This window comes from Pantoea sp. X-Soil-YNGN-844 (assembly GCF_059730595.1).
The window spans coordinates 1-115,343 of sequence record NZ_AP036007.1 but is presented as its reverse complement, the minus strand read 5'-3'; the positions used below and the strand labels follow the sequence as shown (position 1 = coordinate 115,343).

Genomic DNA, 115,343 nt, shown 5'->3' with positions numbered 1-115,343 from the left:
TGGAGCCGGCGAAAATCCTGTTCCTGAACAACGCCATTAACCACGGTATTTTCTCACCGCTGGGCATCCAGCAGGCGAGCGAAGCCGGCAAGTCGATCTTCTTCCTGATCGAAGCCAACCCGGGTCCGGGTATGGGCGTGCTGATGGCCTACATGTTCTTTGGACGTGGCAGTGCTAAACAGTCTGCGGGTGGTGCGGCGATTATCCACTTCCTCGGCGGCATCCATGAGATCTACTTCCCGTATGTGCTGATGGCCCCTCGCCTGCTGCTGGCGGTTATCCTGGGCGGTATGACCGGTGTCTTCACGCTGACCGTACTGAACGGTGGCCTGGTCTCTCCTGCCTCACCAGGTTCTATCCTGGCCGTGCTGGCAATGACGCCAAAAGGTGCCTACTTCGCCAACATCGCCGCTATCGCTGCAGCCTTCGCCGTCTCCTTCGTGGTTTCCGCTATCCTGCTGAAAACCAGCAAAGTCAAAGAAGATGACGATATTGAAGCCGCGACCCAGCGCATGCATGAGATGAAAGCGCAGTCTAAAGGCCAGAGCACAACGGGCGGCGCCGTCGCCAGCGATGCCATGAGCGTCGAGTTGCATCACGTGCGTAAAATCATCGTGGCCTGTGACGCCGGTATGGGTTCCAGCGCCATGGGTGCAGGCGTGCTGCGCAAGAAAGTGCAGGACGCCGGTCTGAGCAATGTGTCGGTAACCAACACCGCCATCAACGCCCTGCCAGGTGATGTCGATCTGGTGATTACGCATCGTGACCTGACTGAACGCGCGATTCGCCAGGCGCCGCATGCCCAGCATATCTCGCTGAATAACTTCCTCGACAGCGCGCTCTACAGCACCCTGACCGAACGTCTGGTGGCGGCTAACCGCAGCGACGTACATCGTGAGACGGTGAATACCGCGCTCTCGGACAGCTACGACGAAGGCAATGCACACCTGTTTAAACTGGGCGCAGATAATGTCTTCCTCGGTCTGTCCGCCAGCAACAAAGAGCAGGCGATTCGCTTTGCCGGCGAACAGCTGGTCAAAGGCGGTTACGTTGAACCTGAATATATTGATGCGATGCTGGCGCGTGAAAAACTGACACCGACCTACCTCGGTGAGTCGATCGCAGTGCCGCACGGCACGGTTGAAGCGAAAGATCGCGTGCTGAAAACCGGCGTGGTGTTCTGTCAGTATCCGGCAGGCGTTTTGTTCGGCGAAGAGCCGGATGATGTGGCACGCCTGGTGATTGGTATTGCGGCCCGCAACAACGAGCACATCCAGGTGATCACCAGCCTGACCAACGCGCTGGATGATGACAGCGTGATTGAGAAGCTGGCGAATACCACGAGCGTCCAGGAAGTGCTGGATTTGCTGTCAGGTAAGCCTGTAATCGCGTAATTTATAGCAATTATTTTCCCTGGGGCGGTCATGCCCGTCCCGATTTCCTGGGGCGGGTTTGCCCGCCCCATCGTCATTTGATATGGGTCAAAAATTATGAAAGCGTTACATTTCGGAGCAGGAAACATTGGTCGCGGCTTTATCGGCAAATTATTGGCTGATGCCGGTATCGAACTGGTTTTTGCTGATGTGAATCAGACGGTGCTGGATGCACTGAACGCGCGTCATGAGTATCCCGTTCATGTGGTTGGCGAGCAGGCCAAAGTGGAAACCGTTAAAGGCGTCAGTGCGGTCAACAGCACCAGCGATGAGATCATCACCCTGGTGTCTGAAGTCGATCTGGTCACCACCGCCGTGGGTCCGCAGATTCTGGAGCGTATTGCCGGCAGTGTGGCTAAAGGACTGGCAAAACGCAGCGACAATGGCAACACTCGTCCGTTAAATATCATCGCCTGTGAAAACATGGTGCGCGGCACCAGCCAGCTGAAACAACACGTGCTGAAAGCCTTGCCGGAGCAGTATCACGCCTGGCTGGAGCAGCATGTCGGCTTTGTGGATTCCGCTGTCGACCGCATCGTGCCCCCGTCTGAAGCCGGCAGCACCGATCCGCTGGAAGTGACCGTTGAGACCTTCAGCGAATGGATCGTCGATAAAACTCAATTTAAAGGCGACCTGCCGACCATTCCGGGCATGGAGCTGACGGATAATCTGATGGCCTTTGTTGAGCGTAAACTCTTTACCCTGAATACCGGTCACGCCATTACCGCCTACCTCGGCCAGCTGGCCGGTCACCAGACCATTCGCGACGCCATCCTCGACGAAAAAGTCCGGGCCGTGGTGAAAGGCGCAATGGAAGAGAGCGGCGCGGTGCTGATTAAGCGTTACGGTTTTGACGCGGAGAAGCATGCGGCCTACATCCGGAAGATTCTGGGTCGATTTGAAAATCCGTATCTGAAAGATGATGTGGAGCGCGTGGGCCGTCAGCCGCTGCGTAAACTCAGCGCGGGCGATCGCCTGATCAAGCCGACGCTGGGCACGCTGGAGTATGGTTTGCCGCACGCCAGCCTGGTGCAGGGCATTGCCGCCGCGATGCACTATCGCAGCGATCAGGACCCCCAGGCGCAGGAGCTGGCCGCGCTGCTGGCCGAAAAAGGCCCACAGGCGACGCTGGCTGAGATTTCAGGGCTGGATGCCGACAGCGAAGTGGTGGCTTCTGTGGTGAGCGCCTGGCACGCTATGGCATAATACGCGCGTGTTAGTGATGCAAGCCGGGCGCAGTTCGCCTGCGCCCGACGGCGGTATTGAACCCATGCAGGCAATAATGGAAGAGAAGCAGGCTTTTGAGAACCGGGTGCTTGAGCGCCTGAACGCCGGTCGTTCGGTGAGAAGCTTTCTGATCGCCGCCGTTGAGCTATTGGCTGAAGCCGTCAATCTGCTGGTGCTGCAGGTGTTTCGTAAAGATGACTATGCGGTGAAATATGCGGTAGAACCGCTGCTGCTGGGCGATGGTCCTCTGGGCGAACTCTCGGTTCGCCTGAAGCTGATTTACGGACTTGGCGTCATCAGTCGCCACGAATATGAAGATGGTGAACTGCTGCTGGCGCTGCGCGAAGAGCTGAATCACGACAGCGGCGATTATCGTTTCACCGACGATGAGATCCTGGGCCCGTTTGGTGAACTGCACTGCGTTACCGCCTGGCCACCTGCGCCGGTGTTTCACACCGACGATGCCGAGCTGCGCAGCATGCAGCAGCAGCGCTATCTGCAGATGGTGCGGTCCACCATGGTCCTGTCGCTGACCGAGCTGATCGCCCGCATCAGTATGAAGCAGGTGTTTAAAAAGTCCGGTAGCTAATCCTGTCAGGCGTCATCACGACGCCTTTTTCGTCTTAACCTGGCCGGGAATATACGTCAGATTTGGTGTATCCTTGGCCTGTTTTCCTCAACGAGTTGTTGTCATGAAAGAGCAAGAAAAGAACGAAATTAAACTTCTCAGCGATAAGCTGGACGCACTGAACCGCAAAGAGCCGCAGTTACTGGAGTCGGGTGATACCGAGAAACTGGGCGCGTTGCTGAAAGAGAAAGAAACGCTGGTCATTGAGATTGAGCGTCTGCGCGGTCAGCGGGTCGAAAAACTGAGTGCCGAAGCGCAGAAGCTGCAGAAAATGGGCTTCAGCCGCGAAATTACCAAAAAAGAGCAGGCAAATCTGGGTGCGCTGAAGAAAAGCGTACGCGGCCTGGTGGTGGTGCATCCAATGACCGCGCTGGGACGTGAGATGGGCCTTAAAGCGATGACGGGCTTCGCTAAAACCGCATTCTGACGGGTCGATCAGGCAGCAGCCTGATCGACATCGGCTTTGCGTTCGCCGGCGGCGGCATAAACCTGCTCCGCCAGCGCATCCAGCAGTTCATAACGGCGGCGATACTCTGCCCGCTTCTTACTGGCAATCTCCTCCAGCGTTTTACGCGGCAGGCTCAGCGGCAGCGTAAACATCCCATCCCTGCGCGCTTCACCACTCAGCGACAGCCAGAACTCACTGTAGCTGGCAAAGAACTTATCCCCTTTGCTGTGGCGATAACGCAGGCTGCGAAATACATGGGTCTCATCGCCTACTGCCTGAATACTTTCCACGCCGCACTGCTTCGCCACAATAAATACCGCTTCCATTAACAGGCGTTTCGGGAAAAGACCGTGAGCCGCTTTGGTCGCCTCGCGGATCATCTCATTATTAATATGTTTCCGCGGCCCCTGTAATCCGCCAATTAATAAGGTGCGCTGGTTATTCTCGTTGAGAATCGAAAAAGAAAGTGAAGCAATAATTTCGTCGTTATAACGTAATACCAGCGTCACTTCCCCTTCACGATCAAAATAACCGGAACTGCAGGAGAGTAAAAAAGCCTCGCCATTTTTTCCGGCTAGCGCAGCAAGCGGATTATCTGAAGCACTCTGCAGCAGCTGACGCAGCACAGGATTTTCGAGATTGTTCATCAGCGAGTAGTGGTCGAGAATCGCCTGCGCACGCGCAGCAATGCTCATGCCCGAACGCAGATAGGGCCGGTGCAGCTTGGCTGGCAGCAATCCCTGGGTGCTCATCAGCAAGGGAAGTTGCGGCAGATGCGACAGCGCATCCAGATAATGCAGCGTGGTCAGCGGCGATATTAAGGTTCTTAACACAAATTTCAAACGGAAACGTTTACTGACCCAGAGGTTATCCGGAATGTATTTTCCACTGATTAACTGGAAAAAAAGTGAAGCAGAGGATTCGGTCGTATTTTCGTGAGTAGTTATAATTGACATAGTCAGCGACACACAGTGAGTTAAGCAGGAATGTCACTGAACATAACATAGTCAATATCAACGGAAAGTTAATGTAGAGTAACATTAAAACCGATAATTGACGATTTTCATTTCATTTTGGCAATGCACAAAATAAGGACAAAAAAAACCGGCGAAATAGATTTCACCGGTTTTATCTTCATTACGTTTACGTTTGGTTAACTTATTTAGCAGATGCGAAGCGGGCTGCCGCTTCGTCCCAGTTAACCACGTTCCAGAACGCTTTGATGTAGTCAGGGCGCTTGTTCTGATATTTCAGATAGTAAGCGTGTTCCCACACATCCAGACCGATGATCGGGAAGCCAGAAACGCCGGCAACCGCTTCACCCATCAGTGGGTTGTCCTGGTTTGCGGTTGAAACCACAGCCAGCTTGTCGCCTTTCTTAACCAGCCATGCCCAGCCAGAACCGAAACGGGTGGCGGCAGCTTTCTCGAACTCTTCCTGGAATTTTTCCACGCTACCGAAATCTTTCTCGATAGCCGCTTTCAGGTCGCCCTGCAGCGTAGTGCCGGTTTTCAGGCCTTTCCAGAACAGGCTGTGGTTAGCGTGGCCGCCAGCGTTGTTACGCAGTGGGCCTTTTTTGTCTGCTGGCAGCTGATCCAGTTTGGTGATCAGCTCGTCTACCGGCAGATTAGCAAATTCAGTACCTTCCAGCGCTGCGTTCGCGTTGTTCACGTAGGTCTGGTGGTGTTTAGTGTGATGGATCTCCATCGTCTGCTTGTCGAAATGCGGTTCCAGTGCGTCGTATGCGTAAGGCAGGGATGGCAGTGAATAACTCATGTTCTTCCTCTCCATTTAGTGTGAGCAGCACGACGAATTCGGGACGTGCCGCGTAAGCAGTCGAATCATTATAGTTAAATTCATGTAGCGTAAAAGGGTAATCAATGCCCTATTAACCATAAGGATTTGCGAAACACGGCATTAGCAACCCGTTGTTTTTTCAGTGTGCTGCTGCAGACTCTGCCTTTTCTGACTTATCCGACAGCGCACGCGGCGCGCTTAAGCCAGGGCAGCAGCAAGCACGCCGCCTGCCCGGATGCCGCGTCTGCCCTGCCCTGTGCCTTACTGACCCAGCTCGCGCAGTGAGTTGTCGAGTGCACCAACCAGCCAGTCGATGTCGCTTTCCTGGAAAGCCAATGGCGGACGCAGTTTCAGTACATTCCCATACGGGCCAGCGACCGAGGTCAGCACACGATGTTCACGCAGCTTCTCGATCAGGTTCAGCGCCAGGGTTTTGTCTGGCGTTTTGCTGTGACGATCGGTGACCAGTTCGAAGCCGATAAACAGTCCGGCACCGCGCACATCCCCCACGCACTCATAGCGATCCATCAGGGTTCGCAGCTCAGCCAGCAGCTTCGTGCCGACCAGACGGCTGTGTTCCTGTAATCCCTCTTCGGTGATCACGTTCAGCACCGCCTGCGCCGCTGCCATCGCCACCGGATTACCACCAAAGGTATTGAAGTAGGGAATCGAGTCACTGAAGGCGGCCAGCACGTCGCTTTTTGCCAGCAGCCCGGACACCGGAATGCCATTGCCCATCGGCTTGCCGGTAGTAATCACATCAGGCACCACATCGTGACGGCCAAAGCCCCAGAACGCATCGCCGGTACGGCCAAAGCCAGGCTGCACTTCATCGGCAATAAAGATGCCGCCGTTGGCATGAACCACATCGACCGCTTTTTTCAGGAAGCCTCGCGGATTGGGCAGAACCCCGTCGGATGAGAAGATCGAGTCCGCCAGGAAACCGGCAAATTTAATGCCGTTCGCCGCCATATCATCAATCTGCTGCTGAATCTGGTCAGCGAACCAGTCGCCCAGGTCCGGTGCATCCACACGATACGCATCCGGTGGCATCACCAGCCGCGTGGTGGGTGCCAGCGGCTGTCCACTGCCCAGCGCCGGAGAAGCGCCAGAGGTCAGCTCACTGGTGCCGTGATAGGCCTCTTTACTGACGATAATTCCGGTGCCGCCGCTGAAAGCGCGCGCCACACGGATCGCCAGGTCATTGGCTTCCGACCCGGTGCACATGTACATCGCGCGATCGATCGCCGCAGGCGTGGTCGCCAGTAGCGCTTCGCTGTAGTCGAGGATATTTTCATGCAGGTAACGGGTGTGGGTGTTCAGCATTTTCATCTGCTGCGTCACCGCCTCAATCACGGCCGGATGGCAATGGCCGATGCTCGCCACGTTGTTGTAGACGTCGAGATATTTATCGCCCGCCGCGTCCCACAGATATTGCCCTTCACCCCGCACCAGATGAACCGGTTTGCGATAGAACAGGCGATAGGATTCGCCAAGTACTTTGCTGCGTTTATCGGTCAGTTTGCGCGTTTCGCTGTCGAGCGCATCCGCATGTTCGGCGCGGAAACTGTTGGTATCCATAATGGTGGAACGCGTGGCCATAATGACTCCCGTGACAAGGATGAAGGAGGAAGAGCTGACCCCTGTATCATGCCTGCCTGAATCTAAAATGCAACCAAATACACAAATACAATAAAATACACATGACGCTGGCCGATCCCCGCGCTAAGCTTCCCTCTGATTCAGACGGCATCTTTCGCGTCAGTGGCGTATCATCCGTGCTCTTCGCGCTTTATAAGGAAACCTCTATGCTGCAGGAAACGCGCCTTCATCGCATCCGTGCCTTACTGACCCGGCTTAATCAGGTCAGTACCGAACGCATCATCAGGGAGCTGGGGGTGTCTCGCGAAACCGCGCGCCGCGATATCATTGAGCTGGAAGCGCAGGGTCTGGCGCGCCGCGTTCACGGTGGCCTGGTAGCGATTGAAACGGCGGCTGAACCGCCGCTGACACAACGCCGCAGTACGCAGACCCGCGAGAAGCGTGCTATCGCCCGCGCCGCTGCACGGTTGCTGCAGCCGGGACAGACGCTGTTTCTGGATGCGGGCAGCACTACCACCCTGCTGGCAGAGGAGCTGCACGCCCTTTCCGGCCTGACGATAGTGACTAATAGCCTGCAGGCCGCGCTGGCGCTGAGCGCCGGAGAAGAAGATGAGCCGCTGAATAACCAGATTATTTTGCTGGGCGGGATGATGCCAGCGGGTGCGCACCAGACGCGCGGCGAAATCACCGTAGGTGAGATCGTCCGCTACCGCGCCGACGTCGCGCTGCTGTCGCCGGTCGGCATTGAGGCGAATCGCGGTGCCAGCAGTTTTCATCCGCACGAAGCCGCCATTGCCAGAGCGATGGTGCAGCAATCTGCAGCCTGCTATCTGCTGGCCGATCACACCAAACTGGGCGTGGTCAGCCGCACGGTTTACGCGCCGCCGCAGACGATCACCATGCTGATTACCGACAGCGGCGGCGACAACGGTGCCGCCCTTGAAGCATTGCAGCAGACGCTGCCAGAGGTGATGGTGGTTTAACGCAGTCGCTGAGGATGGCTGTAGACCGTGGCGCGGCCGGGTTTACTGAAGCCGACCAGCGTCAGATTGCAGCGCTCAGCCACCTCAACCGCCAGGCGGGTCGCGGCTGAAACCGCAAACAGGATTTCGACGCCGCACATGGCGGACTTCTGCACCATTTCATAGCTGGCGCGGCTGGAAACCAGCACCGCGCCCGGTCCCCACTCAGCCTGACTGCGATAGCCCAGCAGCTTATCCAGCGCCACATGGCGACCCACATCTTCACAGCCCCCGGCCAGCAGACCATCGGGCTGGATCCACGCGGCCGCATGGGTGCAGCCTGTTTTCTGTCCGACCGGCTGATAATCTTTCAGCTGGCCCAGCGCCCGATCCAGTTGCTCCAGCGCGAAGGTCTGGGTAAACGGCAGCGGAGAGAGTGGCTTGCCAATCTGATCCAGCTGTTCAACGCCACACACGCCGCAGCCGGTCCGGCCTGCCAGCGCGCGACGCTGCGCTTTCAGCGCCATAAAACGGCGGCTGGACAGCTCAATCTGAACCTCAATGCCGTCACAGCCCGGCACGATGTCCATGCCGAAAATGTCGCCTGGCGCGTCGATAATGCCCTCTGACAGCGAGAAGCCCAGCGCAAACGCCTCCAGATCTTTGGGCGTAGTCATCATCACCACGTGCGAGATGCCGTTATAGACCAGCGCCACCGGCACTTCATCCGCCAGCCAGTCAGACTCTGCTGCCGTCAAATCGGTGCGCTGCCACACCTGCGTCCTGCTGACGCCGGCCTGAATTGTTAAATCTTCGCCTGAGTCAGGCTGGATAGCTTTCAAAAAATATGACCTGTTGTTAATAAATTATGTAATTCAGTGCCCGGATCGGCAGAGCACTGACGCGCTCTGATTCTGCCTTTTAGCCCCATTCAGCGCAAATAAACAGCGGGGCAATTCATGCGGTTTTCTCCCCCAAAAGGCGTAGCCACGCCTGCTGGCGGACACAATGCGAATAGTTCTCTTTTACGCGTTAACATCAGTAAGCATAAAACAACAGTAATTATCTGCGCCGTCTGAAAATCTGCTTGCAGCACAAATACACCACCGAGGATTTTTAACAAAATTGAGAAAAAGAATTACTAATGACTAACGTGTTGACCCTGGTCAACTTACAGTCAACCAGGACTGCTATTTTGCAAGGCTTCGCAATGGAGCCAATAAAGAAGAACGATAAAATGCAGATTAACAGACGGAGTTTTTTCAAAATCTGTGCTGGCGGGCTGGCGGGCACCAGCGCGGCATTACTCGGTTTTGCCCCCACCACAGCGTTAGCCAGCGTCAGAGAGTTCAAACTTATTCGTGCCAGAGAAACACGCAATAACTGCACCTACTGTTCAGTCGGTTGCGGCATGCTGATTTACAGCCTGGGCGATGGCGCAAAAAATGCCCGTGCCTCGATTTACCATATCGAAGGCGATCCTGACCATCCGGTCAGCCGCGGCTCGCTCTGCCCGAAAGGCGCAGGCGTGCTCGACTTTATTCACAGCGAACAGCGCCTGAAATACCCGGAATACCGCGCTCCGGGTTCCGATAAATGGCAGCGCATCAGCTGGGATGAGGCATTTGACCGCATTGCCCGCCTGATGAAACAGGATCGCGATGCCAATTTCCAGACCACCAACGCCGCTGGCGTGACGGTAAACCGCTGGCCGACCACGTCGATGCTCTGCTCTTCCGCCGCCAGTAACGAAACCGGCCTGCTCGATCAGAAATTTGCCCGCGCGCTGGGTATTCTGGCGTTGGAAAACCAGGCGCGTCTGTGTCACGGCCCGACCGTAGCGGCGCTGGCCCCGAGCTTTGGTCGCGGTGCGATGACCAACAACTGGAATGACATCAAAAACGCTAACGTGGTGATGATCATGGGCGGCAACCCCGCCGAGGCGCATCCGGTTGGCTTTAAATGGGTGATTGAAGCTAAAACCCATAACAATGCACAGGTTATCGTGGTCGATCCGCGCTTTAACCGATCTGCAGCGGTCGCCGACTTCTATGCACCCCTGCGTGCAGGCAGCGACGTGGTGTTCCTGATGGGGGTGATCAACTATCTGCTGCAGCACAATCAGATTCAGCAGGAATATGTTCGCGCCTTTACCAACGCGGCCCTGATTGTCAGCGAAGGCTTCAGCTTCAGCGACGGTTTGTTCAGCGGCTACGATGCGAAAACCCGCCAGTACGATCGCCAGAGCTGGCACTATGAGCTGGATGAAAACGGCCATGCGCGACGCGATGACAGCTTTGCTCATCCACGTTGCGTGCTCAACCTGCTGAAAACCCACGCCAGCCGTTACACCCCGGAAATGGTGACGCGCCTGTGCGGCACCTCGCAGGAATCCTTTATTGCGGTGTGCGAGCAGCTCGCCTCTACCTGCGTGCCCAATCGCACCGCAACCATTCTTTATGCGCTGGGCTGGACCCACCACACCAACGGTTCGCAGATTATCCGCACGGCCGCGATGATCCAGCTGCTGCTGGGCAACATCGGTATGCCAGGTGGCGGTATCAATGCGCTGCGCGGTCACTCCAACGTTCAGGGCTATACCGACCTCGGGCTGCTGGCGCAGAGCCTGCCGGGCTATCTGCCGCTGCCGTCCGAGAAGATAACCACGCTGGCGACTTACCTGCAACAGGCCACGCCGGTGGCGGCGCTGCCGGACCAGGTCAACTACTGGCAGAACACCGATAAGTTTTTCGTCAGCCTGATGAAGAGTTTCTATGGTGATAACGCCACGGCGGAGAACCAGTGGGGCTACGACTGGCTGCCGAAGTGGGACAAGGCTTACGACTGCATGGCGCAGGCAGAGATGATGGAGCAGGGCGCGCTCAACGGCTGCCTGATCCAAGGCTTCAACTTGCTGGCCGCCTTTCCGGACAAAAACAAAGCCGTTCGGGCCCTTTCGCGCCTCAAATATATGGTGGTGATCGATCCGCTTCGCACGGAAACCGCCAGCTTCTGGCAGCATCATGACGAATTCAACGACGTCGATCCATCGACTATCCAGACCGAAGTGTTCCGCCTGCCCTCTTCCTGCTTCGCCGAAGAGTCGGGTTCGGTGGCGAACTCGTCGCGCTGGCTGCAGTGGCACTGGGCAGCCGCCGAGCCACCGGCTGAAGCGCTGCACGACGGTAAAATCCTCGGCAACCTGTTTATGCGTCTGCGCGCGCTCTACCGCCTGGAAGGCGGTGCAGCCCCTGAGCCGCTGATGGCGATGCGCTGGGACTACCACGACCCGTTTAATCCTGAGCCGGAAGAGGTGGCGCAGGAGAACAACGGGCAGGCGCTGGCCGACATTTATGACGCCAGCGGCAAACTGCTGCTGAAAAAAGGTCAGCAGCTCAACGGCTTCTCTGAGCTGCGTAACGATGGCACCACCGCCAGTTCCTGCTGGATCTACAGCGGCAGCTGGACGCCGGAAGGCAACCAGATGGCCCGACGCGACAACGCCGATCCGTCGGGTCTGGGGGCGGTCTCAGGCTGGGCCTGGGCCTGGCCCGCTAACCGCCGCATTCTCTATAATCGCGCCTCCGCGGATGCACAGGGTAAAGCCTGGGATCCGCAGCGCCGCCTGATTGAGTGGGATGGTACACGCTGGCACGGTATCGACGTACCGGATTATCCGGTAACGCTGTCGCCGCAGAAGCAGGCCGGTCCGTTTATCATGCAGCCCGATGGTCTCGGCCACCTGTTTGCACTCGATAAAATGGCCGACGGCCCGTTCCCGGAACACTACGAACCGATGGAAAGTCCGCTCGCCGACAATCCCCTGCATCCACAGCAGCGTCACAGTCCGGTGGTCCGTCTGTTCAGCAGCGACGCCGCGCAGCTGGGTGAGGCCGCCGACTATCCCTGCGTCGCCACCACCTACTCCATCACCGAACTGTTCCGCCACTGGACCAAGCATGCCCTGCTGAATGCAATCGCGCAGCCGGAGCAGTTTGTCGAGATCGGCACTGAGCTGGCAGAGGAGAAAGGCATTCAGGCCGGAGACAGCGTCAAAGTCACGTCACGTCGTGGCTATATCAAAGCCAAAGCGGTGGTCACGCGTCGTCTGCAGCGTCTGATGATTGACGGCAGGCCGGTTGATACCGTGGGCATTCCCTGCCACTGGGGTTTTGAAGGCACCACGCGTAAAGGCTTCCTCGCCAATACGCTGACGCCTTCGGTTGGCGACGCCAACTCGCAGACCCCGGAGTACAAGGGATTTTTAGTGAAAGTGGAAAAAGCGTAACGGCAGATGACTATGGCTTATCAATCTCAAGATATTATCCGTCGCTCTGCGACCAATGGCTTTACCCCACCGCCGCAGGCGCGCGATCACCAGCGCGAAGTGGCGAAACTTATCGATGTCACCACCTGTATCGGCTGCAAAGGCTGCCAGGTCGCCTGCTCCGAGTGGAACGACATCCGCGATGAAGTCGGCCACAACATCGGGGTTTATGACAATCCCACCGATCTGACCGCCAAATCCTGGACGGTAATGCGCTTTTCCGAAGTCGAAGAGAACGGCAAGCTGGCCTGGCTGATTCGCAAAGATGGCTGCATGCACTGCGCCGATCCCGGCTGCCTGAAAGCCTGTCCGTCGGCAGGCGCCATCATTCAGTATGCCAACGGCATCGTCGACTTTCAGTCTGAGCAGTGCATTGGCTGCGGCTACTGCATCGCAGGCTGCCCGTTCAACGTACCACGGCTGAATAAAGAGGATAACCGCGCCTACAAATGCACCCTGTGCGTGGATCGCGTCAGCGTCGGTCAGGAACCCGCCTGTGTGAAGACCTGCCCGACCGGTGCCATTCATTTCGGCAGCAAAAGCGACATGCTGACGCTGGCGGAGGAACGCGTGGCGGAGCTGAAGTCACGCGGGTTTGCGCAGGCTGGCCTCTACAATCCGGAAGGCGTGGGCGGCACCCACGTGATGTATGTGCTGCATCATGCGGACAAGCCTCAGCTCTATCACGGACTGCCTGCGAATCCGGGCATCAGCCCGACCGTGACCTTCTGGAAGGGGATCTGGAAACCGCTGGCAGCGTTCGGTTTTGCCGCCACGTTTGCCGCCTCAATCTTCCACTATGTTGGCGTTGGCCCGAATCGCGTCACTGAAGAGCACGACGACAACGATGATCAGCCTGAGGAGCATCAATAATGAAGAAGCCCGATCATCTGGTGCGCTATCGCGCACCTGAACGCATCAATCACTGGATCGTCGCGATTTGCTTTGTCATGGCCGCATTAAGCGGATTAGGGTTTTTCTTTCCGTCGTTTAACTGGCTGATGCAGATATTTGGCACACCACAACTGGCGCGTATTCTGCATCCTTTTGTTGGCGTGGTGATGTTTGCCGCTTTTATGCTGATGTTTTTACGTTACTGGAAACACAACCTGATTAATCGCGATGACCTTTACTGGGCCAGAAATATTCACCGGATTGCGCTGAACGAAGAGGTTGGCGATACCGGTAAATATAACTTTGGTCAGAAGAGTGTGTTCTGGGCTGCTATCATCAGCTTAGTATTGCTGCTTGCCAGCGGCATTGTGATCTGGCGACCCTACTTTGCTGATGCCTTTTCCATTCCGCTGATTCGTCTGGCGCTGGTTGTGCATTCGGTATCAGCGGTGGCGCTGATCATCGTCATTATGGTGCATATTTATGCTGCATTGTGGGTCAAAGGCACACTGACCGCGATGGTGGAAGGCTGGGTCAGCTCGGAATGGGCCAGACAGCATCATCCTCGCTGGTATCGTGAGCAGCGTAATCCGCCAATAAAACAGGAAAAACGCCCCTGATGAGTATTCGCATAATCCCGCAGGACCAGCTGGAGAAAAGCGAAAAGACAACGGCGGAGATGATTCCGCCGTTACTTTTTCCACGGCTGAAAAATTTATACAGCCGTCGTGCCGCGCGACTGCGCGACCTGGCGGCGAAAAATCCACTTGGCGATTATCTGCGCTTTGCGGCGGTGATCGCTGAAGCGCAGGAGATTGTGCTGTATGACCATCCGCTGCACATCGACCTGCATGCCCGACTGACGCAGAGTGCCAGCGAGGGCAAGCCGCCACTGAACATTCACACCCTGCCGCGCGATGCGCACTGGCAACGGCTGCTGCACTCGCTGATTGCCGAGCTGAAGCCGGAGATGAGTGGTCAGGCACTGGCAGTGCTGGAGAATCTGGAGAAGGCGTCCGCCACCGAGCTGGAAACCCTGGCCAGCGCGCTGTTTACCGGCGACTATGCGCTGGTCAGCAGCGATAAAGCGCCCTTTATCTGGGCGGCGCTTTCGCTTTACTGGGCGCAGATGGCAGCCCTGATCCCGGGCAAAGCACGCGCGGAGATGGGCGATCAGCGTCAGTTCTGTCCGGTCTGCGCCAGCATGCCGGTCGCCAGCGTGGTGCATATGGGCAGTCATGAAGGCGCGCGCTATCTGCACTGCAATCTGTGCGAAAGTGAATGGCACGTGGTGCGCAGCAAATGTACCCAGTGCGAACAGTCCCGCGATCTGCACTACTGGTCGCTCGACAGCGAGCATGCGGCGGTGAAGGCAGAGAGCTGTGGCGACTGCGGCACCTATCTGAAGATGCTCTATCAGGAGAAAGATCCGGCCATTGAACCGGTGGCCGATGACCTGGCGTCGCTGATACTGGATGCACGGATGGAGCAGGAAGGCTTCGCGCGCAGCAGTCTCAATCCCTTTATGTTTCCTGGCGAATAGTCACTGAATCCGGAGAACCCGATGAAACTGATTGGCAGCTATACCAGCCCGTTTGTGCGTAAGATTTCGATTATCATGCTGGAAAAAGGCATTACGTTTGAATTCGTTAACGCATCGCCTTACAGCGATGACAGCCACGTGCCGCACTACAATCCGCTGGGCAAAGTCCCGGCGCTGGTCGCTGACGATAAGCAAATCTGGTTCGACTCCAGCATCATCGCCGAATTTCTGGAACTGCGCGGCGCGGAGCCGGCTTTACTCCCTGCCGATCCGCTTGAGTCACTCAACATTCGTCAGCTGGAAAAGCTGGCGGATGGCGTCAGCGACGCCGCGCTGGTGATTGTGCGTGAGCAGATGCGACCGGGTGATTTGCAGTCGGAAGAGGTGCTGTTGCGTAATCGTGAAAAGATTCAGCGCAGTCTCGATATGCTGGAAGCCGTGGCCGCAGAGGGCAAATGGCTTAACAACGGCCAGCTCAATCTGGCAGATATCGCCACTGGCTGCATGATCGGCTACCTCAACTTCCGCCGCGTGGTGCCAAACTGGTGTGTCGAACGTCCGGCATTGGTGAAGCTGGCGGAAACGCTGTTTGAGCGCGAGAGCTTTGCGCGGACGACGCCGCCTGCGGGGTGAGGGGTGCGGTGGCTGGGGCTGATGATTTCATCGGCCTCCTCAGCGCACCGCTCTCTCTGCCGTAGCTCATGATCCTGACAATCTGACGCAGGCTGAAGTGGCTGACTATCTTTGATAGCGGCCCGATATTTTTCGGGATGTATGCAGTATACGCAGGATGCGAACCGTATCTTTTTCAGCTACATAGATGATCATGAACGGTAAGCGTGGCACCACCAGTTTAAGCTGTTTTTCTGTTCCGACTTTAGTGCCAGCCCGCGGGTTTTCGCTAAGCAAACTGGCCAACCGGGTAAACTTATCGTCTGTTGCACTGGCTACCAGCAGGCCAGCCTCACGATACAGATAACGAAATATTGTTTCCCTGTCCGCCTGCGCCTGTTTTTCCCATTGAACGGCTGCTATCACAATTTTCCCTGCGCGGCCTGCGCTTTAAGCTCTTCCATGCGGGTATTCATTTCATCGTTACTGATGAACTCACTTTCACCGGCATCATAACGACTGAATGCCGCTGCTATCTGCTCTTCCAGCCATGCATCATGTTTACTGTCCTGATAGTGCCGCTCTTCAGCAGCCAGCTCTTCCGCTCGCTGACGCATAACCTCAGTCAGCGTCTTCTTCTGGCGCTCGGCTGCCTGCATGGCAAGTCGTTTAACATCGTCATCAATCCTGAAGTGGATAGTGCTCATAGCCTGACTCTCGCGTGGTGTCGTTTGTGGTGTCATCATGCCTGTCATCCCTTTCTCTGTCATCTCCATTTCGCTCGTGTGCGATGCCGGAAATCGACACTCCAATAGAACTAAATAGCCCATTACGGATGCTGGAGAGGATATGGGGAAGAGGATGTAAACGAAATGGTTAATGGAAGAACAATCCATTTTTCAGAGACACCTCGCAATCTATTACTTAGCTCTCAGCGAGTTTACAAAGCGGAGGGTGTATATTTGAACAGGAGAAAACAGGAAAGGAAGCGCGTAACGAGAGATTATTAGCGCGGGCTGAAGGTGGTGGAACACCAACAGCCCGCTGACCACAACTAACTAGGTAGGAGTTAATTATGGCTGGAAGAGATTCTACGTCAGAACCCGCTGTACCCCAAGCACGCAAAAGCATTGTCGGACAGCTGGCTGACTGGTTTCGGAATCACTGAGGCGGGACAGCCGGAGATTACTGTTGCGCCCGGTGTGATTCGGTTGTGGCGTCGGTAAGCGATAGCGTTAGAGTCTTAAAAGAAAGATCCCGGCATAAGCAGGGATCTCTCATTCATTTAATAGTGCTAGCAAGATGATAATAACCTTTCTATTGTTTCTTTATCTTTTTCATGAAAAACAATCTCTAGCTGATGCCTTTTATCATCGACCCAATCTAAAACCGAATCTTTTAATACCTCCAAATATATACACAAATCAGAATCAGCAATGCTCGGCAATGACTCATGCACGATCATTACTTTATTTTCACTAATCCAATCCAGATCGCGTAAACAATCATATAGAGAGTTCCAGTTGAGACCAAAATATCCAGGAAACCAAAGTAAGTAATAAAGAGATTTTAGTAACTCGTCAGTATCACCGATCGTTGGATCAACCCTAGCTACAAACACCTCACCAACATCATAACATACAGATTTATCTGCAAATTTAAACACTTTCATCACATTATTACCTGATTTTTATGAACGTTTTATAATGATCATTCGTATAATACGCCTCGCCATTTTTCCCGACAATGACTCGTTGAGGGCCTGGCCCCGATATATTCGGAGTTGGATGAACATATTCCTTATAGTATCCAGTGGTTTGTGGGGGCAAGCCAGATTTGCCTGTTGTTCGGTCAGGTAGATTTTTGAACACTGAACCATCGTTTCTGTGTGGATTAGTTCCACCGCTAGCAATTCGGTCAAGTGTGGGTTTTAGATCTACAGTTCCAGAAAATGTTTGCCCTGTTTTTATATCTTTTACTGTAACACCTTCGATAAAACGAACAGACTCTTTGGCTGTATTAGCTGGTTTCGTGGAACCTTTGCCACCACCAATAATGCCGCCCGCTCCCTTCACATTTCCAGCATCATCCAGTACCCCAGTCTTCATCGGATTTATAGGGATGACTTTTACCGGTCGGTTGCCATGTTCCCGCTGTAACTCATCGTCATTATTACCCAGTGCGTTATTTTCCAGCGACGTTTTCCCCGCCTGCGCCCCCGCCACAACATCAGCCGTGCTGTCTCCCACTACGCCGCCTGCCAGCCCCGCCGCTAATGTCCCCAGCGCGCTGATCGTCTGCCGCTGCTCCTCAGACAGGTCTTCACGTTTAACGCCCGGATACAGCTGCTGCGCGATGTACTCGCCCATCGCCCCGCCCGAGGCGCCCGCCAGCGCTGAGTTGTCCGTCGCATATGAGGTTACCGCACCCAGCACCGCGTGCGCCATCAGGTTCGCTTCGGTATTCACCTTACCGTTCGCGTCCGTCGTCAGCTCATGTATCTTTTCCGCCACATACGGCGCGGCCGCCCCACTCAGCGCCTGCGCCACGTTCCCGCCCGACAGCCCCTGCACCGCCGCCGTCACCGCGCTGATGCCCTGCTGAAGCGCCGAACCCGTGCCGAACGGCCTCATTGCCGTGACGTAAGCCTGCTTCGCTATCTCATCTGACGTCGGGTTCAGCTTCCCTTTTCCGGCCAGCTCTTCCCTGGCCGCCGCCAGCGCTGACGGGTCACGCTGCGCCTTCATGCCCGCTATCTGGCCCTGCGTTCTGGCAATGTCCCCCGCCTGCGCCCCGATTTCGCCTATCAGCTGCGCCGCCTTCAGCCGGTTCTGCTCTTTCTCTTTATCAAAGATGACGTCCAGCCCCGGATTCGCGTTTGCCACGTCGCGGCTTAAATCTGCAACGTCCTGAGCCTGTTTTTCCTTATCGCGGATAACGACAGTGCCTTCGGTCACCGCCGACTTCGTTACGGAGTCCGCGCTGCCGCTGCCGTTCAGCCCCGCCTGCACGTTTTGAGTCATGTTGCTTTCGAACTGACCGCCGATGCCGCCGCCGGTGCTTATCCCCGCGCTCTGATGCTCCACCTTATAGTCCGCGTGGTTCTCTATGTCGCTGAAGCCCAGCGTGCCGGTGTCGAGCCGGTTCTTATCGGCGGTGGCGGTGGAGCTGATAGCTGATAGCTATATAAGGTAAAATCCCGGTCTGGTGGCCGGGATTTGAGAACCTTACTTATTCTGAAGCGTTTCTTTTGCTTCAATCAAAATATTAATCAGATCATCAAGAGGCATTTTTGCGATAAATCCATGCTCTTTATCGGTTCCAAATAATTCAACTTCAAGATCATCTGTTCCTTTTTCTTGGTTGATCTCAATAACTCTTTCTCGATCTAATTGAACTTCAAGAGTCAGTTCTTCGTATTCCATTGGACTGGAAAAAAATAGTTCTAATTTTTTCTGAGTCATTTCTTCACCAGCGGATCTAATAGAGTATTGAACGAACCATCAGGATTAAATCTAACTCCCTGACCTTTAGATGCACGATATTCAACACCACCACGAGATAGTTCATTTCGTACCGTACCTGGATCATTTAGAAGATCCCGAATAAACTTTTCCGCTGCTGCATTTTTCTGGGCCTGATTGCCCTTCAGGGGCTCGAATGTTCCGCCTGGTTTACCAGCATGTTTTTCCCATGCCCTAGCAGCAGCAGACATTCCTTGATTATTGATCGGTTTGTTCGCTGATGCGATCCGATCATCTATCTCTGAGCCAGTAAAATCACCTCCATTTTGTGACGATTTATTACTCTCATTATTCCTTGCATTCTCTTCATCCTGAAGTTCCCAGCCGCCCGGCGTTCCCGATCCCACACCTCCCAACTCAGCCTTTTCTGCGTCCGTCAGATTGGCCCTGGCATTTGGTGCTGAGTCACTGCCAAAACCGTACTTATCCTGCAACGAACTCAGATACTTTCCGGTTATCTCGTCATTACCCATCATTTGCAGGGTGACAAGATGATCGAGCTCATCAGAGGTCATCCGCCATCGCCGTACTCACGATGACCGCACCGTTCATCTGCGTGTGCTCACGCCGATGACGATGGCCTACTACGCCTTACTCTCTACTCCCAACCTGCTGTACGCGAAAAACTGCTCATTAAAGTAAAAAAGGACGTTAGTAAAGCGAGGTTCAGATTTTAATTTATAACTGTTGATATTTAATACCTTCGTCTTGTTCATATGATGACGACAAAGATTCCAACATATTTATTTCATCCCCAACATTCATAATAAAGAGGTTTAATTCACCTTCAAATACAAGTTTCACACCTACAAATGCATCCTCTAATGAAGAAGACATTAAAAATACTTTTAAAAGTAATTTTTCAATATAATTAACGATCGGATAAATGTGTGAAATATCAACAACCGTTTCTTTTCCATATTCACCAAGATCACATCCCTGGAGAGGCAAGTTTGTTAATTCAAGCGTCGAGCCATCCTTTCCACATTTAAAACTCTCCATCTCATCAACTTCTGAAAAAACAAGCTGCAATTGTTGAGGGTGAATATAATCATGGTTTTCAAGCGAATAAATTACCCCATTAACCCTTAGAAGTTTTTTCTCAACAACACTGCGAGTCCATTCTTCATATCCCTTTACAATATTAATCATTTCGGATCTCCCTTTAGTGCATTTTTTACTGATGTATTATTAATACCATCTTTAAGGATAGTGACGAAACTACCATCTGGCTTGGTAACAACAACATCATTACCCTTTATCCTAAAAAACACATCTCCACGACTGGCACCAAGGTCAGTACCTTGTCCCGCAAACTTTCCAGCAATAACTTTATCTGGATGAGAACCGATATCGTTGATAATATCTAATACGCGCTGCCTATCTGCTGCGTTCGATGCATTACCACCAAAATCTTCAACGTGTTTTCCAAGTTTTTTACCTAATTGTGCATTGTTAACTGAGAATGCAGCATTAGATCCAATTCCAGAACTTGGTAAAGATGTTTGGCCAGGACTCGGTAAATATCCTGATATTTCATCACTGGCTTTATTAAGCAGTTTTGATGCTTCCGCTACATCACCTTTAGCCAGCGCCGTTTGTGCCGCCTTGATGGCTTTACCTGCCGCATCTCCCGCGCCTGGAATGATACCGATTGCAGCCACAAGGTAATCAAGCGCGCTCTGTGCCTCAGCAAAGCTTTTGATATCACCCACAACAGGCACGAAGTCAGTGCCCAGCGAAGCCATATCTTTCAGTACTTCACGCCGTTCAGTGTACATCTTCACCGAGCAGGCTTCGGCACTCATGCCGCCGCAGTTGGCCTTTTTATAGCGCTCGTTTTCCGCCTCAACGTACTCACCGGCCTTCTGTTCCGGCGTTTTACCTTCAGACTGCGCCTGCGCAATATCACCCAGCGCATTATTCTCAACGGTAACAATCCCAACATACTGGCCGAATTTTTATCTCATCTTCAATCTAAAATCCTTTTAGTTTAAGTAGTCTGGCAACGACAAAAACCGCACCAGTAAAAGCACCAATAGCACAGCCAATATTAATGGTTTTTAATATATCGGCTTTTTCCAGATCGAAAGATCCTGTTAGCATCCAAGCTAAAAAGTCTACGGACAAGGCTATACTCAGGAAACTAATAATAACCCCCAACATACAGACGACAAATAGAATAAACAGGCTTAATATTTTCTCATTGAAAGGTTTCATTTCAGTTTATCCTCAATGATTGGTTCAAGTTTTTTGCCGCCATACTCAGAAGAGAAAGAAGCTCCTATGTCACCCAAACTGCCTGGGATATTGCTCGGTGTTACTTCCTTTGAAATACCATAATAACTTTTTATTTCAGTATATTTTTGAAGCGTTGGATTGAATTTCGGATCCCAGCCACCTTTCCACCAGTTTGCCCCAGCATTTACTCCCCATGAAAGCCCTTTACCAATGCCATAGCCGATACCCGATCCAGCACCATTGATAAGCGCGCCAGACAATGGATTTTTGTCATCCAGCCAGTTACCAAGTGCACCACCTGCGGCATTCCAGCCAACTGTACCGTCCAACCCATTGCCCATACTTATAACATTCACCCAGCCACCAATCGCAGCATTTGCCGGATCTATCGTACCATCTGCAAGATAACTGATACCTGCGTTCGCACCTGCTCCCAGCCCCCACATTGCCTGAGCACTACCAGGCAGCAGCGCTACACCTCCTGTAGCCAGAGCCAACCCTACAGCATCACGTTCATTTAATGCTTTCTGACAACTCGCGGAACCGGGTGCAGCTGTACAGCTCGCCATATCAACACCGTGCTGGCGTATCCATGCAGCCTGAGACTCCTCATTACCACCAAGCAAATTATTAGTCACGGTCGTCTGACCGGCCTGCGTACCCGCCATCGCATCGATCGTACTGTCTCCGGCCAGTCCGCCTGCCAGACCCGCCGCAAGTGTTGCCAGTGCGCTTACCGTCTGCTTCTCGGTTTCACTCAGCTGACCGGCGCTTTTGCCGTAGACCTCTAGCGCGATCATTCCCGCCATTTCTGCCGTTGCTGCGCCTGCGGCACCTGCCAGGGCATTAGTCCCCTGTGCGACGGCCAGCGCGGCGTTCACCGCGGCGTGCGCCATGACTTTACCGGCGTCATCCAGCCCGCTGCTGCCGATAATATTCGCGATGTAAGGAGCCGTCCCGCCTGCTGCGGCCTTCGCCAGATCGCCTCCAGCCAGCCCCTGTATCACCGCCGTGGCCGCCTGCATTCCTCGTTGCATTGCACTTTCCGTACCGTAAGGGGCCATCGCCGTGTCGTAGGCCTGCTTCGCCACGTCCGCATCCGTAAACGGCTTGCCGGATGCGGCGAGTTGTTCTCTGGCCGCCTTCATCGCCGCCGGGTCCTGCTGCGCCTTCAGCCCAGCTATCTGGCCCTGCGTCCGGGCGATATCCCCCGCCTGCGCCCCGATTTCCCCGATGAGTTGCGCCGCCTTCAGCCGGTTCTGCTCCTTCTCTTTATCAAAGATGACGTCCAGCCCCGGATTCGCATTTTCCACGTCGCGGCTGAGGTCCGCCACGTCCTGCTTCTGCTTCGACGGGGCGCGGATAACGATCGTGCCTTCGCTCACCGCCGACTTCGTCACCGACGAGGCGCTGTCCGAGCCGCTCAGCCCCGACAGCACCCCGTTCGCCATGTTCCCGGCGAAGTTTCCGCCGATGCTGCCGCCGGTGCTTATCCCCGCGCTCTGATGCTCCACCTCATATTCCGCGTGGTTCTCAATGTCGCCGAAGCCCAGCGTGCCGGTGTCGAGCCGGTACTTATCGGCGGTGGCCGTCGAGCTGATAACCGCACCGTTCAGCTGTGTGTGCTCACCCGCGGTCACGTCAAAGCCGCCCTGACCCGCAAAAATCCCGGTCTGCTCAGTCACGCTCTGCCAGGTGCTGTGCATCTTATCCCGGCTCACGTTCACGTTCGCCGACCCGGTCATTGAGCCGAACGTGAAGCTGCCGCCCGCGCTGGCGCTCTGCTGCCTGCTGTCGTACCGGTCGCTGTTACTAAAGATCAAGTCCCGATAAGGTAATGACAGAGAGCATCCTTGCCACTGTCACGTATTCCATAAGACTTTTCATCTGTTACATTAACGCGTTTAGCAAATATTCATAAGTTAAAGTTCAATGAGTATTAAGAGCAGTTAATTATGAAGAACCAGAAAGATTGACAAAAACCAGGAATTATAATTCATCTTCTGAAATAATATTCGAAGCTCCACAGGCTTTAAATAACCATTTTAATGCGCCAGACATGAAATAAAGGTCAAGTGTTGTCACCTCAATTATGAAGTGGCTATTATTTAATGGCTCATCAAACAACACTGCATTCCACCAAAACCACTCTCGCCCATCAGGCTCAAGCCAAGATAACCATGAGGCTAATGTCCATTCATTATCGTTCGAAGCTTCAGCTAACTTTTCCCCATAAGATAATTCATTCCAACTTTCATTCCGTTTTTCTTTTTCTTTTTCAGTCGGTTCTGCCACAAAACCATTAACAAACTGGTATGGAAGAAAAGTTGACCATTCTTTTAGAGACGGCCATTTTTGCGTAGAGTAATAATTTACAATAATCATTACCTTTTTTGCCATGCCCAATACTTTAGACACGTCATTGCATGACACGATGAATCGTGCGATTCCAACGCCAGTAGTCTTATCTATAGACTGAGGCGGTTTTTTTAATCTACTTCTTTCCAGTAGTATCTGTCGTAATCTTTCATCACTTATTTGCATTTCTTCCTGTCCCCTGAATAATCTTGCCTTTAAATTCTTCCATTTTTTCCGGCCTTACACCATATTGATCCTTAGCTTTAGTTGGATCTGCAATAACAGGTTTTCCTTTATTTTCTGGCAAACGAGCTACACTTTCTTTTACAGCAGTGTTTCTTAGGTCATCCAGAACAGAGTGGGGAACTTCAAACGTTTTGATCGCTGCACCATCCATATTCTGCGCAACACGCTTTTCGAAAAAATCCAGTGCCCTAGCTTTGTCACCAAAATTCAAATATAGCGTTGTACTGCCAGTGATACTAACCTGTCCGTTGTCTCCTATGAGTACACGTGTATTTGGTGTTCCCTCTACACGATAAACAGTTATAGTGCCTGGACCTTTCAATCCCCATAAAGCACCACCTATTGCTGCAGTGGTATGGACACCAGTCATCGCGGTATAGAGGCCGTCTGCTGTCTCCTTACTCACACCCCAGTTTTCAGCGATACGGTTAACATTAGCTTCACGCTCCGCTTTCGCATCCGCCGAGGCATACTGCCACATCAGCGCGTCAACCTGACCTTTCCCTTCTTTATATACGCTGCCCATCGTGCCGATATACTGGCCGTCGAGTTGCTGGTCATAGCTCTTCGACATCGCTGCCAGTTCCTGCCGCATTCCCTGGCAGGCTGCTGAAGAAAGTCCTTTACAGGCTGAGTCCAGCGCTGCATCGAATGCCTTGTCCTTCGCATTCAGGTCACTGATTAACTTCTCTGCCTGCTGTTTCTTTTCACCATCCAGATAAGGCAGTGACCACTTCGCATCCTGACGTTTCTTATCATCTGTGGCTGACAGCGCATTATTCTCAACCGCATTTTTACCCGCCTGTGCCCCCGCCACAGCATTACCGGTACTGTCACCAACCACGCCGCCAGCCAGACCCGCCGCCAGCGTCCCCAGCGCGCTTATCGTCTGCCGCTGCTCTTCACTCAGGTCCTCACGCTTGACACCCGGATACAGCTGCTGCGCGATGTACTCGCCCATCGCCGCGCCCGATGCGCCAGCCAGCGCCGCGTTGCCCGCCGCATAGGAGGTTACAGCACCCAGCACCGCGTGCGCCATCAGGTTCGCTTCGGTATTCACCTTACCGTTCGCGTCCGTGGTCAGCTCATGTATCTTTTCCGCCAGGTACGGCGCGGCCGCACCGCTTATCGCCTGCGCCACGTTCCCGCCCGACAGCCCCTGCACCGCCGCCGTTACCGCGCTGATGCCCTGCTGAAGTGCCGAACCCGTGCCGAACGGCTTCATCGCCGTGTCGTAAGCCTGCTTCGCTATCTCATCTGACGTCGGGTTCAGCTTCTCTTTTCCGGCCAGCTCTTCCCTGGCCGCCGCCAGTGCTTTCGGGTCCTGCTGCGCCTTCATGCCCGATATCTGACCCTGCGTCCTTGCAATATCGCCCGCCTGCGCCCCGATTTCCCCTATCAGCTGCGCCGCCTTCAGCCGGTTCTGCTTCTTCTCCTTATCGAAGGTGACGTCCAGACCCGGATTCGCGTTCGCCACGTCGCCGCTGAGGTCCGCCACGTCCTGCGTCTGCTTCGATGTGTCGCGGATAACGATAGTGCCTTCGCTCACCGCCGACTTCGTGGTGCTGTCCGCGCTGCCGCTGCCATTCAGCCCCGCCAGCATCCCGTTCGCCATGTTCCCGGCGAAGTCCCCGCCGATACTGCCGCCGGTGCTCATGCCCGCACTCTGATGCTCAACCTTATACTCCGCGTGGTTCTCAATGTCGCCGAAGCCCAGCGTGCCGGTGTCGAGCCGGTTCTTATCGGCGGTGGCGGTGGAACCGATGACCGCGCCGTTCAGCTGCGTGTGCTCACCGGCGGTCACGTCAAAGCCGCCCTGACCGGCAAAAATCCCGGTCTGCTCCGCCACGCTCTGCCAGTTGCTGTGCATCTTATCCCGGCTCACGTTCACGTTCGCTGAGCCGGTCATCGAGCCAAAGGTGAAGCTGCCGCCCGCGCTGGCGCTCTGCTGCTTGCTGTCGTAGAGGTCGCTGTCCTGCTCTGAGGTCAGCGTCAGGTTGCGGCCCGCCTCCACCTTCACGCTCTCACCGCTCACCTGTGCGCCCGTGAGCGTCGTGTCGCGCCCGCTGGTCAGGCTGAGCTGACGGCCCGCGTCCAGCGTGGTTTCGCTGTGCGTCAGCCCGTTGCCCTTTTCGCTGCCCTTCGCCGCGTTGACGCTCGCCGACACGCTGATGCCATAGCCGCCCGACCCCACGCCGATGCCGATACCGACGCTGCCGCCCTTGCTGCTGTTCTTACTGTCGTTGCTCTGCGTGTTCTGCGCCGACTGCAGCAGGATGTCCCGCAACGCATCCAGGCCCAGGTTGCCGCCCGCCTTCAGCTGGCTGCCCTGCACGAGGATGTCGCCCGCGCTGCCCGGCTGCGCGCCGATGGCGAGGTAATTATTGGCGGCGACTGGCTCACCGAGTCCGGCATCGTCAGCGCTGAACAACCGGAAGTAAGCGCACCACTCTGTGTGCTAGAGTTGCAGCGGCGAGAAGTGGAGGTTTTCAAAGCGTAAAAACAAAATCCCGACCAACAAGGCCGGGATTCTTCATATAATCAAAGAACTACTAATTGCTGATATATATGGCTTTACGCGTATCACGACCTTTGTAATAACTCCATTAGCAATTATTTCAGTAAATAAATACTCCCCTGATTTATCATTTTTTATACTGAATGAACTAACTCCATCAATAGAATTATGTACAAGTTCATTTCCATCAAGTTTTATAGCGTACTGAATCCATCCTTCAACAGCACTGAAAGAGAAGTCGATAACCACCCCTTTTTCATCTTTAGCCGTATATAAATAGCTTATATTATCTCGTTCAAAAGAAACTGGCTCACTTTCAAAAAAAGAGAGTAACTCTATCTCATCAGGTTTTTTTTCTATAAACATTATTGAGTTGCTCCATTTTTCGGTATTGTAGTAATAAAACGATGTGAACCATTACTCATTACTTCAAAAGTGCTTTCAAACATTGTTGCCTTACCAGAAGGCCCCATAAAGAAAGACTCCCTCACTTCGAAACTGCCGTACTGATCAGTATATTTTTTCACAATATTACTTGGGTTTTTTGTTGCTGTCGTGAAGTGTTCAGCAAGCATTGCATGCCCACTTACATCATCAGTAACTCCTAATCTCTTCATTTCTAAAGAAAGTTGATTTGTGCGATCTAATGTATGGGGATTTCCTGTTGATCTTCCAAAAAGGTAATCAAATTTTTTCGCATCAACTACAGAATTAGATATTGTCTGTATGGCAATAGCATCAGGTATTTTCTTGCCTGGCAGGAACAACCCCGCCAACATTCCACCCGTTGCTTCCAGAGCAAGCTGGTTACCTTGTGCAGCTTCTTTAACCTGCCCGGCAACAGCTGTCCAGGTTTCGCTTTTCATCAGGGCTTTCAGCGTATCTGCCGCAGCTTGATTTTTACCCGACAGATCGCTTAACGCCTGGGTACAGTAGCTATCACCCATAGCGCAGGAGGTAAGAGCCATTGCCGCATCAGCACCGTAATCTGCCCCACCTAATGCCGCATCGCCGGTATCAGCAAGCGCATTAATAATGCCGTTGGCGATGGAAGAGGTTGTGCCCTCACCCAGCTTTTCCCTGACCTGACTCTTCAGCGATTCAGCTACCTGCTTCGCCGTTTCACGGGCTTTGTCACCACTCAGCGAGTTGAACTCCAGCGCATTTTTCCCCGCCTGCGCCCCCGCCACAACATCCGCCGTGCTGTCACCCACAACGCCGCCCGCAAGACCCGCCGCCAGCGTACCCAGCGCGCTTATCGTCTGCCGCTGCTCCTCAGACAGGTCACTGCGCTTAACGCCCGGATACAGCTGCTGCGCGATGTACTCGCCCATCGCCGCGCCCGAGGCTCCGGCCAGCGCTGTATTGCCCGCCGCGTACGAGGTTACCGCACCCAGCACCGCGTGCGCCATCAGGTTCGCCTGGACATTTACCTTACCGTTCGCGTCCGTCGTCAGTTCATGTATCTTTTCCGCCAGGTACGGTGCCGACGCGCCGCTTATCGCCTGCGCCAGGTTCCCGCCCGACAGGCCCTGCACCGCCGCCGTCACTGCGCTGATGCCCTGCTGCAGCGACGAACCCGTGCCGAACGGCTTCATCGCGTTGTCATACGCCCGCTGCGATATATCGGCTTCCGTATAAGGCTTACCGCTTGCCGCCAGCTGCTCACGCGCCGCCTGAAGAGCCGCCGGGTCCTGCTGCGCCTTCATGCCTGCTATCTGGCCCTGCGTCCGTGCGATATCCCCCGCCTGAGCCCCGATTTCACCGATAAGCTGCGCCGCCTTCAGCCGGTTCTGCTCCTTCTCCTTGTCAAAGATGACGTCCAGCCCCGGGTTCGCGTTCGCTACGTCGCGGCTCAGCCCTGCCACGTCCTGCTTCTGCTTCGACGGGTCGCGGATGATTATCGTGCCTTCGCTCACCGCCGCCTTCGTGGTGCTGTCCGCGCTGCCGCTGCCGTTCAGCCCCGCCAGCATGCCGTTCGCCATGTTCCCGGCGAAATGACCGCCGATGCCGCCGCCGGTACTGATGCCCGCGCTCTGATGCTCCACCTTATAGTCCGCGTGGTTCTCAATGTCGCCGAAGCCAAGCGTGCCGGTGTCGAGCCGGTTCTTATCGGGGGTGGCCGTCGAGCTGATGACCGCACCGTTCAGCTGCGTGTGCTCACCCACGGTCACGTCAAAGCCGCCCTGACCCGCAAAAATCCCGGTCTGCTCAGTCACGCTCTGCCAGGTGCTGTGCATCTTATCCCGGCTCACGTTCACGTTCGCCGACCCGGTCATTGAGCCGAACGTGAAGCTGCCGCCCGCGCTGGCGCTCTGCTGCTTGCTGTCGTAGCGGTCGCTGTCCTGCTCTGAGGTCAGCGTCAGGTTGCGGCCCGTGTCCACCTTCACGCTCTCACCGCTGGCCTGCGCGCCCGTGAGCGTCGTGTCGCGCCCGCTGGTCAGGCTGAGCCGGTTGCCCGCGTCCAGCGTGGTCTCGCTGTGCGTCAGCCCGTTGCCTTTTTCGCTGCCCTTCGCCGCGTTGACGCTCGCCGACACGCTGATGCCGTAGCCGCCCGACCCCACGCCGATGCCGACCCCGACGCTGCCGCCCTTGCTGCTGTTCTTACTGTCGGTGCTCTGCGTGTTCTGCGCCGACTGCAGCAGGATGTCCCGCGCCGCAGCCAGGCTCAGGTCGCCGCCCGCCTTCAGCTGGCTGCCGGTGATGCTGATGTCGCCGCTCTGCGCCGTACCGTTTTTGCCGGTTGCCGTGACGGTCAGATTCCGGCCCGCCGTCAGCGTGCTGCCCTGCGACTGACTGCTCTCAGTACGCGCTTCGGTTTTCGACGACTGGCTGCCGTACGAGGCGCTGACGCCGATGGTGTTGGTCGAGCCCGCCTGATAGCCGTCCTGCCCCGGCTTCAGGTCGCCGGCGGCATTGTGTGCGTTTGCGGCGGCAGTGTTCAGCCCGTCCATCTGAGCCGCCTGCGCCGCCTGCACCCCGTTCAGCGCCGCCTGGGTGTTCTGCAGCGCGCTGACCCGCCCGTCACCCGACTTCCTGGCCTGCTGCGCGCTGCTGACCGCCGTGTTGAGCGCGCTGCCCGCTGCACCCGACAGCGCCAGCGTCAGTCCGCTCTGCTTCGACTCGGTCTTCTCGGTGCGGGTCCGCTGGTCAACACCCGGATCGATGCTCACGCTGTCGCCCGTCAGGTTCATGTCTTTACCCGCCACCAGGTCTGCGCCGCCGACGTGCAGCCGGTTGCCCGCCGTGATGTCCACGCTGCCCTGGCTGCTGCCGATGGTGCTGACGCTCTGGCTCTGGGTGGTGCCTTTTTCATCAATTTCGTGCCGCGTGGACTGCTTGCCGATGGTGAAACCGATGCCACCGCTGCCCAGCAGCCCGCTCTTTTTCTTTTCTTTCAGCTGGTAGTGGCTGTCGGTCTCGGTTGCCGCGCCAATCTCCACGTCGCGCCCGGCCCGCAGGTTAACATCCTGGTCGGCGGCCACCACCGAGCCGGTCACCGTCAGGTCGCGCCCGGCGATGACCGTGACGCTTTCGCCGCTCAGCAGGCTGCCGTTCTCACGGGTGGTAACATCCTGCGTTACGCTGTGGCCGCTGCTTTTGTTCAGCAGACCTTTATTCTCTGAGCGCTCCTCGCTGTAGAACGACTCCCGTTCGGTGGCTGTGTTCAGCACCACGTCCTGCTTCGCCTGCAGCCCGACCGCGCCCTGTTCGCTGTGCAGCGTACTGCCGGTCACCGTGACGTCGCCCTCGCGCCCGATCACCGTTATGCCCTGCTGTCCGCTGAAGGTACTGCCGGTGCTGCTCTCGCGTGAGCTTTCTTCTTCGCGGTGACTGCGGGTCTTGCCCTCGCGCTTGTTCTCGCTGTCCTGAGCTAACAGGCTGGCGCGTGCGTCCCTGATGGTAACGTTCTGCGCGCTGACGCCGATGCTGCCCTGTGTGCTGTTAACCTGCGCGCCTTCGGCCAGCAGATTATTGCCCGCTACCAGCGTCACGCCCTGATCGCCGCTCAGTGTGCTGAGCAGCAGACGATCCTCCTGACGACTGTTGCTGACCGACGAGGTCCGGCTGCCAGCCTCAAGATGAGTGGTATTGGTGGTGGTCTCCGCGCCGATGCGAATGTCGCCGCCAGCCTGTACCCGTGCAGAGCCGGAGGCGCTGGCCTGACTGCCGGTCAGCGTCAGGTCACGTCCGGCCGAGAGCAGGAGGTTGCTACCGGCGCTAAGCTCGCTACCCTGCGCCTGCTGCCACTCACCGCTGACCTGCGCCATGCGCTCATCCGCTTCTTCCATGCCGCTGCTGGTACGGTTGCCCATCGCGCCGGAAATTACATTCACGCTGCCGCTGTGACTGCTTTTTGCGGTGCCGATCTCAAGGTTGTTACTCGCGCTCAGGCTGAGGTTATTGGTGGCATCCAGCTTCGCGCCCTGCAGCCGGATATCGGTGCCGCTGAGGCTGATATCATCGGCGCTCATCGTCGCCTGGCGCAGGGCATTCTGCAGATCGGTGCTGATCGTCAGCGTCTCCGCCTTCACATCAATGCTGCCTGCCTTGATGTCGCCGCCCAGGTGCTGAAACTGCCCGCTGTCGATGGCGAGCGCCTTGTCCGCAAACAGGTTACCGGCATTGGTCACGCTGTCCGCCGAGAGCTGCAGATTACCGCCGCCAATCACCGCGCCATCGCCGGTCAGGCGCAGGGTAGTCTGAGCCAGATAGACTTTCGGCACCCACACGGTCTGCGGACCCTCTGCCATATCAACCGTTTCGCTGACCAGCCAGACAATATCCTGCTGCAGCGCCGCAATCTGCTGCGGCGTCAGCGCCACACCCGGCACCAGATGGAAGTCCTGCGCCACTTTCGTGCCATTGTTCATCAGCTCCTGATACTGCTCCATTGCATCCCAGCCATTAACGGAAGGCCTGCCGGTCAGTTTCAGGACCTGCTCACGCACCAGGCGCTGCTCATAAAACCCGTCGCCCAGGCGTTTATGCACCTGTGACGGGTCATAGCCCACCCGTTCGAGCAGATAATCGCTGCTGATAAATTTATCCCAACGGGTAAAGCGCTCGTCAGTGACGAGCAGATAGGGGCTGCCCGCCGCAGTGTGCTGACTGAACAGGCCGTTATTGGGGAGAGCCGTGGCGACTTTCTCCAGCTGTTGCAGCGCCGTCAGGGCCAGTTCAGCCGGTAACAGGGGGTGACCCGATGTGTTATCACCCGCCGCAAGTTCTGTGTCGCCTTCATGGTGAGCGACGCCGTCCACGGTGAAAGCCAGTGGATTGCGTTCATACTCAGCGCGCTCGGCGTCCACCGCCTGTAGCGCTGCCTCAAGCTGGCTGACCTGCGCCTGATTAACCGTGATATTACTGATGCTGGCTCCGCTGATACTGACGTTGCCGTTGCCGGTTATGATGCCGTCAACGGTGGCCAGAGCGGTGGTCTCGTCGGAATTGAAAGTTGGATACCAGTGGCGCGTGCTTCTGTCATAGTGATCGACGATAACCTCCTGACGCCGCTCGTTGACCGAATAGCCCCGGTTGTCGATGCTGCCACCGCCATCCAGTATCAGATTACCGTTGGCCGTGATCACGCTGGCGTCATTGAGTAATGATCCGGTGATGCGCAGCCTCATGTCACCACCAGTCAGAATACGTGCGCCGACACCTTCATTGACCAGCCTGTCACGCGTCAGAGTGCCGGTAACACTACGTTCACGTAAAGCGCTGTAGTCGCTGATAAAGAGGGCGCTGTCGATATCGATATGTTGTTCAGGATCCCATTGTTCAATACGGCCACGGTCATGTTCGCGCCACACCGTGTTCTGATAAGGGGTAGGAACATTTTTTTGCTTGAATCCGCGGGTTTCATAGAACGTCATGGCATAACTATCGTCAGCGCTGGGATTCAGCGCCAGATAGTTAACCCACAGATCGGTCAGCACGCCCTGATTGTTCATGACACGGACCTGGGCGCGTTTGCCTGCGGCATCAATCGCCAGCAACGTGCCGTAAGGATTACTCTGTGCCGCAGCCTCATCCTGAAAAGTCAGTTGCTGGGTGGTCGGTGCCATGCTGCTCTTATCGGGCATTATCGTGGTACCAAACGAGCGCCAGTAGTAGTTATATCGGTGCCAGCTGTAGTCGCTGGTCTCTGCCTCACGCTCAATCTCCAGCCCTTCGCGCAGATTGTCGAGCCGCCCCGCTTCAAGCGTCATATCACCGTCCGCTTCGATAAAACTCGCCCGGTTCTCGATCAGGTCATCGCTGTGCAGCGACAGGCGATCGCCGCTATAGAGCAGCGCGCCATCTGTGTTGCTCAGCCGCTCACGGGCCTGCAGGGTCAGGTTTTGAGTTGCCGCGATGACCGCAGGCTGTCCATGGTTGTCGATCACCCGGGAATGCACGGTGACTTCATCACCCATCAACGCGGCACGGTTATCCAGCGAGTCGACATTCAGCGTCAGGTCGTCGGCTTCAAGACGCCCGCTGTTCAGCAGCGCAACGGTAGTAAGCTGAACTGTTTTGCCCACCAGCATCGCAGGGTTAGTTATGCCTGCCGCATTCAGCACCAGATTACCCGGCAGCAACCAGTCCACCAGGTTAGTAAACGCCCCGCTCAGAGAGACAGTCACCGTGCCGTTACTGCTGATGGTTTCGCTCGCCTGGCGGGTGTAGTCCTGTTGCGCGGTCAGCGTCAGAGCTTGCAGGCCCAGCAGCGTGCCGCCCTGATTATCAAAAGAGTGTGCATGGATGCTCAATGCGCCAGCACTCTCCAGCCTTCCGCTCTGATTGAGCAGCACCAGCGGTGAATCAGTCGGTGAGAGATCACCGTTGAGGGTGAGATCACCATTCGCCAGCACCCTTCCCTGCCGGTTGTCCAGCTGTGCAACACCGCGCAGCATGAGCGTTCCGGCGCTCTGCAGCCGCCCGGCGCTATTATCGATATCACGTGCAGTAATGTCGCTGTAGGTGGTGCCGAGTAACAGGCCGCCGTCGCGGTTGATAAGGCGATCGGCCTGCAGTGAGAGCCCCGCCTGACTGCTGATCACACCCTGGGTACTGTTATCGATCGCCGTGGTGTTCAGCACTAAATCCTGGGTGGCGACAAGCTGGCCGCCCTGATTGTTCAGTTGTGCGGCTTCAAGAGTCAGCGCCGCGCCGCTGTGGACTTTGCCCTGCTGGTTGTTGAGCGTGCCGACGTGATAACTTCCCGCGCCCTGGCTGATCAGTGTGCCGCTGGCATTCTCCAGCTGCACGGTGGTCAGATTAATCGCTTCACGGCTACTGAACACGCCCTGACGGTTGTTGATCGTTGCGGCATTGATCTGCTGTTCGCCATTGCTGCGTACCGCGCCGCCATTGTTATCAAACTGCCCTGACAACTGAAGTGTCAGCTGTTGCTGGCTGTCGATGTTGCCGCCTGCGTTGTTCAGCGTCTGCGCATCCAGCTGGAACGCTTCGCCGCTCTGTATCTTACCGGCCTGGTTATCCAGATCCCCGGCCAGATTCAGCTTCAACTGCCGCTGACTGTAGAGCAGACCGCCCTGGGTGTTATCGATACGCGCAGCGGTAATAGTCAGCCCCTCACCAGCCAGCCACTGGCCATCCGCATTGTTAATGTTACCGGTGCGGCTGCCTTCGGTCTGACCCTGAACGGTAAGCTGCTGCTGAGCAGAGACTTTACCGGCCAGGTTGTTGATATCCTGCTCAATGCGTAACGCCATGCCAGCAGCCGATTGCAACACGCCGCTGGCGTTACTGAGCCAGTTCGCCGAGAGTTCAGCCTGCTGCTGACTTTGTACGCTGCCCGCCGTGTTATCGAAACCGGCAGTCGTGGCAGTCCAGCTCCCCTGGCTGCCCATCCAGCCCTGCGCATTGCCCATCTCCTGCGCCTGGAGCGTCTGGCTTAGCCGACTGAAGATGCGGCCATTACTGTTATCCAGACGGCCCGTGAACTGCATATCCAGCGCGTCCAGCGCATTGATCGCCCCCCCGGCATTCAACAGATTTGCGGCGCTGGCCTGGGTGCTACCGTTGCTGGTCAGTGTGCCGCCCTGGTTGTCCCAGTCACCCGCTAGGTTAAGCGTCAGCGCCTGCTGGCTGAGAATCTGCCCTGACTGGCGATTGTTCAGTGCGCCGCCCTGCAGCAGCAGATCGCCGCCGCTTTGCAGCGATCCGCCATCGTTTTCAAATAGCGTCGCTGCGGTGCCATGGACCGCGAGGGCATTTTTCGCCGTGAGTTTGCCGCTCTGGTTGAGGATATCGCCACGGCTGGTCAGCTCCAGATCACCGCCAGACTGCAACCGGCCACTGGCATTATTGAGTTGATCTGCCGTCGCCGTGACCCGCTCACCGCCCTGTGCCGTCCCGTCGCGGTTTTGCCAGAGTCCGCCGCTGAAAAGATAAAATTCATGGCCCGCTTCGATCCAGCCACCGCTGTTGTCCAGGCCCTGTAGTGTCGTCAGGTCGAGATCGCGCTGGCTGACGATCTCGCCCTGCGCATTATTCAGATGCTGTGCGGTCAGCGACAGCTGCCCGCCGTTCAGTATGCCGGATTGATTATTCAGATCACCGCCCGCACTGAGCGTCAGCGCATTATCGGCAAGCAGCTTACCCTGACTGTTGTTAACAGCCGCACTGGCATTAATAGCCAGCGCGGCCTGAGTTTTAACGGTGCCATCCTGGTTAGTCAGGCTGCCTGTCTCAAGCGTCAGATCGCCGTTGTTACCCAGCTCACCCGAGGTGTTGTCGAGCAGACCGTCAATCCGCCAGTTCTGGGCGGCATTGTCGAGTGCGACCATGCGTCCACGCTGGTTATTCAGGGATGCGGCCCGGAAGCTGAGCTGCCAGCTCTCAATATTGCCGTCGCTGTTATCCAGCCCACCACTCAGGGTGAAGCGGCTTTCGCCACTTCCGGTCTGCGACCATCCGGCCTGCTGGCTGAACAGGCTGCGTCCATCGATCTGCCAGCGCCCGGCGCTGATCTGCGCCTGCTGCGCCTCGATGTCACCTGAGGTGTTAATCACCAGCTCCGTGCCATTAATCACCGCATGACGCACGGCAACACCCTCATCCTGAGCCGTCAGGGTGGCGCGGCTGGCGGCGACCTGAGCGCCACTGAGATCGACCCGGCGTCCGCGCACGCTGACCTCTTTTTTACTCAACAGGCTGCCGCTGGCGCGAATGGCATCCTGGCTCTCAAGATGCAGACTGGCTTCCTGCACAATCTGGCTGCCGGCGTCGCTGCCGGCCAGCAGGTGTCCACTGCTCTGAATGCTGCGGGCTGCCGTCAGCCGTACGTCGCCAGCCGCCGCAAGGGTGCCGGACTGAGTAATCCCACCTTCGCGGCTCTGAACCGTCAGTTGACCGCCGCTGTGGAGTTTGCCCTGATAATCAACGCTGTCTCTGGCCGCCAGGCTGATGTCGCCTCCGGCCTGCGTGACGCCATCCTGTGCCGCCGATTGCCAGACGAGTTTACCTTCGCTGCTCACCACCAGCGTTTTACCCGCCTGCACCTGGGCGTTCTGATTGCGCACGCCGACGCCCGCTTCGGTGCCCATCATGCGGATCTGGCCGCTGTACATGCCGCCCATCTGCCCCATGTCGATCGCCAGTTCAGGTCTGGCGCTGCCGTCGTCAGCCAGCGGTGTGACCGTCTGCGAGTCTGCGCTTACGCGGTTGCGACCGGCCACCACCGCCAGCTCCTTTTTGGCCCAGACACCCGCATTGATCTCCACCGCGCGGGCCAGAACGTCTACGTATTCAGTATCATGTCGGGAATCGCCATTAAGTCCGCCGCCTTCAATGCGCACCACGCCGCGTTCAACCTGATAACCCGCCAGGCTGCCGTCGGCGTTGAGCTGCGGTTTGCCGGTGGTCAGCGTCATCCGTCCGGCGTTGATGGTGCCGCAGCCGTTGCAGACAATTCCGGCCGGGTTGGCCACGATCACCTGCGCCCGTCCGCCCGCCACTTCCATATAACCGCGAAGCTGGCTGGGATTATTGCTGTTCACTTCGTTAAGGATCACCCGCGCCGCTGGGGTCTTTGGGTTAAGATTCGGGTTGCCCTGAATCATTCCGGCCAGTTGTGTTGAGGTCATCACTGCGGAGTTATTCAGGATGGCGCCGTTCTGCGCGACGTCGAATTGCTGATACTGGTTATGCGAGATACCCGCCTGATTGGGGGCGGTGATATTAACCTGCGGCAGCCCGTTCTGGGTAGCGATGACCTCCGGCCGCTGTCCTGGCGTAGCATTGCTATCCGCCACAATGCCGTTCGCCATTGCAGGCCCGGCAAACAGGGCCATTCCCAGCAGCCACGCCGTGCGGCGTAAAGTGACCCAGAGACGCGGCGCGCCTTTGCCACGGCTCTGGCCGGGTTCCGTGCTGCAACTGCGGGCAAGTTCTGACACCACCCGGAGTTCCCCATGGGTGCGGCTGAAGATAATGCGATAGCAATGTTTATTCATGGGTCACATCCATGTGAAAGTCACTCAGTTCAGATAGCGGGATCGCCCGCTTTGGTGGTCAGATTTCCAGGTTAACGCTGAAACCCGCCGTCGCGCCTGAGGTATGAAAACCCGCAGGTTTATAGAGCGGAATGCCCGCAAACAGGTCGTAGCTGAAGCGCCCCCAGAGCGCGCCGCGTACCCCTATTGCACTGCCTGCCAGCTGATGCCCGACAAGATCGCGAGTCGCAGGTCCGCTTACCCGGCCATAATCGGCAGCCAGATAGAGCTCATGCCCGCGCGAGAAAAGATTCCAGCCGATTTCATTACGCCATAGCAGTCCTTTTTCCCCCGACAGCATCTGCTCACCGTCGAAGCCGCGTACCGTATAACGGCCGGCAATTGCCATTCGCTCCTGTGGCGTCAGGGCATTCGGACTCCATTGTCCCCGCACACTGCTGTAGACCCGCCAGGGCTGCTCGCCCAGGGCGAAAGGATGGTTGATGCCGAGGTCGCCCAGCAATATGCCGGTACGCGCGCTGCCCTGATGACGCGACTCTTCTGGTGCAGGAAGCGCATTAAACGCCCCGGTACCGCGCCGCCAGGCGATACTGGCGTCCAGCGTGCTGCCGCCCAGATAGCTATGCTGATTCAGGCCCAGTTCCCAGCCCGCAGTGCGCCGCTTTTGCTGCTCAATGTCGATATCGTTGACGGCGTTGGTGGAGTGTTTGCGGTAGCCACGCAGATTAAGCGTGGTTTTATTCGACTGATCGCGGTAGAGCAACCGGGAGACCGTGAGCTGGACATTGTCGCTCTTGCCGCTGTAGCGCAGCACATCATTGGCATTGGGGATGTTCTGGTGATAGGTGTAGTCGTTGTAGTTGGCAGAAACGGCCCAGTAGCCTATCGGGAAAAAATAATTCAGGGTGTGCGAGCGGTTGCCGAACGGCCCATGCTCAAAAAGATTTTTGCCAATATTGGCGTAAAACAGGTCGTTTTGCGCAAAGGGCGCATCCACGGCCAGCGTAGCGGAACCGAGATAGCGTCCGGTACTTTCAGATCCGCTGTCATCCAGCCCCAGACTGAGCCGCACTGGTCTGCCTTCGTGCCAATTGACCAGCAGATCGCTGGTCGCTTCCCGCTCGCCCGGCACGATTTTAATGTCAGCACTGGCGCTGGGCACCCGCTTAAAGTTCTCCAGGCCCTGCTCAATATCCCGCAGATTTAATATCTCGCCCGATGACGCCGGAACGGCATTCCACAGCCGTCCACGCCAGGAAACAGGTTCTTCGAAGCGGATCTGGCTGATACGGCCAGGCTGCAGCGTCAGCGTCAACACGCCCTTCGTCAGATCCTGCTCCTGCGCCATAACGCGGGTGGTCACATAGCCTTTGGCGAGAATTGCATTCTGCACTTTGTTGATGACCAGCACGATGCCCTGTCCGCCCAGGCAACGGCCGGTGGCGTCTGAAGCAGCATCAAGCGCCCACTGAAAACGGCTGGCTGCCTCGCCCGTCAGGGCAATTCGATTAATGGGAAAACAGGGCTGCTCATTAGCAGGATAACCGGGCAGATGACTATCCGGACGCCGCAGATGTTCATTTACCTGCGGCGCATTCTGCTGTTGCAGCACGCGCTCGCGCGTCTGCTGACGCTGTTGCTCGCGGGCATCAATCGCCTGACCTTCTTCGCGGGGCGTATCGGCTGGCGAGGCTGCCATCAGCGGTAAAGAGAAGCAGAACAGCGCGCCCGCGACTATGACGAGCAGAGGCTTTGGCGGATGCCAGAGCGATAAAAAAATCCTTTTCATGAAAATTCCATTTCACTTACTGTAACCGGGTGTAACTTTTGGCGAATTATCCATCAGAAAGGGACAAAAACAAGGGGGAGGGCTATTTTTGAGGCGGTTTCTTAACCGGTGGGTTTACGAAAGGGCGCAACACGGCAACCGGCTTAAGAATACAAACAAGCCAATGATATTTAATGAGAAAAAACTGGCATGATGCTGATAAAAAAATACTCTTTAACGCAGCAGGATGACTTTAAAGCCTTTTTAAGCACTTTTGCGCATTCATTTGCGTATTAAAAGAGAGCATGAAGGCGATTATTGTCCGCCTCCGGTAATTTGTGATTCTCAGTCCTGGCAGAAGATCATCACGGCAGTTTCCTCTCTGTGGAAACTGTGCAAGAGACTCACAAAAACTGATGATGTTTTCTGTAAAGTTCAGAGTGGTGTAGGGTTACGGCAGGTGCTTTGAATAAACACGCTATCGGGTAGCCATCCCGACCCTGAAAAATCCCATAAAAAAAGGGACGATTGCTCGTCCCTTTTCCGCACAACAAATAGCATTACTGCAGCAGCGAGATATCCGCGACCTGCAGGAACAGCTCACGCAGTTTTGACAGCAGCGTCAGGCGATTGACCCGCACTGCCTGATCGTCGGCGTTCACCATCACTTTGTCGAAGAAGTTGTCTACCGCGGTACGCAGTTGTGCCAGTTCGACCAGCGCATCCTGATAGCGGCCTTCAGCAAAGTAAGGCTGCAGCTTGCTGCTCAGCGCGGTGACAAAGGTCGCCAGCTGGATCTCTTCGTTCTCTTTCAGCAGCGACGCCTGCACGCTCTCATTCAGCGTTTCAGTCGATTTTGCCAGAATGTTAGAGACGCGCTTGTTCGCCGCCGCCAGTGCTGCGGCGGCCTCCAGCGTACGGAAGTGCGACACCGCTTTCATGCGTGCATCAAAGTCAGCCGGACGGGTCGGACGACGCGCCAGAACCGCCTGCAGCGTGTCGATGCTGTGACCCTCTTCCTGATACCAGGCGCGGAAGCGACCCAGCATAAAGTCGATCACATCATCCACCACGCGGGCGTTGCTCAGCTTGCTGCCATACAGGCGCACCGCTTCTTCGGTCAGCGTCTGCAGGTCGAGCGGCAGGTTCTTCTCAACGATGATACGCAGTACGCCCAGCGCCGCACGACGCAGTGCGAATGGATCTTTGTCGCCTTTTGGATGCTGACCAATGCCGAAAATACCGGCCAGCGTATCCATTTTATCGGCAATCGCCAGCGCACAGGCGACCGGGCTGGATGGCAGATCGTCACCGGCAAAGCGCGGCTGATACTGCTCGTTCAGCGCCACCGCCACATCTTCGGCTTCGCCGTCGTGACGCGCGTAGTGCATGCCCATCACGCCCTGGGTGTCGGTGAACTCGAAGACCATGTTGGTCATCAGGTCACACTTCGACAGCAGGCCCGCGCGGGTGGCGTGATTCACATCGGCACCAATCTCACCGGCAATCCAGCCCGCCAGGGCCTGAATGCGATCGGTTTTATCGCGCAGCGTGCCCAGCTCTTTCTGGAACAGCACCGTCTCCAGACGCGGCAGATTATCTTCCAGACGCTTTTTGCGGTCGGTATTAAAGAAGAATTCCGCATCGGCCAGGCGTGGACGCACTACTTTCTCGTTGCCGGAGATAATCTGGCGCGGATCGCTGGACTCAATGTTGGTGACGAAAATGAAGTTCGGCATCAGGTTGCCGTCATTGTCATACACCGGGAAATATTTCTGATCGCCTTTCATGGTGTAGACCAGCGCTTCCGCAGGCACCTTGAGGAATTTCTCTTCAAAGGTTGCGGTCAGAACCACCGGCCACTCCACCAGCGACGTTACCTCTTCCAGCAGGCTGTCGCTGATATCGGCGTTACCGCCTAAGCGGCGTGCGGCCGCTTCTGCATCGGCTTTGATCATCGCTTTGCGGACCTGATAGTCAGCAATGACCTGGCCGCGTTTTTCCAGCACATCAGGATAGTGATCGGCACTTTCGAGCGTGATTTCGCTTTCACCCATAAAGCGGTGACCACGGATAATCCGGTCTGAGGCGATGCCCAGAATGGTGCCAGGGATCAGCTCATCGCCCAGCAGCATCGTCACGGTGTGCACCGGACGAACGAACTGTACATCGCTGTCGCCCCAGCGCATCAGTTTTGGCACTGGCAGCTTGCTGAGTGCAGTCGCAATCATCGCTGGCAGCAGCGCCTGGGCTGCTTCGCCTTTCACCTGGGCACGATAAACCAGCCATTCGCCTTTATCGGTGGCGAGGCGTTCCGCCTGATCGACCGTAATGCCGTTACCCCGCGCCCAGCCTTCAGCGGCTTTGGTGGCGTTGCCGTCTGCGTCAAATGCCGCAGCGACCGCCGGACCGCGCTTCTCCACTTCCCGATCGGGTTGTGAGGCGCTCAGATTGGCAACTTTCAGCGCCAGACGACGCGGTGCAGCAAACCAGCTGACTTCGCCGTGGCTCAGGTTGGCAGCATCCAGTTCAGCGGTGACCTGCGCGGCAAAGGCTTCTGCCAGGCTGCGCAGGGCTTTTGGTGGCAGCTCTTCGGTGCCGATCTCCACCAGGAAGGTTTGTTCAGTCATGGCTGCCTCTTACTTTTTGTTATTGCACATCGGGAAGCCCATTGCCTCGCGAGAGGCGTAGTAAGCTTCAGCCACGGCTTTGGTCAGGGTGCGAATGCGCAGGATATAGCGCTGACGCTCCGTTACCGAGATCGCTTTGCGGGCATCCAGCAGGTTAAAGCTGTGCGCCGCTTTCAGAATGCGTTCGTAGGCGGGCAGTGGCAGCGGTTTTTCCAGCGCCAGCAGATGCTGAGCCTCTTTCTCGTACTGCTCGAAGCAGGTAAAGAGGAAGTCGACGTCGGCGTATTCGAAGTTATAGGTGGATTGCTCCACTTCGTTCTGATGGAACACGTCGCCGTAGGTGGTTTTGCCCAGCGGACCGTCGCTCCAGACCAGATCGTAAACGCTGTCGACGCCCTGGATATACATCGCCAGACGCTCCAGGCCGTAGGTGATCTCACCGGTCACCGGCTTACACTCCAGGCCGCCAACCTGCTGGAAGTAGGTGAACTGCGTCACTTCCATGCCGTTGAGCCACACTTCCCAGCCGAGTCCCCAGGCACCCAGCGTCGGGTTTTCCCAGTTATCTTCCACAAAGCGAATGTCATGCACCGTCGGATCCATACCCAGCTCTTTCAGCGAACCGAGATAGAGCTCCTGAATGTTGTCCGGTGACGGTTTGATGATGACCTGAAACTGGTAATAGTGCTGCAGACGGTTCGGGTTTTCACCGTAGCGGCCATCGGTAGGACGGCGGGATGGCTGCACATAAGCGGCGGCGATCGGCTCCGGGCCGAGTGCGCGCAGGCAGGTCATCGGGTGTGAAGTGCCAGCGCCCACTTCCATGTCCAGCGGTTGGACAATGGTGCAGCCCTGACGCGCCCAGTAATCCTGCAAGGTCAGGATCAGCCCCTGAAAGGTTTTGGTATCAAACTTTTGCATGTTGAGTGTGCACGCGCTTCGGTTAGATTAAAAAAAGAGGCCGACAGTATACCCTTTGACCGCGCGATGTGCAGCCGTAAATCCCGGACGGTTCCGGCGCGTTTTCACGGTAATTTCGGGGGCCGGCATACAGATGGCTCCGAATCCTGCTGGCAGCAGTTGTTGCTCTGGTCGCATTTGACTACCCTTTTGCGCACGGAGCTATGCGCAAGAGGACGCCATGCCGCAAAAGATTTACTGGATCGACAATTTACGCGCGGTTGCCTGCCTGATGGTGATCGTGATTCACACTACTACCTGGTACATCACTGGCCCAATGGCGGTAACGGGTACTACCTGGGATGTGGCGAATTTGCTGAACTCCGCATCACGCGTCTGTGTTCCGCTGTTCTTTATGATCTCCGGCTATCTGTTCTTCGGCGAACGCAGCGCCCAGCCGCGCCATATGCTCCGGCTGGTGCTCTGTCTTCTGTTTTACAGCGCGGTCTCGCTGGCCTACATCACCTGGCTGACGCCCATCAGCGAAGGACGGTCGATCCTGAAGATGCTGCAGAAGCCGGTGTTTTATCACCTCTGGTTCTTCTTTGCGCTGATTGGCATCTATCTGATGTCGCCACTGATTCAGGTGAAAACCGTGCAGGCGCGCTATGTGGCGCTGCTGGTGCTGGTGCTGGCGGTGCTCGCTAACCCCAATACGGCCAGCCAGTCGCTGGGCCCGTTCCATTTTCTGCCGGTGAATCTCTATGTCAGCGGCGACAGCATCTACTACCTGCTCTATGCGCTGCTGGGACGGGCTATCGGCAGCATGGAGACCAGCCGCCGCAGGCTGACGCCGCTGGCGGCCGGGCTGTTTATCGCCTGCGTAATTGGCATTACGTTAGGGACGAAAAAGGCGCTGATCGTCAACGGCGCGTTTAACGATACCTGGTATCTCTACTGCGGACCACTGGTGTTTATCGCGGCCATTAGCCTGCTGATTGTGTTTAAAAACAGCCTGAATCAGCGCACGCTGCCCGGTTTTACGGTGATTGCACGCTATTCACTGCCAATCTACGGTTTTCACGCGCTGTTCATTCACTATCTGCGTACGCATCACTACGATGATATGTCGCGTCCGTGGCTCGACCTGCCCTGGGTGTTCGGGCTGACGCTGGGCGGCAGTCTGCTGCTGGGGATGGCGCTGAAAAAGGTCGATACCCGTCACTTCGTCAGTTGATCGGCTTCGCGCTGGCGGGCGCGTCGTAGCTGACGCGCCGATGAAAACCCCGCCGCCAGCGCCGCTTTTTCGGCCGATTCACCCTGCTGCTGACGCTGGCGCGCCACGCCAACCCGCAGCTGCTCATGGTATTCCCGCACGCTGATCCCCAGATGCTGACGAAACAGCCGCGCCAGATGGCGGCTGCTGACGTGGGTGCGCCCTGCCAGCTCGGTCAGCGTCCAGCCGTGTTCAGGATGGGCAATCATCAGATCCTGTGCCCGATGAATGGCCGGATGCATATGATTGCGGTAACGCAGCCAGGGTGAAAGCTGCGGATCGTCCCCGGCGCGGCGGAACCAGACCACCATTTCCCGCGCCACCGCCAGCGCGGTAGGCGTATCGCAGAGCTGATTCACCAGATGCAGCGCCAGATCGATGCCCGCCGTGATGCCCGCGCTGGTCCAGATATTCTCATGCCCGACAAACACCCGATTCTCCTGCACCCGTGCGCGCGGGGCGGCTGCTTTCAGGCGGGCGATCACATCATGATGGGTGGTGCAAAGCACGTCATCCAGCATGCCTGCCTGCGCCGCCAGTAGTGCCCCCGAGCAGACGCAGACCAGCATAAAGGTCTGCGCGCGCAACGCGGCGTGCTGGCGCATCAGCCAGTCGCGTGCTTCTGCGGCTTGCTGTGTGGAATAACAGATCTGCGAGTCAAAGACGCCCGGCACCACCAGCAGGCTCCCGGCGGGCAACTGTTCCGGTAAAGGTTCGATGCCGCCAATGGTCATGCCGGTGGAGCAGACCACCTCCGGCTGCGGGCCGATGTAGCGCAGCGTAAAGCGATCGCCCGCCAGCTTCAGCGTCTCGGCCGGGCCGGTCAGATCCAGCGCCATCACGCCAGGCAGAGTTAAAAACCAGACGGTATGCGTCATGCTGGCTCGCTACACCAGATCCCAGCCGCGGGCGCGCCACAACGCAGGCAGCTGCGCCATGTCGTCGAAGCGCGTCACCAGCGGATGGTCCAGTTCAGGGTTGTGCGGGTCAGCGCAGTAGTAGTAAACCGGAATGCCGGCGGCGATACCGGCGCGGGCACCCGCTTCGGAGTCATCCACCAGAATGCAGCGCTCAATCGGCACCTGCATCTGTTCCGCCGCGTGATACATCAGCTCCGGATCGGGCTTCCAGTGCAGAATGTCATAGCCGCTATAAAGGTGCTCCTCAAACAGCGGCAGCATGCCGGTTAAGCCCAGCGAGTGCTGCATCTTTTTTACCGTCCCGTTTGAGACCACGCACATCGGCACTTTGATCTGCTCAACCAGCGCTTTTGCGCCTGAGATCGGCTGCAGTTGCTGATCGAACAGTCGCGCGACTTCTGCGCGATAGGCGGTTTCCACCTCTTCCATCGGCAGCGTCACCTGATGCGCGTCGCCCACGTCACGAATGATGTCGTAGAGTTTGACGCCCTTATACTTTTCAAACATCTGCTGCAGCGACAGCTCGAGACCATAACGGGCAAAGGTGTTGACGTAGGCCTGGGTGCAGAGCAACTCACTGTCCACCAGCGTGCCATCGCAATCAAAAAAGACGCATTCAACTGACATCAGACTCTATCCTTCGATTCAGGGGTGTGCTCCACACTCTACCGCACTCAGCGCAGATTGCGAGACTGGCAATCGGTTGCGAAAAATCATTGTATTGCCCCGGTAAAATCGCCAGGATACGCGCCGATGATTTTTTCTTCTGGATGGATGGCATGAGCAAGCAAGGCGTTTTGCAGCGCATCTTCAGGCTGCAGGAACATGGCACCACGGTGCGCACCGAAGTGATCGCGGGTATCACCACCTTTCTGACGATGGTCTATATCGTCTTCGTCAACCCGCAGATCCTCGGCGTCGCCGGCATGGATACCCAGGCGGTGTTTGTGACCACCTGTCTGATTGCCGCCTTCGGCAGCATTCTGATGGGGCTGTTTGCCAATCTGCCGGTGGCGCTGGCCCCCGCCATGGGCCTGAACGCCTTCTTCGCCTTTGTGGTGGTCGGGGCGATGGGCTATTCATGGCAGGTCGGTATGGGCGCGATCTTCTGGGGTGCGGTCGGTCTGCTGATCCTGACGCTGCTGCGGGTTCGCTACTGGATGATTGCCAATATCCCGCTGAGCCTGCGCGTTGGCATTACCGCCGGTATCGGCCTGTTTATCGCCATGATGGGGCTGAAGAACGCCGGTATTATCGTGCCAAATCCCGATACCCTGGTGGCGGTGGGCAACCTGACCTCGCACAGCGTGCTGCTGGGTGCGCTGGGCTTCTTTATTATCGCTATTCTGGCATCACGTAATATCCACGCGGCGGTGCTGATCTCAATGGTGATCACCACCGGTATTGGCTGGATGCTGGGCGACGTGAAGTTTGTCGGTCTGTTTTCAGCGCCGCCGTCGATTACGTCGGTGGTGGGTCAGGTCGATATCAAAGGTGCGTTTAACATTGGCATGGCGGGCGTCATCTTCTCCTTTATGCTGGTCAATCTGTTCGACTCGTCCGGCACGCTGATCGGCGTCACCGATAAAGCGGGACTGACCGATGAAACCGGCACCTTCCCGCGGATGCAGCAGGCGCTTTATGTCGACAGCATCAGTTCGGTAAGTGGCGCGCTGGCGGGCACCTCATCGGTGACCGCCTATATCGAGAGCACCTCAGGCGTGGCGATTGGTGGCCGTACCGGCCTGATGGCTGTGGTGACCGGCCTGCTGTTCCTGCTGGTGACCTTCCTGTCACCACTGGCCGCGATGGTGCCCTCCTACGCTGCCGCGGGCGCACTGATTTATGTGGGCGTATTGATGACGGCCAGCCTGTCGCGCGTGCGCTGGGACGATCTGACCGAAGCGGTTCCGGCGTTTGTGACCGCCGCCATGATGCCGTTCAGCTTTTCCATCACCGAAGGGATTGCGCTGGGATTCATTGCTTACTGTGTCATGAAGCTGGGCACCGGCCGCTGGCGTGAGATCAGCCCCTGCGTGGTGATTGTTGCGCTACTGTTTGTGCTGAAGATTGTCTTTATCGACGCGCATTAAGCGCAGTCAGAGCCGCAACCCACCGGTTGCGGCTTTTTACATTTCAGGATGCAGATTGCGCTCGCTGGGCAGACTGGTCAGCCGCAGGGCATGAGGCCCGATGTTGGGTTTACCCATCTCAATTTCACGTAATGCACGCCATTCAAAGTCGTTATCCATCTCCCACAGGTACAGCCGCTGTGTCGCAGACGAAAGCGCACACGACCAGACCAGCATGGGTTCCGCATCACACACCACCTGAATGTCAGGATAGAGTGACGATCGCAGCCGACCGGCACCTGGCAGCAGCCGCAGCGAATCCAGTCCGCGATCGCCTTCTCCCGTCAGCTTGAGAATGCTCTGGCGTAACGTCCAGATCTGCGTCACCGCTTCCATGGCATCCTGCTGGGCATTAATCCAGGCGATTTCGCCCGACGTTAATCCCTGAATCAGCTGTGCCTGAGTCTGACGGCTCCGCGCATGCACGATCTCCATATCCAGACCGGCACGTCCCCCCTCTTCAGCCAGCAGTACACCCACCGTATTGCCCGCATAGGCAATGCTGAAATCGGGCAGATCGCTGTCAGCAAACACGGGACGTCCGTTGCTCTGGATAATCAGGCGTGGCAGCTCTTGAATGCCATAAACGCGCAGCATCAGCTGTGCCAGCAGGGTTCGCGCGGCAAGGAAACGTCCACGGCGTTTGTCAGCGAACTGCTGTGCCGTGTCGGTAATCGCCTGGGGAATGCACATCTCTTTAGCCGGGAAGCCGGGATCGCCCGTCCAGCGTACAAAATGACCAGCCATCTGTCGCTCCGTGAAAATGGTCAGATAATCATCAGAAACATTGTAGGAATTTTCTTACCTTTATGCACCTGGCAACGCACAGATTGGGGTAAATTCGGAATAGGATGAGCAGAGTCGCGGGGATCGACCAGAGATAAGCGTCGCGATTCGACTCGCGACGCGGGCCGCATCAGGCGAAGCGGCTTGCCTGCTCAAAACTCAGACGCGGCAGGCGCGGATGCAGTTTTGATGCCTCACCGTAACCGAGGTTAATCAGCAGGTTAACCTGATACTGACCGTCGGGGAAAAAGGCGTCATTGACTTTGGCCGGATCGAAACCGGACATCGGACCGGCATCCAGACCCAGCGAACGGGCTGCCAGGATGAGGTAACCCGCCTGCAGGCTGCTGTTACGGAAAGCGGTCTCTTTCGCCGCTTCGGGGCTGCCGGTAAACCAGCTGCGCGCATCTGCATGCGGGAACAGCGCTGGCAGCTGCTCATAGAACTCACGGTCCCAGGCCACGATCACCGTAACCGGCGCGCTCATGGTTTTGTCCAGATTGCCGGACGAGAGGGCCGGTTTCAGCTTCTCTTTTCCTTCCGCCGAGGTGATGAAAACAAAACGTGCAGGCAGGCAGTTCGCCGAGGTTGGACCCAGCGCCGTTAAGGTATAAAGCTGTTCCAGCAGGGCGTTATCGACCGGCTTATCCTGCCAGTAACTGTGGGTGCGGGCGTCATTAAACAGCGTATCCAGTGCGGCAGTGTCGAGCGGTGTACTCATGCAACTCTCCTTTCTCAGACAAAAAGTTCGCCTGACGGTGTTCACGTAGTGGGTTTGCGTCCGGCCCGACACGGCGGGATGAGGCGGGGTTCACTCACCGCGATCATAGCCGCACGTCAGATCGGCGCATCTACCGTTATACGACAACGTGATGCCGCCGCAAAATAACATATCAGCAAGAATCAACGCAGAGGCGGGAATAACAGGGGAGGCAGTGAGACAGGAAATCTGGCCTGACAGCGCGATGCCGCCAGGCCCGGAAAGCTATTTACCGATACAGAAACTGGAGAAGATACGGCCCAGCAGATCGTCAGAGGTGAATTCACCGGTGATCTCGCTTAACGCCTGCTGAGCAACACGCAGCTCCTCCGCCAGTAACTCACCGGCCCGGGCACCGAGCAGTTGCGCTTTCCCCTGCTGTAAGTGTGTGGCCGCCAGCTCCAGCGCCTGCAGATGGCGACGACGTGCCAGGAAGCCCCCTTCCATGTTGCCCGCGAAGCCCATGCTCTGCTTCAGGTGATCCCGCAGCGCATCGACGCCCTCGCTGGTGCGTGCTGACAGGCGAATCAGTGAGTGACCATTTACTTCTGTCAGGCCTAAAGGCTCTCCGGTGACATCCGCCTTGTTGCGGACCACGGTAATCGGCAGTTCCGGCGGCAGACGGGAGACAAAATCGGGCCAGATAGCCGCCGCTTCGGTGGCATCGGTGGTGGTGCCATCTACCATAAACAGCACGCGATCCGCCTGTTCAATCTCCTGCCAGGCGCGCTCAATCCCGATGCGCTCCACTTCGTCGCTGGCTTCACGCAGACCGGCGGTGTCGATGATATGCAGCGGCATGCCATCAATATGAATATGCTCACGCAGTACGTCACGGGTGGTGCCTGCGATATCCGTGACGATGGCGGCTTCACGGCCCGCCAGCGCATTCAGCAGGCTCGATTTGCCCGCATTAGGCCGGCCCGCAATCACCACTTTCATCCCTTCACGCAGCAGGCTGCCCTGACGCGCTTCGGCACGGACCGCATCCAGGTCCCCAATCACCGTGTTCAACTGCGCTTCGATTCGGCCGTCAGAGAGGAAGTCGATCTCCTCATCCGGGAAGTCGATAGCGGCTTCGACATAGATGCGCAGGTGAGTGAGTGCTTCCACAAGATGATTGATACGGGTGGAGAAAACGCCCTGCAGGGAGTTCACTGCCGAACGTGCCGCCTGCTCAGAGCTGGCATCAATCAGGTCAGCAATCGCTTCAGCCTGCGCCAGATCGAGCTTGTCGTTCAGAAAAGCACGCTCAGAGAACTCTCCCGGCTGAGCGATACGCACGCCCGGCAGCGCCACGATGCGCTTCAGCAGCAGATCGAGAATTACCGGGCCGCCGTGGCCCTGCAGCTCCAGCACATCTTCGCCGGTAAAGGAATTTGGGCCAGGAAACCACAGCGCAATGCCCTGATCCAGCACGCTGCCGTCGCTGTCAGTGAACGGCAGGTAATCGGCATATCGTGGCTTAGGCAGTTTGCCCAGCAGCTGGCGGGCGACCTCTGCCGCCTGCGCGCCAGAGACGCGCAGAATGCCTACGCCGCCGCGTCCGGGCGGTGTTGCCTGGGCAACAATGGTATCGCTGTGGCTCATAAATTTTCTCTCGCTACAAAAAACACAGGCGGTCGCTTTGACCGCCTGAGAATAGACTATTTTAGGGCGGGATGGCTCCCGCGCTGGATCGCTTACGCTTTCTTCTTGTCGCGGCTATGCAGACCACGTTTTTCCAGGCCGCGATAAATCAGCTGCTGCTGGAGAATGGTGACCAGGTTGCTGACGATGTAGTACAGCACCAGACCTGACGGGAACCACAGGAAGAACACGGTGAAGATCACCGGCATGTAAGTCATGATCTTCTGCTGCATCGGATCGGTCACGGTGGTCGGTGACATCTTCTGAATGAAGAACATGGTGATGCCCATCAGAATCGGCAGGATGTAGTACGGGTCCTGCGCTGACAGGTCATGGATCCACAGAATGAATGGCGCATGACGCAGTTCAACCGAGCCTGACAGCATATAGTAGAGCGCCAGGAAGATTGGCATCTGAATCACCAGCGGCAGACAGCCACCCAGCGGATTCACTTTCTCTGCTTTATACAGCGCCATCATTTCCTGGCTCTGCTTCTGCTTGTCATCACCCAGACGCTCACGCATCGCCTGAATTTTCGGCTGCAGCATGCGCATCTTAGCCATCGAGGTGTACTGCGCTTTGGTCAGCGGGTACATGATGCCGCGCACGATGAAGGTGATCACGATAATGGAGAAGCCCCAGTTACCGATGAAGCTGTGGATAAATTTCAGCAGCTTAAACAGCGGCTGAGAGATAAACCACAACCAGCCGTAATCCACGGTCAGATCAAGGTGCGGCGCAATCGCGGCCATCTTGTCCTGAATTTCCGGGCCGACCCACAGCGTTGCACCCAGATTCTGCTGAGCGCCCGCGGCGATGGTGACCGGTGCAGATTTATAGCCAATCGCTGCTACGCCGTTACCCAGGTTGCTGGTGTAAAGGGTGTTGGTGCCTTCAGTACGCGGAACCCATGCAGTCGCAAAGTACTGCTGCAGCATCGCCACCCAGCCATTGCTGGTGGTTGCGTTCAGGTTCTCGTTGTCCGCGATGGTGTCGAATTTATACTTCTCATATTTCGACTCGCTGGTGGAGTAGGCCGCGCCACGGAAGGTGTGCAGAGCAAAGTTGTTGCTGCCGGTATCGCGATGCTTAGGCAGATCAATCGTCTGCTTTAGCTGGCCAAACAGTGACACTTCCAGCGGCTGCTGAGTGGTGTTGTTGACATGATAATCGACATTAACGGCATATTCGCCACGCTTGAAGATGAAGGTTTTGGTGTAAACCACGCCATTTTCAGCGGTATAGGTCATCGGCACACGCAGTTCGGACTGGCCATCAGCCATCTCGAAGTGATCCTGCGCAGTGGTGAACAGCGGACGCGCGCCGTTGTTCGGGTTATCCGGGCCATTACGACCGGTTAAACCACTCTGAGCCTGATAAAGGAACGCTGGCGTTGTTTCAAGCAGCTGGAACGGCTGGTCTGAACCCAGTTTGTCCGGGAAAGTCAGCAGCTGTGCCTGTTCAACATCACCGCCGCGGGTGTTGATATTCAATGACAGGACATCAGTCTTAACGGTGATCGTCTGGCCCTGACCGCTGGCCGGTACACCCTGACTGGCGGTATCACCCGCTACGCTGTTGGTGCCCTGTGTGGTCTGCGTCTGCTGTGGCTGCGGAGCGTGGTCCGTCTGCCAGGCTTGCCAGATCATAAAGGTCACGAACAGAAAAGCGATGAGAAAGAGATTGCGTTGCGAATCCATCGTTAATGTTCTCTGGTATCAAAGGTTTTTGGCGGCACAGGATCGTCACCACCCGGGTTCAAAGGGTGGCATTTTAATACGCGTTTTAATGTCAACCAACTGCCTTTTATCAGGCCGAACCTGCGTAACGCCTCAATTCCGTAATGAGAGCAGGTCGGGTGAAACCGACAGTGTGGTCCCAGTAATGGACTGATACCGCGTTGATAGACGCGTATCAGGACGATCAGGAGCCGCGCGCCAGGCGACAGTGACGACGCCATAATTTCTCCAACGCTTCCGCCAGCATACGGTTATCCAGATCGGCAACCCCCTTCTTCGCGACCACCACGAAGTCCATCGACGGCAGTTCATGTTGACGCAGACGAAAGCTTTCGCGGGTCAATCGCTTGATCCGGTTGCGTTCATGAGCGCGTTTCACATGTTTTTTAGCGACGGTGAGACCGATGCGGGGATGCCCCAGCGCGTTAAGGCGGCCGAGAATAGTAATTTGCGGCGTGCCAGCCCGTTGTGGCTGCTGGAAGACGAAAGTGAAATGAGTGGGAGTTAACAAACGTAACTCCCTGGGAAATGCGAGCTTACCCATCAGGGCTTGCTTTATTACTTAGAAACGGTCAGACGAGAACGGCCTTTAGCACGACGACGTGCCAGAACCTGACGACCATTTTTTGTTGCCATACGAGCACGGAAACCGTGTGAACGGTTGCGCTTCAGTACGGACGGTTGAAAAGTGCGTTTCATGGCGGTTTCTACCTAAACTTGAAAATTTTCACTGGATGACGCGTTTCGGGCCAGTAAATCGACCTACGCCTCAATGTGTCTTTAATAAAGAGGCGGGATTGTAATAATTGTACAGTCCCGAGTCAATTTACTTCGCGTGTTGTTGTGCCTGAAAACCCGCATACAGCCCGCTGAGACCCGACGTTGCGCCTTACAGCATAATGTCGGGTGAAGGATTATACGGGCTCCGTTCCAAAGCGCAAGGATCGTACGGGATCTTATTGCGATCGGCTTGCCGGATCCTGGGGATAAAATGAGATGTCGCCCGAAAATTTAGCGCATTGCGCCAGATCCCTGCTGGTTTTTCCCGCAACTGGCGTAAACTTCTTTGCGCGTCTCAGGCCTGTGGATAAAAAGGATCAAAACTGTGTAGAAAGGGAAGATCTCTGCCTCGCTTTGCGCTATGATCCGCCCTTCCGCTGACGATCCTCCGGTGATTGCAGGACGGGAAACCGCTGATAGCGGTCGCAGGCGCTTTCTTAGCGTCTGTGTCAAAAATGAACGTTTCTTAGAGTAACGCCTACTATTCTTTTCGAATTTGTACGAGTGGAGTCCGCCGTGTCACTTACGCTTTGGCAACAGTGTCTTGCCCGTTTGCAGGATGAGCTTCCTGCCACCGAATTCAGCATGTGGATCCGTCCACTACAGGCTGAGTTAAACGACAATACGCTTGCCTTGTATGCTCCAAATCGCTTCGTACTCGACTGGGTCCGGGACAAATACCTTAACAGTATCAATGCACTGCTGAATGAATTCTGTGGTCCGAACGTGCCTGCACTGCGTTTTGAAGTAGGTACGCGCCCGGTTCAGCAGCCAGCGGCAGCGGTCAGCCAGCCGGTGATGGCCAGCGTCAGCGCGCCCGTCATGCCCGTGCAGAGTCACATCCGTCCGGCCCCGACGCAGATCCTGCGTCCCAGCTGGGATAATGTCCCGGCACCGGCCGACGTCACCTATCGCTCGAATGTGAATAACCGTCATAACTTCGATAACTTCGTCGAAGGTAAATCCAACCAGCTGGCGCGCGCGGCGGCACGTCAGGTGGCGGATAATCCAGGCGGCGCTTACAACCCGCTGTTTCTGTATGGCGGCACCGGTCTCGGTAAAACGCACCTGCTGCATGCGGTAGGCAACGGCATCATTGCCCGTAAACCCAATGCAAAAGTGGTTTACATGCACTCCGAGCGCTTTGTGCAGGATATGGTTAAAGCGCTGCAGAACAACGCGATTGAAGAGTTCAAACGCTATTACCGTTCTGTCGATGCGCTGCTGATCGATGACATTCAGTTCTTTGCGAATAAAGAGCGGTCGCAGGAAGAGTTCTTCCACACCTTTAATGCCTTATTAGAAGGCAATCAGCAGATCATCCTCACCTCGGATCGCTATCCAAAAGAGATCAACGGGGTGGAAGATCGTCTTAAATCACGTTTCGGCTGGGGTTTAACGGTGGCGATCGAGCCGCCTGAGCTGGAAACGCGCGTGGCGATCCTGATGAAAAAAGCAGATGAGAATGACATCCGTCTGCCGGGTGAAGTCGCCTTCTTTATTGCCAAGCGTTTACGCTCTAACGTGCGTGAACTGGAAGGCGCGCTGAATCGCGTGATTGCCAATGCCAACTTTACCGGCCGGGCGATTACCATCGACTTCGTGCGCGAAGCGCTGCGCGATCTGCTGGCGCTGCAGGAAAAGCTGGTCACCATCGATAATATTCAGAAGACCGTGGCTGAGTACTACAAAATTAAGGTGGCGGATCTGCTTTCCAAGCGTCGTTCACGCTCGGTGGCACGTCCGCGCCAGATGGCGATGGCGATGGCGAAAGAGTTGACGAACCACAGCTTGCCAGAAATTGGCGATGCTTTTGGGGGTCGCGACCACACAACGGTGCTTCATGCCTGCCGCAAGATTGAGCAGCTGCGTGAAGAGAGCCACGATATCAAAGAAGATTTCTCTAATCTCATCAGAACATTATCTTCCTGACGCTATGAAATTTATTGTTGAACGTGAGCAGCTGCTGAAGCCGCTGCAGCAAGTAAGTGGCCCGCTGGGCGGTCGTCCGACACTGCCGATCCTTGGAAACCTGCTGCTGCAGGTAACGGAAGGGTCGCTGTTACTGACCGGTACCGATCTGGAAATGGAGATGGTCGCGCGCGTAGCGCTGACGCAGGCGCATGAGCCTGGCTCCACCACCGTGCCAGCGCGCAAATTCCTCGATATCTGTCGCGGATTGCCGGATGGCGCAGAAATTACGCTGGCGCTGGAAGGCGATCGCATGCTGGTTCGCTCTGGCCGCAGCCGTTTTTCGCTGTCGACCCTGCCCGCCAGTGACTTCCCGAATCTGGACGACTGGCAGAGTGAAGTTGAATTCACCCTGCCACAGGCAACGCTGAAACGGCTGATCGAAGCGACGCAGTTCTCGATGGCCCATCAGGATGTGCGTTACTACCTCAACGGCATGATGTTTGAAACCGAAGGGGAAGAGCTGCGCACTGTGGCCACTGATGGTCACCGTCTGGCCGTTTGCTCTATGCCGATTGGTCAGGCGCTGCCGAGTCACTCGGTAATTGTGCCGCGTAAAGGCGTGATTGAGCTGCTGCGTCTGCTGGATGGCGGCGAGAACCCGCTGCAGGTTCAGATTGGCGGCAGCAACATCCGGGCGCACGTCGGTGACTATATCTTCACCTCTAAGCTGGTTGATGGTCGTTTCCCCGATTATCGCCGCGTATTGCCAAAGAATCCCGACAAAGCGCTGGAAGCGGGCTGCGATCTGCTCAAACAGGCGTTTGCCCGTGCGGCGATCCTCTCTAATGAGAAGTTCCGCGGCGTTCGCCTCTATATCACTGAGAATCAGCTGAAGATCACTGCCAATAACCCTGAACAGGAAGAAGCGGAAGAGATGCTGGATGTCAGCTATAACGGCACGGAACTGGAGATTGGCTTCAACGTCAGTTATGTGCTGGATGTGCTGAACGCGCTGAAGTGCGAAAACGTCCGCCTGCTGCTGACGGATTCGGTGTCGAGCGTGCAGATTGAAGATGTAGCAAGTCCCGCAGCGGCCTACGTCGTGATGCCCATGCGCTTGTAGGATATATCGGCCTGGCTTACTTGCCATTCTGCTTCCGGGCAGTGCTCGCCCCTGGTCACATACTTCAGTATGCTCCCAGGGTCTGCGCGCTGGCCTGAACCAGACTGGCGTCGACGCCGACGGCCTGGTGACGGCGATATCGGGCAAACCTGCTTCGCCGTCAACGCACTGAATTGTGTTATAAGGCAAAACCATTTCATCCCGACTATTGCCCTTCACGCTGGATTGATTCATGGCTTTAACCCGCCTTCTTATCAAAGATTTTCGTAATATCGAGCAGGCTGACCTGCAGCTGGCACCCGGCTTTAATTTCCTGGTGGGCGTCAACGGCAGCGGCAAAACCAGCGTTTTAGAGGCGATCCATACGCTGGGGCATGGCCGATCGTTTCGCAGTCTGCAGGCGGGCCGCGTAATCCGTCATGACGAGGCGGCGTTTGTGCTGCACGGACGTCTGGAAAGCAAAGAGCGGGAAATCTCCGTCGGGCTGACCAAAAACCGGGCCGGTGACAGCAAAGTGCGCATTGACGGCAGCGATGGACACAAGGTCGCGGAGCTGGCGCAACTGCTGCCGATGCAGTTAATTACGCCGGAAGGCTTTAGTTTATTGAATGGCGGCCCCAAATACCGCAGGGCCTATGTCGACTGGGGCTGTTTCCATAATACGCCCGGCTTCTTTAACGCCTGGAACAACATGCGTCGCCTGCTTAAGCAGCGAAACGCGGCGCTGCGCCAGGTTTCACGTTACAGCCAGATTCGTCCCTGGGATCAGGAGCTGGTTCCGCTCGCGGAACAGATCAGCCAGTGGCGGGCGGAATACAGTGCGGCGATTTCAGCGGAGATCACTGCCACCTGCGCCCAGTTTCTGCCGGAGTTTGAGCTGCGCTTCTCTTTCCAGCGTGGCTGGGACAAAGAGAGCGACTACGCCGAACTGCTGGAACGTAATTTTGAGCGCGATCGCGCACTGACCTATACCGCCAGCGGTCCCCATAAAGCCGATTTTCGTATTCGCGCTGAAGGGACGCCGGTCGAAGATTTACTCTCACGCGGGCAGTTGAAACTGCTGATGTGTGCATTGCGTCTGGCACAGGGCGAGTTCCTGACAAGCCAGAGCGGACGCCGCTGTATTTACCTCATTGATGACTTTGCTTCTGAGCTGGATGAGAGCCGCCGGCGCCTGCTGGCGGACCGGTTAAAAGCCACTCAGGCTCAGGTGTTTGTCAGCGCTATTTCTGCCGGACATGTAATCGACATGACCGACGAAAAGGGCAAGATGTTCCGCGTGGAACAGGGTAAAATAGCGGTTCAACCTGAAGATTAAAATGAGCGAGAAACGTTGATGTCGAATTCTTATGACTCCTCAAGTATTAAAGTCCTGAAAGGACTTGATGCGGTACGCAAACGCCCGGGCATGTATATCGGCGATACCGATGACGGTACCGGTCTGCATCACATGGTATTCGAGGTCGTGGATAACGCAATCGACGAAGCGCTCGCTGGTCACTGTAGTGACATCGTAGTCACTATCCATGCGGATAACTCCGTCTCGGTGCAGGATGATGGACGCGGTATTCCTACCGGTATTCACGAAGAAGAGGGCGTTTCCGCCGCTGAAGTGATCATGACCGTGCTGCATGCGGGCGGTAAGTTCGACGATAACTCCTATAAAGTCTCCGGCGGCCTGCACGGCGTGGGCGTCTCTGTCGTTAACGCCCTATCGCAGAAGCTGGAGCTGACCATTCGTCGCGAAGGCAAAGTCCATCAGCAGATTTACGTCCACGGCGTACCTGAGGCACCGCTGGCGGTCACTGGTGATACCGACATCACCGGGACCCGCGTGCGTTTCTGGCCAAGCTATGAAACCTTTACCAACGTGCGCGATTTCGAGTATGAGATTCTGGCAAAACGTCTGCGCGAACTGTCGTTCCTGAACTCGGGCGTGTCGATTCGCCTGGAAGACAAGCGTGATGGCAAAACCGATCACTTCCATTACGAAGGCGGCATCAAGGCGTTTGTTGAGTACCTCAACAAAAACAAAACCCCGATTCACCCAACCGTGTTCTATTTCTCTACCGAGAAAGATGGCATTGGCGTAGAAGTGGCGCTGCAGTGGAACGACGGCTTCCAGGAAAATATTTACTGCTTTACCAACAACATTCCGCAGCGCGATGGCGGTACGCACCTTGCCGGTTTCCGTGCGGCGATGACGCGTACCCTGAATGCCTACATGGATAAAGAGGGTTACAGCAAGAAAGCCAAAGTCAGCGCCACCGGTGATGATGCGCGTGAAGGCCTGATCGCCGTGGTTTCGGTGAAAGTGCCGGATCCAAAATTCTCCTCACAGACCAAAGACAAACTGGTCTCGTCAGAGGTGAAATCGGCGGTTGAGCAGCAGATGAATGAACTGCTGGCTGAATATCTGCTGGAAAACCCGTCAGACGCCAAAATCGTCGTGGGCAAAATTATCGATGCCGCACGTGCCCGTGAAGCAGCACGCCGCGCTCGTGAAATGACCCGCCGTAAAGGCGCGCTGGATCTGGCCGGTCTGCCAGGTAAGCTGGCGGATTGTCAGGAGCGTGACCCGGCGCTCTCTGAAATCTACCTGGTGGAGGGTGACTCCGCAGGCGGCTCGGCCAAACAGGGGCGTAACCGTAAAAACCAGGCGATTCTGCCGCTGAAAGGTAAGATTCTTAACGTTGAGAAAGCGCGTTTCGACAAGATGCTTGCCTCGCAGGAAGTGGCCACGCTGATCACCGCACTGGGTTGCGGTATTGGTCGCGATGAGTACAACCCGGACAAGCTGCGCTATCACAGCATCATCATCATGACCGATGCCGACGTCGATGGTTCACACATCCGTACCCTGCTGCTGACCTTCTTCTATCGGCAGATGCCTGAAATCATTGAGCGCGGCCACGTCTATATCGCCCAGCCGCCGCTCTACAAAGTGAAGAAAGGCAAGCAGGAGCAGTACATCAAAGATGACGAGGCGATGGACCAATACCAGATCGCTATCGCCCTTGATGGTGCAACGCTGCACACCAATGCCAGCGCGCCTGCGCTGGGCGGTGAGCCGCTGGAGACGCTGGTCTCTGACTTCAACAGCACCCAGAAGATGATCAAGCGTATGGAGCGCCGTTATCCGATGGCCATGCTGCGTGCGATGATTTATCACGACACGCTGAGCGACCTGAGCAACGAAGCAGAGGTCACTACCTGGCTGAACGGCCTGGTGAGCTATCTGACAGAGCGTGAAGCGCACGGCAGTACTTATCTGGCACAGGTGCGTGAAAACCGCGAACTTAACCTGTTCGAGCCGGTGCTGCGCGTCCGTACCCACGGTGTGGATACCGACTATCCGCTGGAAGCTGAGTTTATTCAGGGACCTGAGTACCGCAAAATCTGTGCTCTGGGCGGCAAACTGCGTGGTCTGCTGGAAGAAGATGCTTACATTGAACGTGGTGAGCGTCGTCAGCCAGTGGCAAGCTTCGAACAGGCGATTGAGTGGCTGGTGAAAGAGTCGCGTCGTGGCCTGTCGGTCCAGCGCTATAAAGGTCTGGGCGAGATGAACCCGGATCAGTTGTGGGAAACCACCATGGATCCAGACAGCCGTCGTATGCTGCGCGTCACCATTAAAGATGCGATTGGTGCTGACCAGCTGTTCACGACCCTGATGGGCGATGCGGTTGAACCGCGCCGCGCCTTCATCGAAGAGAATGCGCTGAAAGCGGCCAATATCGATATTTAATCGGTAGCGGACATTACAGGCCATCACTCAGGTGATGGCCTTTTTTTTGTGCCGTATGGGCGAAAACCCTGCGAGGCGGGTCCTGCTGCCCGTATGCTGCGACCCCGATCACGTTTTAACCCGGTCAGCTCCCTTACTCTTGCCTCTCTTTGCGCTATTCCGGCGCACTCATTTTTACAGGGAGTTACACCATGATTGTTTGCGATCGTCACGACTGGGACAGAGAACGTCACGCCTTTCATCCGGTCATCGATCAGGCGATAAGCTGGATTGCGGGAACCGATTTCAGCCAGCTGGACACCGGCAAATATGAAATTCTGCCTGATAACAAAATGTTCTGTCTGGTGCAGGAGATGATGACCGAACCCGCCAGCGCGCGTCGTGCAGAGTCCCACTTCAGTTACATCGATATTCAGTATCTGCTGGCAGGCACCGAGAATATTGGTGTGGCCCGCGTCCATGCCGACCAAAAAATTACCGAAGATTTCGCCCAGCAGCGTGACGTCGTTTTTTATCAGAAGATATTAAATGAGTCAGTGATTACGCTGCTGCCCAACATGTTCGCGCTGTTTTTCCCGCACGATATTCATCGCCCCTGCTGCGCGCCAGGCGAACCCGCAACTATCCGAAAAGCCGTGATTAAAATCCACCGCGATCTCTTTACCGCCTGACCCTGGCGGTTTCCTGGCCATTCCCGCCTGCCAGGAAACTGGTCAATGTGCGCTGAATCGCGCTAGCATTGAACAAAACCCAGACGCTACGAGGACTCTATGGCTATTAAATTGATCGCTATCGACATGGATGGCACCCTGCTCAATCCGCAACATGAGATCACGCCGGGGGTGAAATCCGCCCTGGATCGTGCCCGTAAGCAGGGCGTGTCGATTGTGCTGACCACGGGCCGGCCATTTGTAGGTATCCAGCGCTATCTGATGGAACTGGATATGCAGGCGCCCGGCCAGTACGCGATCAGCAACAACGGTGCGCTGGTTCATCAGGCGGCAGATGGTGAGTGTGTGGCAGAAGTGACGCTGACCTTTGACGATTACCTCTACATTGAGAATCTGGCGCGCGAGCTTGCCGTACATTTCCAGGCGTTCGACAAATCCCATCTTTACACGCCGAACAAAGACATCAGCGAATACACCATCCATGAAGCGAGCCTGACCGGCATTCCGGTGCGCTATCGCGCGGTGGAAGAGATGGATCGCGCTATGCGCTTCCCGAAACTGATGATGATCGATCGGCCCGCCCTGCTCGACGCGGCGATTGCCCGCCTGCCCGAGCATGCTCAGCAGACTTACACCATCCTGAAAAGTGCGCCTTATTACCTCGAAATCCTCGATCGTCGGGTGAACAAAGGCCAGGGCGTCAGAATGCTGGCGGAGAAGCTCGGCCTGAAGCAGGAAGAAGTGATGGCGATTGGCGATCAGGAGAATGACCTGGCGATGATTGAATATGCCGGCACAGGTGTCGCCATGGGTAACGCCATTGATTCTGTTAAGAAAATCGCGCAGTTCATTACCAGAACCAATATGGAAGATGGTGTCGCGCATGCCATTGAAGAGTTAGTGCTGTAACAGCCCTGTTCTCTGCCGGGCCGTTGCGGCCCGGCTCCCTTACCCCACCAAAAAAGCTGCACCGCAAAACGGAATCGCGTAATTTGTCGGGCAACGCTTTCTCCGTGGGTTTCATCATGTCAGAAAAACAGATCACCTTTGCTGCCCGTCAGCATCAGCTCACCAATATCAATGTCTGGACGGCCGACAGCCAGTGGCTGGCGTTTGACGTCCGTCCATCAGGCGCGTCCTTTACCAGCCAGACCATTGAGCGGGTCAATGTGATGACCGGTGACGTTGAAGTGCTCTATCAGGCTCGGCACGGAGCGCATGTCGGCGTCGTGACGGTCAGCCCCGATCTGCCCCCGCGCTACGTCTGCATTCATGGCCCGGAACATCCCGATGCCAGCTGGCAGTATGACTTCCACCACCGGCGCGGTGTGATTGTTGAGAACGGCGCGGCGGTGAATCTGGATGCCTGCGATATCACGCCGCCTTTTACCCCTGGCGCGCTGCGCGGCGGCTCGCATGTGCATGTCTTCAGCCCCGACGGTTCACGCCTGAGCTTTACCTACAATGATCACGTGATGCATGAGCTGGATAGCCGTCTCGATCTGCGCAACGTCGGTATCGCGGTGCCGCTGCACGCGGTGACGCCGGTTAAACAGCATCCACGCGAGTATGACGGCAGCTATTTCTGCCTGCTGGTGAGCCAGACCCGCGCGGAACCGCAGCCGGGCAGTGACCAGATCAATCGTGCTTATGAGGAGTGCTGGGTCGGTGAACGTGGCTATCAGAAACCGGATGGCCGCTGGCAGCGCTGGGCCATCGCTTTTATTGGCGATACGCTGACGGCGCAGGGCGAGAAGCGTCCCGAAGTCTTTATTGTTGATCTGCCAGACGAACTGGAGGATTACGCGCGCGCCGGAGAGAGGCCGCTGGAGGGCACCTGCGCGCAGTTACCTGCGCCACCGGCTGGTGTGCAGCAGCGTCGCCTGACGCACAGTCGTGGCGTGGCGCTGCAACCGCGCCACTGGCTGCGTACTGCGCCCGATGGCAGCCAGATCGCGTTTCTGATGGCGGATGCCGGCGCGGTGATCCAGCTCTGGACGGTTTCTCCCAACGGCGGCGAACCGCGTCAGATCACCGAACTCAGCCACAGCATTCAGTCCGCCTTTAGCTGGCATCCTGACGGCCAGTCAATTGCCTTTATCTGCGATAACAGCGTGATGCGATGTAATGTTGAAAGCGGCGCGTGTCAGCGTCTGACGCGCAGAACGGAAGAAGCACCGTCAGGTGACGCGGTAGTCTGGTCACCTGACGGGTCACAGATTGCTTTTATGCGTGAGGTGAATGGCTGGCGGCAGCTCTTTACAGTTGCGGCTGTGATCGCATAGGTGGCATGGGCTGCGCCTGCGCCAGGCTTTCCTGAGTATGCGCCAGCCTTTCGCTCTGCAGAATGCGTTCACGTGGGGAGTCGAGAGATTTGTCTTTGTCGCTACGGTAGTAGTCCCACGGCAGCAGCAGGGTATCCAGCACGGCAGAGAAAGGAAGATCGATTAACGCCAGCGGCTTCAGCGCCCAGCTGGTATCACCATCAGTCAGCATGTCGGCGCTGGCACGCGTGCCGGGATAATAGCCCTGACTCGCACCGGTATGAGACATCACGCTGGAACAGCTTGTTGTTGCCATTGCGCAGCACACCATTCCAGCCAGAGGTAAGGTCTTCATCAATTTCATCATCATCATCCCTTCAGTCATGGCATAAGCCTGGCTGAGTTGGCTTGCCAGACAACGTCAACACTCTGGGGCGAAGTCCGTCTGCGTCTGGCAAAAGTAGTCCTGAGTGTATGTCATTTCCGCAATTTGGCGAAAAAAATTGCATTTCGCCCTCTTGAAAATCGTTTTGTGACACCCATTTTTAGTTTACGGACGCACTCACCGTCGCCGCAAGGGACAGTGAGGTACCGTATCCAGCCTGTCCAATAGTGGAAGGTTGCCAAAACTTGCTGAATTTCAGGAGTCTTAATATGCGTAACTTTGATCTCACCCCACTTTATCGCTCTGCTATCGGTTTTGATCGCCTGTTTAACCTGCTCGAATCTAATCAGAATCAGAGCAATGGCGGCTATCCTCCCTACAACGTTGAATTGGTCGATGAAAATCACTATCGCATTACTATTGCGGTGGCCGGTTTTTCTCAGAGCGAACTGGATATCACGGCGCACGATAATGTGCTGATCGTGCGGGGTGCCCATCCTGAAGAGCAGGCCGAGCGTAAGTACCTGTATCAGGGAATCGCCGAGCGTAACTTCGAGCGTAAATTCCAGCTCGCCGACCACATTGTGGTGCGCGATGCCCGTCTCGAAAATGGTCTGCTGAGCATCGACCTTGAACGACTGGTGCCGGAAGAGGCGAAACCACGCCGTATTGAGATTCTGAAGTAATTTCTGACAAACGCCGCGTTAGCGGCGTTTCAGGCTGCTGAAAAACCCAAATTAGGGTGAGTCTGGCAGCAATGAATAAGCTCAATGCGCAGGGAACACGGTCAGAGGAGGAAAGCGTCCCGCGGCAGGGATGGCGCGGGCCGAGCATGCCATGGATGGCGGTTGTTGCGTCTTTCCGATCTGACTTTGTTCCCTTCGCTGGCTGGATCTTACAGCGAGCCAGGGCAGACTTTTTCAACAATCTCAACGCCGCGCATGCGGCGTTTTTTTTGCTCTTATGGCTATCTTCAAAGCTGCGTTCGCATCGCTAAACGCTGACCCAGCACGCCACCAAACACATTCACCAGCAGCCCCAGAATAATCACCACCGCCCCCAGCATCTGCTGACCAGAGAGGTGCTCATCCAGCACCAGCGCGGCGGTAATGATCCCTACCACCGGTACCAGCAGCGACAGCGGCGCGATACGCCAGGTTTCATAGCGACTCAGTAAATTCCCCCAGATAGCGTAACCGACAATGGTGGCGACAAATGCCAGGTAGAACAGCGCCAGCACGGTCTGCAGGCCGATGTGCAGCAGGCTATTAACGATGGCGGCCTGCCCCTCAAACAGCAGCGAACAGGCAAAGAAGGGAATGACCGGCACCAGCGCACTCCAGACCACCAGCGACATAATCGGCACACTACGGTTCCGCATAATGATCTTATTGGTGATATTCCCCAGCCCCCATGACAGCGCCGCCGACAGGGTCAGCATCATAGTCGTCAGCGTAATCCCGGCGCTGGTCTGCCCTTCCATCCCCGCCGTCGCCAGCATGAACATCCCCAGCGTGGCGATGATAATCCCGACGATATGATTCCAGCGTAGCTTCTCTGCCAGCAGCAGCGCACCCAGCAACAGGGTAAAGAACGCCTGCGCCTGGAGCACCAGCGACGCCAGACCGGCTGGCATGCCGAGCTTGATCGCCAGAAACAGAAACGCAAACTGACCAAAACTGATGGTCATGCCGTAAACCACCAGCCAGCGCAGCGGGATCGGCGGGCGCCGCACAAAGAAAATAGCGGGAAAGGCGACCAGAGCGAAACGCAGTCCGGCCAGCAAAAAAGGCGGCATGCCCTGCAACCCGAGCTTAATCACCACAAAATTCACGCCCCACGCTACTACCACGCACAGCGCTAACAGCATATCTTTTACCGACATCTGAAACTCCTTGAGCCGCCGTCAGGCGGTGATCGCAATCGGGGAGGCGATATCAGCACAACAGCCTTCACCCACGATGCGAAAATAGTCATCTGCAGCCAGCGCGATCGACTTCTCCAGCTCGCCCGCGTTAAACCATAATGTGCCGACCTGCTGCAGGCGGGTATCGACCCGCAGCGCCAGCCGGTCATCAAAACTAAACGGTGGCACCGCGCCCATCACACAGTCGGTCAGTGCCTGCGCCAGCTCTGGCGCGGCGAACGAGGACTTTTTGCCGCCGATGGCGCGCGCCGCATTTTTGAAATTGATCCGACAGTCACCCGGCACAATCGCCAGCACCTGACGCGATGGCGCACCGTCCGGCATAATGACCTCCAGTACCATCGCTTTGGCCGCCTGGCCCAGCGCGTTGCCACGGATCTGGCTGATCTGATCGGTCTGCCCGACCGCCTCATGCTCCACCACGCGGTAGCTGGCCTGATGCTGATCCAGCAGCGCAGTAATTTTTTCAAACGTCGTCATTCCCTTCTCCTCTTCTGGCAAAAATTCCTGCACAACCCGGCTTAGCTCCAGGCGATAGCGTGTTTCATCTTTTTATCGGTCAGCCCGAAAAAGAACCCCATGGTGATGCGGGTATCACCTTCAACCCGGTCTATCTCGTGATAAAAAGCCGGATTAAACAGGTAAATATCACCACTGCGTGGTGAAAATTCGCAGATCTCGCTGTTTTCAATCACGCCACTGCGGTAGCCCAGCTCACCGGCGGTTTTGAACTGCTCATCCTCCGGCGTCCACTTTTTGTTGTAGATACGCAGCGCACCACCCGCGTTGCACTCCTGCAGGCAGACCACGCAGCTGAGCTGATGCAGAATTTGCGTCACCACCAGCGAAGTCTGCGCGGCGTCGCGCACGATATTGTCGTTATGCAGCGGGTTGGCGACGCCATTGGCATGAAAGCGCACGATAGAACCGGCGTAATCACCATGACCCGGTTCGTGGGCGATGTTTAAGCTTTCCAGCCGCAGCGCATGCTGCACCCAGCCATAAATCTGTTCGCGCAGCTGGTTCAGCGAGGGCGGCAACGCCGGCTGGATATCACGCAGCTCGGTAAAATAGTTTTCGGGAGCCGCCGTATGGCGCGCCAGATAAGGGCCCAGCGTGGTCAGCGCGCCATTCGGATAGTGAGAGACACGGATCTTTTCCCGGCAGCGCTGCAGGTCAGCCACCACCGTTTCCCGCACCTCTGGCGTCAGGAAATTACGCAGCACCAGCAGCGGCACCCGTGCGGTGACTATGTCATCCAGCCAGGTCGATTCCACAAACATGTTGGGATTAATCACGCGGAACTGATTGAAAATAGCCATGTTTATCACTCCCTAAACGGTATTTCATAGAGTTCATGATTGTTCATTCGCCGCCAGCTGCCGGCGCTGCCTGGTATTGTTACGGGTTCAGAGGCGATCAGCGTGCAACCGTCCTGTTGCCGAAAATGCATCGTAAAATAGTCAGGAAAAGGGGTGTCGTGCGGATGCCACTGCCATGCCCAGGCTTTGTCGCGGGTGACAAAAATGGCATTGCCTGCGCTGCCGCCGGGTTCTATCTGCGCCATCTTTGCGCGCAGATAGTCGCGGGTGAAATCGGCGGGTGTGGTCTGATCCACCAGGTAGCGCAGATACTCTTCGGAATCGAAGCGGGATTCCGCCAGGCCAAGCTGGCGGTAAATCGTCGGCAGAAAGCCGTTATGCATCATGTACCACTGATGTCCGGCGCTGTTGCGCCACAGCGGATGCGAAAATTCGATCCCCTGATTTTTACTCAGCGTGGCGTGACGCACATGCACCGCCAGAAAGCGGCTGCGCAGGCGATCCACATCAATGCCCGGCAGGGCGTCGGCGAACGGGCCGGTGCCGTGCAGGGTCCGAATCTCGCCCTCTTCCAGCCACAGACAGCCCCAGCCGTTGGGATGCGATTTGATCGGGCCATCGTGTTCGGCGCCTTCACCGCAGCTCATGGCACGCGCCGCCTCTAAAATCTGTGCGCTGTCGAACTGACCATGCGCCAGAATCATCCTGCACATACTTTGTCTCTCCCGGCTGTAACGGATTGCGCGGCAATCACCTGCTGAAACGTGGTCATAATGGGTTCGCGCGCAGCGGCCGTCAGGCTGAACGTTGCCAGAATGCCCGCGTGTCGGGTCAGATCGGCATAGAGCGAAGAGCGGGGTGAAACCTGTAATGCCGGCAATCTGAGTGGTGGCAACAGCGCACCCTGCTGATGCTGATCGATCCAGCGTTCAGCCGCCTGAAGCTGCGCCGGTTGCCGTAACCGCAGCTGGCCGACCGCACCGGGTGGAGTGAAGGTAAAGGCAGGCAGTGCGCCGCCCGCTTCCAGCCGGAAGGTGACTTCCGCCCAGTTGATGCCGGTCGTCGCCTGCACCAGCGTCGCCACCCCCATGCCGGAGAGCCGAAATCCCATCTCCAGGAAATGTGGCACGCCATTCACCACGATGAAATCGATGTGAAACGCGCCCTGACGATAGCCAAAGGTTTCGCAGCAGAAGGTCATCAGACTGCTGAACGACGCTGGCAGGGCTGCTGCCGCCATCGCTACATGGCCCGATTCATAAAAGCTGACGCAGCCTTCGCTATCCCGGTGCTGCTCAATGACCTTCTGGCAGCAGGTCAGCGCCAGGGGATGCCCCTGATGCACTACGCCCTGCAACGAAAACTCCTCGCCGATCAGCGCACTTTCCACAATAAAGCCGCTGAAGCCGCGCCCGCCATAGTTCATGGTCTGTACCAGCTGTGTTACTACGCTATGCAGCTGATCGGCGCGCTCAATCAGCCAGATGCCCAGCCCGCCGCCGCCATCCACCGGCTTCACGACGCAGGGATAGATCAGCGCCTGTTCCGCATCCAGAATGCTGAGTGGCGAGGCAAAAAAGCGGAACTCCGGCTGCGGGAAGCGCGGCCAGGCTTTTTTCAGCGCCATGCGCTGCGCATATTTATCCAGCGGAATAAAGGCGGCGGGCGCGTCAGGCCCGGCCAGCATTTCGCGCAGCCGTCCGGCGCTGGCGTTGTAGGCTTCAAAGCCCGCCAGCACCACCAGCGGATGCGCCAGTAAACCGGCGTGGAGATAGGCCTGCATGACCTCCCACGGATTATCAGGACGGTCGAGGCGGATGATCAGATCAAACGGCAGCGCCAGGCTTAACGACTGGTAATCGACAAAATCGCCCATTTCCGCCAGCACGGTGAAATAGCCATCGCGCTTTGCCACCTCGCAGTAGGGGTTCTGTCCATCGCGGGTGGCGCCAATTTGCAGGAAAATCTTTTTCATCGCCTTGCCTTACCGGGTTAACGCCCGGAAATGATTTCTGTCACGATGTCGTTGAGCACACCGTTATTGACCTGAATCACTGCTTTATGGGGATCAAAACGCAGGACGCGCGACAGCGGATCGCGGCTTTTGCCCTCCAGCAGCGAACTGACCGGCTTACTCTGCCAGCAGTGCCGCATCTGCGTCAGCGTCAGGCCAGAGAGCTGTGTTAACTGCTGTGCCAGTGCGAGATCCTCGCTGCGCTGCTCAAGCAGGTCGCGAATGATGGTTTCATCCAGCGCAATCTGCTGCTGCGACAGCCACTGTCCGAGCTGTTCTCCCTGTGCCAGGAAGGGTGAGTAGATCATGCAGATCAGCTGGTCGTCGTTAAGGTCAAACGTCTGCAGGGCAAAGTCCGCCGCTCGCTGCCGCTGCTGGTAGATGGCGTCGTCATCCTGATAACGCGCGGCCATCTCATCAATCAGCTGTGGCGGAAAATCTTTCTTAACCATCAGCCCCAGCGCAAAGCGCACATATTCGCGGATCCCTTCGGCATAGTTACGCTGCAGCAGCGTTTCTGCCCGCAGTCCGCGCAGATGGGCCATCAGTGTCGGATTACCGCAGTCGGACTCAGAAAAGCTGAACATCAGCTCATCAAAACGGAAACGCATAAATTCGCTGAGCAGCGCCCAGTGCGCGCCCGCTTCATAGGCGGTGTCCTGATAGATGTTGAAAAACAGCGGATCGCGCGCCAGTTGGTGGGTAATGCGGTGTGCGGGTGTCAGTTGATCGGCACCGTAAACGTCAGAGAAGTAGCGCTCAGCCACGCCGTCCAGCGTCTGGAGAAAGCCGCTGAAGCCCCGGTCTTTGTCCGCTACCGGCGCATCAAACAGCCGTGAAAGGTGCCGCGCCCAGGCAACATAGGCAGCCTGCTCCTGCGGCGAGTCGCCGGTAACAATCAGATCCACGCCGCCGTTGTAGTCTGCCGCCAGGCCAAAGGAGTTCACCATGCTGAGATTACAGGCATTGCAGAAGGTCGAGCGCCCATCGGCGCGAAAGCGGTGGCCATTCATCAGCACATCATGGCGGTTCTGCTGCCGCACGCTCTCCGGCATCGGCAGGTCGCGGGTAAACGGCCGGATCAGCAGGCCATCCACCACCAGACATTCCGCCCGTTCATCGTCATGCATCGCCAGCGCCTGATACACGCGATGGATATTCTCCATCACGCTCTGATTCATCGCCGCATGGCGGTTGGTGCTGACCCGAAGAGAGAAAGTGCTGCCCTGCTGCTGCCAGATCAGGCCCTGAATGTATCGCACATACGCCACCATGTAGCTGCTGTCTTTTCCGCCGCCATAGGCGAGAAGCACACGGTTGTTCTCCAGCTGCAGCTTATCCGGTAACGCCGCCAGCAGGCGGGCGGAGCAGCGCTGAGCCGACTCCATGATCGCGGGCGACAGATACGCTTCAATCTCCTTCATCATGGCGGGCAGATTATTCATTTCTCGCATTTCCCTCAGGTGAACAGAATCGCTTTATGGCCTGAAGCCCGGTGGCTGGCGGGGTCGCCGTGCCGTTCAGCATCATGAATAATTAAGAGATGCAGCCTAAAGTACTTTGAATGTACTCTGTTGAATATGCACAGATCAGCGCGATATGGGGTGGAACAGATGGCCGATGTTATCGGGGAACAGGAGAGTCAGAGCAGTCGTTACCGCCAGATAGCAGAACAGATCAAGCAGGCTATTCATGCCGGTTCGCTGGCTCCCGACAGCCGTCTGCCGTCGGTACGCACGCTGGCGACGCAGTACAATGTCAGCCTCACCACCGCCCTGAAAACATTGCGCACGCTGGAAGATGAGCGCTACGCCGTCGCCCGGCCTAAATCGGGCTTTTTTGTCGCCCCGCAGCGGCCTTCTTCACGTCAGCTGCCCGCCATCAGCGAACAGCCACACGCCATCGCACCGCTGGATGAACAGACCGAACTGCATCTGGCGATGCTTGGCTCAGACTGCCGGGTGCGCCTCGATCTGGCTAACGGCGACAGCGCGCTCTATCCTGTCAAACGCATCGGCCTGCTGATGCGCAAGATGGGCTACAGCAAACCGGCCCTGCTCGGCAATACGGTCAAGGGCACCGGCTATGCGCCGCTGAAAACCGAGATTGCCCGCCGCGCGGTCGATTATGGCTGCAATATCAGCGCCGACGATATTCTGATCACCAACGGCTGTATCGAGGCGATCTCACTGTCGCTGCGCGCCACCACCCAGCCGGGTGATGTGGTCGCCGTAGAGTCACCCTGCTATTTCGTGCTGCTGCAGATGCTGCATAACCTCAATTTACGGGTAATTGAAGTGGAAGCCGGGCCGGAAGGGTATGTGAATGTGGCAAAGCTGACCGGCCTGTTTCAGCGCAAGGCGGTACGGGTCTTTCTCACCCTGTGCAACGTCAATAATCCGCTGGGCAAGAGTATTCCCAACGAGCATAAAGCCTATATTGCGCGGCAGGCGGATGAGAACGATGTAGTGATCATTGAGGATGATATTTTTGGCGATACCGCCTTTGGTGAGCGTCGCCCCTTCCCGATGCGTGCCTTCAGCCCCAACGCCATTCTCTGCAGCGGCTTCTCTAAAACCGTGGCACCGGGCATTCGTATTGGCTGGGTGCACAGCGTCAATTACATGCGCAAAATCGCCTCGCTGAAATATACCTCCACCATGGGCACCTCCGTGCTGTCACAGGCGGCGGTGGCTGAGCTGCTGCGCAGCGGTGGCTATGATGCGCATCTGCGCAAACTGCGGCGCGAGCTGGCGCGCCAAATCCGTGAAATGCGGCAGTCGGTATTGCGGGAATTTCCGGCGGGAACCCGGGTGTCCGATCCGGAGGGAGGCTATGTGCTGTGGGTGGAAATGCCACGGGGGGCACTGAACGTGCGCGAGCTGTTTCTGAAAGCGCGCAATGCGGGCATCGGGATTGCGCCCGGCCACATTTTTGCTACCGATCAGCGCTACGATCACTGTTTCCGGCTGAATGCCGGTTTCGGCTGGAATGCGGAGGTGGAACAGGCGATTCAGCAGCTGGCACAGTGGTGCCAGCTGTCGTTAACCGATTCACAGGAACAGCAGAATTAACTGTCGCGCCAGGCGATCTCAACCTCTTCCGCCAGAATCTGCACTGCCCGCTCGATGTTCTCTGCATCCGGCACGTAGTTCATCCGCATACATTGATGAGTGTGCGGCCACGCCTGTTCCAATCCCGGGAAGAAGAAGTGGCCTGGCACCATCAGTACGCCGCGCGCTTTAAGCCGCTGATAAAGCAGTTCGGTGGTGATCGGCAGATCGCGGAACCAGAGCCAGAGGAAAATCGCCCCTTCCGGCTTATGGATCAGGCAGCGATCTTCCGGCAGATAGCGCCGCAGGATCGCGATAGTCTGCTGCACCTTCTGCTGATAGAACGGCTTAATCACCTCTTCGGAGAGCCGCAACAGATCGCCACGACGAATCATCTCATTGGCGATGGCCGGTCCGATGCTGCCTGGCGCCAGGCTGATGATGCCGTTCATATTGCTCAGCGCAGTAATGGTCTTCTCATCCGCGATAATAATGCCGCAACGCGCACCCGGCAGGCCCAGCTTCGACAGACTCATGCAGAGAATGATATTGGGATTCCACAGCGGGCGCACCTCGCTGAAGATGATGCCGGGGAACGGCACGCCATAGGCATTGTCGATTAGCAGCGGTACGTCATGCTGCTGTGCCAGCGCATCGAGCTGCATCAGCTCATCATCGGTGATCACATTGCCGGTGGGGTTGGTCGGGCGCGATACGCAGATTAACCCGACATCATCGTTCATCGGCAGATGCTCGAAATCGACATGATATTTAAACTGGCCTTCCGGCAGCAGCTCAATGTTCGGCTTCGCCGACACAAACAGATCGTCTTCCAGACCGGCATCCGCATAGCCAAGATACTCAGGCGCCAGCGGGAACAGCACCCGCTTTTTGCTGCCATCGGCCCGGCGACCGGCGTACAGGTTAAACAGATAGAAGAAGGCGCTCTGGCTGCCGTTGGTCAGCGCGATGTTCTCTGCGGTAATCGGCCAGCCAAGCTGTTCGCTCAGCAGTCCGGCCAGCGATTCGAGCAGCGTCGCTTTGCCACGCGGACCGTCATAATTGCACAGTGCCTCGCTGAGTTTGCCCTCCTCATGCATCTGCTGCAGCAGTTGCTGAAAATAGTCGTTCATGGCCGGAATTTGCGCCGGATTGCCGCCACCCAGCATGATGGTGCCGGGCGTACGCAGGCCTGCGCCCATATCTTCCATCAGACGTGAGATGCCGGAATGTTGGGTAAATTTGTCGCCGAACTGAGAAAAGGACATAGCGGTTAAATATTTGTGATAGCGAATCGGGGGTCCACCATAACGCCCGCCATCGGCGGGCGCAATGGGAAGGCGTGGGGATTACTTCAGCGCCTGCGGGTTCACGCAGTTTTTCTCAACGTTTCCGCCGAGCGCGGCGATGAGATTCTCTACCGCATCCTGCATCATGCCGTAACGGGTTTCATGCGTGGCGGAACCGATGTGCGGCAGCGTCACCACGTTAGGCAGTGACAGCAGCGGAGAGTCGGCAGAGACCGGCTCCTGCTCAAACACATCCAGCCCGGCAGCATGCAGTTTGCCCGCCTGCAACGCGGCGATCAGCGCCTGCTCATCCACCACCGGCCCGCGACCGGCGTTGATCAGCACTGCATCCGGCTTCATCAGTTCCAGTTCGGCAGCACCGATCAGATGGTGCGTCTCTTCCGTCAGCGGCAGGCTGATGCAGACGAAATCACTCTGCTTCAGCAGCGCCTCCAGTTCACAGCGCTGCGCGCCAAAGCGCGACTGCGCCTCTTCATGTTCGCGGCGGGCGTTGTAGAGGATTTTCATGCCGAAGCCAAAGTGGGCGCGCTGCGCCAGCGCCATCCCGATGCGTCCCATGCCGAGAATACCCAGCGTTTTATGGTGCACGTCGATGCCAAACTGCGCCGGACCAATGCTCTTCTGCCAGTTGCCCGCTTTCACCCAGGCATCCAGTTCCGGCACCCGGCGCGCCGTGCTCAGCACCAGCGCCATCATGGTGTCCGCCACGGTTTCGGTCAGCACGGTTGGAGTGTGCATCAGCACCACGTGACGCTGATTCAGTGCATCAACATCGAAATTGTCATAGCCCACAGAGACGCTGGAGCAGACGCGCAGATTGGGCATTTTCGCCAGCAGCTCGCCATTTACTTTACCGCCCGATCCCAGCAGCCCTTCTGCCTGCTGAAACACCGCAGCGTGCTGCTGCTGGCTTTCCGGCGACAGATCGCTGATTTCCGTCACGTCACACTGTTCAGCCAGGCGTGCGTAGAGATCGTCAGGCAGTTTTTTATAAAGAATTACAGCGGGTTTCATTCGGTGGCTCCCGTTCAATAAGTAGCGGGCGGCTTGCAGGCCGCCCGGAGAAACAGAGATTAACGATTACGCTTTTAATATGCTGACTAAACCTTAGGCGCTTATGAATCAGCACTCTCTAGCGTTTACGCTTTCAGGCCGGTTTCGCACCCTGCAGCGGCGGGGCTTTATTCTGCGCCGGTTTCACAATCAGCGTCAGCCACACCGAAACCAGCAGGGCCGATCCCATAAAAATGTAAGACGCCGAAGGACTGCCGGTAGCACCATTAAGATAGCCGACAATCCATGAACCGATGAACGACCCCAGCGCGCCCATGCTGTTGATCAGCGCCATCGCGCCACCGGCGACATTACGTGGCAGCATCTCAGGAATAATGGCGAAGAACGGTCCATAAGGCGCATACATCGCGGCTCCGGCAATCACTAACAGGGTGTAGGACATCCAGAAATTGTTCGATCCCACCAGATACGAGCCGAGGAATGCCAGCGCACCAATCAGCAGCAGCGGCCAGACGAACAGCTTACGATTTTGGGTTTTGTCCGACGCCCAGGAGACCACCACCATCGCAATGGTCGCTGCCAGATAAGGGACGGCAGAGAGCCAGCCCGCTTCTACCATGCCCATCTGCGTACCGTTGCGCAGAATCGATGGCAGCCACAGCACAAAGCCATACACGCCGATGCTCCAGGCAAAGTACTGCAGGCAGAGAAGGATGACGTTGCGGTTACGGAACGCTTCGCCGTAGTTACGCACTGCTTTAATGTTTTCCTGCTCTTTCTGCAGTTCAGCCTGTAATGCCGCTTTCTCGGCATCACTCATCCAGCGCGCCTGTGCCGGTTTATCCTGCACCAGGAACCACCAGGCAATCGCCCAGACCACCGCCGGAATCCCTTCGAAGATAAACATCTCGCGCCAGCCAAAGGATTCAATCAGATAGCCCGACACCACAGACATCCATAGCACCGTGACCGGATTACCCAGAATCAGGAAGGTGTTGGCGCGCGAACGTTCCGATTTAGTGAACCAGTTGCTGATGTAGATCAGCATCGCGGGCATCACGGCGGCTTCCACGACGCCCAGAACAAAGCGAATCGCGGCCAGCATCGGAATGTTACTGACCACGCCGGTCAGCGAGGCACAGCCGCCCCACAGGATCAGACAGACGAAAATCAGTTTCTTGACGCTGCGGCGTTCGGCGTAAATCGCACCCGGGATCTGAAAGAAGAAGTAACCCAGGAAGAACAGCGCACCCAGCAGCGAAGACATGCCTTTGGTGATGCCGAGATCGTCATTAATCCCGGCAGCAGAAGCGAAGCTAAAATTTGCACGATCGAGATACGCCAGGCTGTAGGTGATAAACACGATGGGCATGATGAACCACCAGCGTTTTGGCGCGATTGTCTGCTTTTTCATCGGGAACTCCTGTGACTGTAGAGGGGCGCGAACTACACGTCGCCCAGTTGCTGACGCGTCGGCAGACCTTCGCTGTCACCAATGACCTGAATCGCCATCGAACCAATCTTGTTACCGCGGCGAATCGCCTGCGGCAGCGACTGACCTTCCAGCAGCGCGCTGATGACGCCAACGGCAAAGCCGTCACCGGCACCCACGGTATCCACCACGTTATCGACCTTGATCGCCGCAACCTGGCCCTGTTCGCCCTGCGCGGTTTTATACCAGGCACCGTCACAACCGGTTTTAATCACGACGGCTTTCACACCCCTGTCGAGATAGAAATCCGCGATCGCTTCCGGCTGGCTATAACCGGTCAGAATCAGCCCCTCTTTTTCGCCCGGCAGTACCCAGTCGGCATACTCCGCCAGCAGATTGAGCTGCTTACGCATCTCCTCTTCGCTGCGCCACAGCACCGGCCGCAGGTTCGGGTCAAACGAGATAGTTTTGCCGCGTGCACGCATCTCTTTGGCGGTGTGCTTCAGCAGTTCTAATGAGCTTTCTGACAGCGCCGCCGCCACACCGCTGAGGTGCAGATGGCGCGCCGAGCCGAAATAGTCCGCGTCAAAATCATCAACAGACAGATGGCTGGCCGCCGAGCCTTTACGGAAATATTCCACCAGCGGATCCGAGCCGTCATCCACTTTGGACTTGAGCTGAAAACCGGTGGGATAGCGCTTATCGACCGTCACACAGGCGTGATCGATCCCCTCTTTCTCCAGCTGCTGGCAGATAAACCGGCCAAAAGCGTCATCGCCGATACGGCTGACCCAGCCCACTTTCAGGCCAAGACGTGCCAGGCCGGTCGCGACATTGAGTTCCGCGCCCGCGGCACGTTTAACAAAGGTCTCTGCTGCGGCGAGGTCGCCGGTTTCACGGGCGATGAACATCGCCATCGCTTCACCGATGGTGACAACATCAAGCGGACCGTTGTGATGCATAGTGTGCGTCATATCTGTTCCTTACACGTTACGCAGCAGCGACACGTAGTGGCGCGTCACCGCAGTCAGATCGTCGCCTTCCAGCGGAAATTCAATACCGCGCGGCGCGCGGGCGGGCAGCTGTTGCAGCAGCGTGCGCCAGTGGTCATCAGCCTCATCCAGCGCAATCGCCCGGAAACTATCCTGATGCGGCACGGCGGCTTTAACATGCACATAGCCCACCTGCGCGGCCAGCTGCTCTGCTGCCTGATCGGCGTCTTCGCCGGTCCAGCACCAGTTACCCATATCAAAGGTCATGCTGATCGGCAGATCGGCTTCGCGTACCGCCGTGAAAAACGCGACGGACGGTGCCAGTCGGCCATGTTCGGTCTGGTCGTTTTCCACGGTCAGTTGAAACGGCAAATCCGCCAGCAGCGCCTGCAACGTTTCGCGAGGCAGCGCACCGGTAAAGTCTCCCAGCGCCACTTTCAGCCGCTGCGCGTTTAGCTGGCGTGCCTCTTCAACGTAGTGGGTTATGCGTGGATTGATTTCGCCGCCGTCACAAAACAGCGTATCGGGCACGGAATAGCTGGCGTGCAGCTGATGCTGCGCTATCGCCCTGGCCAGCGCTGGCAGATCGGCCAGTGCCGCATCATCAAGCAGTTCGCGGCGGATTTCGACCCCGTCAGCGCCCGCCTGCTGGATAATCGGCAGTAACGCAATCTGACCGCCGAGTGCAGCGATCTGCGTGTGGCCATAAGCGGCGGTCACCACGATAATGTCAGGTTTCATATTCAACTCCATGGCAGATTTCTGCCGATAACGAATAGAAAAACCCTAAATGGAACCGGTTCCAAAGCAAAGCAGCAAACTGTGAAATTATGATCGTGCTCACGAAGCGAGCATGTAAACGGAAGGTTAAATCTGAAATTCAGCCCAGAGGCTGGCTGGAGCCACGAACGATCAGTTCGCCTGAGAAGACCTGCTCGGCAACCGGCAATTCGCTGCCCTCTATGCGCGCAATCAATCGCTCCAGCGCGCTGTAGCCAATCTGCCAGGTCGGCTGTTTCAGCGTGGTAATGCCGACACCCGCCAGCGCCGCCCACTCCAGTTCGTCGAAACCGAGCAGGCCGATATCATGGCCCCAGTGCAGATTAAGTCGTTGCAGCGATCGCGCCACCTGCAGCGTCAGTGCGCCATTGGCCACCATCACCGCGGAGCGTTTACCGGTGTGACGCTGCTGGAAGGTCAGAAGCGCCTGATCCAGTGCGGCGGGCTGGTGCAGCGGCACTTCCGCATTTTCATGCTCAACCTGCGGATGCGCCGCCAGCAGCTGGCGGAAAGCCTGCAGACGCTCGCGTCGCGTGTTAACGCTGCCCAATGGCTCGCTGAGAAACAGCAGTGCGTCATAGCCATTGTCGACCAGATGGCGTGTGGCCGTCTCGGCCGCTTCGGCATTGTTCAGGCCCACCACATCGCAGGGAAAGTCGGGGATTTTACGGTCAATCAGCACCATCGGCAGCAGGGATTGTTGCAGATGGCTGAGCACCTCTTCACGCATGCCGACCGCGTTAACCACGATGCCCTCAACCTGATAACTGCTCAGGAGTTGCAGATAGTGCTGCTCCAGATCCACTTCATTGTTGGTGTTACACATCAGCAGCGTGAAGCCCTGTTCGCGGCAGGCAGCTTCAATGCCGCTCATCACATCGACGGAATAGGGATTAGTAATGTCGGCGATAATCAGCCCAATCAGGCGGGTACGTCCGCGCTTCAGGCCGCGCGCCATCTGACTCGGACGGTAGCTGAGATCCGCAATGGCCTGTTCAATCCGCGCTTTTAAGTCGGCAGAGAGCAGATGCAGCTCGCCATTGAGATAGCGTGAAACGCTGGTTTTACCGGTTCGTGCCGCGTGAGCAACATCGCTTATGGTGGCGCGAGGCGGCCTGATTTTCATGAGATATCCTGCGAAATAAGAAACCCGGCAGAGACTAGCACAAGCGAAGCCCGGCGCAAAAAGTGCTAGGCCGGTAATTGCAGCCAGGGTTGCCACAGGGTCTGTAACGTTTCCGGCGGTGCGCCATTGATCAGCCTGATAACCATGTCAGCCACCTGTTCGCCAGCCTGATGCGGCGTTGCCTGACGAATCGCAGCAATGGGATGATCGAGAATCGCATCACGCGGTAATCCTTCCCAGCCTGCGAGCAGAATGGCGTCCTCGCCCGCTGCCCGACCGGCCTGCTGCAGCGCCAGGGCTGCGCCTTCAGCGAGCGCAGCGCAGTCGGTGATAATCACTTCCGGCGCGGGTTCCTCTGCCAGCCACTCACGCATCTGGTGATAGCCGGCACGGCGCGACGGTGCGACCGCCGCCATCGCATAAGGCGCAACGTCACCCAGCGCCGTCAGATAACCCTGACGCCGGTCACGTACCCGCGTGCTGTTTTCATTGCTGCCGAGCCAGGCTATCCGCTGCCGTTCCTGCGCCAGCGACCAGTCCACCGCCAGTTGTGAACCGGCAAGGTGATCAACATCAAACCAGGCGTAGGCGGCTGGCAGATCGCTGCGGCCCAGCGCCAGAAAGCGAAAACTGGTCTGCATCAGCGCATTCAGTCGGCTGTCTTCAGGCGTGGTATGGCCGACGATCAGGGCATCGACGGCCCCACTGCGCAGCAGGCGCGTCAGGGTTGAATGGCTCTGCTGCTGTTTATCCGCCAGCAACAGCAGGTTAATTTCATGACGGGCAAGATGATGATCCAGCGCCAGCAGCATGTCGCTGAAGTCGCAGCCATTCAGGGAAGATTCAATGACCGGATAAACGAGCCCTACAGCATTAGCACGGCCGGTTTTCAGCCGTCGGGCCGCCGCATTAGGCCGGTAGCCGCGCCGCTGCGCTTCCTCTTCGATGCGTTTACGCGTCTCCTGAGCGACATCCTGATAACCATTGAGGGCGCGGCTGACAGTCGTAACGGAAAGACCTAAAACTGCAGCGATGGCTTTAAGAGACATGGGGCAAGTCCACTGATCAATTTTTGATCAGACTACCATAAGGCCTCTGCTGGCTCTATCCGCAGAAACATTACTGGTGCTTTTAACGTGATGCTTTACAGATAAAGAGGCGCCCCCGTTCAGGGGCGACCGCGATTATCCCAGCGGGGTGAGCGTAATTTCAACGCGACGATTTTGTGCTTTGCCTGCTTCGGTGCTGTTGGTAGCAACCGGGTTATCCGGGCCTGCACCCTGTGTGCGCAGGCGATCGCTGGCAACACCCTGCACGATCAACGCACTGGCAACACTTTCAGCACGCTGCTGTGACAGACGCATGTTCAGCGCACGGCTGCCGGTACTGTCGGTGTAACCCACGACGTTTACCGCGGTTTTCGGATACTCTTTCAGCACCATTGAAACACCAGTCAGGGTGTTGGCGCCGGCAGGTTTCAGATTGCTGCTGCTGGAGTCGAAGGTGACATTGTTTGGCATATTCAGGACGATGTTATCGCCGTTGCGGGTTACGCTGACGCCGGTCCCGCGCATCTTGTCACGCAGTTTCGCTTCCTGCACGTCCATATAGTAACCCACGCCACCGCCCAGCGCCGCGCCGCCTGCGGCCCCAATCAGAGCACCCTTACGGCGATCTTTCTTCGATGAAGAGAGCACGCCGACACCGGCACCGACTAATGCGCCAAGGCCCGCGCCCACGCCTGACTTACCCGCCTGAGATTCGCCGGTGTAAGGATTGGTGGTACAGCCTGGCAGGGCCAGACTGCCGCTTAATAACAAGGTGATGGCGATTAATTTCTTCTGCATTTTTGTTCCCTTACATTCGACACACAGGGGAAAACCTTTCCCATAAGTGGCACGATTATGCCGTCTGGTGACCGGGAATGTAGTGCGGAAAAATCCTGATTTACCGGGAATCACGCCTTTTGATTGTCAGGATGGCAAAAACAGTTGCTCTGATGATCGTTTGTCAGCCCACAGGCCTGCATAAAGGAGTAGCAAATTGTAGGGCCGATGAATTTGAAACCACGCAGCTTCAGCGCCTTCGAGAGCGCAATAGCCTGCTCTGACGTGGTGGGTGCCTGGCTGTAATCAGGATAATGGTGCACAATTTGCACGTTATCGACAAACTCCCAGACGAAGTCGCTGAAATCCTCGCCTTTCGCTTCCATCTCAAGAAAAGCGCGGGCGTTAGCGATAATGGCGGCGATTTTACCGGGGTGGCGGATAATGCCGCTGTTGAGCATCAGGTCATCGATGTCGGCAGCGTCCATCTGCGCAATAGCCTGCGGATCAAACTTATGAAACGCCGCACGATAGTTTTCACGTTTTTTCAGCACGGTGATCCAGGATAATCCCGCCTGCTGTCCTTCCAGACAGAGCATCTCAAACAGTGCACGTGTCTCTCTTTGCGCCACACCCCATTCCCTGTCGTGATACGCCAGATAGAGCGGATCCTGCGTTACCCAGCCACATCGTTGCATCGTTTTGTTCCTTTATAACGAGAATATTTTAGCGGTCCGCTTGATCTTAGAATTAATCGGTTGATAGTTAAACGATCACCGGTTAAATAACAGAGACGGGCCGAAAAATTCATTAAGACGCCATAACTTCAGCCTTGCCCGGAGAAGCGATGTTGCCGAGAAGCGGTTGGAAAGGTCTGCGGACCTGCTGTGCTGTAGGGCTGTTAATGTTCACGCAACCGACGTTTGCCCGCGGCGGCACCTCTGCGCCTCAGCATCCTGACTTTCTGCCCGACTACAACACGATTCTGGCGGAGAAGATCGCCCTGACGCCACTGGCGTTCAGCGATGAGAGCCGCGCCCTGTTTGAAGCTGCAATTAATTCTCCCACTGCTCCCCCCATCGCCCTGCACAGTGAAACCGGTAGCGTAGGCACCACGCCGCTGGGTAAACGCTATCGGGCGGGCGTTGATATGCCCATTGCGCCGTCATTGACCACCGGACCCGTGGCGCAGTATGCGGTCGATCCCCAGCAGATGAACTGTCTGCAATGCGACTACAGCGATCAGCAGAGCCGTGAACAAAGCGCCAGCGTCGGATGGCGCATTGATTCGCAGCAGGGATGGATATCGCCCTGGGCGCAGCTGAGTTACCACTATCTGATGGCGGATACGCCGCAGAGTCCACGGCGCGAGGCAACGAATGGCTCGGACCAGTCCGACGGTATCGATTTAAGCATCGGCGCACAAATGCCACTGAACGATAATCTGGCGGCTTTCGCGTCATTTTCACAAAGCGAAGCGCTCAATAACGACCAGCAGCAACTTTATAGCTTTGGCTTCAGCGCCAGCTTCTAGCGGGGCATGAAAAGAGAAAGGGAATCGGGCGTTTAAAATATAATGAGTCCGCTAATCATTATACTGGTAACAAAATGCGCAACGATTTGACAATTATTGGCCGCGAAATCGCGGTCTTCCTGATGGCCGCCCTGGTTCTCGCCCTGACTATCGTCCCCGTCTACATTGATGTGGCCTGGATGAACGACGCACTGCACGAAACCTCTTTTACTGAAACCACCCAGGAAATCATGCTGGCGACGATCGCCGCGCTGTTTTTCATTGCGGCCCGCCGCCGTCCCGCCCAGCGTGGAGCGCTGACCCTGGTCGCCGGCTTTTACAGCTGCATGCTGATCCGCGAGCTCGACTTCGTGTTTGATGTCATTCAGCACGGCAGCTGGGTCTGGTTTGCCCTGGCGGTCACGGCGGGTTCGCTGGCCGTTGCGCTGCGAACGCCAAAGAAAACCCTGCATGCGCTGGCTAACCTGCTGCTGCACCGCAGCTGGCCGGTGATGGCCTCCGGCTTTTTAGTGGTGCTGGTCTTCTCCCGACTGTTTGGTGTGCATGCGCTGTGGCAGCATCTGATGCTGGGGGATTACAACCGCGTAGTGAAAAACATGGCCGAAGAGGGCACCGAGCTTCTGGGATACAGCCTCTGCTGGCTGGCCTCGGTTCGCTATCTATGGCAGACCCGTCCGATCGCCGCGGCTGTCAGCGTACACGCCACCGAATCTGCACCGGCCCGCCACAACGCCTCTCCGGTCACGTCGCACTGACTGCGGAGTTGCTTTTTAAGCGATCCGCACCCTCAAAACAGGTACAATAAACACTTCTGCGTCGGCGACAGGTTCCCGGCGCAAGGTGTTCGTTAACCTCAGGTCTTTTCATGTCAGCTAAAATCTTAACTTCAACGCTCATTGGCCTGGATGCCTTCCGACAGGATCCGCTGACTGCCCTGCAGCAGGCGGAAAAGGGCACGCTGGCGGTGTTAGATAATTATGCGCCGGTGATGTATGCCATCACGCCAGCGCGTCTGGCTGAGCTGCTGGCGCTGGAAGCCGCCGCCCGGCAGCCGAATGATGTCGCGCTGGATGACAGCCTCTATGACGACGCGCCCGCAGCAATACACACGCCGGCAGGCAAGTTCACCATGTATCCGGGCTGGCAGCCGGATGCCGACTTTACGCGTCAGGCCGCCATCTGGGGTGTGGCGCTGAGTGAACCGGTGACGCCCGGCGAGCTGGCGGCCTTTGTGGCCTACTGGCAGGCGGAAGGCCGGATGTTTCATCATGTGCAGTGGCAACAGAAGCTGGCGCGCAGCATTCAGATGAACCGCGCCGCAAACGGCGGGCAACCGAAGCGTGATATCACGCAGTTGCCTGATCCTGACCGTACCATTCCCGATGGTTTCCGAGGTGAATGATGAAAACGCCAGATGATCTCTTTAACCGTCTGAAAAGAATGATGCCTGCGGGCACCCGTCCTAAATTTGCCAATGGCGAAGAGCTGCTGGCGTGGAATCAGGAACAGGGTCGCCTGCGTTCAGAGGCGATTGTGCGTGAGAACCGCGCAATGAAAATGCAGCGCGTGATGGGCCGTTCCGGCATTCGCGAGCTACACATGAACTGCTCGTTTGATAATTACCGGGTCGAGAACGAAGGACAGCGCAAAGCGCTGGAGCTGGCGCGTCAGTACGCCGCTGAGTTTGATGGCAGCATCGCCAGCTTTGTCTTTTCCGGGCGTCCTGGCACCGGTAAAAACCATCTGGCCGCTGCGATTGGCAATGACCTGATCCTGCGCGGTAAAAGCGTGCTGATCGTGACGGTCGCCGATCTGATGTCCAGCATGAAGGGAACCTTCAGCGGCAGCAGTGGCATTACCGAAGAGCGACTGATTCAGGATCTCAGCAGTGTCGATCTGCTGGTGATTGATGAGATCGGTATGCAGAGCGAGTCACGCTACGAAAAAGTGATTATCAACCAGATTGTCGATCGCCGTTCTTCATCGAAACGCCCGACCGGCATGTTATCAAACCTCGATCATGCGGGCATGAATGCGCTGCTGGGCGAGCGCGTCATGGACCGTATGCGCCTGGGCAACAGCCTGTGGGTACGTTTCGACTGGGAAAGCTATCGCAGTCGGGTGCGCGGCGACGAGTATTAACAATGACCCGGCTACGCCGGGTCATTGCGCTAATGAGGCCGCCGGTACAGCAGAAAAGCAGGCTTAAGCTGGCGATCTGATCGCCGTCACGATCTCAGCCACAGGCGATCAGGTTGTGTGAAACAGCCCGCAAAAGTGTGGCATGAAGAATACGCCGGGGCTGATACACTCAATTCTTACTCCTCTGTTGGGTGAATCCGTGATGAAAACGAACGGCAAAGGCCCCGCACTACTGCGACTCAATAACCAGAAACGGGTGATGGCTCAGCTGCGTAAGCTGCGCGTGACGTCGCGTCAGGATCTGGCGGAGGCGCTGACCCTCAGCAAAAACACGGTCTCATTAATCATTGATGACCTGCTGGAGCAGGGTCTGATAGAGGAACTGGGGCCGGTCAGCGTCGCGGCTGCAGGACGGCCTAAAATCGGGATCACCCTGCGACCGGAAAAGCTTAAGAGCGCTGGCGTCATGGTGGAACGCAACGTGATCCACTGGCGGGTCTGCGACTACTTTTCCCAGGTGCTGGCTGAAGCGACGCTGCGTACCGATACCCGTCACCCGACCCGCCTGCTGGCTGAACTGGCTATGCTGTGCCGGGAACTGACAGAACGCTATCCCGACTTGCTCGGTATTGGCCTCGGCTTCCCCGGCATCGTCGATCCCCGGCGCGGCTGGATGCATATCTCATTGCCGCTGGAATGGCAGGATGTTGACCTGCTGACCACGCTGCGCAAGCACGTGCGTCTGCCCATCCGCATTATGAATAATGTCAAAGCCGCTGCGCTACTGGCTGTTGAGCAAAGTGGATTATCGCCGGAGAGCGGTCATTTTTATCTGCGTATTTCCGAGGGGATTGGCGGCGCACTGGTACAGCAGGGTCAGGTATTTACCGGGCATAGCTGGACGGCGGGCGAAGCAGGACATCTGGTTGTCCAGCCTGAAGGGCCACGTTGCAGCTGCGGCCGCCGGGGGTGTCTGGAAGCGCTGGTCAGCAAGCCTGCAGTGAATCAGCAGCTGGCGCAGCGTCAGCCAGGCCTGAGCTGGCAGAACCGCGACAGCGCCCCGCGCGTGGTGGATGAGGTGATGGCGCAGGCGGGCGGCTATCTTGGCGCGGCGCTGAGTCAGATTATGCTGCTGCTCAATCCCGCTACCATCATCATTGATTGTCCGTGGAACGCCAGTGAGCGCTTCTGCAAGGCGGTGCGCGATACTGCACACGGCAACGCACTGGCCTTTACCGCCGCGCACACCCAGCTGCACTTCCCGGAAAACCGGATTGACCCGGCGAACGGGCTGGCACTGGCGGTACTGGAACAGAGTGAGCAGCGTGTGGGGTGAGCGTGCCCCCACAGACTGCCCTCTTCTTTATGATCGCGTCTCGCTGACCGGAGCATCTGTCCGTTCGCCCGCCTCACGCGGGTCAATATTAAACTTCTCCAGCACGCGCGCGTGAATTTTTTCCAGCGGCATCCCAGCCGTTTCCGGCAGATAGCGGAAAGTGAAGAAGTACATAGCCAGTGAAAAAAGCGCAAACAGTAACAGCGGGAAGCCACCGTGGAAAATCTCAAGCAGAAAAGCATTACTGTTCAGAATCGGGAATGTGGTGCTGATGACAAAATTGGCCATCGACATGGCGCAAATGGAGATGCCGACACAGATTGAGCGGATTTCTGTCGGAAACAGCTCGCCCAGTACGGTCCAGACAATCTGTCCCCAGGTCATGCCAAAGAAAACCATATAGGCAAACAGTCCCACCACCGCCAGCAAGCCGGGCAAACTGTAATAGAAAGCGATAAAGGTGTAGGCAAGGAAAACGGCAGAGGTAATCGCCCCCAGCAGTAACAGCTTACGACGTCCGACTTTATCAATCAGCGCCATACCCATCAGCACTCCTACAAACTGACATACGGACAGCCAGAAGGTCTGAAGCAGCGCCGAATCCGTGCTGCCGGACACATTTTTCAGCAACGTTGGCCCGAAATACTGAATCACATTGATGCCGCTAATCTGGTTGCCGACAGCCAGGCCAATACCAATGATGAGCAACGGCACCGTGGTTTTGTTCAGGCGGAATCGGGATTTATGGCGGGTCACCGCCTCATCAGAGAAAGAGTGTTTAATTTCATTGAAAACGGTGCGGGCATGGACCGGGTCAGAGATTTTGCTCAGCGTATCCAGCGCCTCTTTGTCTTTGCCTTTCAGAACGTTCCAGCGCGGTGATTCCGGTATAAAAGCAATGAAAAAGATAAACAGCGCACAGGGCACCAGCGCGGTTGCCAGGATATAGCGCCAGCCTGTATCGACCATCATCTCGGGCAGCATCGATTTGTTAATGAAGTAGTTGGTGAGCAGTACCACCGATTGCCCACCGACGCAGCAGACCGCATAGAGCGCGCTGGTGCGGCCACGATACTTCGACGGTGAAAGCTCAGCCAGATAGATTGGCGAGATCACCGAGGCCAGCCCGATTGCTAATCCGCCAAGAATACGAAAAGCGACAAAGGTGAAGAAGTTATGGGCGATGGCAGTCCCCACCACCGAGGCAGTAAACAGTAGCGCCGTGATAGCGAGCGACTTTTTGCGGCCAAATTTATCGCTCAGCTTTGGCGCAATAAAGCAGCCAACCAGACTGCCTAGCAGGATGTTAGACACTGCCCAGCCGGTTTCTGCCGGGGTCAGCTGGAAATAGTCACTAAGCGGCTCGATAGCGCCAGAGATAATCGATGAGTCATAGCCCATCAGCAGGCCACCAAAAGCGGCGACGGTGCAACAGAGCATGACATATTTCATGTTGTAACGTTTTTGCCGGGTTTCCATTTTTACAGACTCCTTTTCTCTACTGCCTGAACCGCATCGGTTCAGAAAGAGGAGGCGTGATTGTCAGGGGTTCAGGAATTGCAGCGATCAGACACCCGTGAAATATATTTTCTAAATGGAGAAATTTGGATTAATTCTTTCGGAAGTGTGAGGCAGGTTGGAAAAAATTATAAACTTGCCAGGTGATAATCCTAAGCAAAAATCATATAAATCAGTAATATAGGAGATAAAGCCGGGCGGTGATGTTTTTCCATCAAGGGTAAACACCTGATGACAGAAGAAATATCGGCTGAAGCGGTCCGTATGGGACTGATAAAATATCCCGCCTGCCCTCAGCCTTAACGGCTGATTTTTAGGCTCTTAATCCAATGAGGCTGGGCTGTTTCGGCTGGCAGATTAAGCCTGCGAAGATGGCGCCTGGACTGACAGCGAGGCATCAGGATGAAATATAATTTTCATCCTGGTCATTATATGAAAACCTGAGCGTTCTTTACGCCGGTCTGTCGTTAAAGCAGGTTTTCGCCAAAATGCTGGCGATACTCTTTCGGCGTAGTGTCGTAGCTTTTGCGGAAAACTGAGTAAAAGTATTGCAGCGAAGGGTAGCCGCACATCTGTGAGATCTCGTTGATGTTGAGCGACGAGGAAGCCAGCAATTCGCGGGCTTTTTCCAGCTTTTCGCGGTGGATCATCGCATGGATAGTGTCGCCGGTTTCATCCCGGAAGCGCTTTTCCAGGTTAGAGCGCGACAGTCCTACCGCATCCAGCACCTGCTCCACTTTAATCCCTTTACAGGCGTTGAAGCGGATGTAATGCATCGCCTGAATCACCGCCGGATCGCGTAGCGAGCGGAAGTCAGTTGAGCGCCGGGCGATCACTTTTACCGGCGGCACCAGAATGCGCTGAAGCGGCAGAGGCTGCATATCCAGCAGCCGATGCAGCAGTTTGGCCGCCTGATAGCCCATCTGTCGCGAGCCCTGAGCTACGGACGAGAGCGCCACGCGTGACAGATAGCGGGTCAGCTCCTCATTATCAATCCCGATCACCGTAAGCTTCTCCGGCACCGGTATTTTCAGATGTTCGCACGCCTGCAGCAGGTGCCGTGCCCGTGAGTCGGTGACGGCGATAATGCCGGTTTGCGGCGGCAGCGTCTGCAGCCAGTCGGCGAGCCGGTTCTGGGCGTGCTGCCAGTTCTCCGGTGCGGTTTCCATTCCCTGATAAACCACGCCCTGATAGCGCTCACGCCCCACCAGCTGGCGGAACGCCTGTTCCCGCTCCTGTGCCCAGCGCTTGCCGCTGGAGGCCGGTAAACCATAAAAGGCAAAGCGGTTAATGCCCTTCTCTTTCAGATGCAGAAAGGCTTTCTCCACCAGCGCGGCATTGTCCGTAGCGATGTAATGCACCGGGGGATAATCTTCCTGACGATGGTAAGAGCCGCCAACGCCGACAATCGGCACAGAGACATTCGACAGCAGGGTTTCGATGGAGCGATCGTCGTAATCGGCGATCACCCCATCGCCCAGCCACTCACGGATGTTGTCGATGCGGCAGCGGAAATCTTCCTCGATGAAGATATCCCAGTCAGTCTGCGACGCCTGCAGATACTCTCCGACGCCCTCAACAACCTGGCGGTCATACACTTTATTGGCGTTAAACAGCAGCGTAATGCGATAGCGTTTATCATGCATGGTGGCGCGTTCCCTTAAATCCTCAGCGCATTGCATAACACGGCTGAAAGGGGCAAAAAAAATTGTTTGCGCCACAATGTGATCGCCCGCGCGATTACACCCGACGCCGCGTTGCGGTATCCATCCACACCGCCAGCAGCAGAATCGCGCCTTTGACGATGTACTGCCAGAAAGTCGGCACATCCATCATGCTCATGCCGTTATCCAGCGAGGCCATGATAAAGGCCCCCATTACCGCGCCCGCCACCGACCCCACACCGCCCGCCAGGCTGGTGCCGCCGATGACGCAGGCAGCAATCGCGTCGAGTTCTGCGATGTTACCCGCCGACGGCGAACCAGCGCCCAGCCTTGAACTCAGGATCAGCCCGGCAATCGCCACCATCACACCGTTGATGGCAAACACCGCCAGTTTGGTGCGCGCCACGTTAATGCCAGACAGCCGGGCAGCATCAATGTTGCCGCCGATGGCATAGATACGACGGCCAAAAGCGGTGCGGGTGGCCATAAACATGCCCGCCAGCAACAGTACGGCAAGCAGTAATACAGGCGTCGGTACGCCGCGATAGTCGTTGAGTAACCAGATGGCACCGAGCACTAATATGGCGGTAATGGCCTGACGCCCCACGGTGCTGCTGGCTGCGCCCTGCGGCAGTCCGAGCTGCTGACGACGCAGACGCAGACGCCACTGCCACAGCATAAACAGCGCCAGACCGGCAACGCCAAAGCCGAAACCAACGCCACCCGGCAGATAACTCTGTCCAATCTGCGACATGCCCGGCGTGATGGGCGCAACCGTAGTGCCGTCAGTAATTCCGACCAGAATGCCGCGGAACGCCAGCATCCCCGCCAGCGTGACAATAAACGACGGCACTTTACGGTAGGCCACCCACCAGCCATTCCAGGTACCGAGCAACAGCCCCATCACCAGTGTCACCACGATGGTCAGCGGCAGTGGCCAGCCGAGCCAGACGTCGAATATCGCCGCCGCCCCGCCCAGCAGCCCCATCATGGAGCCGACTGACAGGTCGATCTCCGCCGAGATAATCACGAACACCATGCCCACCGCCAGGATACCGGTGATGGCGGTCTGACGCAGCAGGTTGGAGACATTACGCGCACTGAGCCACGCGCCGTCGGTGGTCCAGGTAAAGAACAACGCAATCAGCACAATCGCGCCCAGCATCACCAGCACCTGCAGATTGGGCAGCGTGAACCTGCCCGGTGACGGTTTGCCCGGCGTGCCGGTGAGGCGGCTTTGGGTACTTTCACTTTTAAGCATAATGTTCACTCCGCAGGGCAGCTTCCATCACCTGCTCCTGAGTCAGGTTATCGTTAATCAGATCGGCTTTGATCTGCCCTTCATGCATCACCAGCACCCGATCGCTCAGGCCCAGCACCTCCGGCAGCTCAGATGAAATCACAATCACCGCGATACCCTGCTGCACCAGCGCATTGATCAGCAGGTAGATCTCCTGACGGGCGCCGACATCAATGCCGCGCGTCGGTTCATCCAGGATCAGGATTTTTGGATTAAGCAGCAGGCACTTCGCCAGAATCGCTTTCTGCTGATTGCCGCCGCTCAGGCGGCCAATCGGCAGTTCCGACGAGGAGGTTTTCACCCGCAGCCGGCTGATCGCGTCGTTGATCGCTTGCTGCTCCTGCGCTTCATCCAGGGTAGAGAGGCGGTGACTGAACTGATCCAGCGCCGCCAGGGTGATATTTTTGCCCACCGCCATCAGCGGCACGATGCCATCCTTTTTGCGATCTTCGGGCACCATCGCGATGCCGTGCGCAATCGCAGCGCGGCAGTCGGTGATGCTGACCTGCTGGCCATTGATCCAGATATCACCCTGCCAGCGTCCCGGCCAGACGCCAAACAGACACTGCACGGTTTCGGTTCTGCCCGCACCCACCAGCCCGGCGATACCCAGGATTTCACCACGTCTGAGCGTGAACGAGACATTGTTCACCCGGCGGATGTGGCGGTTAACCGGATGCCAGGCGGTAAGGTTGTCGACTTTCAGTATCACATCGCCGATCTGATGCGGCGCGTGAGGATAAAGCGCGGTCAGCTCGCGTCCGACCATCATGGTGATAATGTCATCTTCGCTCAGGCCCGCCGCCGGACGGGTCGCAATATGCTGGCCGTCACGGATCACGCAGATGGTGTCGGAAATCGCCTTCACCTCATTCAGCTTGTGCGAGATGTAGATGCAGGCGATGCCGTGTTCGCGCAGATTACGGATGATGCCCAGCAGCACATCTGTTTCCTGCTCCGTCAGGGAAGAGGTCGGCTCATCCAGAATCAGCAGCCGGACCTGTTTGTTAAGCGCGCGGGCGATCTCCACCAGCTGCTGCTGACCCAGGCCTAGCTCCCCGACCCGGGTCGCGGGAGAGACGTTCAGCCCGACCCGCGCCAGTAACTGCTGGCAGCGCAGAGTCATGGTTTCGTCATCCACCATGCCGAACCGGCTCAGTTCGGCACCGAGGAAGATGTTCTCCATCACTGTGAGTTGCCGCACCAGCGCCAGTTCCTGATGAATAATCACAATGCCTTTACGCTCGGTATCGCGAATGGTCTGCGCCTGAATGTCGTCGCCAGAGAAGTGAATCTGCCCCTCAAAATCGCCGTGTGGATAGAGGCCGCACAGGATTTTCATCAGCGTCGATTTGCCCGATCCATTCTCACCGCACAGCGACATCACTTCGCCCGCCTCCAGTTGCAGACTGACATCATTAACCGCCTTCACGGCACCGAAACGCTTGGTGATGTTTTTCATTTCCAGCAGCATCGACTGTTCTCCCTCACGCTATGCGCGGTCAGAGTTCGCTCTGTTTATGGAAACCGTCTTTCACCACGGTGCTTTCGATATTGTCTTTGTTGACCGGAATCGGCTTCAGCAGTCGCGACGGCACATCTTTCAGGCCATTGTTCAGCTTGCTGTTGCTGGCTGGTGTTTTGCCATCACCCAGTTCGACGGCAATTTTCGCCGCTTCGGTGGCCAGTTCGGTGATCGGTTTATAAACCGTCATGGTCTGGGTGCCCGCTTTGATGCGCTTAATCGCGGCCAGATCGGCATCCTGACCTGAAATCGCCACTTTTCCGGCAAGTCCCTGTGCACTCAGCGCCTGAATCGCACCGCCTGCGGTGGCATCGTTAGAGGCCACGACCGCATCGATGTGGTTACTGTTAGCGGTCAGGGCGTTTTCCATAATTTTCAGGGCGTTTTCCGGCAGCCAGGCATCGACCCACTGATCGCCGACAATTTTAATACTGCCGTTGTCGATATACGGTTTTAACACTTTCATCTGCCCGGCACGGAACAGGCGGGCGTTATTATCTACCGGCGATCCGCCCATTAAAAAATAGTTGCCCTTAGGCACCTGTTTCACAATGCTTTCGGCCTGGAGCTCGCCCACTTTTTCATTATCGAACGAAATATAAAAATCGATGTCGGCATTATTTATCATTCGGTCATAGGCCAGCACTTTAATGCCTTCCCGTTTCGCTTCAGCGACAACGTTACTCAAGACCTGACCGTTGTAGGGAATAATCACCAGCACATCGACACCGCGGTTGATCATATTTTCAATCTGCGACATCTGTGTTTCTTCGTTGCCGTTGGCCGACTGAACAAACACCTTAGCGCCCAGCGTCTCCGCCTGTTTAACGAAAATATCGCGGTCTTTCTGCCAGCGCTCGAGGCGCAAATCGTCAATTGCCATGCCGATCTTCACTTCTTTTGCCACGCTGGTCTGGCTGAAGAGCGCCAGCGCCGCACAGGCGGCTAACAGTGCATGTTTCATCTTCATTGTGATCATCCTGTAGGTGGAGGCTATTGTTATCGCAGGCCGATAAACCAGGCGGATGAATTGTTGCCCTTCTTTTCCTGTCGCAGCAATTACTGATTTTTATCCGGCTATTACGTTTTTTGGTTTATTTCTTTTTTTATGAGCGCGATCGAGGTTTCATCTTTTTAGGACAAAAGAGTGACAAGGATAAACCGCCCCGCAAATAACATTATTTTGCGAGCCAGCGCACAAATAATAATTATCTGACACCCGTAATGAAATATCGTAATTGAGCTGAGGTTACAGCCCATATTGAATATTGCTTCAACGCAGACCATCCGGGTACTGATGCTAAGGAGCAAACCATGCACGCTTATTTCGATCAGATCGATCGGGTTCGTTATGAAGGCACCCAGTCGACGCATCCTCTCGCTTTCCGCCACTACAATCCCGATGAGGTCATCCTCGGCAAAACCATGGCTGAGCATCTGCGCTTTGCTGCCTGTTACTGGCACACCTTCTGCTGGAATGGCGCGGATATGTTTGGCGTCGGTGCCTTTGATCGTCCGTGGCAGAAAAACGGGGATGCGCTGCAGCAGGCAAAACTGAAAGCGGATGTCGCCTTTGAGTTTTTCCATAAGCTGAATGTGCCGTGGTACTGCTTCCATGATGTGGACGTCTCACCGGAAGGTGATTCGCTGCACAGCTATAAAGAAAACTTTGCCGCCATGACCGATAAACTGCTGGAGAAACAGCAGGAGACCGGCGTGAAGCTGTTATGGGGCACGGCTAACTGCTTTACCCATCCGCGCTACGGTGCCGGTGCTGCCACTAATCCCGATCCGGAGGTCTTTGCCTGGGCGGCGACCCAGGTCTGCAGCGCCATGCAGGCCACCAAAACCCTGGGCGGTGAAAACTATGTGTTGTGGGGCGGGCGTGAAGGCTATGAAACCCTGCTGAATACCGATCTGCGCCAGGAGCGCGAACAGATTGGCCGCTTTATGCAGATGGTGGTCGAGCACAAACACAAAACTGGTTTCCAGGGAACGCTGCTGATCGAACCCAAACCGCAGGAGCCGACCAAACATCAGTATGATTACGATGTCGCGACGGTTTATGGCTTCCTGAAACAGTTCGGACTGGAGAAAGAGATCAAGGTTAACGTTGAGGCGAACCACGCCACGCTGGCTGGCCACTCGTTCCATCATGAAATTGCGACCGCCATTGCGCTGGGCATTTTTGGTTCCGTGGACGCCAACCGTGGCGATCCGCAGTGCGGCTGGGATACCGATCAGTTCCCGGTCAGCGTGGAAGAAAACGCGCTGGTGATGTACGAAATCCTTAAGGCGGGCGGCTTTACCACTGGCGGCTTAAACTTTGATGCCAAAGTGCGTCGTCAGAGCACCGATAAATATGATCTCTTCTACGGGCATATCGGCGCGATGGATACTATGGCGCTGGCGCTGAAGGTGGCGGCTCGCATGATCAGTGACGGTGAACTCGATAAGCGTGTGGCGCAGCGCTACAGTGGCTGGAATGGTGAGTTCGGCCAGCAAATTCTGAAAGGTGAGTTTTCACTGGAGGCGCTGGCGGCGCATGCTCAGCAACAGCAGCTCAATCCGCAGCATCAGAGCGGACGTCAGGAGCAGCTGGAAAATCTGGTGAATCACTACCTGTTTGATTTCTGACCCATCAGGAGCAGCGCATGTTTATCGGGATCGATTTAGGCACCTCTGGCGTCAAAGTGGTGCTGATGGATGCACAGGGCAACGTGGTGGCGACAGAAACGTCGCCGCTGCAGGTTTCGCGTCCGCAGCCCTTGTGGAGCGAGCAGGATCCTGAAAGCTGGTGGCAGGCGCTGGATTCAGCCATGCAGGCCCTGAGCGCACAGCAGGACCTGCGCGCGGTTCAGGCTATCGGACTGAGCGGACAGATGCATGGTGCAACGCTGCTTGACAGCGCTAATCAGGTGCTACGTCCGGCCATGCTCTGGAATGACGGGCGCAGCGAGGCGCAGTGCCGTGAGCTGGAGCTGAAGGTGCCTGACTCACGCGCGATAACCGGCAACCTGATGATGCCCGGTTTTACGGCCCCCAAGCTGCTGTGGGTGCAGCAGCATGAACCGGCCATCTTCAGTCAGATTGCTCATGTGCTTTTGCCCAAAGATTATCTGCGCTGGCGATTGAGTGGCGACTTCGCCACCGATATGTCCGATGCCGCAGGGACGATGTGGCTGGATGTGGCGCAGCGTGACTGGAGCGATGTGATGCTGCGCGCCTGCGATCTCAGCCGTGATCAGATGCCGCAACTCTGTGAAGGCAATGTCCTGACCGGCATGTTGCATGCCGATCTGGCGACGCGCTGGAAGATGAACACAGTGCCGCTGGCCGCTGGCGGTGGTGACAATGCCGCGGGCGCAGTTGGCGTCGGCATGACCGAACCGGGCCAGGGCATGCTGTCGCTGGGGACGTCGGGCGTCTACTTCGTGGTGAGCGACGGCTATCTCAGCAATCCGGAACGTGCGGTTCACAGCTTCTGTCATGCGTTACCGCAGCGCTGGCATCTGATGTCGGTGATGCTTAGTGCGGCTTCCTGTCTCGACTGGGCAGCCACGCTGACCGGATGCAAAGATGTTCCAGAACTGCTGGCTGAAGCGGAGCGCGCGCGCGATGACGTGCCAGGGCTATGGTTTCTGCCCTATCTTTCCGGTGAACGCACGCCGCATAACAACCCCAGTGCCCGGGGCGCTTTCTTTGGCTTTACCCACCAGCATGGTCGTCCCGAGCTGGCACGATCGGTGCTGGAAGGCGTGGGGTTTGCCCTGGCGCAGGGTATGGACGTGCTGCATGAGTGTGGCGTGCAACCAGAGAGCATTATGCTGATCGGCGGTGGCGCACGCAGTGCCCTGTGGCGTCAGATGCTGGCAGATATCAGTGGTCAGACGCTGGATTACTGCCACGGCGGTGACGTTGGCCCGGCGCTGGGGGCAGGGAGGCTGGCGCAGCAGGCGTTGGATGCAGACGTTACCGTCCCGACGCCGGTTCTGGTGCAGCGACATCAGCCGGATCCGGTCAGGCTGGCGCATTACCAGTCGCGTCGGGCGATCTTTGCGACCCTGTATCAGCAACTCCTGCCACTGATGACGTAAAGAGGCCCGGACGCTCTGCCTGATAACAGGCTTTGCGTGGTAGAGCGCCCGGCTCTTGCAGCTTGTTCTGGTTAAAACCGCCTGTTGTAAACAGGTGATTCTTTTATTTATGAGAACTGAAAAAAAGAAAATTAAATAATTCCTTCCCCTCAAATAAAACGTTAATATTTTTACAGTTCTGTATTCAGGACTAAATGCGTCAGGCAGGAAACATTGACTTAACTTAAAATATCTGTGCAGCCTGATTTTAAAAATGGATATTTTGCTACCCCACCCCTGATTAATTAGCAATTCATGCTGACATACTCAAGCTTTATTTATTTTCTGTTTACATATTTTTTCATTGCGATATAAATAAGCCTCTCCACTTCAGGAGACAAACTAAATAAGGACATTCCAATGAAAGAATTAAATACCAGCGAAATCGACATGGTGAGCGGTGCAGGTCTGACTGAGTTTCTGGCTGGCCTGAATAAGGCCATTAGCCATGTGAATACAGCCCTGACTGACACTACCACAGCGCTAGAGGCTTCAACCAGCACCGGTCAGACCATCGGCCTGAGCCATAAGCAATTTGGCCTGAGTATCGCCTCTGGTCATATGACAGGTCTGTATAACTTCCTGTCTTCATTTAATACAGCAGCATAATAAACTTTCATTATTGTCTTCATGATGATAATGAACATTAAGGTTGTTACAGGCTGACTATAACAACCTTATCTTCCATTAAATATTATATTAAACATCTTTAGTGTTTCACTGAGCCAATTTTAAAACGTGAAGCATGCACCCTCTGTATATCGGAAGGATTAATATTAACGCTCTGCATTTTATCGCGTTAAATCCTAAATCTTTCAGGTTAAATTCATACAGCCTCAGCTCTGCCGCATAATTACAGACATTCAGGTGATGAATAAAGTCAGTACAGAGGGTCTCAGATTCTTAAATGCTGGGATCATACACATCCCAGCATCACACTTACTACAGTATCAGCCAATTGCACCCAGCGTATCTTCCTGGCCCTGTTTCTTCGGCAGCAGGAACAGCGTCGCCGCAATATCCAGCAGGTAGATCAGCGCCAGCAGGGTAATCGCCGCGGTGAACGAGAACTGGCTCGCCAGCAGACCAATCACCACCGGGCCGAAGCCGCCCACGCCACGACCCAGGTTGAACAGGACGTTTTGCGCGGTGGCACGCACCTGCGGCGGGAAGGTATCGGAAATCAGCGCGCCGTAGCCGCCAATCATGCCGTTAACAAACATTCCCATGATCGCACCGGTAAACAGCATGATGTTAGGGTCGCGCAGCTGAGCATAAACCACCACCATCACGACGGCACCAAACTGATAGAGCAGGAAGATTTTCCAGCGCGCAAAGCGGTCGGCCAGCACGCCAAACAACCAGATGCCGAAGGTCATCCCGACCACGGTTACCGCAGTCCAGAGGCCGGATTTCGTCAGGCTGAAGCCAAAGCTGGAAGAGAGGTAGCTCGGCATCCAGATCATCAGCCCGTAGTAACCAAAGTTCTGGACTGAACAGAGGATAAAAATACCGAGACTGGCTTTGGCGGTCGCGCGGTCGCGCACCAGCAGCTTCAGGCGCGCCGGAAATGACAGCGACGGCACATGTTTAACCTGCCGCTGAAACACCTCCGGTTCGCCCATGCCACGACGAATGGCAAACGAGACCAGCGCTGGTAATAATCCGACCAGGAACATGCCGCGCCAGCCAATAATATTCAGCAGCGGCGGCGTGATAAAGGCTGCCATCAGCACGCCGAGCTGCCAGCCAATACCTACCCACGCTGAGGCGCGGTTACGCTTTTCAGCAGGCCAGGCTTCGGCAATCAGCGCCATGCCGATACCGAATTCGCCACCGAGACCCACACCCGCCAGCGTTCGCCAGGCGAGCAGATCCCAGTAGCCCTGTGCCACCGCGCACAGGCCGGTAAAGATCGAGAAGACCAGAATCGTGACGGTCAGCATGCGGATACGACCATAACGGTCGCTGAGATGACCGAAGACGATGCCACCGATAACCGCACCAATCAGCGTCCATGTCACCAGCGATCCCGCCTGTGATGGATTGAGCGCCAGCGAAACACTGATAGCCGGCAGCATAAAGCCGAGTATCAGCAGGTCAAATCCATCCATGGCATAACCGCTGACCGCAGCCAGCATCGCTTTGCCCGGCGTTACGCCCGGCTTAGATTGGGGAGAAGGGGACATCGTTGCGCACCTCTGAAAGAAAAGTGCCGCAATTATAAAGAGAGTTCAGGATGTGACCAATTGAAAAGGCTTATCCCTGCGCCACTCCGGCACAGGGATAAGATGGATCAGGAAGGGCGATTGCTGCCATCGTCACCTGACAGTAATTCATCGAGCCGATCTCCACCCACGTGACGGAAATCCTGACCTTTGACGAAATAGAAGATAATTTCGCAGATGTTCTGGCAGCGATCGCCGATGCGCTCAATCGCGCGGGCGCAGAACAGCGCTGTCAGCACGCTGGGAATCGTGCGCGGATCTTCCATCATGTAGGTCATCAGCTGGCGCACAATGCCTTCGTACTCTTTATCCACCTTTTTATCTTCACGGTAGATGGTGATCGCTTCATTGAGATCCATCCGCGCGAAAGCGTCCAGCACATCATGCAGCATCTGCACGGTGTGACGACCCAGCGACTCAAGGCTCACCAGCAGGGGAAGATGCTGCTGACCAAATTTCTCCAGTGCCGTGCGGCTGATTTTCTCCGCTACGTCACCAATGCGCTCCAGCTCGGAAATGGTTTTGATGATCGCCATCACCAGCCGCAAATCGATCGCGGTCGGCTGACGTTTGGCGATGATGCGCACGCAGGCTTCATCAATCTCCACTTCCATCATATTGACCTTCTGGTCGCCGTCGATCACCCGCTGCGCCAGCTCGCCATCCAGATTATGCATGGCGGTAATCGCATCGGTCAGCTGCTGCTCGACCATGCCGCCCATGATCATTACCTGAGTTCGGATATGCTCCAGTTCGGCATTGAACTGACCGGAGATGTGCTTATTCAGATTCAGATTATCCATGTCGATCTCCTGTCAGATCAGCCGTAGCGGCCAGTAATGTAGTCTTCGGTTTGTTTCTGCGCGGGCTTGGTGAACAGCGTGTCGGTGTCGCTGAACTCAATCAGTTCGCCCAGATACATGAAAGCAGTATGGTCAGAGCAGCGTGCCGCCTGCTGCATATTGTGCGTCACGATCACCACGGTATAGTCCTGCTTCAGCTCGGTGATCAGCTCCTCAATACGGCCAGTGGAGATGGGATCCAGCGCAGAGCAGGGCTCATCCAGCAGTAAGACTTCCGGCCGAATCGCGATGCCACGTGCAATGCACAGACGCTGCTGCTGGCCGCCGGAGAGACTGTAACCGCTCTGATGCAGCTTGTCTTTGGTTTCATTCCACAGCGCCGCTTTGGTCAGCGCCCACTGGACGCGCTCGTCCATATCGGCACGCGACAGCTTTTCAAACAGGCGCACGCCAAAGGCGATATTGTCATAGATCGACATCGGGAACGGCGTCGGCTTCTGGAATACCATGCCGACGCGGGCGCGCAGCAGCGCAATATCCTGCTGTGTCGCCAGAATGTTTTCGCCATCCAGCAGAATGTCCCCTTCGGCCCGCTGCTCCGGATAGAGCGAGTACATTTTATTGAAGGTACGCAGCAGGGTCGACTTACCACAGCCCGATGGGCCGATAAACGCGGTGACCTGATTCTTAGCGATATCCAGGTTGATGTTCTTCAGCGCATGAAACTTGCCGTAATAGAAGTTCAGATTACGGACCTGAATTTTATCGGCTGTTGCTGTCGCGATACTCATAATTCATCTCTCTTATACGGCGCCGCGCAGGGCCGCGCCGGAAGTTAACCGTGTTTACCTTTGGCGAAAATGACCCGCGCCACAATGTTCAGCAGCAGCACGCAGAGGGTAATGATCAGCACGCCCGCCCAGGCCAGGCTCTGCCATTCGGCGAACGGGCTCATGGCGAACTTAAAGATGGTGACCGGCAGGTTTGCCAGCGGCTGCATCATGTCGGTGCTCCAGAACTGGTTCGACAGCGCCGTAAACAGCAGCGGAGCCGTTTCCCCTGCGATGCGGGCAATCGCCAGCAGCACGCCGGTGATGATGCCGGAGACCGAGGCTTTCAGGGTGATGGCCGAGATCATCTTCCACTTCGGTGTGCCAAGCGCATAAGCCGCTTCACGCATGCTGTCTGGCACCAGCCGCAGCATATTTTCGGTGGTCCGAATCACAATCGGCACCTGCAGCAGCGCCAGCGCAATTACCCCGGCCCAGCCTGAGAAGTGCTGCATCTGCGACACGACCAGGGTGTAGACGAACAGGCCAACCACAATGGAGGGAGCTGAAAGCAGAATGTCATTAATAAAGCGTATTACTTCTGACAGGGCCGATTTGCGCCCATATTCCGCCAGATAGATCCCGGCCATGATGCCCAGCGGCGTGCCGAAAAAGGTCGACCAGAAAATCAGCAAGCCACTGCCCGCCAGGGCATTCGCCAGCCCGCCGCCCGCCGTATTCGGTGGTGGCGTTGATTCGGTGAACAGGGACCATGACAGCCCATCCACGCCACGCGATACGGTGGTGAAAAGGATCCACACCAGCCAGAACAGGCCAAACGCCATGGTCAGCAGCGACAGCGTCAGTGCAATTTTATTTTTCGTGCTGCGCCAGGACTGCATTTTACGACGTGATGCGTCCAGTTCGGCGCGCGCCTGAATTTCAATCGTGGTCATGAGCGCGCTCCTTCACTTTTCGCCAGTCGCATAATCATCAGCTTTGAAATGGCCAGTACGATAAAGGTAATCACAAACAGGATCAGGCCCAGCTCCATCAGCGCGGCGACATGGACACCCGATTCGGCTTCCGCAAATTCGTTGGCCAGCGCCGAGGTGATGCTGTTACCCGGCATAAACAGCGACGGGCTGTCGAGCTGGTAGGTGTTGCCGATAATAAAGGTCACTGCCATGGTCTCACCCAGCGCACGACCCAGTCCCAGCATCACGCCGCCAATCACGCCATTTTTGGTAAATGGCAGGACGATGCGCCAGATCACTTCCCAGGTGGTGCAGCCGATGCCGTAGGCTGACTCTTTCATCATTACCGGGGTCTGCTCAAAAACGTCGCGCATCACCGAGGCGATGTACGGGATGATCATGATCGCCAGAATCACTCCCGCCGCGAGGATACCGATACCGAAAGCGGGGCCGGAGAAGAGCTCGCCGACAATCGGAATACCCGACATCACATCGTTAACCGGCGTCTGGAAATATTCGGCAAACAGTGGCGCGAAGACAAACAGGCCCCACATGCCGTAAACAATGCTCGGAATTGCTGCCAGCAGCTCAATGGCGGTACCCAGCGGGCGACGCAGCCACCCTGGCGCGAGTTCAGTCAGGAACAGTGCGATACCAAAACTCACCGGCACGGCGATAATCAGGGCGATAATGGAGGTCACAAGGGTGCCGTAGATCGGAACCAGTGCGCCAAATTGTTCGTTGGGCGCATCCCAGGTTTTGGTCCACAAAAAGGCGAAACCAAACTTCTGGATGCTGGGCCACGAGGAGATGATCAGGGAGACAATAATGCCGCCCATCAGTAACAGCACAATCAGCGCAGCCAGCCTGACCAGCGCGCCAAAAATTCTGTCACCTTGTTTGCCTGGGGCTTTGAATGCCGGCTTCGTTGCAGCCATAGAAGTCTCAGTCTTCAGAAGTTATCAGGGCGGCATGAGCCGCCCGTTGGGTCTGACCGGACAGCCGTCCGGCCAGGGTCGGTCAATTACTGATAAAGCGCTTTACCAGAACTGTCTTTGATGTTGGCTTTCCAGGCGGCGCGAATCTGCTCGGTCACGCTCTCTGGCAGCGCAGCATAATCCAGCGCTGTGGCGGTTTTGCTGCCGCTTTTGTAAGCCCAGTCGAAGAACTTCAGCACTTCAGCGCCTTTGGCCGCATTCTCCTGATCTTTGTAGATCAGAATGAAGGTGGTTGAGGAGATTGGCCAGGCATTCGCGCCCTTCTGGAAGGTCAGATCCTGTGCGAACGATTTGCTCCAGTCAGCGCCTTTAGCGGCATTACTGAAGCTGGTTTCGCTCGGCGCGACCGCTTTACCATCGGCATCGATCAGTTTGGTGTAGGTCAGATTGTTCTGTTTGGCATAGGCGTATTCCACATAGCCGATTGAACCCGGCAGACGCTGAACAAATGCAGCGACGCCGTCGTTGCCTTTACCGCCCAGACCCACCGGCCAGTTAACGGTGTTGCCTTTACCGATTTTGCTGTTCCAGTCCTGGTTTACCTTCGCCAGATAGCTGGTGAAGACGAACGAGGTGCCTGAACCGTCAGCGCGACGCACCACGTTGATGTTGGTCTCTGGCAGTTTTACGCCCGGGTTAAGCTTGGCGATCGCCGGGTCGTTCCACTTTTTGATGGTGCCTAGGTAGATATCACCGACGGTTTTGCCATCCAGCGTCAGCTGACCTGACTTGATGCCCGGCAGGTTAACCGCCAGCACCACGCCACCGATCACGGTAGGGAACTGGAACAGACCATTTTTCTGCAGATCTTCATCTTTCATTGGCGCATCGGACGCACCAAAATCAACGGTTTTGGCGATGATCTGTTTGACGCCGCCAGATGAACCGATGCCCTGGTAGTTAATTTTGCTACCGGTGGCTTGCTGATATTCTGCTGCCCACTTGGCATAAACCGGCGCCGGGAACGTCCCGCCTGCACCAGTGAGATCGGTGGCCGCAAAAGCAGATACCGCGCTTACGGCGAAGGTGGTGGCGAGGATTCGGGCTACGGTGCTACGCATCAGTGTCATATTCCCTCCAGGGGAGAAAAGTCAGGCTAGGGGCCGTTTTAGTAAGAGTCTGTGATTGCTGCAGGAGGGAAAATAGGACAGTTTGATGACAGTGAAATGTACGAAATATGACAGTTATATGACAAAGGGCCAGAATGAAGTGGGCCCGCGACGGGGCCCACCAGGTTATTCCACGGTAACCGATTTCGCCAGGTTACGCGGCTGATCGACGTCGGTGCCTTTGATCAGGGCGACGTGATAAGAGAGTAACTGCAATGGCACGGTGTAGAAGATCGGCGCAATCACCTCTTCCACGTGCGGCAGCGGGATAATCTTCATCCCGTCACTGTCGCTGAAGCCCGCATCCTGATCGGCAAACACATAGAGCAGGCCGCCGCGTGCGCGCACCTCTTCGATGTTGGATTTCAGCTTCTCCAGCAGTTCGTTGTTAGGTGCCACTACGATCACCGGCATGTCCGCATCAATCAGCGCCAGCGGGCCATGTTTCAGCTCGCCTGCGGCGTAGGCTTCCGCATGAATGTAGGAGATCTCCTTGAGCTTCAGCGCCCCTTCCATAGCAATCGGGTATTGATCGCCACGGCCCAGGAACAGCGCGTGATGCTTGTCAGAGAAGCCTTCGGCCAGATTCTCAATCAGCTTATCCTGCGCCAGCATCTGCTCAATCCGGTTCGGCAACGCCTGCAGGGCATGAACGATCTCATGCTCAGTCTCCATAGACATCCCTTTCAGACGACCCAGTTTCGCCACCAGCATCAGCAGCACCGCTAACTGAGTGGTGAACGCTTTGGTGGAGGCGACGCCGATTTCGGTGCCCGCTTTGGTCATCAGTGCCAGGTCAGATTCCCGCACCAGTGACGAACCCGCCACGTTGCAGACCGCCAGCGACCCCAGGTACCCTAGCTCTTTCGAGAGACGCAGCGCTGCCAGGGTATCTGCCGTTTCACCCGACTGCGACAGGGTGATCAGCAAGCTGTTTTTCCGCACCGCTGACTTGCGATAGCGGAACTCTGAGGCGATCTCCACGTCACAGGGGATATTTGCCAGCGACTCAAACCAGTAGCGTGACACCATGCCGGAATTATAAGAGGTGCCGCAGGCGATAATCTGGATATGCTCCACCTGGCTCAGCAGCGCTTCTGCACCCGCGCCCAGTTCGCTGAGATCAACCTGACCCTGGCTGAAGCGCCCACTCAGGGTGCTTTTCAGCGCCATCGGCTGTTCATAGATCTCTTTCTGCATATAGTGACGGTAAATGCCTTTGTCACCGGCATCGTATTGCAGGTTCGATTCGATCTCGGCACGCGTCACGGTGTTGCCTTCACGGTCAATTATCGTGACATCACGACGGCTGATCTCGGCGATATCACCCTCTTCCAGATAGATGAAGCGGCGGGTCACCGGCAGCAGGGCCAGCTGATCGGAGGCGATAAAGTTTTCACCCATTCCACGGCCAATCACCAGCGGGCTGCCGGAACGGGCGGCCACCAGCAGTGACGGATCTCGGCTGTCCATAATGACCATGCCATAAGCACCGCGCAGCTGTGGGATCACTCGCAATACGACTTCGCGCAGCGAACCGCCCTGCTTCTGCTCCCAGTGAACCAGATGCGCCACCACTTCGGTGTCGGTTTCAGAGGCAAAGACGTAGCCGCGTTCGATCAGCTCAGCACGCAGCGGCTCATGGTTTTCGATGATGCCGTTGTGCACGATGATGATGTGCTCTGAGACGTGCGGATGCGCATTTGCTTCCGACGGCTCGCCATGGGTTGCCCAGCGCGTGTGCGCGATGCCGGTACCACCAATCAGCGGCTGCTGTTCAGCGGCTTCCGCCAGTTTCTGCACTTTCCCTAACCGCCGCAGGCGCGTGACGTGCCCCTGACGATCGACCACGGCCAGACCGGCCGAATCATATCCGCGATATTCAAGACGACGCAGACCTTCCAGCAGAATCTCTGCGATATCGCGTTGCGCTACTGCACCAACAATTCCACACATAATGATGTTTTCCTGACTACATGGCTTTTCGCCACTTCTGTTGTCATGCGACCTGATATCCGGCTTTGCCGGTTCCCCGAGCCTTGTAGAGAGTGGGGATTATAGTTTTGGCACTGCACTGCATCGGCCCGCATAAAGCGGGCCGTTAAAAATTTTATTTTTTCTTCACCGGACGCTGCCAGTCCGCTTTGTGATTCTGCTCTTTACGGTTATAGACCAGACCGGCTTCGGTCACATCTTTCATGATGGTGGTACCTGCCGCAATGGTAGTGCCTGCTGCGACGCTGACCGGAGCCACCAGTTGCGTATCTGAGCCTACAAATACGTCATCGCCTATCACGGTTTTGAATTTGTTCGCGCCATCGTAGTTGCAGGTAATGGTGCCTGCACCGATGTTCACGTTGTCGCCAATCTCCGCATCGCCAAGATAGGAGAGGTGACCCGCTTTCGATCCCTTGCCCAGACGCGCTTTCTTCATTTCGACGAAATTGCCCACGTGAGCGGCGTGCGCCAGCTCACTGCCAGGACGCAGACGGGCAAAGGGTCCGACGGTACAGGCGGTAGCGAGATGAGCATCCTCGATCACCGTATAGGGGCTGATTTCACAATCATCGCCGATCACGCTGTTTTTGATGATGCAGCCCGCGCCGATTTTGACGCGCGAGCCCAGCGTGACCTGGCCTTCAATAATGACGTTAGTGTCGATTTCGACATCCCGCCCATGTGTCAGCGTCCCGCGCAGGTCAAACCGTGCCGGATCGCGCAGCATCACGCCGGCCAGCAGCAGTTTTTCCGCCTGTTCAGCCTGGTAAGTGCGTTCTAATGTCGCCAGCTGCAGACGGTTATTCACGCCATCGGTTTCACTGATGCGTGCCGGATGAACCGCATTGATCACCCGACCTTCCTGATGCGCCAGCGCGATAATATCGGTGATGTAATACTCACCCTGTGCATTGTTGTTAGTGAGCTGTGACAGCCAGCGTTTTAAATCGCCGCCGTTGGCGATCAGAATACCAGTGTTAATCTCTTTAATGGTGAGCTGCGCCGGGGTGGCATCTTTCTGTTCGATAATGCCGGTGATGGTGTCGTTCTCGCGCACAATGCGGCCATAGCCGGTCGGGTCATCCAGTACCACGGTCAGTAAGCCGATGCCACCCTGCGGTTTTGCTTCGCGCAGGCGCTGTAATGTCGCCTGAGTAATCAGCGGCACGTCGCCGTAAAGCATCATGATATCTTCATCATCGGCAAAAGCAGGGGCGGCCTGCTGCATGGCGTGGCCAGTGCCGAGCTGCTCGGCCTGCAGCACCCAGTTCAGCGTGCTGTCGGTAAGTGTCGCTTTCAGGCGGTCACCGCCGTGACCATAAACCAGATGCACCTGCTGTGCGCCCAGCCCTTTGGCAGCATCGATCACGTGCTGAACCATCGGTTTGCCTGCCAGCGTATGCAGAACTTTAGGCAGATCGGAATACATACGGGTGCCCTTGCCAGCAGCAAGAATCACCACACTCATCGCACTGTTAGACATAACTATCCTGAGTGAATTTTTACGGGTGAAAGTAAAACGGTTTGGGGTTGAGATTACTACATTTTTCTCAGGCCGAAATTAGGCGGACAGGCAGATCGGGCGCCGCAGGCAAAAAAAATGCCAGCCCGAGGGCTGGCATTTCGTGACGCATAAAGCTGGATTACATCGCTTTTTTGGTCAGTTCGATCACGCGCAGTTTAGCAATGGCTTTCGCCAGCTCGGCAGAGGCCTGAGCGTAGTCCACGTCGCCGTGGCTGCTGTTCATGTGCTCTTCTGCTTTGCGTTTTGCTTCCAGAGCACGCGCTTCGTCAAGATCGGTACCGCGAATCGCGGTATCGGCCAGAACGGTGCTGCTGCCCGGTTGCACTTCCAGCACGCCGCCAGAGAGGTAGATATACTCCTCTTCGCCGTGCTGTTTCACGATACGGATCATTCCAGGCTTAATGGCAGTCAGCAGCGGCGCATGGCCAGGGAAAATCCCCAGTTCACCTTCGCTACCTGACACCTGAATTTTCTGTACCAGACCAGAGAACAACTGCTCCTCTGCGCTGACCACATCCAGGTGATAAGTCATAGCCATAATCTTCCTCCCGGGAAACCGTTATTACAGTTTCTTCGCTTTTTCCACGGCTTCTTCGATGGCACCAACCATGTAGAAGGCCTGCTCTGGCAGGTGGTCAAACTCACCTTCCATGATGCCTTTAAAGCCACGGATAGTGTCTTTCAGCGTAACGTATTTGCCCGGTGAACCGGTGAATACTTCCGCAACGAAGAACGGCTGAGACAGGAAGCGCTGAATCTTACGCGCACGTGCCACCAGCAGTTTGTCTTCTTCAGACAGCTCATCCATACCGAGGATGGCGATGATGTCTTTCAGTTCCTGATAACGCTGCAGCAGTGACTGAACGCCACGCGCAACATCATAGTGTTCCTGACCGACAACCAGCGGATCCAGCTGACGGCTGGTAGAGTCCAGCGGGTCAACGGCCGGGTAGATACCCAGAGAAGCGATCTGACGGCTCAGCGTTACCGTTGAGTCTAAGTGCGCAAAGGTGGTTGCTGGTGACGGGTCAGTCAGGTCATCCGCAGGGACGTAAACGGCCTGTACGGAGGTGATTGAACCGGTCTTGGTGGAGGTAATACGCTCCTGCAACACACCCATCTCTTCTGCCAGCGTTGGCTGGTAACCTACCGCAGATGGCATACGACCCAGCAGTGCAGAAACTTCTGTACCGGCCAGGGTATAACGGTAGATGTTATCGATGAACAGCAGAACGTCGCGGCCTTCATCACGGAATTTTTCCGCCATGGTCAGACCGGTCAGTGCAACGCGCAGACGGTTACCCGGCGGCTCGTTCATCTGGCCATAGACCAGCGCAACTTTATCGATAACGTTTGAGTCAGTCATTTCGTGGTAGAAGTCGTTACCCTCACGAGTACGCTCACCCACACCGGCAAACACAGAGTAACCTGAGTGTTCAGCCGCGATGTTACGGATCAGTTCCATCATGTTGACGGTTTTACCGACACCCGCACCACCGAACAGACCCACTTTACCGCCTTTGGCAAACGGACACATCAGGTCGATAACCTTGATGCCGGTTTCCAGCAGTTCCTGCGAGTTAGACTGATCTTCATAAGAAGGCGCTGCGCGGTGAATAGAGGCGATCTCTACTGCACTGCCGTCTTCTTCTTTCAGCTCGCCTTTCATGTCGATTGGCTCGCCGAGAACGTTCATGATACGGCCCAGGGTCGCTTTACCGACCGGAACCTGAATGGGTTTCTGCAGGTCGTTGACGTTCAGACCACGCTTCAGGCCGTCAGACGTACCCATTGCGATGGTACGAACTACGCCGCCGCCGAGCTGCTGCTGTACTTCCAGCACCAGACGCGCATCACCATTCATCACCTCGAGGGCGCTGTACACTTGCGGTACCGCGTCCTGAGGGAATTCGACGTCAACAACGGCGCCGATAATCTGGACAATCTTTCCAGTTGCCATCTTGAATCCTCTACCTAATTCCAAACCTGGTTAAACCGCGGAGGCCCCCGAGACGATCTCGGTAAGTTCCTGGGTGATGCTGGCCTGACGAGCTTTGTTGTATACCAACTGCAGCTCTTTGATCAGATTTCCGCCGTTGTCGGTTGCGGCTTTCATCGCCACCATACGTGCAGCCTGCTCACTGGCCAGATTTTCCACCACACCCTGATAAACCTGCGATTCGACATAACGACGCAGCAGGGTATCCAGCAGCGCTTTCGGATCGGGTTCGTACAGGTAATCCCAGGTCTTCGCCTTCATCTCTTCTTCACCTTCCGCTGGCGCTAACGGCAGCAGTTGGGTGATGGTCGGAGTCTGAGACATGGTGTTATTGAATTTGTTACTGACGATCATCAGTTTGTCGATGCGGCCTTCATCATAAGCCTGCAACATCACTTTTACCGGGCCAATCAGATCAGACAGGGCAGGTTTATCGCCCATGCCGCTGACTTGCGCCACAATGTTGCCACCCACAGCACTGAAGAATGACGCCCCTTTTGAACCGATAATCGACAGATCGCTCTGCACGCCTTTATCGGACCAGGACTTCATATCCGCCAGTAATTTTTTGAACAGGTTAATGTTCAAACCACCACAAAGCCCGCGGTCTGTAGAAACGACCAGGTAGCCGACGCGCTTGACGTCGCGCTGTTCCAGGTAAGGGTGCTTGTATTCCAGATTACCCAACGCAAGGTGACCAATCACTTTGCGCATGGTGTCTGCATACGGACGGCTGGCCGCCATGCGTTCCTGCGTTTTACGCATCTTGGAGGCGGCGACCATTTCCATCGCTTTGGTGATCTTCTGCGTGTTTTTCACGCTTCCAATCTTGCTTCGTATCTCTTTTGCGCCGGCCATTAGCTTCTCCTCAAAGCCTTGCGGCCTGCCTTTTCAGACAAGCCGCCAGACATTACCAGGACTGGGTTGCTTTAAACGTATCGATCAGGCCTTTCAGCTTCGCTTCGATATCGTTGTTAAAGTTACCCGACTGGTTGATTTCAGCCATCAGCTCAGCGTGGTCGCGATCGGCGAAGGCCAGCAGTGCAGCTTCGAAGCTGCCAATTTTTGCCAGTTCAACGTCGTTCAGGTAGCCACGCTCTGCAGCGAACAGAACCAGACCCTGCTGCGCGACAGACATCGGCGCATACTGTTTCTGCTTCAGCAGCTCGGTCACTTTCTGACCATGGCTCAGCTGTTTGCGGGTGGCATCATCCAGATCAGATGCGAACTGCGAGAACGCCGCCAGTTCACGATACTGTGCCAGCGCGGTACGGATACCACCGGACAGTTTCTTGATGATCTTGGTCTGTGCAGCACCACCTACGCGGGATACCGAAATACCTGGGTTAACGGCCGGACGAATACCGGAGTTAAACAGGTTCGATTCCAGGAAGATCTGACCATCAGTAATCGAGATTACGTTGGTCGGAACGAACGCAGAAACGTCGCCCGCCTGAGTTTCGATGATCGGCAGCGCGGTCAGTGAACCGGTTTTACCTGTCACTGCGCCATTGGTGAAACGTTCTACATAATCAGCGCTCACGCGTGATGCACGTTCCAGCAGACGGGAGTGGAGATAGAACACGTCGCCAGGGAACGCTTCACGGCCTGGTGGACGACGCAGCAGCAGAGAGATTTGACGGTAAGCGATAGCCTGCTTGGAGAGGTCATCGTATACGATCAGCGCGTCTTCACCACGGTCACGGAAGTATTCGCCCATCGCACAACCTGCGTACGGAGAGAGATACTGCAGTGCAGCTGATTCAGAAGCAGACGCCACAACAACGATGGTGTTCTGCAGTGCGCCATGCTCTTCCAGCTTACGAACCACGTTAGAGATGGTTGAGGCTTTCTGACCAATCGCAACGTAGACACACTTGATGCCTGAATCGCGCTGGTTGATGATCGCATCGATCGCCATCGCGGTTTTACCGGTCTGACGGTCACCGATGATCAGCTCACGCTGGCCACGACCGATTGGAATCATTGCATCGACCGACTTATAACCGGTCTGAACCGGCTGGTCGACTGACTGACGGTCGATAACGCCAGGTGCAATCACTTCGACCGGTGAGAAACCGTCGTTGTCGATTGCGCCTTTACCGTCGATTGGCGCACCCAGGGTGTTCACAACGCGGCCCAGCAGGCCACGGCCTACCGGTACTTCAAGAATACGGCCAGTACACTTAACCTTCATGCCTTCGGCGAGGTCAGCGTAAGGACCCATCACCACTGCACCAACCGAGTCACGCTCGAGGTTCAGGGCGATAGCGTAACGGTTACCCGGCAGGGCAATCATCTCACCCTGCATCACATCGGCCAGGCCGTGTACGCGGATGATACCGTCACTTACAGAAACAATCGTACCTTCGTTGTGAGCTTCACTCACGACATTGAACTGAGCAATGCGCTGCTTGATCAGTTCGCTGATTTCGGTGGAATTCAGTTGCATATGCTCCAGTCCCCTTAAGACTGCAAGACGTCAGCCAGACGGTCAAGACGGCCGCGTACGCTGCCATCAATAACCAGATCACCCGAACGGATGATCACGCCTGCCATCACAGACTTATCAATTTTGCAATTCAGCTTAACTTTGCGTAACAGACGTTTTTCCATCGCGGCGCTGATTTTATTCAGCTGGTCGTCACTCAGCGTACTGGCGGAGATAACATCAACTTCAGCGGTGGCTTCATGAGCGTCACGCAGTTCGATGTATTGGGCCAGTACAGCCGGAAGCGCTGTCAAACGTCCGTTTTCCGCCATCACCTTAATCAGGTTCTGCGCGGGTTCATCCAGTTGATCACCACAGACTGCGTTAAACGACGCTGCCAGCGCTTCAGGTGCTAATGCACCGGAGAGAAGATCAGCCATCTGTTCATTGCGAGCCACTTCTGCGGCAAACGCCAGCATCTGTTGCCAGCGTTCTATACTTTGATGCTCAACAGCAAAGTCAAAAGCTGCTTTGGCGTAGGGGCGAGCTACAGTAATCAGATCAGACATCAGCCCCTCCCTCCTTACAGTTCAGCGACCAGTTTATCAACGATGTCGCTGTTAGCAGCTTCATCCACGGAGCGTTCGATGATCTTCTCGGCGCCAGCCATAGCCAGCAACGCAACCTGCTTACGCAGTTCTTCACGTGCACGTTTACGTTCGGCATCAATTTCAGCCTGCGCTTGTGTCACGATGCGATTACGTTCGTTTTCAGCTTCGGTTTTCGCTTCGTCCAGAATCTGCGCGCGACGCTTGTTCGCTTGCTCGATAATGACCTGAGCGTCTTCTTTGGCTTTTTTCAGCTGGTCGGTCGCATTAGCCTGCGCGAGATCCAAATCTTTCTTTGCACGTTCAGCAGAAGCAAGGCCTTCAGCAATTTCTTTCTGGCGCTTTTCGATAGCAGCCATGAGCGGCGGCCATACGTACTTCATGCAGAACGCGACAAACAGGATGAACGCGATAGCCTGGCCGAGGATTGTTGCATTAATGTTCACAGCACAATGCCTCTAGATTGAGTATTTAACTTTTCTGCCGTTATCGTTGTGATAAGCGGCAGAATCCGTTCACCCCTGCACATTGTGCGCTGAGTGAACACAGGGCTTTAGGCGACAGCAAACATCACGTACAGACCCAGACCAACAGCGATCATCGGGATTGCATCCACCAGACCCATTACAACAAAGAACTGCGTACGCAGCAGAGGAATCAGGTCAGGCTGACGAGCAGCGCCTTCCAGGAATTTTCCTCCGAGGATGCCGATACCGATCGCAGCACCGATTGCCGCCAGGCCCATCATCACAGCGGCAGCCATGTACAGCAGATCCATATTCAGGTTTTCCATGACAGTCTCCAGTTTGTTTCAGTTAAATGCTCCCTTCATCTTCCGGGCTTCAGCGGAGTACGCTGCAACCCGGAATCAAGAGGGAAAGTAGTGTTGAGAAAAAAATCAATGCTCTTCAGATGCCATCGACAGATAGACAATCGTGAGGACCATGAAAATGAAAGCCTGTAGCGAAATGATCAGGATGTGGAAAATGGCCCACGGCACATTCAGCACCCACTGCGACCACCACGGCAACAGACCGGCAATAAGGATAAAGATCAGTTCACCCGCATACATGTTACCGAACAGTCGTAAACCCAGTGACACAGGCTTAGACAGAAGGCTCACACCTTCCAGAATCAGGTTGATCGGGATGAAGATCGGGTGGTTAAAAGGCTGCAGCGTCAGCTCTTTCGTGAAGCCGCCAATGCCTTTCATTTTGATGCTGTAGAACAGAATCAAAATAAATACGCCCAACGCCATAGATAGCGTGATGTTCACGTCTGCAGACGGTACGACGCGCAGCGCCGGTAACCCCAATACGTGCTCACCAATATATGGCAGCAGGTCGATTGGCAGCAGATCCATGAAGTTCATCAGGAAGACCCAGACAAAAATTGTCAGAGCCAGCGGGGCGATAAGTTTGCTCTTACCGTGATACATGTCGCGCACGTTACTATCAACGAAACCGACAACCAGTTCGATAGCCGCCTGCATTTTCCCTGGTACACCGCTGGTAGCAGACTTCGCCACGCTACGGAACAACACCAGGAAGATGATTCCCAGCACCATAGAGAAAAACATGGAATCGATATTTAATACCCAGAACGTCGCGGGAGCGTCGTGCGGATTCACTAACTCGAAGGTACGCAGGTCCAACTGAAGATGAGTCAGGTGGTGACCAATGTACTCTTGCGGAGTAGAGATTTCTCCTGCAGCCATGATGCCTCTTACCCTTTGTTGTTAATTACCGCCGGTGCCAGCATTTGAACCACCAGCACCGATAACCAGGTTATTCCGACCGGCCAGAAGACCGCCCCGAACAGACCCAACGCCACAATGAGCAAAATGATGGTCGCAAACACTTTAGCAATTTCACCTAAAGCGAAGCTCCACGCGACTCGCCCCGAAGCGGGGGGTTGCCCCTGCAGGCGCCAGGCTAAAAACAAAAACAATACGTTTGGCAGCCAGGCTGCCGCTCCGCCAGCAAGAGCAGAGACACCCCAGGTGACATCTTTAGCAGCAAAGAGTCCGCCGATGATGACTATCGTCACCAGCTGAATCATCAGCACCGTTCGGGCGAATTTTACACTGTAAAGAGACACTGACATGACGCTGATACTCTCCTGCCCCGTTAGGGGTATGTCGCGTGTCGTATAAGACTGCCTTTGCGCAGTTGAGTCAAGCAGCAAAAGCCGTGCAAATTATACGGGCCGCACCTGCGATTTCAATCGGTAAGTAGCGAAAAGGTGAACAATTATTTAAATTTCTTTCCGGAGGGCTATTTTTCCAAAGATTACCCTGCAGAGATTCACCCGAATCTGACTGAAAATTCACTCGCATCTTGCTTTTAAAGCGTGCTTTAGATCACATAATAAGCACTCACACGACATTGAGTTTTATCTGCAGTCTATTTAAGAACAATCTGCAAAACAGATTAACCCTTTAAAATCAGAACATTGAAATTACAAAAATGTGTCCGCAAGACTATTTTCACAGAAAACACGCTATTGACATCGAACTGTGCATGAGAATCGTGAAATTGATATTACGTACGCAAAGTTATTACCACGATATATTTTCCGGCGTGACTACTTTTATTCCGCGACCCGCCTATACAAGTGATATTTCTGATAACTGAATGTGAATTAATCGTTAAATGTAACAGAGCTTTTCGGATAATTTCCGTCTCCGTTTTTAACCTTCGCTCGGCCAGGGCTTAATCAAAATCTTTAATTGATAGCGCATCATCTGCACTTTTTTCATCCATATCCTGATAAAAACCCTGTCAGATAAGCGTTAAATTTCTGAAAACTTAGGCCTACTGGTGACGAATAATGACCAGATGACGGTCACCTTCCAGCTGAGGCACCTGCAGCTTTATCACTGCATCGGAGACATAGCCAGCGGGCAACTCAGCCATTTCATCGTCCGGACGGACACCTTTGAGCGCATAAAAGCGCCCTTCCCCGCCAGGCAGATGGTGACACCAGTTCACCATGTCGGTCAGCGAGGCGAATGCACGGCTGATGACGCCATCAAAGGGTGGCTCAGCCGGGAACGCCTCAACCCGGCTCTGTACCGGAGTAATGTTAGTGAGTCCTAACTCATGCTGAACCTGACGCAGGAAGCGCACCCGCTTGCCCAGACTGTCGAGCAGCGTAAAGTGCGCTTCGGGCATCACGATAGCCAGCGGAATGCCAGGCAGACCGGGACCGGTTCCGACATCAATAAAACGCGAACCTTTCAGATGCGGCGCCACCACAATGCTGTCGAGGATATGGCGAACCAGCATCTGCTGCGGATCGCGCACGGATGTCAGATTGTAGGCTTTGTTCCACTTATCCAGCAGGCCGACATAGGCAACCAGCTGCTGTTTTTGTTGATCGGAGAGAGAAATACCGGCTGCCTTTAGCAGCGACGTGAGTGAGTTAATCACAGCATAAGTCCATTCAGCGGGGGCAAGTCGCCTCGCCCCGTATCAGATCAGGCGCTTTTACGCAGCAGACCCTGTTTTTTCAGATAGATCAGCAGAATCGAGATGGCCGCCGGGGTAATACCAGAGATGCGTGTTGCCTGACCAATCGACACGGGTTTGTGATCGTTCAGCTTGGCAATCACCTCGTTCGAGAGACCGTTCACCTGGCGATAGTCGAGTTCCACCGGCAGCAGCGTATTCTCATTACGCAGCTGGCGATCAATCTCTTCCTGCTGACGCGCGATATACCCTTCATATTTGACCTGAATCTCAACCTGCTCTGCGGCCTGTTCATCAGCCAGTGCCGGACCAAAGGCTTCCAGCGTCATCAGCTTCAGATAGGTCAGCTCAGGACGGCGCAGCAAATCTTCACCGCTCGCTTCTTTAGTCAGCGGTGCGCTGAGTACCGTGTTCACTTCCGTCACATGCTCTGACTTCGGATGAACCCAGATATCGCGCAGGCGCTGACGCTCCTGTTCAATCGCTTCCAGCTTCTGATTGAAACGCGCCCAGCGCGCATCATCCACCAGGCCCAGTTCACGGCCGGTTTCGGTCAGGCGCAGGTCAGCATTGTCTTCGCGCAGCATCAGGCGGTATTCCGCACGGGAGGTAAACATCCGGTACGGCTCTTTGGTGCCAAGTGTGCAGAGGTCATCCACCAGTACGCCGAGATAAGCCTGATCACGACGCGGTGCCCAGCCCTCTTTGTCGGCAGACTGACGGGCCGCATTCAGACCGGCCAGCATTCCCTGCGCAGCCGCTTCTTCGTAGCCGGTTGTGCCGTTGATCTGTCCGGCAAAGAACAGGCCGTGAATAAATTTACTTTCCAGCGTCGGTTTGAGATCGCGCGGATCGAAGAAGTCATACTCAATGGCATAACCCGGACGCACGATCTTCGCATTCTCCATGCCCTGCATCGACCGGACGATCTGAATCTGCACGTCAAACGGCAGACTGGTCGAGATACCGTTCGGGTAGATCTCATTGCTGGTCAGTCCTTCCGGCTCCAGGAAGATCTGATGCGAGTTGCGATCGGCAAAACGCATCACTTTGTCTTCGATCGACGGGCAGTAGCGTGGGCCGATCCCTTCAATGATCCCGGCGTACATCGGGCTGCGATCCAGGTTATTGCGGATCACCTCATGGGTTTTCTCGTTGGTATGCGTGATCCAGCACGGCACCTGCTGCGGATGCTGAGAGGCATTGCCCATAAACGAGAAGACCGGCATCGGGTTATCACCGTGCTGCGGGCTGAGCACTGAAAAATCGATGGTGCGCGCATCGATACGCGGTGGCGTACCGGTCTTGAGGCGGTTTACCCGCAGCGGCAGCGCACGCAGTCGTTTTGCCAGTGGAATAGACGGGGGATCGCCAGCGCGACCGCCGCTGTAGTTGTCCAGACCGATATGAATTTTGCCGTCAAGGAATGTTCCGACGGTAAGAACAACGGTTTTCGCGCGAAACTTTAGTCCCATCTGAGTGACGGCACCCACGACACGATCGTTTTCCACGATAAGATCGTCGACCGCCTGCTGGAAGATCATCAGATTGGGCTGATTCTCCAGTGCCGTACGCACCGCCTGGCGATAAAGCACGCGATCGGCCTGAGCACGGGTCGCCCGTACTGCCGGGCCTTTGCTGGCGTTTAGTATCCTGAACTGAATACCCGCCTGGTCAATCGCACTGGCCATCAGACCACCCAGGGCATCCACTTCCTTTACCAAATGTCCTTTGCCAATACCACCAATCGCCGGGTTACAGGACATTTGTCCAAGCGTATCAATGTTATGGGTGAGTAACAGGGTTTGCTGACCCATTCGGGCTGCCGCCATTGCGGCTTCGGTGCCCGCATGACCACCACCAATTACGATGACGTCAAAAGGATCCTGATAAAACATGAAGTGGTACCTCGGTTGATGAACTTGCAGGATCGTCGTCCTGGGGCGTGGATTCTACTCAAATTCCGTCTGGGGTGAAAGCCGCGGGATCGTCCGGTTTTAAAAGAAAGGATCTTAGATCTGTATATGATCTTTCTGTTAGATCTCTTATTAGGATCCCGGTTTTCTGTGGATATGTGGCAGAAGCACAGCAGAAACAACAGGATGAAGAGGATCACTAGCTGTGAGTGATCGGTGATCCTGATCCGTATAAGCTGGGATCAAAAGCCGTTGTTATCCACAGCTCAAAAATCGCTCTTCGCTTATTATTTGGATAACTACCGG

At 56.1% G+C, this 115,343-nt stretch carries 96 protein-coding genes and 4 pseudogenes (1 of these 100 running past the window's edge); 29 read left to right on the top strand and 71 right to left on the bottom strand.

The window, feature by feature from the left end; genetic code table 11:
• The 4 genes from AC6I8C_RS00500 to AC6I8C_RS00485 all read left to right on the top strand — a co-directional run.
• Window positions 1-1,394, top strand: the 3' portion of a protein-coding gene (locus tag AC6I8C_RS00500) for a PTS mannitol transporter subunit IICBA (protein ID WP_497821311.1). The gene continues 541 nt to the left of window position 1, outside the view; 1,394 of the gene's 1,935 nt are visible here — the last part of the coding sequence; its start codon lies beyond the left edge, outside the window; its stop codon occupies window positions 1,392-1,394.
• Window positions 1,395-1,490: 96 nt separating this feature from the next.
• Complete coding sequence (gene mtlD / locus AC6I8C_RS00495) at window positions 1,491-2,639, top strand: mannitol-1-phosphate 5-dehydrogenase (protein WP_497821310.1); 1,149 nt, start codon at window positions 1,491-1,493, stop codon at window positions 2,637-2,639.
• Window positions 2,640-2,655: 16 nt separating this feature from the next.
• Window positions 2,656-3,249, top strand: a complete 594-nt coding sequence (locus AC6I8C_RS00490; RefSeq protein ID WP_497823287.1) for an MltR family transcriptional regulator — start codon at window positions 2,656-2,658, stop codon at window positions 3,247-3,249.
• 103 nt (window positions 3,250-3,352) lie between these two features.
• Complete coding sequence (locus tag AC6I8C_RS00485; protein WP_497821309.1) at window positions 3,353-3,715, top strand: YibL family ribosome-associated protein; 363 nt, start codon at window positions 3,353-3,355, stop codon at window positions 3,713-3,715.
• Window positions 3,716-3,723: 8 nt separating this feature from the next.
• Here the strand turns inward: AC6I8C_RS00485 and AC6I8C_RS00480 are convergent, their stop codons facing one another.
• From AC6I8C_RS00480 to AC6I8C_RS00470, 3 genes are all read right to left on the bottom strand, one after another.
• A complete protein-coding gene (locus AC6I8C_RS00480) occupies window positions 3,724-4,692 on the bottom strand; it encodes a VirK/YbjX family protein (protein ID WP_497821308.1) in 969 nt (322 codons plus the stop codon).
• Window positions 4,693-4,894: 202 nt separating this feature from the next.
• Window positions 4,895-5,512 carry a superoxide dismutase [Mn] gene (sodA, locus tag AC6I8C_RS00475; RefSeq protein WP_013359624.1) on the bottom strand — a complete coding sequence of 206 codons (618 nt, stop codon included), beginning with the start codon at window positions 5,510-5,512 and terminating at the stop codon, window positions 4,895-4,897.
• A 282-nt stretch (window positions 5,513-5,794) separates the two neighbouring features.
• Window positions 5,795-7,135: an aspartate aminotransferase family protein gene (locus tag AC6I8C_RS00470; RefSeq protein WP_497821307.1), complete on the bottom strand. Its 1,341-nt coding sequence runs from the start codon at window positions 7,133-7,135 to the stop codon at window positions 5,795-5,797.
• A gap of 206 nt (window positions 7,136-7,341) precedes the next feature.
• On the opposite strand from AC6I8C_RS00470, the gene AC6I8C_RS00465 reads away from it, so the two are divergent.
• Window positions 7,342-8,118: a DeoR/GlpR family DNA-binding transcription regulator gene (locus tag AC6I8C_RS00465; RefSeq protein WP_497821306.1), complete on the top strand. Its 777-nt coding sequence runs from the start codon at window positions 7,342-7,344 to the stop codon at window positions 8,116-8,118.
• On the opposite strand, the gene fdhD is transcribed toward AC6I8C_RS00465, so the two are convergent.
• Window positions 8,115-8,939, bottom strand: coding sequence for a formate dehydrogenase accessory sulfurtransferase FdhD (gene fdhD / locus AC6I8C_RS00460; protein ID WP_497821305.1), 825 nt, complete (start codon window positions 8,937-8,939; stop codon window positions 8,115-8,117). The two genes, AC6I8C_RS00465 and fdhD, sit on opposite strands and share 4 nt — an antisense overlap.
• A 395-nt stretch (window positions 8,940-9,334) precedes the next feature.
• Here fdhD and fdnG point away from each other — a divergent pair, with 395 nt between their 5' ends.
• From fdnG to AC6I8C_RS00435, 5 genes are read left to right on the top strand one after another with little or no spacing between them, the layout of a single operon-like run.
• Window positions 9,335-12,385 carry a formate dehydrogenase-N subunit alpha gene (gene fdnG / locus AC6I8C_RS00455; RefSeq protein WP_497821304.1) on the top strand — a complete coding sequence of 1,017 codons (3,051 nt, stop codon included), beginning with the start codon at window positions 9,335-9,337 and terminating at the stop codon, window positions 12,383-12,385.
• A gap of 12 nt (window positions 12,386-12,397) precedes the next feature.
• Complete coding sequence (gene fdxH / locus AC6I8C_RS00450; protein WP_497821303.1) at window positions 12,398-13,297, top strand: formate dehydrogenase subunit beta; 900 nt, start codon at window positions 12,398-12,400, stop codon at window positions 13,295-13,297.
• The gene (gene fdoI, locus AC6I8C_RS00445) at window positions 13,297-13,938 is read left to right on the top strand and encodes a formate dehydrogenase cytochrome b556 subunit (RefSeq protein WP_497821302.1); all 642 of its coding nucleotides are present in this window, start codon (window positions 13,297-13,299) and stop codon (window positions 13,936-13,938) included. The genes fdxH and fdoI overlap by 1 nt, the downstream gene beginning before the upstream one ends.
• The gene (gene fdhE, locus AC6I8C_RS00440) at window positions 13,938-14,861 is read left to right on the top strand and encodes a formate dehydrogenase accessory protein FdhE (protein WP_497821301.1); all 924 of its coding nucleotides are present in this window, start codon (window positions 13,938-13,940) and stop codon (window positions 14,859-14,861) included. Before fdoI ends, fdhE begins: the two co-directional genes overlap by 1 nt.
• A 21-nt stretch (window positions 14,862-14,882) precedes the next feature.
• Window positions 14,883-15,494 (top strand): glutathione S-transferase, encoded by a 612-nt coding sequence (locus tag AC6I8C_RS00435; RefSeq protein ID WP_497821300.1) that lies wholly within the window; start codon window positions 14,883-14,885, stop codon window positions 15,492-15,494.
• Between the two features lie 105 nt (window positions 15,495-15,599).
• Here AC6I8C_RS00435 and AC6I8C_RS00430 read toward each other — a convergent pair whose 3' ends face one another.
• From AC6I8C_RS00430 to glyQ, 18 genes and pseudogenes are all read right to left on the bottom strand, one after another.
• The gene (locus AC6I8C_RS00430) at window positions 15,600-15,899 is read right to left on the bottom strand and encodes a type II toxin-antitoxin system RelE/ParE family toxin (protein ID WP_497821299.1); all 300 of its coding nucleotides are present in this window, start codon (window positions 15,897-15,899) and stop codon (window positions 15,600-15,602) included.
• Entirely contained in the window at window positions 15,896-16,180 is a 285-nt protein-coding gene (locus AC6I8C_RS00425; protein ID WP_497823286.1) for a damage-inducible protein J, read from the bottom strand. Before AC6I8C_RS00425 ends, AC6I8C_RS00430 begins: the two co-directional genes overlap by 4 nt.
• 587 nt (window positions 16,181-16,767) lie before the next feature.
• A complete protein-coding gene (locus AC6I8C_RS00420; RefSeq protein ID WP_497821298.1) occupies window positions 16,768-17,145 on the bottom strand; it encodes a barstar family protein in 378 nt (125 codons plus the stop codon).
• A gap of 7 nt (window positions 17,146-17,152) precedes the next feature.
• A complete protein-coding gene (locus AC6I8C_RS00415) occupies window positions 17,153-18,559 on the bottom strand; it encodes a VENN motif pre-toxin domain-containing protein (protein ID WP_497821297.1) in 1,407 nt (468 codons plus the stop codon).
• A gap of 141 nt (window positions 18,560-18,700) precedes the next feature.
• Entirely contained in the window at window positions 18,701-18,937 is a 237-nt protein-coding gene (locus AC6I8C_RS00410) for a hypothetical protein (protein ID WP_426608445.1), read from the bottom strand.
• Window positions 18,934-19,515: pseudogene (locus AC6I8C_RS00405) on the bottom strand (tRNase toxin domain-containing protein); the annotation flags it as partial. The gene AC6I8C_RS00410 and the pseudogene AC6I8C_RS00405, both read right to left, overlap by 4 nt.
• 160 nt (window positions 19,516-19,675) lie before the next feature.
• Window positions 19,676-20,149 carry a hypothetical protein gene (locus tag AC6I8C_RS00400; protein ID WP_497821296.1) on the bottom strand — a complete coding sequence of 158 codons (474 nt, stop codon included), beginning with the start codon at window positions 20,147-20,149 and terminating at the stop codon, window positions 19,676-19,678.
• Window positions 20,146-20,805, bottom strand: a complete 660-nt coding sequence (locus AC6I8C_RS00395) for a hypothetical protein (RefSeq protein WP_497821295.1) — start codon at window positions 20,803-20,805, stop codon at window positions 20,146-20,148. Before AC6I8C_RS00395 ends, AC6I8C_RS00400 begins: the two co-directional genes overlap by 4 nt.
• Window positions 20,806-20,974: 169 nt before the next feature.
• Window positions 20,975-21,217: a hypothetical protein gene (locus AC6I8C_RS00390; RefSeq protein ID WP_497821294.1), complete on the bottom strand. Its 243-nt coding sequence runs from the start codon at window positions 21,215-21,217 to the stop codon at window positions 20,975-20,977.
• A pseudogene (locus tag AC6I8C_RS00385) lies at window positions 21,214-23,049 on the bottom strand (VENN motif pre-toxin domain-containing protein); the annotation flags it as partial. The pseudogene AC6I8C_RS00385 and the gene AC6I8C_RS00390, both read right to left, overlap by 4 nt.
• A 178-nt stretch (window positions 23,050-23,227) precedes the next feature.
• Complete coding sequence (locus AC6I8C_RS00380) at window positions 23,228-23,782, bottom strand: hypothetical protein (protein ID WP_497821293.1); 555 nt, start codon at window positions 23,780-23,782, stop codon at window positions 23,228-23,230.
• Between the two features lie 604 nt (window positions 23,783-24,386).
• A pseudogene (locus tag AC6I8C_RS00375) lies at window positions 24,387-26,246 on the bottom strand (hemagglutinin repeat-containing protein); the annotation flags it as partial.
• Window positions 26,247-26,375: 129 nt separating this feature from the next.
• Window positions 26,376-26,726 (bottom strand): hypothetical protein, encoded by a 351-nt coding sequence (locus tag AC6I8C_RS00370; RefSeq protein WP_132499535.1) that lies wholly within the window; start codon window positions 26,724-26,726, stop codon window positions 26,376-26,378.
• Window positions 26,726-36,829 carry a hemagglutinin repeat-containing protein gene (locus AC6I8C_RS00365; protein ID WP_497821292.1) on the bottom strand — a complete coding sequence of 3,368 codons (10,104 nt, stop codon included), beginning with the start codon at window positions 36,827-36,829 and terminating at the stop codon, window positions 26,726-26,728. Before AC6I8C_RS00365 ends, AC6I8C_RS00370 begins: the two co-directional genes overlap by 1 nt.
• Before the next feature lie 58 nt (window positions 36,830-36,887).
• Entirely contained in the window at window positions 36,888-38,618 is a 1,731-nt protein-coding gene (locus AC6I8C_RS00360; protein WP_497821291.1) for a ShlB/FhaC/HecB family hemolysin secretion/activation protein, read from the bottom strand.
• A 232-nt stretch (window positions 38,619-38,850) separates the two neighbouring features.
• Window positions 38,851-39,048: pseudogene (locus AC6I8C_RS00355) on the bottom strand (hypothetical protein); the annotation flags it as partial.
• A gap of 109 nt (window positions 39,049-39,157) precedes the next feature.
• Window positions 39,158-41,227 (bottom strand): glycine--tRNA ligase subunit beta, encoded by a 2,070-nt coding sequence (gene glyS, locus AC6I8C_RS00350; protein ID WP_497821290.1) that lies wholly within the window; start codon window positions 41,225-41,227, stop codon window positions 39,158-39,160.
• 9 nt (window positions 41,228-41,236) lie between these two features.
• Window positions 41,237-42,148 (bottom strand): glycine--tRNA ligase subunit alpha, encoded by a 912-nt coding sequence (gene glyQ, locus AC6I8C_RS00345; RefSeq protein WP_003849680.1) that lies wholly within the window; start codon window positions 42,146-42,148, stop codon window positions 41,237-41,239.
• A gap of 220 nt (window positions 42,149-42,368) precedes the next feature.
• Here glyQ and AC6I8C_RS00340 point away from each other — a divergent pair, with 220 nt between their 5' ends.
• Complete coding sequence (locus tag AC6I8C_RS00340) at window positions 42,369-43,364, top strand: acyltransferase (protein WP_497821289.1); 996 nt, start codon at window positions 42,369-42,371, stop codon at window positions 43,362-43,364.
• On the opposite strand, the gene AC6I8C_RS00335 is transcribed toward AC6I8C_RS00340, so the two are convergent.
• Complete coding sequence (locus tag AC6I8C_RS00335; RefSeq protein ID WP_497821288.1) at window positions 43,349-44,281, bottom strand: GlxA family transcriptional regulator; 933 nt, start codon at window positions 44,279-44,281, stop codon at window positions 43,349-43,351. The genes AC6I8C_RS00340 and AC6I8C_RS00335 overlap by 16 nt on opposite strands.
• A gap of 9 nt (window positions 44,282-44,290) precedes the next feature.
• Window positions 44,291-44,950, bottom strand: a complete 660-nt coding sequence (yieH, locus tag AC6I8C_RS00330) for a 6-phosphogluconate phosphatase (protein ID WP_013359611.1) — start codon at window positions 44,948-44,950, stop codon at window positions 44,291-44,293.
• Between the two features lie 152 nt (window positions 44,951-45,102).
• Between yieH and AC6I8C_RS00325 the strand changes: the two genes are divergently transcribed.
• Window positions 45,103-46,416: an NCS2 family permease gene (locus tag AC6I8C_RS00325; protein WP_033734757.1), complete on the top strand. Its 1,314-nt coding sequence runs from the start codon at window positions 45,103-45,105 to the stop codon at window positions 46,414-46,416.
• 36 nt (window positions 46,417-46,452) lie between these two features.
• Here AC6I8C_RS00325 and AC6I8C_RS00320 read toward each other — a convergent pair whose 3' ends face one another.
• From AC6I8C_RS00320 to rpmH, 7 genes are all read right to left on the bottom strand, one after another.
• Window positions 46,453-47,202: a 4'-phosphopantetheinyl transferase family protein gene (locus AC6I8C_RS00320; RefSeq protein ID WP_013359609.1), complete on the bottom strand. Its 750-nt coding sequence runs from the start codon at window positions 47,200-47,202 to the stop codon at window positions 46,453-46,455.
• 169 nt (window positions 47,203-47,371) lie between these two features.
• Window positions 47,372-47,962, bottom strand: a complete 591-nt coding sequence (locus AC6I8C_RS00315) for a malonic semialdehyde reductase (RefSeq protein ID WP_150014540.1) — start codon at window positions 47,960-47,962, stop codon at window positions 47,372-47,374.
• Window positions 47,963-48,226: 264 nt separating this feature from the next.
• Window positions 48,227-49,591, bottom strand: a complete 1,365-nt coding sequence (gene mnmE / locus AC6I8C_RS00310) for a tRNA uridine-5-carboxymethylaminomethyl(34) synthesis GTPase MnmE (protein ID WP_497821287.1) — start codon at window positions 49,589-49,591, stop codon at window positions 48,227-48,229.
• 92 nt (window positions 49,592-49,683) lie between these two features.
• Window positions 49,684-51,330 (bottom strand): membrane protein insertase YidC, encoded by a 1,647-nt coding sequence (yidC, locus tag AC6I8C_RS00305; protein ID WP_013359606.1) that lies wholly within the window; start codon window positions 51,328-51,330, stop codon window positions 49,684-49,686.
• Between the two features lie 2 nt (window positions 51,331-51,332).
• On the bottom strand, window positions 51,333-51,590 hold the full coding sequence (gene yidD / locus AC6I8C_RS00300; protein ID WP_008926397.1) for a membrane protein insertion efficiency factor YidD: 258 nt from the start codon (window positions 51,588-51,590) through the stop codon (window positions 51,333-51,335).
• Window positions 51,554-51,913, bottom strand: coding sequence for a ribonuclease P protein component (gene rnpA, locus AC6I8C_RS00295; RefSeq protein ID WP_008926396.1), 360 nt, complete (start codon window positions 51,911-51,913; stop codon window positions 51,554-51,556). The genes yidD and rnpA overlap by 37 nt, the downstream gene beginning before the upstream one ends.
• A 14-nt stretch (window positions 51,914-51,927) precedes the next feature.
• The gene (gene rpmH / locus AC6I8C_RS00290) at window positions 51,928-52,068 is read right to left on the bottom strand and encodes a 50S ribosomal protein L34 (protein WP_003849659.1); all 141 of its coding nucleotides are present in this window, start codon (window positions 52,066-52,068) and stop codon (window positions 51,928-51,930) included.
• 597 nt (window positions 52,069-52,665) lie between these two features.
• Between rpmH and dnaA the strand changes: the two genes are divergently transcribed.
• From dnaA to AC6I8C_RS00255, 7 genes are all read left to right on the top strand, one after another.
• Window positions 52,666-54,081 carry a chromosomal replication initiator protein DnaA gene (dnaA, locus tag AC6I8C_RS00285; RefSeq protein WP_013359605.1) on the top strand — a complete coding sequence of 472 codons (1,416 nt, stop codon included), beginning with the start codon at window positions 52,666-52,668 and terminating at the stop codon, window positions 54,079-54,081.
• 4 nt (window positions 54,082-54,085) lie between these two features.
• Window positions 54,086-55,186, top strand: a complete 1,101-nt coding sequence (gene dnaN, locus AC6I8C_RS00280; protein WP_033734661.1) for a DNA polymerase III subunit beta — start codon at window positions 54,086-54,088, stop codon at window positions 55,184-55,186.
• 232 nt (window positions 55,187-55,418) lie between these two features.
• Window positions 55,419-56,504 carry a DNA replication/repair protein RecF gene (recF, locus tag AC6I8C_RS00275; RefSeq protein ID WP_013359603.1) on the top strand — a complete coding sequence of 362 codons (1,086 nt, stop codon included), beginning with the start codon at window positions 55,419-55,421 and terminating at the stop codon, window positions 56,502-56,504.
• An 18-nt stretch (window positions 56,505-56,522) separates the two neighbouring features.
• A complete protein-coding gene (gyrB, locus tag AC6I8C_RS00270; protein WP_497821286.1) occupies window positions 56,523-58,931 on the top strand; it encodes a DNA topoisomerase (ATP-hydrolyzing) subunit B in 2,409 nt (802 codons plus the stop codon).
• A gap of 191 nt (window positions 58,932-59,122) precedes the next feature.
• Complete coding sequence (locus tag AC6I8C_RS00265; RefSeq protein ID WP_497821285.1) at window positions 59,123-59,602, top strand: NanQ anomerase/TabA/YiaL family protein; 480 nt, start codon at window positions 59,123-59,125, stop codon at window positions 59,600-59,602.
• 99 nt (window positions 59,603-59,701) lie between these two features.
• Window positions 59,702-60,511, top strand: coding sequence for a sugar-phosphatase (yidA, locus tag AC6I8C_RS00260; protein ID WP_497821284.1), 810 nt, complete (start codon window positions 59,702-59,704; stop codon window positions 60,509-60,511).
• A 116-nt stretch (window positions 60,512-60,627) separates the two neighbouring features.
• On the top strand, window positions 60,628-61,887 hold the full coding sequence (locus tag AC6I8C_RS00255) for a YidR family protein (RefSeq protein WP_497821283.1): 1,260 nt from the start codon (window positions 60,628-60,630) through the stop codon (window positions 61,885-61,887).
• Here AC6I8C_RS00255 and AC6I8C_RS00250 read toward each other — a convergent pair.
• Window positions 61,862-62,230, bottom strand: coding sequence for a YceK/YidQ family lipoprotein (locus AC6I8C_RS00250; RefSeq protein WP_497823285.1), 369 nt, complete (start codon window positions 62,228-62,230; stop codon window positions 61,862-61,864). The genes AC6I8C_RS00255 and AC6I8C_RS00250 overlap by 26 nt on opposite strands.
• Before the next feature lie 290 nt (window positions 62,231-62,520).
• Here AC6I8C_RS00250 and ibpA point away from each other — a divergent pair, with 290 nt between their 5' ends.
• Window positions 62,521-62,937: a small heat shock chaperone IbpA gene (gene ibpA / locus AC6I8C_RS00245; protein WP_003849623.1), complete on the top strand. Its 417-nt coding sequence runs from the start codon at window positions 62,521-62,523 to the stop codon at window positions 62,935-62,937.
• 287 nt (window positions 62,938-63,224) lie between these two features.
• On the opposite strand, the gene AC6I8C_RS00240 is transcribed toward ibpA, so the two are convergent.
• Genes AC6I8C_RS00240 through AC6I8C_RS00215 form a run of 6 tightly spaced genes read right to left on the bottom strand, consistent with a single transcriptional unit; the run spans window position 63,225 to window position 68,959 of the window.
• On the bottom strand, window positions 63,225-64,136 hold the full coding sequence (locus AC6I8C_RS00240; RefSeq protein ID WP_497821282.1) for an EamA family transporter: 912 nt from the start codon (window positions 64,134-64,136) through the stop codon (window positions 63,225-63,227).
• 21 nt (window positions 64,137-64,157) lie between these two features.
• The gene (locus AC6I8C_RS00235) at window positions 64,158-64,658 is read right to left on the bottom strand and encodes a YbaK/EbsC family protein (RefSeq protein WP_497821281.1); all 501 of its coding nucleotides are present in this window, start codon (window positions 64,656-64,658) and stop codon (window positions 64,158-64,160) included.
• Window positions 64,659-64,699: 41 nt separating this feature from the next.
• Window positions 64,700-65,500 (bottom strand): 2OG-Fe(II)-dependent halogenase WelO5 family protein, encoded by an 801-nt coding sequence (locus tag AC6I8C_RS00230; protein ID WP_497821280.1) that lies wholly within the window; start codon window positions 65,498-65,500, stop codon window positions 64,700-64,702.
• A gap of 5 nt (window positions 65,501-65,505) precedes the next feature.
• Window positions 65,506-66,213, bottom strand: a complete 708-nt coding sequence (locus AC6I8C_RS00225; RefSeq protein ID WP_135907363.1) for a class II glutamine amidotransferase — start codon at window positions 66,211-66,213, stop codon at window positions 65,506-65,508.
• Entirely contained in the window at window positions 66,201-67,475 is a 1,275-nt protein-coding gene (locus AC6I8C_RS00220; protein ID WP_497821279.1) for an ATP-grasp domain-containing protein, read from the bottom strand. Before AC6I8C_RS00220 ends, AC6I8C_RS00225 begins: the two co-directional genes overlap by 13 nt.
• Before the next feature lie 17 nt (window positions 67,476-67,492).
• Window positions 67,493-68,959, bottom strand: coding sequence for a hypothetical protein (locus AC6I8C_RS00215; RefSeq protein WP_497821278.1), 1,467 nt, complete (start codon window positions 68,957-68,959; stop codon window positions 67,493-67,495).
• A gap of 168 nt (window positions 68,960-69,127) precedes the next feature.
• On the opposite strand from AC6I8C_RS00215, the gene AC6I8C_RS00210 reads away from it, so the two are divergent.
• Window positions 69,128-70,588: an aminotransferase-like domain-containing protein gene (locus tag AC6I8C_RS00210; RefSeq protein WP_497821277.1), complete on the top strand. Its 1,461-nt coding sequence runs from the start codon at window positions 69,128-69,130 to the stop codon at window positions 70,586-70,588.
• Here AC6I8C_RS00210 and AC6I8C_RS00205 read toward each other — a convergent pair.
• From AC6I8C_RS00205 to AC6I8C_RS00165, 9 genes are all read right to left on the bottom strand, one after another.
• Complete coding sequence (locus tag AC6I8C_RS00205) at window positions 70,585-71,835, bottom strand: valine--pyruvate transaminase (RefSeq protein WP_013359590.1); 1,251 nt, start codon at window positions 71,833-71,835, stop codon at window positions 70,585-70,587. The two genes, AC6I8C_RS00210 and AC6I8C_RS00205, sit on opposite strands and share 4 nt — an antisense overlap.
• An 81-nt stretch (window positions 71,836-71,916) precedes the next feature.
• Window positions 71,917-72,891, bottom strand: coding sequence for a glyoxylate/hydroxypyruvate reductase GhrB (gene ghrB, locus AC6I8C_RS00200; RefSeq protein ID WP_135907366.1), 975 nt, complete (start codon window positions 72,889-72,891; stop codon window positions 71,917-71,919).
• A gap of 133 nt (window positions 72,892-73,024) precedes the next feature.
• Window positions 73,025-74,305 carry an MFS transporter gene (locus AC6I8C_RS00195; protein WP_013359588.1) on the bottom strand — a complete coding sequence of 427 codons (1,281 nt, stop codon included), beginning with the start codon at window positions 74,303-74,305 and terminating at the stop codon, window positions 73,025-73,027.
• A 32-nt stretch (window positions 74,306-74,337) separates the two neighbouring features.
• Window positions 74,338-75,297, bottom strand: coding sequence for a sugar kinase (locus tag AC6I8C_RS00190; RefSeq protein WP_497821276.1), 960 nt, complete (start codon window positions 75,295-75,297; stop codon window positions 74,338-74,340).
• Window positions 75,298-75,306: 9 nt separating this feature from the next.
• Complete coding sequence (locus AC6I8C_RS00185; RefSeq protein ID WP_497821275.1) at window positions 75,307-76,056, bottom strand: sugar phosphate isomerase/epimerase family protein; 750 nt, start codon at window positions 76,054-76,056, stop codon at window positions 75,307-75,309.
• Between the two features lie 139 nt (window positions 76,057-76,195).
• Window positions 76,196-77,221, bottom strand: coding sequence for a LacI family DNA-binding transcriptional regulator (locus AC6I8C_RS00180; protein ID WP_497821274.1), 1,026 nt, complete (start codon window positions 77,219-77,221; stop codon window positions 76,196-76,198).
• Window positions 77,222-77,286: 65 nt separating this feature from the next.
• Entirely contained in the window at window positions 77,287-78,270 is a 984-nt protein-coding gene (locus tag AC6I8C_RS00175) for a LacI family DNA-binding transcriptional regulator (RefSeq protein WP_497821273.1), read from the bottom strand.
• A gap of 135 nt (window positions 78,271-78,405) precedes the next feature.
• A complete protein-coding gene (locus AC6I8C_RS00170; protein ID WP_135907375.1) occupies window positions 78,406-79,068 on the bottom strand; it encodes an OmpA family lipoprotein in 663 nt (220 codons plus the stop codon).
• A 110-nt stretch (window positions 79,069-79,178) separates the two neighbouring features.
• Window positions 79,179-79,745, bottom strand: coding sequence for a DNA-3-methyladenine glycosylase I (locus AC6I8C_RS00165; RefSeq protein WP_497821272.1), 567 nt, complete (start codon window positions 79,743-79,745; stop codon window positions 79,179-79,181).
• 206 nt (window positions 79,746-79,951) lie between these two features.
• Between AC6I8C_RS00165 and AC6I8C_RS00160 the strand changes: the two genes are divergently transcribed.
• The 5 genes from AC6I8C_RS00160 to AC6I8C_RS00140 all read left to right on the top strand — a co-directional run bounded on the left by AC6I8C_RS00160 (window position 79,952) and on the right by AC6I8C_RS00140 (window position 84,059).
• Window positions 79,952-80,581: an autotransporter gene (locus tag AC6I8C_RS00160; protein ID WP_497821271.1), complete on the top strand. Its 630-nt coding sequence runs from the start codon at window positions 79,952-79,954 to the stop codon at window positions 80,579-80,581.
• A 74-nt stretch (window positions 80,582-80,655) separates the two neighbouring features.
• Window positions 80,656-81,336 (top strand): hypothetical protein, encoded by a 681-nt coding sequence (locus tag AC6I8C_RS00155; RefSeq protein ID WP_497821270.1) that lies wholly within the window; start codon window positions 80,656-80,658, stop codon window positions 81,334-81,336.
• A gap of 110 nt (window positions 81,337-81,446) precedes the next feature.
• On the top strand, window positions 81,447-81,983 hold the full coding sequence (gene dnaT, locus AC6I8C_RS00150) for a primosomal protein DnaT (protein ID WP_497821269.1): 537 nt from the start codon (window positions 81,447-81,449) through the stop codon (window positions 81,981-81,983).
• Complete coding sequence (dnaC, locus tag AC6I8C_RS00145; protein ID WP_033734618.1) at window positions 81,983-82,723, top strand: replicative helicase loader DnaC; 741 nt, start codon at window positions 81,983-81,985, stop codon at window positions 82,721-82,723. Before dnaT ends, dnaC begins: the two co-directional genes overlap by 1 nt.
• 202 nt (window positions 82,724-82,925) lie before the next feature.
• Complete coding sequence (locus AC6I8C_RS00140; protein ID WP_497821268.1) at window positions 82,926-84,059, top strand: ROK family protein; 1,134 nt, start codon at window positions 82,926-82,928, stop codon at window positions 84,057-84,059.
• Window positions 84,060-84,086: 27 nt separating this feature from the next.
• Here the strand turns inward: AC6I8C_RS00140 and AC6I8C_RS00135 are convergent, their stop codons facing one another.
• From AC6I8C_RS00135 to xylF, 5 genes are all read right to left on the bottom strand, one after another.
• Window positions 84,087-85,538, bottom strand: coding sequence for a sugar porter family MFS transporter (locus AC6I8C_RS00135; RefSeq protein ID WP_497821267.1), 1,452 nt, complete (start codon window positions 85,536-85,538; stop codon window positions 84,087-84,089).
• A 506-nt stretch (window positions 85,539-86,044) separates the two neighbouring features.
• Complete coding sequence (gene xylR / locus AC6I8C_RS00130; protein WP_497821266.1) at window positions 86,045-87,223, bottom strand: D-xylose utilization transcriptional activator XylR; 1,179 nt, start codon at window positions 87,221-87,223, stop codon at window positions 86,045-86,047.
• Window positions 87,224-87,317: 94 nt separating this feature from the next.
• Window positions 87,318-88,502, bottom strand: coding sequence for a xylose ABC transporter permease XylH (gene xylH / locus AC6I8C_RS00125; protein ID WP_135907385.1), 1,185 nt, complete (start codon window positions 88,500-88,502; stop codon window positions 87,318-87,320).
• Window positions 88,495-90,015 (bottom strand): xylose ABC transporter ATP-binding protein, encoded by a 1,521-nt coding sequence (locus AC6I8C_RS00120; protein ID WP_497821265.1) that lies wholly within the window; start codon window positions 90,013-90,015, stop codon window positions 88,495-88,497. The genes xylH and AC6I8C_RS00120 overlap by 8 nt, the downstream gene beginning before the upstream one ends.
• 28 nt (window positions 90,016-90,043) lie before the next feature.
• Entirely contained in the window at window positions 90,044-91,036 is a 993-nt protein-coding gene (gene xylF, locus AC6I8C_RS00115; protein WP_033734607.1) for a D-xylose ABC transporter substrate-binding protein, read from the bottom strand.
• Window positions 91,037-91,380: 344 nt separating this feature from the next.
• Between xylF and xylA the strand changes: the two genes are divergently transcribed.
• The 3 genes from xylA to AC6I8C_RS00100 all read left to right on the top strand — a co-directional run bounded on the left by xylA (window position 91,381) and on the right by AC6I8C_RS00100 (window position 94,811).
• Window positions 91,381-92,703, top strand: a complete 1,323-nt coding sequence (gene xylA, locus AC6I8C_RS00110) for a xylose isomerase (RefSeq protein WP_497821264.1) — start codon at window positions 91,381-91,383, stop codon at window positions 92,701-92,703.
• A 17-nt stretch (window positions 92,704-92,720) separates the two neighbouring features.
• Window positions 92,721-94,163 (top strand): xylulokinase, encoded by a 1,443-nt coding sequence (xylB, locus tag AC6I8C_RS00105; RefSeq protein WP_497821263.1) that lies wholly within the window; start codon window positions 92,721-92,723, stop codon window positions 94,161-94,163.
• A gap of 399 nt (window positions 94,164-94,562) precedes the next feature.
• Complete coding sequence (locus AC6I8C_RS00100) at window positions 94,563-94,811, top strand: hypothetical protein (protein ID WP_497821262.1); 249 nt, start codon at window positions 94,563-94,565, stop codon at window positions 94,809-94,811.
• 341 nt (window positions 94,812-95,152) lie between these two features.
• Here AC6I8C_RS00100 and AC6I8C_RS00095 read toward each other — a convergent pair whose 3' ends face one another.
• The 19 genes from AC6I8C_RS00095 to mnmG form a co-directional block, all read right to left on the bottom strand.
• On the bottom strand, window positions 95,153-96,391 hold the full coding sequence (locus AC6I8C_RS00095; RefSeq protein ID WP_135907392.1) for an MFS transporter: 1,239 nt from the start codon (window positions 96,389-96,391) through the stop codon (window positions 95,153-95,155).
• Between the two features lie 107 nt (window positions 96,392-96,498).
• Complete coding sequence (gene phoU / locus AC6I8C_RS00090) at window positions 96,499-97,233, bottom strand: phosphate signaling complex protein PhoU (RefSeq protein ID WP_009088225.1); 735 nt, start codon at window positions 97,231-97,233, stop codon at window positions 96,499-96,501.
• 17 nt (window positions 97,234-97,250) lie between these two features.
• The gene (gene pstB / locus AC6I8C_RS00085; protein ID WP_013359568.1) at window positions 97,251-98,024 is read right to left on the bottom strand and encodes a phosphate ABC transporter ATP-binding protein PstB; all 774 of its coding nucleotides are present in this window, start codon (window positions 98,022-98,024) and stop codon (window positions 97,251-97,253) included.
• A 44-nt stretch (window positions 98,025-98,068) separates the two neighbouring features.
• Window positions 98,069-98,959: a phosphate ABC transporter permease PstA gene (gene pstA / locus AC6I8C_RS00080; RefSeq protein WP_013359567.1), complete on the bottom strand. Its 891-nt coding sequence runs from the start codon at window positions 98,957-98,959 to the stop codon at window positions 98,069-98,071.
• Entirely contained in the window at window positions 98,956-99,918 is a 963-nt protein-coding gene (gene pstC, locus AC6I8C_RS00075; protein WP_013359566.1) for a phosphate ABC transporter permease PstC, read from the bottom strand. The genes pstA and pstC overlap by 4 nt, the downstream gene beginning before the upstream one ends.
• A gap of 86 nt (window positions 99,919-100,004) precedes the next feature.
• Window positions 100,005-101,048 carry a phosphate ABC transporter substrate-binding protein PstS gene (gene pstS / locus AC6I8C_RS00070; protein ID WP_497821261.1) on the bottom strand — a complete coding sequence of 348 codons (1,044 nt, stop codon included), beginning with the start codon at window positions 101,046-101,048 and terminating at the stop codon, window positions 100,005-100,007.
• A gap of 165 nt (window positions 101,049-101,213) precedes the next feature.
• Window positions 101,214-103,043: a glutamine--fructose-6-phosphate transaminase (isomerizing) gene (glmS, locus tag AC6I8C_RS00065; protein ID WP_497821260.1), complete on the bottom strand. Its 1,830-nt coding sequence runs from the start codon at window positions 103,041-103,043 to the stop codon at window positions 101,214-101,216.
• Window positions 103,044-103,197: 154 nt separating this feature from the next.
• Window positions 103,198-104,568 carry a bifunctional UDP-N-acetylglucosamine diphosphorylase/glucosamine-1-phosphate N-acetyltransferase GlmU gene (gene glmU / locus AC6I8C_RS00060; RefSeq protein WP_497821259.1) on the bottom strand — a complete coding sequence of 457 codons (1,371 nt, stop codon included), beginning with the start codon at window positions 104,566-104,568 and terminating at the stop codon, window positions 103,198-103,200.
• A 160-nt stretch (window positions 104,569-104,728) separates the two neighbouring features.
• On the bottom strand, window positions 104,729-105,148 hold the full coding sequence (locus AC6I8C_RS00055; protein WP_008926374.1) for a F0F1 ATP synthase subunit epsilon: 420 nt from the start codon (window positions 105,146-105,148) through the stop codon (window positions 104,729-104,731).
• Window positions 105,149-105,172: 24 nt separating this feature from the next.
• A complete protein-coding gene (atpD, locus tag AC6I8C_RS00050; RefSeq protein WP_008926373.1) occupies window positions 105,173-106,570 on the bottom strand; it encodes a F0F1 ATP synthase subunit beta in 1,398 nt (465 codons plus the stop codon).
• Between the two features lie 30 nt (window positions 106,571-106,600).
• Entirely contained in the window at window positions 106,601-107,467 is an 867-nt protein-coding gene (atpG, locus tag AC6I8C_RS00045) for a F0F1 ATP synthase subunit gamma (RefSeq protein ID WP_003849534.1), read from the bottom strand.
• Window positions 107,468-107,519: 52 nt separating this feature from the next.
• Window positions 107,520-109,061, bottom strand: a complete 1,542-nt coding sequence (atpA, locus tag AC6I8C_RS00040) for a F0F1 ATP synthase subunit alpha (RefSeq protein WP_003849532.1) — start codon at window positions 109,059-109,061, stop codon at window positions 107,520-107,522.
• Window positions 109,062-109,075: 14 nt separating this feature from the next.
• Window positions 109,076-109,609: a F0F1 ATP synthase subunit delta gene (gene atpH / locus AC6I8C_RS00035; RefSeq protein ID WP_497821258.1), complete on the bottom strand. Its 534-nt coding sequence runs from the start codon at window positions 109,607-109,609 to the stop codon at window positions 109,076-109,078.
• A gap of 14 nt (window positions 109,610-109,623) precedes the next feature.
• Window positions 109,624-110,094, bottom strand: coding sequence for a F0F1 ATP synthase subunit B (gene atpF, locus AC6I8C_RS00030; RefSeq protein ID WP_003849528.1), 471 nt, complete (start codon window positions 110,092-110,094; stop codon window positions 109,624-109,626).
• 107 nt (window positions 110,095-110,201) lie between these two features.
• On the bottom strand, window positions 110,202-110,441 hold the full coding sequence (gene atpE / locus AC6I8C_RS00025) for a F0F1 ATP synthase subunit C (protein WP_003849523.1): 240 nt from the start codon (window positions 110,439-110,441) through the stop codon (window positions 110,202-110,204).
• Window positions 110,442-110,546: 105 nt separating this feature from the next.
• The gene (gene atpB / locus AC6I8C_RS00020; RefSeq protein WP_003849506.1) at window positions 110,547-111,365 is read right to left on the bottom strand and encodes a F0F1 ATP synthase subunit A; all 819 of its coding nucleotides are present in this window, start codon (window positions 111,363-111,365) and stop codon (window positions 110,547-110,549) included.
• A gap of 8 nt (window positions 111,366-111,373) precedes the next feature.
• Complete coding sequence (gene atpI / locus AC6I8C_RS00015; RefSeq protein ID WP_497821257.1) at window positions 111,374-111,754, bottom strand: F0F1 ATP synthase subunit I; 381 nt, start codon at window positions 111,752-111,754, stop codon at window positions 111,374-111,376.
• Between the two features lie 710 nt (window positions 111,755-112,464).
• On the bottom strand, window positions 112,465-113,082 hold the full coding sequence (gene rsmG / locus AC6I8C_RS00010; RefSeq protein WP_497821256.1) for a 16S rRNA (guanine(527)-N(7))-methyltransferase RsmG: 618 nt from the start codon (window positions 113,080-113,082) through the stop codon (window positions 112,465-112,467).
• 47 nt (window positions 113,083-113,129) lie between these two features.
• On the bottom strand, window positions 113,130-115,019 hold the full coding sequence (mnmG, locus tag AC6I8C_RS00005) for a tRNA uridine-5-carboxymethylaminomethyl(34) synthesis enzyme MnmG (protein WP_497821255.1): 1,890 nt from the start codon (window positions 115,017-115,019) through the stop codon (window positions 113,130-113,132).
• Window positions 115,020-115,343: the final 324 nt, after the last annotated feature.

Coding starts and splice junctions, on each gene's coding strand:
- mtlD (WP_497821310.1), top strand. CDS start 1,491: ATGAAAGCGTTACATTTCGGAGCAGGAAACATTGGTCGCGGCTTTATC.
- AC6I8C_RS00490 (WP_497823287.1), top strand. CDS start 2,656: ATGCAAGCCGGGCGCAGTTCGCCTGCGCCCGACGGCGGTATTGAACCC.
- AC6I8C_RS00485 (WP_497821309.1), top strand. CDS start 3,353: ATGAAAGAGCAAGAAAAGAACGAAATTAAACTTCTCAGCGATAAGCTG.
- AC6I8C_RS00480 (WP_497821308.1), bottom strand. CDS start 4,692: ATGTCAATTATAACTACTCACGAAAATACGACCGAATCCTCTGCTTCA.
- sodA (WP_013359624.1), bottom strand. CDS start 5,512: ATGAGTTATTCACTGCCATCCCTGCCTTACGCATACGACGCACTGGAA.
- AC6I8C_RS00470 (WP_497821307.1), bottom strand. CDS start 7,135: ATGGCCACGCGTTCCACCATTATGGATACCAACAGTTTCCGCGCCGAA.
- AC6I8C_RS00465 (WP_497821306.1), top strand. CDS start 7,342: ATGCTGCAGGAAACGCGCCTTCATCGCATCCGTGCCTTACTGACCCGG.
- fdnG (WP_497821304.1), top strand. CDS start 9,335: ATGCAGATTAACAGACGGAGTTTTTTCAAAATCTGTGCTGGCGGGCTG.
- fdxH (WP_497821303.1), top strand. CDS start 12,398: ATGGCTTATCAATCTCAAGATATTATCCGTCGCTCTGCGACCAATGGC.
- fdoI (WP_497821302.1), top strand. CDS start 13,297: ATGAAGAAGCCCGATCATCTGGTGCGCTATCGCGCACCTGAACGCATC.
- fdhE (WP_497821301.1), top strand. CDS start 13,938: ATGAGTATTCGCATAATCCCGCAGGACCAGCTGGAGAAAAGCGAAAAG.
- AC6I8C_RS00435 (WP_497821300.1), top strand. CDS start 14,883: ATGAAACTGATTGGCAGCTATACCAGCCCGTTTGTGCGTAAGATTTCG.
- AC6I8C_RS00425 (WP_497823286.1), bottom strand. CDS start 16,180: ATGAGCACTATCCACTTCAGGATTGATGACGATGTTAAACGACTTGCC.
- AC6I8C_RS00420 (WP_497821298.1), bottom strand. CDS start 17,145: ATGAAAGTGTTTAAATTTGCAGATAAATCTGTATGTTATGATGTTGGT.
- AC6I8C_RS00410 (WP_426608445.1), bottom strand. CDS start 18,937: ATGACTCAGAAAAAATTAGAACTATTTTTTTCCAGTCCAATGGAATAC.
- AC6I8C_RS00400 (WP_497821296.1), bottom strand. CDS start 20,149: ATGATTAATATTGTAAAGGGATATGAAGAATGGACTCGCAGTGTTGTT.
- AC6I8C_RS00395 (WP_497821295.1), bottom strand. CDS start 20,805: ATGAGTGCCGAAGCCTGCTCGGTGAAGATGTACACTGAACGGCGTGAA.
- AC6I8C_RS00390 (WP_497821294.1), bottom strand. CDS start 21,217: ATGAAACCTTTCAATGAGAAAATATTAAGCCTGTTTATTCTATTTGTC.
- AC6I8C_RS00380 (WP_497821293.1), bottom strand. CDS start 23,782: ATGCAAATAAGTGATGAAAGATTACGACAGATACTACTGGAAAGAAGT.
- AC6I8C_RS00370 (WP_132499535.1), bottom strand. CDS start 26,726: ATGTTTATAGAAAAAAAACCTGATGAGATAGAGTTACTCTCTTTTTTT.
- AC6I8C_RS00365 (WP_497821292.1), bottom strand. CDS start 36,829: ATGAATAAACATTGCTATCGCATTATCTTCAGCCGCACCCATGGGGAA.
- AC6I8C_RS00360 (WP_497821291.1), bottom strand. CDS start 38,618: ATGAAAAGGATTTTTTTATCGCTCTGGCATCCGCCAAAGCCTCTGCTC.
- glyS (WP_497821290.1), bottom strand. CDS start 41,227: ATGACTGAACAAACCTTCCTGGTGGAGATCGGCACCGAAGAGCTGCCA.
- glyQ (WP_003849680.1), bottom strand. CDS start 42,148: ATGCAAAAGTTTGATACCAAAACCTTTCAGGGGCTGATCCTGACCTTG.
- AC6I8C_RS00340 (WP_497821289.1), top strand. CDS start 42,369: ATGCCGCAAAAGATTTACTGGATCGACAATTTACGCGCGGTTGCCTGC.
- AC6I8C_RS00335 (WP_497821288.1), bottom strand. CDS start 44,281: ATGACGCATACCGTCTGGTTTTTAACTCTGCCTGGCGTGATGGCGCTG.
- yieH (WP_013359611.1), bottom strand. CDS start 44,950: ATGTCAGTTGAATGCGTCTTTTTTGATTGCGATGGCACGCTGGTGGAC.
- AC6I8C_RS00325 (WP_033734757.1), top strand. CDS start 45,103: ATGAGCAAGCAAGGCGTTTTGCAGCGCATCTTCAGGCTGCAGGAACAT.
- AC6I8C_RS00320 (WP_013359609.1), bottom strand. CDS start 47,202: ATGGCTGGTCATTTTGTACGCTGGACGGGCGATCCCGGCTTCCCGGCT.
- AC6I8C_RS00315 (WP_150014540.1), bottom strand. CDS start 47,962: ATGAGTACACCGCTCGACACTGCCGCACTGGATACGCTGTTTAATGAC.
- mnmE (WP_497821287.1), bottom strand. CDS start 49,591: ATGAGCCACAGCGATACCATTGTTGCCCAGGCAACACCGCCCGGACGC.
- yidC (WP_013359606.1), bottom strand. CDS start 51,330: ATGGATTCGCAACGCAATCTCTTTCTCATCGCTTTTCTGTTCGTGACC.
- yidD (WP_008926397.1), bottom strand. CDS start 51,590: ATGGCGTCGTCACTGTCGCCTGGCGCGCGGCTCCTGATCGTCCTGATA.
- rnpA (WP_008926396.1), bottom strand. CDS start 51,913: ATGGGTAAGCTCGCATTTCCCAGGGAGTTACGTTTGTTAACTCCCACT.
- rpmH (WP_003849659.1), bottom strand. CDS start 52,068: ATGAAACGCACTTTTCAACCGTCCGTACTGAAGCGCAACCGTTCACAC.
- dnaN (WP_033734661.1), top strand. CDS start 54,086: ATGAAATTTATTGTTGAACGTGAGCAGCTGCTGAAGCCGCTGCAGCAA.
- recF (WP_013359603.1), top strand. CDS start 55,419: ATGGCTTTAACCCGCCTTCTTATCAAAGATTTTCGTAATATCGAGCAG.
- gyrB (WP_497821286.1), top strand. CDS start 56,523: ATGTCGAATTCTTATGACTCCTCAAGTATTAAAGTCCTGAAAGGACTT.
- AC6I8C_RS00265 (WP_497821285.1), top strand. CDS start 59,123: ATGATTGTTTGCGATCGTCACGACTGGGACAGAGAACGTCACGCCTTT.
- yidA (WP_497821284.1), top strand. CDS start 59,702: ATGGCTATTAAATTGATCGCTATCGACATGGATGGCACCCTGCTCAAT.
- AC6I8C_RS00255 (WP_497821283.1), top strand. CDS start 60,628: ATGTCAGAAAAACAGATCACCTTTGCTGCCCGTCAGCATCAGCTCACC.
- AC6I8C_RS00250 (WP_497823285.1), bottom strand. CDS start 62,230: ATGAAATTGATGAAGACCTTACCTCTGGCTGGAATGGTGTGCTGCGCA.
- ibpA (WP_003849623.1), top strand. CDS start 62,521: ATGCGTAACTTTGATCTCACCCCACTTTATCGCTCTGCTATCGGTTTT.
- AC6I8C_RS00240 (WP_497821282.1), bottom strand. CDS start 64,136: ATGTCGGTAAAAGATATGCTGTTAGCGCTGTGCGTGGTAGTAGCGTGG.
- AC6I8C_RS00235 (WP_497821281.1), bottom strand. CDS start 64,658: ATGACGACGTTTGAAAAAATTACTGCGCTGCTGGATCAGCATCAGGCC.
- AC6I8C_RS00230 (WP_497821280.1), bottom strand. CDS start 65,500: ATGGCTATTTTCAATCAGTTCCGCGTGATTAATCCCAACATGTTTGTG.
- AC6I8C_RS00225 (WP_135907363.1), bottom strand. CDS start 66,213: ATGTGCAGGATGATTCTGGCGCATGGTCAGTTCGACAGCGCACAGATT.
- AC6I8C_RS00220 (WP_497821279.1), bottom strand. CDS start 67,475: ATGAAAAAGATTTTCCTGCAAATTGGCGCCACCCGCGATGGACAGAAC.
- AC6I8C_RS00215 (WP_497821278.1), bottom strand. CDS start 68,959: ATGAATAATCTGCCCGCCATGATGAAGGAGATTGAAGCGTATCTGTCG.
- AC6I8C_RS00210 (WP_497821277.1), top strand. CDS start 69,128: ATGGCCGATGTTATCGGGGAACAGGAGAGTCAGAGCAGTCGTTACCGC.
- AC6I8C_RS00205 (WP_013359590.1), bottom strand. CDS start 71,835: ATGTCCTTTTCTCAGTTCGGCGACAAATTTACCCAACATTCCGGCATC.
- ghrB (WP_135907366.1), bottom strand. CDS start 72,891: ATGAAACCCGCTGTAATTCTTTATAAAAAACTGCCTGACGATCTCTAC.
- AC6I8C_RS00195 (WP_013359588.1), bottom strand. CDS start 74,305: ATGAAAAAGCAGACAATCGCGCCAAAACGCTGGTGGTTCATCATGCCC.
- AC6I8C_RS00190 (WP_497821276.1), bottom strand. CDS start 75,297: ATGACGCACACTATGCATCACAACGGTCCGCTTGATGTTGTCACCATC.
- AC6I8C_RS00185 (WP_497821275.1), bottom strand. CDS start 76,056: ATGAAACCTGACATTATCGTGGTGACCGCCGCTTATGGCCACACGCAG.
- AC6I8C_RS00180 (WP_497821274.1), bottom strand. CDS start 77,221: ATGAAAATCAGGCCGCCTCGCGCCACCATAAGCGATGTTGCTCACGCG.
- AC6I8C_RS00175 (WP_497821273.1), bottom strand. CDS start 78,270: ATGTCTCTTAAAGCCATCGCTGCAGTTTTAGGTCTTTCCGTTACGACT.
- AC6I8C_RS00170 (WP_135907375.1), bottom strand. CDS start 79,068: ATGCAGAAGAAATTAATCGCCATCACCTTGTTATTAAGCGGCAGTCTG.
- AC6I8C_RS00165 (WP_497821272.1), bottom strand. CDS start 79,745: ATGCAACGATGTGGCTGGGTAACGCAGGATCCGCTCTATCTGGCGTAT.
- AC6I8C_RS00160 (WP_497821271.1), top strand. CDS start 79,952: ATGTTCACGCAACCGACGTTTGCCCGCGGCGGCACCTCTGCGCCTCAG.
- AC6I8C_RS00155 (WP_497821270.1), top strand. CDS start 80,656: ATGCGCAACGATTTGACAATTATTGGCCGCGAAATCGCGGTCTTCCTG.
- dnaT (WP_497821269.1), top strand. CDS start 81,447: ATGTCAGCTAAAATCTTAACTTCAACGCTCATTGGCCTGGATGCCTTC.
- dnaC (WP_033734618.1), top strand. CDS start 81,983: ATGAAAACGCCAGATGATCTCTTTAACCGTCTGAAAAGAATGATGCCT.
- AC6I8C_RS00140 (WP_497821268.1), top strand. CDS start 82,926: ATGAAAACGAACGGCAAAGGCCCCGCACTACTGCGACTCAATAACCAG.
- AC6I8C_RS00135 (WP_497821267.1), bottom strand. CDS start 85,538: ATGGAAACCCGGCAAAAACGTTACAACATGAAATATGTCATGCTCTGT.
- xylR (WP_497821266.1), bottom strand. CDS start 87,223: ATGCATGATAAACGCTATCGCATTACGCTGCTGTTTAACGCCAATAAA.
- xylH (WP_135907385.1), bottom strand. CDS start 88,502: ATGCTTAAAAGTGAAAGTACCCAAAGCCGCCTCACCGGCACGCCGGGC.
- AC6I8C_RS00120 (WP_497821265.1), bottom strand. CDS start 90,015: ATGCTGCTGGAAATGAAAAACATCACCAAGCGTTTCGGTGCCGTGAAG.
- xylF (WP_033734607.1), bottom strand. CDS start 91,036: ATGAAGATGAAACATGCACTGTTAGCCGCCTGTGCGGCGCTGGCGCTC.
- xylA (WP_497821264.1), top strand. CDS start 91,381: ATGCACGCTTATTTCGATCAGATCGATCGGGTTCGTTATGAAGGCACC.
- xylB (WP_497821263.1), top strand. CDS start 92,721: ATGTTTATCGGGATCGATTTAGGCACCTCTGGCGTCAAAGTGGTGCTG.
- AC6I8C_RS00100 (WP_497821262.1), top strand. CDS start 94,563: ATGAAAGAATTAAATACCAGCGAAATCGACATGGTGAGCGGTGCAGGT.
- AC6I8C_RS00095 (WP_135907392.1), bottom strand. CDS start 96,391: ATGTCCCCTTCTCCCCAATCTAAGCCGGGCGTAACGCCGGGCAAAGCG.
- phoU (WP_009088225.1), bottom strand. CDS start 97,233: ATGGATAATCTGAATCTGAATAAGCACATCTCCGGTCAGTTCAATGCC.
- pstB (WP_013359568.1), bottom strand. CDS start 98,024: ATGAGTATCGCGACAGCAACAGCCGATAAAATTCAGGTCCGTAATCTG.
- pstA (WP_013359567.1), bottom strand. CDS start 98,959: ATGACCACGATTGAAATTCAGGCGCGCGCCGAACTGGACGCATCACGT.
- pstC (WP_013359566.1), bottom strand. CDS start 99,918: ATGGCTGCAACGAAGCCGGCATTCAAAGCCCCAGGCAAACAAGGTGAC.
- pstS (WP_497821261.1), bottom strand. CDS start 101,048: ATGACACTGATGCGTAGCACCGTAGCCCGAATCCTCGCCACCACCTTC.
- glmS (WP_497821260.1), bottom strand. CDS start 103,043: ATGTGTGGAATTGTTGGTGCAGTAGCGCAACGCGATATCGCAGAGATT.
- glmU (WP_497821259.1), bottom strand. CDS start 104,568: ATGTCTAACAGTGCGATGAGTGTGGTGATTCTTGCTGCTGGCAAGGGC.
- AC6I8C_RS00055 (WP_008926374.1), bottom strand. CDS start 105,148: ATGGCTATGACTTATCACCTGGATGTGGTCAGCGCAGAGGAGCAGTTG.
- atpD (WP_008926373.1), bottom strand. CDS start 106,570: ATGGCAACTGGAAAGATTGTCCAGATTATCGGCGCCGTTGTTGACGTC.
- atpG (WP_003849534.1), bottom strand. CDS start 107,467: ATGGCCGGCGCAAAAGAGATACGAAGCAAGATTGGAAGCGTGAAAAAC.
- atpA (WP_003849532.1), bottom strand. CDS start 109,061: ATGCAACTGAATTCCACCGAAATCAGCGAACTGATCAAGCAGCGCATT.
- atpH (WP_497821258.1), bottom strand. CDS start 109,609: ATGTCTGATCTGATTACTGTAGCTCGCCCCTACGCCAAAGCAGCTTTT.
- atpE (WP_003849523.1), bottom strand. CDS start 110,441: ATGGAAAACCTGAATATGGATCTGCTGTACATGGCTGCCGCTGTGATG.
- atpB (WP_003849506.1), bottom strand. CDS start 111,365: ATGGCTGCAGGAGAAATCTCTACTCCGCAAGAGTACATTGGTCACCAC.
- atpI (WP_497821257.1), bottom strand. CDS start 111,754: ATGTCAGTGTCTCTTTACAGTGTAAAATTCGCCCGAACGGTGCTGATG.
- mnmG (WP_497821255.1), bottom strand. CDS start 115,019: ATGTTTTATCAGGATCCTTTTGACGTCATCGTAATTGGTGGTGGTCAT.